The sequence below is a fragment of the Nocardia sp. bgisy134 genome (assembly GCF_965341865.1).
Taxonomy (GTDB): Bacteria; Actinomycetota; Actinomycetes; order Mycobacteriales; family Mycobacteriaceae; genus Nocardia.
Map to the genome: position 1 here is coordinate 572,219 of NZ_CBDQZP010000002.1, position 115,343 is coordinate 687,561.

Genomic DNA, 115,343 nt, shown 5'->3' on the forward strand with positions numbered 1-115,343 from the left:
CCTGGCTGGATCATCTGATCCGGGCCGGCGGCCGCTACCAGCGCCAGCGCGGCGACTACTACGCGGCCGGGATCACGTATTTCACCGTGCTGTCGCTGTTTCCGTTGCTGATGGTGGCGTTCGCGGTCGCCGGCTTCGTACTGGCGGGCAACGAGGAGCTGTTCCGAGAACTTCAGGACAAGATCGTCGAGAACATCCCCGGCGAGCTGGGCACCCAGCTCAACGGGCTCATCGATCAGGCCGTTCGTTCCCGCGGCACGGTCGGTGTGCTCGGCCTGCTCGCCGGTCTGTACGCCGGACTCGGCTGGATGGCGAATCTGCGCGCCGCGCTCACCGAGCAGTGGGAGCAGAAGCACGAGGAAGGCAACTGGTTGCGCACCAAGATCTCCGACCTCGGCGCGCTGATCGGGCTCGGCCTGGCCTTCGTGGTGTCGCTCGGGCTTTCGGCGCTGGGCTCCAGCAATCTGGGCGCCCAGTTGCTGGCGCGCTACGGTCTGGACGAGTTGCCCGGCGCCCGGCTGCTGTTGACGCTGCTGTCGATCCTGTTCGCGCTGCTGGCGAGCTGGGCGGTGTTCGCGTGGATCATCGCGCGGCTGCCGCGCGAGCCCGTCACGCTGGCCAGCGCCGCGAAGGCCGCGTTGCTCGCCGCGCTGGCCTTCGAGGTCTTCAAGTTCGTCGCATCGATCTACCTGCAGATCGTGCTGCGCAGTCCGGCGGGCGCGGCCTTCGGGTCGATCATCGGTCTGATGGTGTTCAGCTACATCACCTATCGCATCATCCTGTTCGCGACGGCATGGGCCGCCACCGCTTCCGAGAACGAGCCCGAGGTCGCCCCGCCCGCTACGGCGGCCGTCATCCGGCCCCGCGTCGTCAACACCGCCGGGGCGTTCGGCAGCGGCGCGGCCTACTTCGGCGCGGGCGCGCTGGCTGCCCTCGGGCTGGCGACCTTGCGCAGGCGTCGCTGAGCTCGCCCGCGCCGGATCGATTCCGGCTCAGCGGCGTTGGCGATTGACGCGCCGCGCCTTGAGCAGCAGGAACAGGATCAGTGCGAGGCCGCCGACCATCACCAGCGTGCGCGTGCCCACGTGGTCGCGCTCGCGCTGCGGGCTCGCGAGCACGTCGCCGCCTTCCGCGCCCGGCGGAGTGGCCAGTGCCGCAGTGGGTTCGGCCTCGTCCGTCTGGTGGTTCGGCTCGTGGTTCGGCAGCCGGCCGACCTCGGTGCCGCGCGGCAGCGCGAAACCGTAGTCGAGCAGCCTGGCCGCCTGCTCCCACGGCCGTATCGGGCGTACCTCGGCTTGCAGCAGGGTGACCGCCAGCCTGCGCCCGTCGCGTTGCGCGGCCCCGACGAAGGTCTGCCTGGCGTCGTCGGTGTAGCCGGTCTTGCCGCCGAGCGCGCCCTCGTAGTTGTACAACAGGTGGTTGTCGTTGCCGACCGCGAAGCCGGGGTGGTCGGGGTCGTTCGGGATCTTCGGATTCTTGGGATAGCCAGGGAAATCGATCTGTTCGGTCTGGATCAACTCGGCGAACAGCGGGATGGTCATCGCCTCGCGGAACAGCACTGACAGGTCGTAGGCCGAGGTGCTCATGCCAGGCCCGTCCAGGCCGGACGGTGTGGCCGCGCGAGTATCGAAGGCGTACAACGATTTCGCCAGCTGGTTCATCTTGGTCACGGTCGCCTCGTCGCCGCCGAGCTGGGCCGCGATCGCATGCGCCGCGTCGTTGCCCGAGGCCATGATCAGCGCCTGGAAGAGCTGCAGGTTGGTGTACTGCCCGCCGGGGCCGACGCCGACGCGGGTGCCGTCGACGTCCGCGTCCTCCTGGGTGCCGGTGACCACTGTGTCCAGCTTCAGCGCGCGCAGTGCGACGGTAGCCAGCAGCACCTTGATGGTGCTCGCCGGGCGGTAGCGCCCGTGCGGGTCCTTGGCGGCGAGCACCGCGCCGGTATCGAGATCCGACACCACCCAGGCGGTCGCGGAGATGTCCCGCGGCGCGGGCGGCGCGCCCTTCGGCAGCACCACGCCGCACTCGCCCATCCTGGTGCCGCCCACCGGAGGCACGGGAACCGATAGCGGTGCGGGTGTCGGTTTTCCGGGCGCGGGCGTCTCGGAGGCATCGATCGGCGCGGGCGGCATGGTCTTCTGCGGGCAGTTGTCCGTGTTCGGTGTGGTGAACGGTGTGGTGGTCGGGGTGGGCGGCGCCGCGAGAGCAGGCGTCGCGATCAGGCCGCCGAGCAGTGCGGCAGCGGCCAGCGCGCCGGTGAGGCGGCGCGTGGCGTGGTGGCAAGGACGCGGGATCTTCATCGGGAGCGAGCGTAACCGCCGCGGTCGACCGAGGGCCGCCAATCGGCCCGCACCTGGCCGGGACGAGGGCGGACGCACATATAGCCGGTATGGCCGCGCGAAGGCCGTTGATCACCGAGTATTGACAGCGACCATGAAATGAGTGCTACTATCAAAAAGTAGTAACTTCCATTTTCTGGAGGGATTGTGAACGTGGATTCCCGGCGGTGGTTCGCTCTCGGCGCGCTGGCGCTCGCCATGCTGACCATCGGCCTGGACGTGACCGTCCTGACCGTCGCGCTGCCCACCCTCGCCGTCGACCTGAACGCGAATACCGGTGCGCTGCAATGGTTCAGCTCCGCCTACACGCTGGCGCTCGCGGCCTTCATGCTGCCCGCGGGCGCGCTCGGCGACCGCTACGGCCGCAAGCGGATCCTGCTCGCCGCCCTGGTCTTGTTCGGCCTGGCCTCGCTGGCCTGTGCCTTCGCGGACACCTCCGGCCAGCTGATCGCGGCGCGGGTGGTGCTCGGCATCGCCGCCGCGGCCATGATTCCGCTGTCCATGGCGGTACTGCCGGTGCTGTTTCCCGAGCAGCGGGAGCGCGCCCGCGCCATGTCGATCTGGGTCACCGCGACCTCGCTCGGCCTGCCGCTGGGGCCGGTGCTCGGCGGCTGGCTCGTCGACAACTTCTGGTGGGGCTCGGTCTTCCTGATCAACGTTCCGTTGGTGGTGGCGGGCGCGGCGGCGGTGGCCGCGCTGGTGCCGGAATCGCGCAACCCGCAACGGCTTCCGCTCGATCTGCCGGGTGTGCTGCTGTCGATGCTCGGCATGCTCGGCGTCACCTACGGTTTCATCCGCTTCGGCGAACAGGGCTGGGGCGACCCGTTGGCCTGGGTGGCGCTCGCCTGCGGCGCGGTCACCGCGGCGGCGTTCCTGCTGTGGCAGCGGCGTGGCCGCCATCCGCTGATCGATCTCGAGCTGTTCGGCAGCAACGGTTTTCGCTGGGGTGCGGTGTTCGCCGTGCTGATCACCTTCGCGATGTTCGGCATGTTCTTCACGGTGCCGCAGTACTACCAGGAGGTGCTCGGCGCTGACGCGCTCGGCAGCGGACTGCGGCTGCTGCCGATGATCGGCGGCCTGGTCGTCGGCGCGCGGCTGGGCGATCGGCTGCTGTCGAAGGCGGGATCGCGGATGGTGATCACGGCGGGGCTGGCGCTGCTCGCCATCGGCTTGGGTTGGGGTGCGCTGACCGAGGTCGACACCGCCTACTGGTTCACCGCGTGCTGGATCACGCTGGTCGGCGCGGGCATGGGCATGGCGATGCCGGTCGCGATGGCGGTCGCGATCGACGATCTGGACGTCGCGCGGGCCGGTGTCGGATCCGCGCTGTTGCAGGCGTTGCGGCAGGCGGCGGGCACCATCGGCGTCGCCCTGCTCGGCACCGTGCTGGTCACCCGGTACCGGGCCGAACTCGGCGCGCTGAACGTCGCACCCTACGACGACGGGGTGAGCAGTGGGACGGCCGCCGCGAAGGTGAGCGGAAGCGCCGATGCGCTCGCGCAGGTTCAGTCGGCGTTCGTCGGCGGGATGAGCCTGATGCTGTGGGTCTGCGCGGCCGTCTGCGCGGTGTCGGTACCGCTGGCGCTGCGGGTGTTGCCGCGCCGCGCGCCGGCGCCGGTGGACACACCTGCCGTCGCAGCGCCGCGCGATGAGTCAGAATCGACACATGTCGGTTGATGCAACGGGTGAAGGTGTCGTGGCGCCGGGACTGCGGGAGCGCAAGAAGGAGCGGACTCGGCGGACGATTCGCACCGAGGCGTTCCGGCTGTTCCGCGAGCAGGGCTACAGCGAGACCACCATCGAGCAGATCGCCGCGGCGGCCGACGTCTCGCCGAGCACTTTCTTCCGCTACTTCCCGACCAAGGAGCAGTTGGTCATCGCCGATGATCTCGATCCCGTGCTGATCGAGGAGGTTCGCAACCAGCCGCGCGGTCTTCCCCCGATCCGTGCCTTCCGCAATGCGATCGGCGCGGCGCTCACCACCCTGGCACCCGAGGACCTGGCCTTCGAACAGGAGCGCCAAGCTCTGCTCTACCACGTCCCCGAGTTGCGCGCCGCTATCGGCATCGAGCTCGAGCGCAGCATCGAGATGGTCGTCGAACTGATCGCCGAATACGTCGGCCGCCCCGCCGACGATTTCGAGGTTCGGGTGATGGCCGGTGCGATCGCCGGTGTTGGCATCGCCATTTCGCTGCGCGCGCCGGTCAACGCGACGAACCTCGGGCGTGCGATGGACTTCCTCGAAGCTGGTCTTCCGCTCGGCCGACCTGCCGAATAGCCCGGTTCAGCTCGCCCCGGCCACCGACGGGCGCTTCTTGTCGTGCTGCGCGCGCAGGGGAGTGTCGTCGTCCATCTCGGCGAAGAAGACGCCGATCACGTCCTCGATCTCCGAGATCGACTCGGCGCAGTAGAGAATCGGCTGGTAGTGGGTGATGTCGTAGACAGCGGTCCCCATCGTGACCACGTCGAGCGGCCGCAGCTCGGCGTGCCGGAACTCGTCCAGCTCGCCGTAGGAGGACAACAATCCCGCGCCGTAGCAGCGGATTTCGCCCCGCTCGCGTACGACGCCGAACTCCATCGAGAACCAGAACACATCGGCGAGGAACTTCAGCGCCGTCTCGGTGGTCAGCCTGGCGACCGCCGCGCCGACGGTCTCGTAGATGGCGGCGAAGCGCGGGCTGGCGATCTGATTGGCGTGCCCGATGATCTCGTGGATGGCGTCCGGTTCGGGGGTGTAGAGCGGCGCGGAGTGGTGCCGGATGTACTGGGTGGAGTGGAACACGCGTTCGGCGAACGAGCCGAAGAACTCGCGCAGCGGCACGAGCCCCGCGGCGGGGACATAGCGGAAACCGGTGAGCGGGGCCAGGGCCGCGGTCACCTCGTCCAGTTGTGGGATGTGGTCGGCGGGCAGGTCGAGCCGGGCCGTGGCGTCCAGCACCTCCGAGCAAGCGTAGGTGCGGTGCTTGAGGGCCAGTTCGGCGGAGACGATCCGCCAGACCTGCTGTTCTTCGTCGGTGTAGTCGATCTTCGGTGCGGGTTCCCCCGGCGCGTAGGCCAGCGCGAGGGCGGCGATGGCATTGCGGCGGGCACGGTACACGGGGTCGTGCACGCCGGGGTGCTCATCGCTCAGGTGCACCGTCACGTCGCCGTCACCGGTACGGGTGACCGGTGAGTACAGCTGAGCCTCGGTGAACATACTTCGATGCAAGCACCGCCTGTCCGTTCCGACAACGAAAGCCCGTCCAGCTGTACACACTGCCTAGCTGGCCGAGCCGTTTCCGTCGATTACCGGCCTCGTGCATGGAAAACAGTGGCAGCTGGCGATTCGGTGGCAATCGTGCCGTAGCTCGGCCTTCGCTGCGGCCGTCGGCGGTCGTCGGCCGGGTGCCCACCGTGTGACGGTGGGGTGGAATGGCCTGCGTGCCCGGCTGTCGATGTCGGCGTGTGTACGCGATTTGCCGGACATGAGCGAGGGCGATGGCGCAAGATGGCGAAAGTACGAAGGAGGACGCATGCATACCGTGCGGATCGATCTCGACCAGAAGCTGTTGGCCGCCGCCGCCGAGATCATGGGGACGTCCAACAGCAACGCCACCGTCAACGAGGCGTTGCGCCGAATCGTGGTGCACGAGCGGCAACTCCATCATCTGGAGAAGCTGGCGGCGGGGGTGCTCTGTGCGCTACCGGCACCGGAGGTCGTCGCCGTAGTCGACGGTCGGTCGTAGCTCCTCCGACTCTCGACCACCCGTAGGCCCTCGCGGGCCGGGTGGCCGTCCAGCTAGTAGCGCTCGACGCCATTTGCTCGTGCGTCGGCCGACTCCGCCCGCGGTAGGTCGGAGCGGCGCGCGACGCTCGATGTGGCCTAGGTCGACGAATCCGACTCCGAAGCCGAGGGCATGGTTCAGGCCGACGGGCAGGTGAGCCCGTCCGGCGGTGGGGTGAGGTCTACCAGATAACGCAATACCGGCTCGTCGACGCAGGCCACACCCTGGCCGAAGGCGCCGTGCTGCACGCCCTCGTAGGTGACCAGGGTGGCGCCGAGCGCGCGGGCCAGGTTCTTCCCGCCCTGGTGCGGAGTGGCCGGATCGCCGGTGACGGAGACGACAACGACCTTCGGCAGATTCGGCACGGAGGGGACGTGCGGCTGGGAGTTCGGCGGCACCGGCCAGAAAGCGCAGACGTCGAGCGGAGCTCGGCCGGTGGCGCGGCCGTCGTCGAAAATCGGTGCGGCGGCACGGAACTTGCGATCCAGCTCGGCGGCCGCCGCGGGGTCGGTGACGCGCTTCTCCTCCAGGCACAACACCGCCATCTGCAAATCCCGCTCGACGGTGCTCGCGTCCGCGATGACATCCGCGATGGCCAGCAGTGTGTCGCCATGACCACCGGCCAGCTCCCTCAGACCCTTGGTGATGCGGGGCCAGCCCGCCGGGTGGTACAGGGAATTGGTCACCCCGCTGAGCGCGTCACGGTAGCGGAGACCGCGAGGGTCCGCGGTAGCGGCGGGCCGGTCGATCAGCGGGAGGACGAGGGCGCGGAAAGCCTCCGTGGCGCGGGCCGGGTCGGTGCCGAGAGGGCAGTCCGGCGCTTTCACACAGTCGGCGGCATAGGTGTCGGAGGCTCGCTGGAATCCGGCGGAGAACGCCACCACGTCGATCATGTCGGTGGCCGGGTCGACGCCGCCGTCCAAGACCATGGCGCGCACGCGGTCCGGGAACATCTCGGCGAAGGTGGAGCCGAGGCGGGTGCCGTAGGAGCCGCCGTAGTAGGTCAGCTTCTCGTCGCCGAGCGCCGCGCGGATGATGTCGAAATCCCGCGCCACATTCCGGGTTCCGACATTGTCCAGCACGTCGACACCCGTGCGCTGTACGCATTTCGCGACGTAGTCGCGGTTCTCGCGCTCGGTCTGCGCGATGCCTTCCGCCGAGTAGTCGACGTCGAGTTCGTTGCGCTCGGCCTGGAACTCCTCCGGGGTCAGGCACACCACCTTCGGTGTGGAGGCGCCGAGGCCGCGCACATCGACGCCGATCATGTCGAAGCGTTGCGCCACCTCGCTTTTCGCGAACATCAACGGCATCGCCAGACCGGGCGAGCCGGGGCCGCCGGGGTTGGTCAGCAGCGCGGCGACCCGCTCGCCGTGGGCGGGCAGACGCGAGATCGCGATCGAGGCCGTGGCGCCTTCTGGCTCGTCGTAGTCGAGCGGGACGGTCACCCGCGCGCATTCCAGGCCGCCTGCGGTCAGCTCGGCGCCGTGCGGATAGTCTGCGCAGGAACCGAATTCGACGCGCTGGTTGTAGTACCTGCCGAGGTCTGGGCTCGCCGCGGTGTCGGCGCCGCACGCCGCGAGTGCGGTCAGCGCGAGTGCGGTGAGGACTCGTCCGGCCCTTGTCCCCGGGACGGACAGCGCCGCCGTGTCGATCGTCCGCCCGCCGCGGACTGCTGTGTGCTTGCGACGACCAGACATTCGGCTACCCCCCGAGATCGGTTGTCCCCTCATTCTGCCCGAACCGCGCCCACCCGACCTGTCGGTGGCCGCTGGCATGATGCGAATCCTCCAACGCATTCGAGGGGGATTGTGATGTCGGTACCGATCGCCGCCCTGCCCTTCGGCCAGCGCCCGCGCGAGCGACTGCTCGCGGTCGGCCCCGCCGCGCTCAGCGACAGCGAGCTGCTCGCCCTGCTGCTCGGCCAGGGCCGCCGAGGCGAGAGCGCGCTGGAACTGGCCGCGGAGCTGCTCGCCGAATACGGCGGCATCCCCGGGCTCGCCGCGGCCCGGCCCGAGGAACTGTTTCGCAGGGCCGGGGTCGGGGTGGCCAAGGCCGCCGCGATCAGCGCGGCCTTCCAGCTCGGCAGCAGAGCGCGCACCGAACCCGAGGCAGCGCCGCGCCTGGAAAGCGCCTCCGACGTCGTCCGCATCGCCAGGCCGCTGTTCGACGGCGCCCGCGTGGAACGGATCCTCGTCCTCGTCTGCGACTCCCAGAATCGCTTGCGGCAGAAGGTGTTCGTCGCCGAAGGCGCGGTCGATCAGGTCGCCGTCCCGATCCGCGAGATCCTCAACACCGTGCTCCGCCACGACGGACGCGCCTTCGCCCTCGTCCACAACCACCCCTCCGGCACCGCCACTCCCAGCCTCGACGACCGCCGCACCACCACCCTCCTCATCGATGCCGCCCGCACCGTAGGCCTGCGCTTCCTCGACCACGTCGTCCTCGCGGGCGAACAATGGTCCCGCGCCACCCCAACCACCCTCGGCCGCGAATGAGTCAGTTCAGGCTTCCCTGGGGGACGACCCATACCTGTGGTTGCCGGGTTACCGCGGCGATGTGCTCGAAGTCGGCGTCGTAGTGGACGAGGACCGCGCCGTGGAACTCGGCCACAGCGGCGGTCAGGAGGTCGATGATTCCGGCCGAGCGGTGTTGACTCCTGCGCGCCATCAGAAGTTGAACCTCGCGGGCGCGGTCGGCGATGGTTTCGTTGATGGGCAGATTCACGTACAGGGAACGGCGTCGCTGGCCGATGTTCTGTACGTCGGCGAGGTTGCGACCGGAGTACCCGGTCTCGAGGTCGACGGTGACGCAGGTCGCGGCGGCGCGATCGGCGACGAGGCCCGCGATGACGCTGCGTACCGGTGGATGCCTGATCCGGGCGGCCGCCGAGGTGTCGACGAGATGGAGTCGCAGCGGTGTCGTTTCGGTCAACGGCGAGCCTGGCGCATGATCTCCGGATCGTCGATGTCCGGTCCTACCCCGAAACCGTAGGGGTCGTTCAACACCTGCTCGATCCGTCGCCTGCGATCGGCCACGAACTCGAGCGCGGCGTTGACCGTGTCCTTCTTCGTGGTCGTGCCCAGCTCCTTGGCGGCCAGCGCCAGCGCTTCGTCGTTGAGGTCGATCATGGTCTTCATGTGTCTCACGATAAATCTCCAGCTGTGTGCCCAGCAATATCGATAGATGTTCGTAACCATCGCTGCCGTGGATCGGTGCGTGCCGGTCGTGGAGAAGCGCCAACGGCGAAGGCCGCCACCATTTTTGGATGGTGGCGGCCTTCGCCGTTGGCCGGTGGATCCGTTCGGGTCCGGAGATCAGCGGGTGAAGAGCAGGGCTCGCTTGACTTCCTGGATGGCCTTGGTGACCTCGATGCCGCGGGGGCACGCGTCGGTGCAGTTGAAGGTGGTGCGGCAGCGCCAGACGCCTTCGACGTCGTTGAGGATGTCGAGGCGCTCGCGGGCGGCTTCGTCGCGGCTGTCGAAGATGAAGCGGTGGGCGTTCACGATCGCGGCCGGGCCGAAGTAGCTGCCGTCGCTCCAGTACACGGGGCAGGAGGTGGTGCAGCAGGCGCACAGGATGCACTTGGTGGTGTCATCGAACCGGGCGCGGTCGGCCTGGCTCTGGATGCGCTCGCGGGTGGGCTCGTTACCCGTGGTGATCAGGTACGGCTTCACCGCGCGGAACGCGTCGAAGAACGGCTCCATGTCCACCACGAGGTCCTTCTCCACGGGCAGGCCGCGGATCGGCTCGACGGTGACGGTGAGCGACTTGCCGCCCTTGGGCAGCATGTCCTTCATCAGCACCTTGCAGGCCAGCCGGTTCACGCCGTTGATCCGCATCGCGTCCGAACCGCAGACGCCGTGCGCGCACGAGCGGCGGAAGGTGAGCGTGCCGTCCAGGTAGGACTTGATGTAGATGAGCACGTTCAGGAAGCGGTCGGTCGGCAGGACCGGCACCTGGAAGGATTCCCAGTGCGCGCCCTTCTCGTCCTCCGGGTTGAACCTGGCCACCTTGACGGTGATCATCACCGAGCCCTCGGGGACCGGAGCCGGCTTCTGCGAGGAGGGTGCTTCGGCTACAGCAGTCATCAGTACTTACGCTCCATCGGCTCGTAACGGGTCTGCACCACCGGCTTGAAGTCGAGGCGGATGTCGGAGATGAGCTCCGGGCTCTCCTTGTAGGCCATCGTGTGCCGCATGAAGTTCACGTCGTCGCGATCCGGGTAGTCCTCGCGGGCGTGGCCGCCGCGCGACTCCTTCCGGTTCAGCGCGCCGACGACGGTGACTTCGGCCAGTTCCAGCAGGAAGCCGAGCTCGACGGCCTCCAGCAGGTCGCTGTTGTACCGCTTGCCCTTGTCCTGCACCGTGATCCGCGCGTACCGCTCCTTGAGCGCGTGGATGTCGGTGAGGGCCTGCTTGAGCGTGTCCTCGGTGCGGAACACCGCGGCATTCATGTCCATCGTGTACTGCAGCTCGGTGCGGATGTCGGCGACGCGCTCGTTACCGTGCTCCGACAGCAGCATCTCCAGCCACTCGGTCACCATCTGCGCCGGCTTCTCCGGCATGTCGACGAACTCGGTGCGCTGGGCGTACTCCGCGGCGGCGATGCCCGCGCGGCGTCCGAACACGTTGATGTCGAGCAGCGAGTTGGTGCCGAGGCGGTTGGAGCCGTGCACCGAGACGCACGCGCACTCGCCCGCCGCGTAGAGGCCGGGGACGACGTCGGTGTTGTTGCGCAGCACCTCGCCACGGATACGGGTCGGGATGCCACCCATCACGTAGTGACAGGTCGGCATGACCGGCACCGGCTCCTTCACCGGGTCCACGCCCAGGTAGGTGCGGGAGAACTCGGTGATATCGGGCAGCTTCTCCTCGAGCACGTCCTCGCCGAGGTGGGTCACGTCGATGAGCACGTAGTCCTTGTTCGGACCGGCGCCGCGACCTTCGAGCACCTCGAGCACCATCGAGCGGGCGACGATGTCGCGCGGCGCGAGGTCCTTGATGGTGGGGGCGTAGCGCTCCATGAAGCGCTCGCCGGAGGCGTTGCGCAGGATGCCGCCCTCACCGCGGACTGCTTCCGAGATCAGGATGCCGAGGCCGGCCAGACCTGTCGGGTGGAACTGGTGGAACTCCATGTCCTCCAGCGGCAGACCCTTGCGGAACACGATCGCCATGCCGTCGCCGGTCAGCGTGTGCGCGTTCGAGGTGGTCTTGTACATCCGGCCCGAGCCGCCCGTGGCGAACACGATCGACTTGGCGTGGAAGACGTGCAGCTCGCCGGTGGCCAGCTCGTAGGCGACCACGCCGGTGGCGACCGGACCGCGCTCGGTCTCGGTGAGCACCAGGTCGAGCACGTAGAACTCGTTGTAGAACTCCACGTCGTGCTTGACGCAGTTCTGGTACAGCGTCTGCAGGATCATGTGGCCGGTGCGGTCGGCGGCGTAGCACGCGCGGCGGACCGGGGCCTTGCCGTGATCGCGGGTGTGCCCGCCGAAGCGGCGCTGGTCGATCTTGCCCTCGGGGGTCCGGTTGAACGGCAGACCCATCTTCTCGAGGTCCATCACCGCGTCGATGGCCTCCTTGGCCATGATCTCCGCGGCGTCCTGATCGACCAGGTAGTCACCACCCTTGACGGTGTCGAAGGTGTGCCATTCCCAGTTGTCCTCTTCGACGTTGGCCAGCGCGGCGCACATGCCGCCCTGGGCCGCACCGGTGTGGCTACGGGTCGGGTACAGCTTGGTCAGCACTGCGGTGCGGACCCGGGGACCGGCCTCGATCGCCGCGCGCATGCCCGCGCCACCGGCACCGACGATGACGACGTCGTAGCGGTGTTCCTGAATCGGTCGCGATTCACTCATCGAGGGCCTGTTCCTAACTGATGTTGGGGTCGAAGGTGAAGATGACGTAGGTGCCAACGCCCATGACCAGGATCATCGAGATGACCAGCAGGGTCTTGAGCCAGAACCGGGTCGAGTCCTTGCGGGAGTAGTCGTCGATCACGGTGCGCAGGCCGTTGCCGCCGTGCAGCTGGGCCAGCCAGAGCATGGTGAGATCCCAGATCTGCCAGAACGGGGAAGCCCAGCGGCCCGCGACGAAGGCGAAGTTCAGACGCTGCACGCCGCCGTCGATCATCAGCATGATGAACATGTGGCCGATCACGAGGACGATCAGCAGCAGGCCCGAGAGGCGCATGAACAGCCACGCGTACTTCTCGAAGTTGTTGCTGGAGCGGGCACGCGGCGAGCGGGGCAGATCCAGGCTGGCCGGCCGGTCGTGAGACTTACCGAGAACAGGTGCAGTCATGGTGATCAGTGCTCCGTGAACAGGTAGAAGAACTGGCGGCCGACACCGGCGGCGGAGACCAGGACCCAGATGGCCAGCACGATCCAGAGCATCTGGCGCTGGTAGCGCGGGCCCTTCGCCCAGAAGTCGACGAGAATCACGCGGACGCCGTTGAGCGCGTGGAACAGCACGCAGACCACGAGACCCATCTCCATCAGCGCGACGAGCGGGTTCTTGTAGGTCTCGATCGCCTGGTCGTAGGTGTCCGGGCTGACCCGGACCAGCGCGGTGTCCAAGACGTGCACGAAGAGGAAGAAGAAGATGGTGACACCGGTGATCCGGTGCAGCGCCCAGGACCACATTCCGGGGTCGCCTCGGTACAGCGTCTTCCGCTTCGGCTGGGCCGGAGCTTCGATCGTGGTCATAGAGTGCGGTGCCTCCAACGTCGTTGATGGACCCGGTTTCAGGTCCCGGGCCGGCCGCGTGAAGGGGGCGAATGCCCAGGTTGCTGCGCTGTGCTCCATGTGTGCCGTGGCACGTGCTCCGTTTGCACGGGGCCCGCCGGGAACCTGAACCGATCTGTTGTGGACTCTAATCCTCTCGGTTTCGCGGAACTAATTCGGCGTGCCGTGCGTTGCGCGACATTCAGCTGGGTTAGGTTTACCTTTGTTGATGCGTAATGGGCTGTGCGGCTGCTGTCGCGCGGCGTTGTCGCGGTTGTTCGGCGGGAGGTTCTCGATGCCCGAAATCGAGTGGAATGTTTTGCACGACAATGCTATTCGAGTAATGCGCAACGCCTATGCGCCCTACTCGCGTTTCCCGGTGGGCGCCGCAGCTCTCACTCCGGATGGTCGAATTGTGAGCGGTTGCAATGTGGAAAATGTCTCATATGGATTGGGCCTCTGCGCCGAATGCGTACTCGTCGGTAACTTATTCGCGAGTGGCGGCGGGCGTCTGACGGCCGTCTCGGTCTGCGATTCCCGCGGCGAAATCCTGATGCCGTGCGGTCGCTGCCGCCAACTTCTCTACGAGCACGGCGGCCCGGATCTTCTGGTGGACCACCGCGCGGGCCCCGTCCGGCTCGGCACACTGCTACCCGACGCCTTCGGCCCCGACGACCTGGACGCCGGGCAGCAGTAGTCGCCGTTCGTCAGCAGTCGGCCTCGAACGATTCGTCGATCTCCGCCTGCGTCGGCATCTCGGCATTCGGCACCCGAACAGGCGTGAGGCCCATTCGTTGCATCATGAGCGCGACACCCTCGCCGATGGTCGACGACTGGGCCGCGAGCCGCTTCGCGAAGATCTTCACGCCGCGAACATCCCGCAGCAGCGTCTCCTCGAGGTCGGCGACGCGCGTCTCCATCCTGGCCATCCGACGGTCCAGATCCGAACAGGTCATGGTTGCCCCCTTGTCGGCAGTCGGCTTTCGGCGATCGATTGATGCGGGGAGGCTATCGGAGCGGTCCGACAAGAACCAGGCGCGCCGGGGTGTCGTGCCAGACTGGCCGGGTGACGGGTTTGGACGCGGTTTCCATCATCACGACCAAGCGCGACGGAGGGGAGCTCTCGGACGCGCAGATCGACTGGGTGGTCGACGGGTTCACCCGGGGCGCGGTCGCAGACGAGCAGATGTCGGCGCTGGCCATGGCCATCGTCTGGCGCGGGATGACGCGCAGGGAGACGGCCCGCTGGACCTCCGCCATGATCGCGTCGGGGCGGCGGATGGACTTCACGGATCTGCCGCGCCCCACGGTCGACAAGCATTCGACGGGCGGGGTCGGGGACAAGATCACGCTGCCGCTCGCGCCCTTGGTCGCGGCTTGCGGCGCGGCGGTGCCCCAGCTGTCCGGTCGTGGGCTCGGCCACACCGGCGGCACCTTGGACAAACTGGAGTCGATCCCCGGCTGGCGTGCCGACCTCGCGACGCCGCGCATGCGCGAGATCCTCGCCGATCCGAAGATCGGCGCGGTGGTCTGCGCCGCGGGCGCCGATCTCGCCCCGGCCGACAAGCGTCTCTACGCCCTGCGCGACGTCACGGGCACGGTCGAATCGATCCCGCTGATCGCCAGCTCGATCATGAGCAAGAAGATCGCCGAGGGCACCGGCGCGCTGGTGCTCGACGTGAAGGTCGGCGCAGGCGCGTTCATGAAGGAACTGGGCGCCGCCCGCGAACTGGCCACCACCATGGTCGAGCTCGGCCAGGACGAGGGGGTGCGGACCGTCGCGCTGCTCACCGCGATGGACACCCCGCTGGGCCGTACCGCGGGCAACGCGCTCGAGGTGGCCGAATCGGTCGAGGTGCTGGCCGGTGGCGGACCCGCCGACGTCGTCACGCTCACCCTGGCGCTGGCCCGGGAGATGGTGGCGCTGGCCGGTCTGGACGTCGATCCGGCCGACGTACTCGCCGACGGCAGGGCGATGGACTGCTGGCGTGCGATGATCCGCGCCCAGGGCGGCGACCCCGACGCACTCCTGCCGCGGGCCAGGCACACCGAAACCCTGCGCGCCGACCGCGACGGCGTCCTGACCCGCCTGGACGCCATGGGTGTCGGCATCGCCGCGTGGCGCCTCGGTGCGGGCCGCGCCCGCCAGGGCGACCCGGTGCAGTTCGGCGCGGGTATCGAGATGCACGCCAAACCGGGGGATTCGGTCGTCGCGGGAGCGGCGTTGCTCACCCTGCACACCGACACTCCCGACGTGATCCCCGGAGCCGTTGCCGCACTGAAGGATTCGATCACCATCGAGGCCGTCGCGCCTTCCGGGGAGGCCCCGTTGATCTTGGACCGAATCGTTTCCTGAGCGCGGGTTCCGTGCGTGCGGCCGACCGTGATCGGCAACGCCGAATGGACGCACTGTGGACCACGTCGTAGCCGGACGGCAACGAGATGGTTGCCACGCCGGGAGTTCGCTGCCGATTCCGCGCGGCGCGGCTAACGTGTGGTCATGACAGGACCGATGCCGCTCACCCTTGCCTCGATCCGCCAAGCTCCCAAGGCACTGCTGCACGATCACCTCGACGGTGGTCTGCGGCCCGCGACGGTGCTGGAGCTCGCCGCCGATTGCGGTTACGACGACCTACCCGCCGCCGACGAGGCCGCCCTCGGCGACTGGTTCCGCGCCGCGGCCGACAGCGGGTCGCTGGAGCGCTATCTGGAGACCTTCGCGCACACCGTCGCGGTGATGCAGACGCCGGAGGGCTTGCGCCGGGTGGCCAGGGAATGCGCCGAGGACCTGGCCGCCGATGGCGTGGTGTACGCGGAAGTGCGTTTCGCGCCCGAGCAACATCTGGAGCGCGGCCTGAGCCTGGACGAGGTGGTCGAGCACACCCTGGCAGGCTTCCGCGAAGGTGAGGCGGCCGCCGCCGAGGCGGGACATTCCATCGTGGTGACCTGCCTGCTGACGGCCATGCGGCACGCGGCGCGCTCACTCGAGATCGCCGAGCTCGCGGTGCGCTGGCGCGACCGTGGCGTCGGCGGCTTCGACATCGCGGGCGCGGAGGCGGGCTTCCCGCCGAGCAGGCACCTGGACGCGTTCGAGTACATGCGGGCGAACAGCGCGCACTTCACCATCCACGCGGGCGAGGCGTTCGGGCTGCCGTCGATCCACGAGGCGCTGGCGTTCTGCGGCGCCGACCGGCTCGGGCACGGTGTGCGGATCACCGACGACATCCACGTGCCAGGCGCGCTGGAGGACGCGGAACTGGGGCTCGTCGCCAACTACGTGCGGGATATGCGGATTCCGCTCGAGCTGTGTCCGTCGTCGAATGTGCAGACCGGTGCGGTGCCCGCGCTGGACAAGCACCCCTTCGACCTGCTGGCCCGGCTGCGTTTCCGCGTCACCGTCAACACCGACAACCGCCTGATGAGCGACACCACGATGAGCGCGGAGATGCTGAAGCTGGTCGAGACCTTCGGCTACGGCTGGAGCGATCTGGAGCGGTTCACCATCAACGCGATGAAATCGGCCTTCATCCCGTTCCCGGAACGGCTGCGCATCATCGACGACATCATCAAGCCGGGGTACGCGGTGCTGCTCGGCTGAGCGCGGGCGGGGACGGACGTCCGGCGCGCAGTCCGATAGGGCGGTCTATCGTGGGATGTCGTGACGATTGTGCAGATTCCCGGTCGATTCAACGGCCCGCCGGATTCGGGTAACGGCGGCTACGTCGCCGGACGCCTCGCCGAACACCATGACGAGGGCACGGTGACGGTCATGCTGCGCAATCCGGCCCCGCTGGACACGCCGTTGCGGCTGGAGGACGGCAAGTTGTTCGACGGCGAGCGCCTGATCGCCGAATCGCGAGCGGGCGCGTTCGAACGGGACACCCCGGGACCGGTCCCGCGCGAGGTGGCGGAAACGGCCGCGGGCTCGTACGAGACCAACGAGATGTTCGCGTACTGCTTCGTGTGCGGAAACGCCCGCGAGGACGGCCTGCGTCTCACTCCGGGCCCGGTGCGTGCGAACGTGGTCGCGACCCCGTGGACGCCGGACGAATCGCTGCCGATCGGAGCCGCGCTGCTGTGGGCGGCGCTGGACTGTCCTGGTGGCTGGTCGGTGCCGAACATGCTGGACCGGCCCGCGTTGCTCGGCTCGATGACGGCCGCGGTGCTCGGCCTGCCCGAGGCGGGTGAGCCGTGCGTGGTGGTCGGGGAAAGCCGCGGCGAGCAGGGCCGCAAGATCTACACCGCCGCCGCGGTGTACGGCGCGGACGAGCGGCTGCTCGGGCACTCCGAGCACATCTGGATCCGGCTGAAATAAGTTGGGGCCGAACGATTCGGCCCCAACCTCGGTGGACTACTGCGGCGTGAGCCGAGCCTCGAACGCGCGCTCGAGCTCGCGCCAGCTCTGCGCCTCCGCGGCGAACGGCGGGTTCGGCGCCATCCGGGTCGGGTCCGGGTTGAGCAGGTAGGAGACGTACCAGCCCAGAGGAGTGGACTGGGCCAGCGCCTGGTCCACGGTGTCGTCCCCGGCGTACTCGGCGGCATCGGTGAACAGCTCGTAGGCCAGATCGAGCTGTTCGATGTCGACCGCCTCCGGGCCCTCGGCCAGATCATCGGCCAGGCCGGGCAGCACGTAGACGTTCTCGTCGTCCACCTCGACCTCGAGCGAACCGTCCACGGCGGCGGTCTGCACCTCACCGTAGGTGCTCACCTTCGCCAGATCGTGATCGTGCTGGTCGGCGAGGTAGCGGGCGAGGGCGCGCTCGGAACCGAACACGGTGATCGAGCCGTTCTTGCCGAGGAAGATCGGTTCGTCGTCGAGGTAGCAGCGCAGCGTGAAGTGGGTGCCGTCCGCGGTCACGATCTTGACCGGGTCGATGCCGACCTCGTGCCAGAACGAGTCGTCCTCGTCTTCGTCCTCTTCGTCCAGGTCGACAGACTCGAATTCCTCGTCCTCGTCGCTGTCGGCCGCGTCGTCGGCGTCGACCACGTTCTCCTCGGCCGCGAGCAATTCGGCTTCGGCGACCGCGACGGCCGCGGCGTCCACGTCCGGGGTGGCGACCACCGAGTCGATGGCGTCGAGCACCGCGTCCCAGTCCTTGGCGATGGCGGCGCCGATCTGGTCCCAGAGTTCCTCACCGTCGCGCCCGACGAACGCGCTCACCCCGCCCGGCAGCGCGCCGAGCACGGGGTGCGAGCCGAAGAACTTGGTGACGGTCTCCAGCTCGCACACCTCGCCGATATTGCGGACCATGCCGAGGGTGTCCTCCAGCTCGGCGATGCTCTCCACGTCGGGGTCGCCCGCGGCCAGCTCGGGCACCGCGACCAGGTCGAAGCTGAAATTCTCCTCCGGCTCCAGTTCCACCGCCGAGAGACCGGCGACGACCTTCCACGCGGGATGGTCGACCAGATCGTTGTCGGAGTTGGTCCGAATGAACGCGGCCAGTTCGGCGACGGTGTCGAAACCGTAGAGGGAATCCTCGTGCCCGAGGAATGCCATCCACTCGTCGTCACCGTCACGCCAGCGCGGTGCCCACAGGGTGACGAGATCGCCGTCGGTCAGGCCGAGCTCGATCGGGACGATGTCTCCAGAAGCCATGTGCGGAAGCCTATCGACCTTCCGGCTCAGGCACTATCCGGCCCGCCTCCAATAGTGCCCGCCGCGCCGTTGGGCGCCGGGGCGAACGACTCGTTCAGTGTCGCAACGACCTTGGAGCGCTGCGCTCCCGCGTCCTCGGAGGCCTGCCGGCAGGCCCAGACGATCAGCTGGGAGACGTCGGCGGGCGCCATCGACGTGACCGCCTCGGACAGCGTCAGGCCGACCAGGGCGCCCTCGCTGTTCATCTCGACGGTGACCGCGCCGTCCTCGGTCGTGAACTGGCCTCGCACCTGCTTGAGGCCGTACAGCGCGGCCTCGAGCGCCTCCAGTTTCTGGGTCGCACTCGCGACGAGCGCGTCCATCTCCGCACTCATGCCTGCACCTCGCTGACGCTCGGCTCCGGCATGCGCGCGGCGCGCTGGCACATGATTCGCTCACTGCGTTCGCTCATGCCTGCACCTCGCTGACGCTCGGCTCCGGCATGCGCGCGGCGCGCTGGCACATGATTCGCTCACTGTGTTCGCTCATTGGGGCCAGCTCCTCGTTTCGCTCGCTTCGCTCGGTCATACCGGCCTCATCCAGCTCGTCGGTCCCGTGTCGGCGTCGTCGATGCGGTCCAGCTCGTCGACCGCCTGCTGCCGGGTGGGCAGTCCGAGCCGGTCGAGGACGTCGGCGGGCATGCCCGCCTCGGCGAGGACCTCGCGGCGCTTGGCGCGCGCGGCGATGGCCGAGCGTTGGGTCAGGCGCAGGATCTCGTTGGCGAGAGCCTGGGCGCCGTAACGGTATTCGCTGCGTTCGAACTTGATCTCGACCGGCATGCCCTGGTCGGTCGCGCGCACCGCGATGGTGCCGGACCGGTTCTGGCTGACCGCGAGGGTGACGTTCGGGACCTGCTGCTCGGTCATGCTGTCGGCCTGTAGAAGCCGTAGAACTCCATACCCATGTTCTCCGTTCGGATGGAACTGACCGAGACCGGATCGCCGGCCTCGACGAGTTGCCCGTTGCCGACGACCATGGCGACGTGGCCGTCCCATACGGCCAGGTCACCGGGCATCAGATCGCCGGGCGAGACCTGCGGGTGCCCGATGTGCTGCTCTTGGGCCAGGCGCGGCAGTTCGACGCCCGCCTCGCTGTAGGCGTATTTGGTCAGGCCGCTGCAGTCGATGCCGGAGCCCGGGGAGTTGCCGCCCCAGACGTAGGGGGTACCGACCGCGCTCAGCGCCGACTGGACCGCGGTCGCGGCCTTCTCGTTCGGCGCCTCCACGACGCTGCCGTCGGGCAGGGTGATCTTCACGCCGTCCTTGCCGCTCGGCGTGGCGGTGGTGTTGCTGCTGCCGGGTTTCTGGGAGTTGGACGAGCTCGAGTTGTTGCCGGTGCCGGGGGTCGTCTTGGAGACGTTCTGTGCCGAGCTGCTCGCGATGCTGCTGACCAGCGAACCGGCCTGGCCGACGACGCCCATCAGGCCCGAGATGCCGGAGCTCGCCGAACTGGTGAGCGCGCTGGGCAGCGACGCGAGCGACGGGCTGGACGGTGCCGGAGTCAGCTGGGTCATCGACGCGGTCTGCGTGTCCAGCTCGTTGCGTACCCGGCCGACCACGCCGAGCCCCTGGTTCAAATGGTCGATGGCGGTGCCGACCAGCGCCATGAAACCCGGCGGCGTCGTGATCGTCGGCCCGAGCGCCGTCGCGGTGGTCACGAAGGACTGCACGATGGTGTCGAGATCCTTCTGCCCGGTCTCGACCTCGGTGGCGGCCTGTTCGACGACGGTTGCCATCTCGTTGCCGCGGTCCGAGATATTGGCCGCGGAGGTCTGCACGCGCAGCGCCTTCGCGGTCGCCGCGTCGGCGGCGACGCCGTCCCACGCGGTGTTCATCTGGTTGATGCTGTTGCGGCCCAACTGGTGCAGCTGATCCAGCGCCGCCGACGTGGTGGTCAGCGCGTCGGCCGGGCCGCCGGTGGGCAGCACGCCGGTGCCGAAGCTTCCGAGCAGATCGAGCAGGGGCTTGACCAAGAGGTTGACGTCGATCACCGGCTCATCCGTCCAGGTCGGCGGACCTCAGCGCGGCCGCGTTGTTCATATCGGTCTCGGTGAGCACGGTCGCCGCTCCGGCCGCCGCGCCGCCCATGCTGGAAAGGACCGCCGACAGCTGCGCGATCGACGCGACGTGTCCGGCGTGCGCCGCGGAATACGCGGCCATGAAATCCCCGCCGATGAGGCCCATGATCGGACCGAGCAACGCGGGCGAGGCGCCCGCGGCCCCCGCTGCGGCACCGGCCATTTCACCGGCCATCACCTCGGCGGTGGCGCCGTAGGCGACGATGCCTTCGGTGTCAGCCGACATCTTTGCCATAGTGCTTCCCCCATCTGTTCGTTCCCAGGCAGAGTACGTCATCCAACTGTTTCGACGCGTCGCCTTGCCATTCGGTTCCGCCGCGTCCGAAAAAAAATTTCCCGAGGACGTTCGACGCCGAACTCGTCTCGAACCTTATCGTTCCTTCATGCGTACGCACACCGTGGACCACCCACTCGCCGCCACCCTGCTGACGACGATGCGCGACGCGCGCACGCCGAACGCGGTCTTCCGCAACGCGTTGCGCGATCTCACCGGCATCCTCGTCTACGAGGCGCTGCGCGAGGCGCCCGTGACCAGGTACGAAATCGAAACTCCTGTGGCATTCGCCGAGGGCGTGCGGCTGGCCCAGCCGCCGCTGCTCGTCCCGGTGCTGCGCGCCGGGCTCGGCATGGTCGACGCCGCGGCCGAGCTGATCCCCAACGCCCAGGTCGGTTTCGTCGGCATCGCCCGCGACGAGACCACGCATCAGCCGATGCCGTACATGGAGTCGCTGCCCGCGGATCTCGCCGGAATCCCGGTGTACGTGCTGGATCCGATGGTGGCCACCGGCGGCTCCATGCGGCACACCCTCGAACTGCTCGCCGCCCGCGGCGCGACGGACATCACCGCGGTCTGCGTCGTCGCCGCGCCGGAAGGCCTTGCGGTGCTGGAGAAGTCGGGCCTGCTGGAACGACTGGTGACCGCGACCGTCGACACGGGCCTGAACGCCGACGCGTACATCGTCCCCGGCCTCGGCGACGCGGGCGACCGCCAGTTCGGTCCGCGCTGACGCGCTCGGCGCGGGCGGGCGGACAACTCCACGCCCGCGGCTACAGAGCGCGACAGAACTCGGCGAGTGTGGAGAGTCGTTGGGCGGCAGCGCTTCTCGCGGCGGGTAGCCCGGCGCGATCGGTGACCGGTTCGACGACCTCCAGGTAGCACTTGAGTTTCGGTTCCGTGCCGGACGGGCGGATCACCACGCGGGAGCCCGTGCCCTCGAAGACCAGCGCGTCGGTGCGCATCCGGCCGCGCGCCCGGAGCAGATCCGCGTATTTCATCGGCTCGCCCGCGATCTCGCCGGGCGGGTCGGCGCGCAGCCGCTCCACCACCGCCGCGGCGGCGTCGGCGTCGGCCAGCCGCAGCGCGACCTGATCGCCCGCGTGCAGGCCGAATTCGACGGCGAGATCGTCGAGTTCGTCGAGCAGAGTGCGCCGCTCGGCCTTCAGCCTGGCCACCAGGTCGGCGGTGAGGACGGCCGCGGAGATGCCGTCCTTGTCCCGAACGGCCGCCGGGTCGACGCAGTGACCGATGGCTTCCTCGTAGGCGTACGCCAGACCGTCACCGGCGCGGGCCAGCCATTTGAAACCGGTGAGCGTCTCGGCGTAGCGAGCGCCGCGGGCCTGCGCCAGCTTCGACAGCAGCCGCGACGACACGATCGTGGTGGCCACCAGCGCGTCCGGCGGCGCGGTGCGCAGCACGCAATCGCCGAGCAGCACACCGGTTTCGTCGCCGCGCAGCATGCGCCAGCCGTCCGGGCCCGGCACGCCGACCGCGCAGCGATCCGCGTCGGGATCGAGCGCGATGGCCACGTCGGCGCCCACCCGCTCGGCCAGCGCCAGCAGCCGATCGGCCGCTCCGGGCTCCTCCGGATTCGGGAAGGCGACGGTGGGGAAGTCGGGGTCGGGCGCGAATTGCTCGGCCACCACGTGCACGTCGGGGAAGCCCGCCGCGGCCAGCGCCCGCACGGCGACCTCGCCGCCGACCCCGTGCAGCGGAGTCAACGCGATCCGGACGTCGGCGCGCGCGCCAGGACCGCCGACGAGTTCGGGCAGCCGGGCCACCCGCGCGAGATAGCGATGCACGAGTTCGTCGTCGGACTCCGTGACCGGGACGCGCGGGATCGGCTCGCCGACCGCCTCGATGCAGCGCTCGATCTCGGTGTCCGCCGGGGCGATCAACTGCGAGCCGCCGTCGAGATACAGCTTGTAGCCGTTGTCCGCGGGCGGGTTGTGCGACGCGGTGATCTGCACGCCTGCCACCGCGCCCAGCTCACGCACCGCGTACGCGACGACCGGCGTCGGTACCGCGCCGGGCAGCAGCGTGACCGGAAAGCCCGCCGCCGCAAAGATTTCCGCGACCGCGGCGGCGAAATCGGCGGACCCGTGCCTGGCGTCGCGGCCCACCACGACGCGCCCGCCTCCCAGGCACCGGCCGCGCAGCCAGTCGACCACGCCCGCCGTCGCCCTGCTCACGGTCGCCACGTTCATGCCGTCCGGGCCCTCGCGCAGCGGCCCGCGCAGACCCGCGGTCCCGAATCGCAGCATCTAGAGCCGCTCCAGGACGCCGCGCAGCAGCTTGCCGAGCCGGGGCGCGGCCGCGTTGCCCTCGGCGAGCACCTCGGCGTGCGACAGATGTTCGCCGGTCACGCCCGCGGCCAGGTTGGTCACCAGCGAGATGCCGAGCACCCTGGCGCCGAGCGCGCGGCAGGCGATCGCCTCCAGCACCGTCGACATGCCGACCAGGTCGGCGCCGAGGGTGCGCAGCATGCGGATCTCGGCGGGCGTCTCGTACTGCGGCCCGGTCAGGCCCGCGTACACGCCCTCGGCCAGGCTCGGGTCGACTTCCCTTGCCAGCGCACGCAATTCGGGATCCCACGCGTCGACGAGGTCGACGAAGGTCGCCCCGGCCAGCGGGGTGCGGCCGGTGAGATTGAGGTGGTCGCTGATCAGGACCGGCTCGCCGACCTGAAGGCCGGGCCGGATGCCGCCCGCCGCGTTGGTCAGCACCACGATCTCCGCGCCCGCCGCCACCGCCGCGGACACCGGGTGCACCACGTCGGCGGGCTGATAGCCCTCGTAGAGATGCTGGCGGCCCATCAGCAGCAACACCGGCGTCTCGTCGACGTGCACCGAATGCACCATGCCGACGTGGCCCTGCGCGGTCGGTTCGCCGAATCCGGGCAGTTCTGGCATCGGCACCGACGCCGACGGCGCGCCGACCTCGGCGGCCGCCTGCTGCCACCCCGATCCCAACACGACGGCCACCCGGTGGCGCTCGACTCCCGTACGTTCCGCGATCGCCTCGGCGGCCTGTTCGGCAAGCATGCCGTCACCCTATCGAGCTTTGCCGCGCCACGCCCACGTCGGCGTGCTACCCGCGAGTAGGGGAAGTGTCCAGGGCGGATACGCTGCACGCATGCCGTATCTGGATCGTCAGGGTGATGTGTTCGTGCTGTACCTCGGGAACGAGGGACAGACCGACAGCGAGAACCGCTTCCATCCGGACTGGATCGATGAGGTGCACCGGCTGTTCGACGAGGTCGAGGCGTCCGAGGGGCCCGCGGCGCTGGTCACCACGGCCACCGGCAAGTTCTTCAGCAACGGTCTCGACACCGACTGGCTGTTCGGCAACCTCGGCGAGATCCACGGCTACCTGGACAAGGTGCATTCGCTCTACACCCGGCTGCTGACCTTCCCGATGCCGACGGTCGCCGCGATCAACGGGCACGCGTTCGGCGCGGGCGCGATGCTGGCCACCTCGCACGACTTCCGCGTCATGCGGGCCGATCGCGGCTTCTGGAGCCTGCCCGAGGTGCACCTCGGCATGCCGTTCACCGTCGGCATGAACGCCCTGCTCACCAATCGCCTGAGCAACCAGGTCTGCGTGCAGGCCATGACCACCGGCCACCGCTACCCGGCCGACCAGGCCGTCGCGGCGGCCATCGTGGACCAGGCCGCCGAAGCCGATGCGTTGCTGGACACCGCCGTCGGATACGCCGCGGCACTCGCGGGCAACCGCAAGCCGAACCTGCCGGTCATCAAGCGGGCGCTGCACGCCGAAGCGCTGGCCGGACTCGCCGTGCCGACCACCAAGGAGAACCTGGCGTTCGCCGCCGGATAACCCCTGGTCCGGCTCCGATGTGACCGGACGCACGGGCACCGGCGCGCTCGAATCGCGACACAGTGCCAGACTGTGTCCCATGCCACCACCGAGCAGCACCGACGACGCCGCGGCGGCGTCCGATGCCGCCGTGGCGGCCGCGGCCGCGCGACTGGTCGATCTCTCGCACGCCATCCACGCCGAGCCGGAGCTGGCCTTCGAGGAGACGCGCAGCGTCGCCAAGGTCCTCGCGCCGCTCGCCGAGCGCGGTTTCGAGATCAGGACCGGCGTCGCGGACCTCCCGACGGCGTTTCGCGCCGCCTACGGGAGCGGTCCGCTGACGATCGGCATCTGCGCCGAATACGACGCCCTGCCCGAGATCGGGCACGCCTGTGGGCACAACATCATCGCCGCGTCGGCCGTCGGCGCGGCTCTCGGTCTCGCCGAGGTGGCGGACGAACTCGGCATCACCGTGGTGGTGCTCGGGACGCCCGCCGAGGAGAGCGGCGGCGGCAAGGTGCTCATGCTGGAGCGCGGCGTCTTCGACGACGTCGCGATGGCCATGATGGTGCACCCCGGTCCGTACGACATCGCGGGCGCGCACTCGCTGGCCCTCGCCGACATCGGCGTGGTCTTCCACGGGCACGAGGCGCACGCCAGCGCGGCTCCCGAGCGCGGCCGCAACGCGGGGGACGCGGTCACCGTCGCGCAGGTAGCTCTTGGTTTGCTGAGGCAGCATCTCCACCCTGGTCAGCAACTTCACGGTATAGTCAGCGACGGTGGCGTAGCCCCCAACATCGTGCCCGGACGTGCGGAACTGCTGTACTACCTACGCGCAGTCGACTCCGCATCCCTCGACGATCTGATGCGACGAGCGTCGGCTTGTTTCGAGGCGGGCGCCCTAGCGACCGGCTGCACCCACGAAATCCGGACGCTCGCACCTACATATACCGAGCTGACACCCGATCCGGCATTACTGTGTGCCTATCGCGAGCAGATCGCCGACCTGGGACGGGTGCCGATCGCACCGGAGCTCGAGGCGCAGCGACCGCTCGGCAGCACCGATATGGGCAATGTCACCAACGTCATCCCGGGCATTCATCCGGTCATCGGCATAGATGCCGGTGGGGCGGTGACACATCAGCCGGGCTTCGCCGCGGCCAGTGTCAACGCCTCTGCGGATCGCGCCGTCACCGATGGCGCGGTCGCGCTCGCGCGTACCGCAATCGCCGTCGCCCGCGATGAAGAACACAGAGACAGGTTGTTGCAACGACTCGTTCAACGACAGGAGGACATTCGGTGAGCACTACAGGCCGACCGGCGGCGCGAGCGACGGGCCAGGAGGCGGCGCGCGCTACCACGGAGGGCCCCGCGAGTGCCGCATTGTCGAACACCTCGGCGCGAGCCACCGGGCCCAAGGGCGCGGCGTGCCTGAACCAGGAGTCGCCGGCAGGCGTCGCGACGAACACCGTCGTGACCGGCCGGGATGCGGTCGAATCGTGGCTGGCCGAGCACGCAGTCGACCTCGTGCAATGGCGCAGGCACATCCACGCCAACCCGGAGTTGTCCCGCACCGAGTTCGGCACCACCGAGTTCGTCGCGGCCTGGCTGACCAAGGCGGGTCTGTCGCCGCAGAAGATGCCCGGCGGCACCGGCCTGATCTGTGACATCGGCCCCGAGAGCCCGCGCATCGGCCTGCGCGCCGACATGGACGCGCTTCCGCTGCAGGAGTTCACCGGCCTCCCCTTCGCCTCGACCGTGCCCGGCGTCTCGCACGCCTGCGGCCACGACGCGCACACCACGATCCTGCTCGGCACCGCGCTGGCGCTCGTGGAGGTGCCCGACCTGCCGGTCGGCGTGCGGCTGGTCTTCCAGCCCGCCGAGGAAGTGATGCCGGGCGGCGCGATCGACCTGGTCGCCGCGGGTGTGATGGAGGGTGTGGACCGGATCTTCGCGCTGCACTGCGATCCGCGCCTGGAGGTCGGCCGCGTCGGCATTCGCGTCGGCGCGATCACCTCGGCGGCCGACACCATCGAGCTGGTGCTGGACTCGCCGGGTGGCCACACCTCGCGGCCGCACCTGACCAGCGACCTCGTCTACGCCATCGGCACCGTGATCACCGGCCTGCCCGGCCTGCTCAGCCGCCGCATCGACCCGCGGACCAGCACCGTGATGGTGTGGGGCGCGGTGTCGGCGGGCAAGGCGCCGAACGCCATACCCCAGACGGGCATGCTCACCGGCACCGTCCGCACCGGCGACCACGCGACGTGGTCGCTGCTCGAACCGATGGTGCACGAGATCGTCGACGGGCTGCTCGCGCCGACCGGGGTGCGATACCAGCTCAACTATCGCCGCGGCGTGCCGCCCGTGGTCAACGACGAGCACTCGACCAGGATCTTCGAGGACGCGATTCGCGCGCTCGGCCCCGACGCGCTGGCCGACACCATCCAGTCCGGCGGCGGCGAGGACTTCTCCTGGTACCTGGAGGAGGTGCCGGGCGCGATGGCGCGTCTCGGCGTCTGGTCCGGCCACGGCGAGCAGCTCGACCTGCACCAGCCGACCTTCGACCTCGACGAGCGCGCGCTCGCGGTGGGCGTGCGGGTGTTGTCGAACATCGTGCTCCAGCAGCAGCCGAGCTGAGTTTCACACAGCGCCGAGTAACCCGAAACGAAAGAACCCCGCCGCCCGGGTGAGCGCCCGGCGGCGGGGGTTCGTCGTCTCAGGTCGAGTAGTTGCCCGGTCCCACGTTGCGGCTGTTCCTGGTGCGTAGCGCGTGTACGTATTCCTCCGGCGCGCCTGCCTTTTCGGCCGCGTCCGCCATCACGCCGAGGTAGCGCGCCGAGGGCAGGCCGCCCTCGTAGGCGTCGAGTACGTACAGCCAGGCCAGTCGCGGCTCGGTCCCGCTGCCCGGACTCGGCGTGACGCGCAGCCGGATCTTCTTGTGGATGCCGAAGTCCGAGCCCTCCCAGCGGTCGAGGAGTTGTTCGTCCTCCGGCGAGACGTCGTAGAGCACGACGAACACCCGCGAGCCCGGTTCCTCGACGACCGTCGCCAGCGGCCCTTCCCACCCGATGTCGTCGCCGGCGAAGGTCAGTCGCCAGCCCTCCAGCCACCCGGTTCCGGACATGGGGGAGTGCGGACAGCGCTCGAGCATTTGGGTCGAGTCCATGTTGGACCCGTAGGCGGCGTAGATCGGCACCTGCAAAGGGTAGCCAATGATGTCGCCGGATCGCCGCTATCCCGCCCACATGGCGCCGTGTTCGCGGCGCAACGGCCAGGTGTGGCGCGACCGACAAGGGCCCGACCACTAACGTTAGCCAGGTACCGGAGATCCCGGTCCACAGCTCGAGCGGAGGTATCCATGACCCGCATTGCGATCATCGGTGGCGGACCGGCCGGCTATGAGGCGGCCCTCGTCGCGGCCCAGCACGGCGCGGACGTGACACTGATCGACCGCGACGGTATCGGTGGCGCGTGTGTGTTGTGGGACTGTGTCCCCTCCAAGACCTTCATCGCCTCGACCGGGGTGCGCACCGATCTGCGCCGGGCCAGGGACCTCGGAATCACGCTCGACCCGAGCCAGGCGGGCGTCCAGCTGCCCGAGGTGAACGCGCGCGTCAAGGCGCTGGCGCTGGCCCAGTCCTCCGACATCAGGTCCAAGTTGCAGTCCGCGGGCGTGACCGTGCTCTCCGGCTGCGCGCGGGTGGCCGAAAACGGGGGAGGGCGGGCGCCGCACCGAGTGCTGGTGAAGCTCGAGGCGGGCCGCGAGCGCGAACGGACGATCGAGGCCGAGGTGGTGCTGATCGCCACCGGAGCGAGCCCGCGCGTGCTGCCCGGCGCCGAACCCGACGGCGAGCGCATCCTGAACTGGCGTCAGCTCTACGACCTGCGCGAGCTGCCGGAGACGCTGGTGGTGGTCGGTTCCGGTGTGACCGGCGCCGAATTCGTCTCCGCCTACACGGAATTGGGCGTCCGGGTGAAGCTGGTGTCCAGCCGCGACCGGGTGCTGCCGCACGAGGATGCCGATGCCGCCCTCGTGCTCGAGGAGGCGCTGGCCGAGCGCGGCGTCGAGCTGGTGAAGCACGCCAGAGCCGACGCCGTCGAGCGCACCGCGGAAGGCATCGTGGTCAAGCTTTCCGACGGCCGCACCGTCGCGGGCACGCACGCGCTGATGACCGTCGGTTCCACACCGAACACCGAGGACCTCGGCCTGAAGGAGGCGGGTGTCGAGCTCGATCGCGGCGGCTACCTGCGGGTCGATCGTGTCTCGCGCACTTCGGTGTCCGGCATCTACGCCGCGGGTGACTGCACCGGCCTGCTCCCGCTGGCCTCGGTGGCCGCCATGCAGGGGCGCATCGCGATGTATCACGCGCTGGGCGAGGGCGTCAGCCCGATCCGGCTCAAGACCGTCGCCTCGGCCGTTTTCACCAGGCCGGAAATCGCCACGGTCGGCGTCAGCCAGAACGCGATCGACAACGGCGAGGTGCCCGCGCGCACCGTGATGCTGCCGCTGAACACCAATCCGCGGGCCAAGATGTCGGGACTGCGCCGCGGTTTCGTCAAGATCTTCTGCCGCCCGGCCACCGGTGTGGTGATCGGCGGCGTCGTGGTCGCGCCGATCGCCTCCGAGCTGATCCTGCCGATCGCCCTCGCGGTGCAGAACAACCTGACGGTCAACGATCTCGCCCAGACCTTCTCGGTCTACCCGTCGCTGACCGGTTCGGTCACCGAGGCCGCTCGCCTGCTCATGCGCCACGACGACCTGGATTGACGCGCCGCGGGCCGGTTCTCGCGGCGCTGACGGCCGACGCGTCGAGTGACGTTGTCGGCTCGGGGATTTCACTGCGTTGCCTGCACGGCACAACTGTGGTTGACTGCCCGCAGAGATGCGATCGGCGGGCGGTCGCGTGGTTCTGGTGTGGGGGGAAGGTCCTTTCCGAAGCCGAACAGCGAACGGCCCTCGGGACGTTCGGCGATCGCGCGCGTCTCTCCAGGGACAACTGAGTGCGGTCGATTCGATCGCACCCGGGAAAGGGATTGGCGAAAAGTGAAACATCGTAAGCCGAGTCGGGCGCAGCGAGCGATGGCTAGCACATCGTTGCCACTGGCCACCGCGGCCGCTGTGGCTACATTGTTCGCGGCGCCGGCGGGGGCAGTTCCGAACGATCCGAGCACACCGACCACACCGGCTCCGGTCCAACCGGGCACCGAGACGCCGCAGGCCGAGAACACTCCGGAGACCACTCAGCCGCAGCCGGGCAAGCCGGAACAGGCGGACCCGAACAAGCCGGAGACGAAACCGACTCCGAGCCAGCCGGGTGTCACCACCCCCGATCCGGACCAGGTGATGCCGGATCCGAAGAAGGACCCGAAACTAGCCGCGCCGACCCAGCCGGGTGTCACCACCCCGCGTGTCGCGCCGTTGCCGGTGCCGGGGCAGGTCGAGCCCGTGCAGCCCGTCGTCGTTCCCGGCACCGAGTCGAACGACCCGAAGCCGGGACAGCCGGGCGGCACGCGGCCGGGCGGCGAGAACGGCGCCCAGCCGGGCGGCGACGCCGACGCGCGCGCCGCGCAGCCGGAACGGCCGCGCTCCGCCACGCCGTCCGAGTCGGAGACGCTGGTGCAGCAGCCGCGCTGGGAGGCCCCGCGCCTGCAGTCCGCGCCCGCCGCCCCGGTCGTCGAGATGAGCGGCCCGCACCAGGAATTCGGCGCCAACATTGACGGCGGCGCCGTGCTGCCCGGTTACGTGGCCAACACTCACCACTTCCGGAACGAGGCCGGTTACGTCGGCACCGTCGGCTACAACACCCCGACCGGTAAGGGCGAGGCCGGTGTGTCGGTCGAGTTCATCGACGTCAACACGATCAAGGTCACCAGCTACACCGGTGGCGAGGGTCTCGCGCCCAACACCAACTCCTTCGTGCTCGACACCACCCAGGTGAACCTGGCCAAGGCGTCGGTCGAGCAGTGGATCGCCGCTCAGCCGGGTGGCGCCGCCGCGCTGGAAGCCGCGGCGCAGGTTAAACTTCCGCCGATTGTTCCGCCGGGCGACTTGGCTCCGCAGACGGTCGACGTGGCTGGCGTGACCACGCAGTGGGGTGGCTCGTTCCAGTACTGACACGAGCTGTTCAGCGGGTGGGGCGGTCGTTCGCGACCGCCCCACCCGTGTGTTCTGTGGAAAGGATTGGGTGTGGGCTCCGAGGGTGACGCGAAGGACAACGAAGCCGACCAGCCCGGGTCGCAATTCGGTCCGCCGCTGAGCGATTTCGGCCCGCCGGTCGGAGATTTCGGTCCGCCGGTCGGAGATTTCGGTCCGCCGGTCGGCGGCGGCGGTTTCGGTCCGCCGGTGAGCGAGTTCGGCGGTCCGCAGCTGGGCGAGGTCGGTCCGCAGTGGCCGGAGCCCGCGGGCGATCATCCGGATGTGGGTTGGCGACCCGCCGCCGAGGCGCCGTCGGTCCCGCCGGCGCCGCCGCAGTATCGCGCGCCCGACACCACGGTCTTCCCGGACAACCCCCCCGTGCCGCAGGCTCGTCCCGCATCGCAGTCTCGCCCCGCGCCCGACTTCGAACGGGACGTGTCCTCCGATGCGACCGTCCGGCACACCGTCGCGCCGGCGGGCGGGGCGTCCGAACGCTGGTGGAACAGCGCGAGCGAATCCGGCGAGGTGCCCAAGCCGCCGCAGGAGCCGCGCAAGTCCGACTCCGGGCTGTCCTGGGCCGACGATCCGATCGCCAAGCGGCTCGCGCCCAGCTCGCCCGTCGCGTCCTCCCCCAGCTCCGGCGGCGGCAACACCCGCTGGATCGTGCTGGGTGTCGCGGCCGCGCTCGCCGTGCTGATCGGTCTCGTCGTGACCATCGTCGCGGTCAACGGGGGCGGTGACGAAGGCACGACCGCCACGCCGCCGCCCGCGACGAGCGCCGCGGGCGGCTGCCCGCCCGCGCGCGACGGCAACATGACCCGTGGCAACGGCGCGGGCAGCACCGACACCGGTCCGGACGCCATCCTCGGCTTCCAGTACGCCTTCTACGTCGAGCGCAGCGGTGAACGGGTGCGCAAGTTCGTCGCGCCGGACGCGGCGAACATCTCGACCGGCGAGGTCATCCAGAAGGCCATCGATGAGCAGATCCCGAAGGGGACGACGCACTGCCTGTGGATGTTCGAGGTCGCGCCGGGCACCTACGAGGTGGACCTGCGCGAGCATCGACCGGACGGCTCGACGATCGTCTACAAGCAGACCGTGATCACGGTGGAGAAGGACGGCAAGACCTTGGTCTCGTCCATCAAGGAGCGCCCGTAAAAGTCTCATTATTTGAGACAACAATTTCACATTCTGGTAGCGGTGTGCGACAGTGGGGTATCGCGTACCGTGGCGTTCCCCTGGGAGGTTTCCATGTCGCCGACTGTTCTACCGCTGGCAGGCAAGCTCGGCGGACTGAAGAGCTCGGCGATTCGTGACCTGCTCAAACTGACCGCGCGGGCCGAGGTGGTCAGCCTCGCGGGCGGACTACCGGACGCGGAGCTGATGCCGCGCGAGCGCATCGCGACGGCCGCCGAGGCGGCGCTGCGCGGCCCCGGCTGCCTCCAATACACCGAATCGCCCGGGTGGGCCCCGCTGCGCGACGTGCTCGCCGAGCGCGAGTCCGGCCGCCTCGGGCGCCGGGTGCCGCTCGCCGAGGTGTTCGTGACGCACGGTTCGCAGCAGGCGCTGTCGCTACTGGCCGAGGTGCTGCTCGATCCAGGCGCGCTGGTGGTCGTCGAGGACCCGGCGTATGTGGGAGCGCTCCAGGTCTTCCGCGCCGCCGGTGCGCGCATCGTCGCGGTCCCGCTGGACGGCGAGGGTATGCGCGTCGACGTGCTGCGCGAGTTGCTCGCGCGCGGCGAACGGCCCGCGGTGGTGCACACGGTGAGCAACTTCCACAACCCGGGCGGGGTGACCATGAGCCCCGCTCGCCGCCGCGAACTCGCCGAACTCGCCGAGGCGCAAGGCTTCTGGGTGATCGAGGACGACCCGTACGGCGAACTCTGGTTCGACCAGCCCGCCCCGGAACCGGTGGCGACCTACTCGCCCAACGTGATTCGGCTCTCCAGCGCGTCCAAGATCCTGTCGCCGAGCCTGCGGGTCGGCTGGATGGTCGCCCCCGATGCGGTGTGCCGCGCGGTGGAACTGCTGAAACAGGGTGCGGATCTGTGTGGTTCGGCGCTCACCCAGCAGATCGCGGCGGAGCTCTTGGCGGACCGGGACTGGCTGACCTCCCACGTCGACCACGTCCGTGGCGCCTACGGCGAGCGGGCCAAGGCCCTGGTGCACGCCGTGCGCACCCGCTTCGGTGACCGCGTCGTCTGCACCGACGCCGCGGGCGGCATGTTCGTCTGGGCCGACTTCACCGACGGCACCGACACCGGGCTGCTGCTGCCGCGCGCCCTGGACGCCGGCGTCGCGTACGTGCCCGGCGCCGCGTTCGCCGTCGAGAACGGCTACCGCAACTCGATGCGCATGTGTTTCACCACGTCCGACGCGGCCGTGCTCGAGCAGGCGGTCGACCGGCTGGCCACGGCGCACGCCGGATAACGCGTCAGTCGACCCAGTTGTAGGTGCGTTCGACGGCCTTGTTCCACGCAGCGATGTGCTGCTCGCGGTCCTCGGCGCTCATGTTCGGCTGCCAGGTGGTGTCGGCGGCCCAGTTGGCGCGGATGTCGTCGGTGCCGGACCAGTAGCCGACGGCAAGGCCCGCGGCGTAGGCCGCGCCGAGCGCGGTGGTCTCGGTGACGACCGGCCGGACCACGGGGACGTCCAGGATGTCGGACTGGAACTGCATGAGCAGGTCGTTGCCGGTCATGCCGCCGTCGACCTTCAGCATGGTCAGTTCCAGATCGAGCCGCTGGGATTCGGCGTCGGCGCGCATCGCGTCGACCACCTCCATGGTCTGGAACGCGGTGGATTCGAGAACCGCTCGCGCCAGGTGCGCCTTGTTGACGAAGCGGGTCAGCCCGGCGATCACGCCGCGGGCGTCGGGCCGCCAGCGCGGGGCGAACAGCCCGGAGAACGCGGGCACGATGTAGGCGCCGCCGTTGTCCTCGACGCTGCCCGCCAGTTGCTCGATCTCCTCGGCGGAGTCGATGATGCCGAGATTGTCTCGGAACCACTGCACCAGTGACCCGGTCACCGCGATGGAGCCTTCCAAGGCGTAGACCGCGGGCTGGTCACCGAGCCGGTAGCAGACCGTGGTGAGCAGCCCGTGCTTGCTGAACACCGGGGTGGTTCCGGTGTTGAGCAGCATGAAATTGCCTGTCCCGTAGGTGTTCTTGGCCTCGCCGGGGACGAGGCAGGCCTGGCCGAAGGTGGCGGCCTGCTGATCGCCGAGGATGCCCGCGACCGGCACGCCGCGCAGCGGTCCGGAGCCGATCTCGCCGTACACCTCCGAGGAACTGCGGATCTCCGGCAGCATCGCCTCGGGTACCCGGAATTCCGCGCAGATCTCCGAATCCCATTGCAGGGTGCGCAGATCCATGAGCATGGTGCGGGAGGCGTTGGTGACGTCGGTGATGTGTCGTCCGGTCAGGTTCCACAGCACCCAGCTGTCGATGGTGCCGAAGCAGAGCTCGCCCGCCTCGGCGCGCTCCTGCGCCCCCGGTTCGTGGTCGAGGATCCAGCGCAGCTTGGGGCCCGCGAAGTAGGTGGACAGCGGCAGTCCGGTGCGGTCCTGATAGCGGGTCGGGCCCGCCTCGCCGCCGAGTTCGGTGACGAGCCGATCGGTGCGCGTGTCCTGCCAGACGATGGCGTGGTGAATCGGCTTGCCGGTGGCGCGGTCCCAGACCACGGTGGTCTCGCGCTGATTGGTCACGCCGACGGCGGCGATGTCGCCTGCGTCGAGACCGTTGCGCTCCAGCACCTCGCCGATCACGAATTCGGTATTGCGCCATATCGTTTCGGCATCGTGCTCGACCCAGCCCGGCCGCGGGAAGAGCTGCTCGTGTTCGCGCTGGGCCACCCCGACGACGCGGCCATGCCGGTCGAAGACGATGCACCTGCTCGATGTCGTGCCCTGATCGATGGCGGCCACATAGCGACGCATTGCAGCAGGCTACTAAACGACCAGCGGGCTCGGTATCACATCGCGGCATGATCGCCGCGGGATTAGGCTGAGGTGGTTACCGACGAGTAGTTCCGCACGACACACGGAGCCGCGGCGGGCGGCGCTCGGCGCGGCGATTCGCATAGCCTGTACGAGAACAGCTCGATCGGTGCCCGTGAAGACCCAAACGTCCGACGCAGGCGCGTCGGCTGGAGGAGTCGAGCATGACCATGAAACCGGAATCGCAGTTCCTCGGCCCGGAGCAGCGCCATACGGCCTGGCAGCGATTGGGCAAGGAACACTTCGACGTGATCGTCATCGGTGGCGGTGTGGTCGGTGCGGGCATCGCGCTCGACGCGGCGACCCGCGGTCTCTCGGTCGCGCTGGTGGAGGCGCGGGATCTGGCCTCGGGCACCTCGAGCCGGTCGTCGAAGATGTTCCACGGCGGGCTGCGGTATCTGGAGCAGCTGGAGTTCGGGCTGGTGCGCGAGGCGCTGCGGGAGCGAGAGCTGGCGCTGGCCAGGCTGGCGCCGCACCTGGTGAAGCCGCTTCGCTTCCTCTATCCGCTGACCCGCCGGGTGTGGGAGCGGCCGTACGTCGCCTCGGGTCTGATGCTCTACGACACCATGGGCGGCGCGAAATCCGTTCCCGGACAGCATCATCTGACGCGGGCGGGCGCGCTGCGGCTGGCGCCCGGTCTGCGGCACGACTCTTTGATCGGCGGCGTCGGCTACTACGACACGGTCGTCGACGACGCCCGCCACACCATGATGGTGGCGCGCACGGCCGCGCACTACGGCGCGGTCATCCGCACCTCCACCCAGGTCGTCGGATTCCTGCGGGAGTCGGATCGGATCGTCGGCGTGCGGTTCCGCGACACCGAGGACGGGCGTTCCGGCGAGGCGCGGGGGCACGTCGTCATCAACGCGACCGGCGTGTGGACCGACGAGGTCCAGGCGCTCTCGCACAACCGCGGCCGGTTCCACGTGCGCGCCTCCAAGGGCGTGCACATCGTGGTGCCGCGCGACCGGATCGTCAGCGACACCGCGATCATCCTGCGCACGGCCACCTCGGTGCTCTTCGTCATCCCGTGGGGCGCGTTCTGGATCATCGGCACCACCGACACCGACTGGAATCTGGACCTGGCGCACCCGGCCGCCACCAAAGCCGACATCGACTACCTGCTCGACCGGGTGAATCAGGTGCTCGTCACCCCGCTGACGAGCGACGACATCACCGGCGTCTACGCGGGCCTGCGGCCGCTGCTGGCAGGTGAGAGCGATTCCACCTCCAAGCTCTCCAGGGAGCACGCCGTCGCCCGGATCGCGCCGGGTCTGGTCGCCATCGCGGGCGGCAAGTACACCACCTACCGGGTGATGGCCTACGACGCGATGGACGAAGCGGCACAGGACATTCCGGCGCGGGTCTCGCCGTCGATCACCGAGAAGGTGCCGCTGCTCGGCGCGGACGGCTATTTCGCGCTGGTCAATCAAACCGTGCAGCTGGCCGAGGCGTACGGCGTGCACCCGTACCGCGTCAAGCACCTGCTCGACCGCTACGGGTCGCTCATCGACGAGGTGATGGCGATGGCCGCGGGCAAGCCGGAGCTGTTGCAGCCGATCACCGAGGCGCCCTCGTATCTCCAGGTGGAGGCGGTGTACGCGGCGGCGGCCGAGGGCGCGCTGCACCTGGACGACATTCTGGCCCGGCGCACCAGGATCTCCATCGAGTACTCGCACCGCGGCGCGCACTGCGCCGAACAGGTGGCCCGGCTGGTGGCGCCGGTGCTCGGCTGGGACGAGGCCGAGATCGACCGCGAGATCAGGACCTATCAGGCCAGGGTCGATGCCGAGATCCACTCGCAGACCCAGCCGGACGACGCCGCGGCCGACGCACTGCGGGCCGCCGCGCCCGAGCCGCGCGCGCAGATCCTGGAGCCGGTGCCCACCGACGGCTGAACAGCCCGCTCAGGTTCGATCGAGCGCCGACTCGACGCCGACCGCCCAGTCCACCAGCGAGCGCAGGTAGCGCAGGACGAGCTCGTCCGGATGGGCGACCGGGTCGGTGAGATGCAGGCGGGCCAGTTCCTCGATGGCGGCCAGCATGATTCGTTCCGTCGCGCCGTTCGGATCGACGGTGACCCCGGCGTAGCGGGAGAGGTGCCGCGCGCCGATGGCTCGCGCGTAGGCGCGACCCGTCTCGAGCCGGTCGCGCAGTTCGGGCGGGCCGCCGTCGGGCGGGCTGAGCATGATCCGCCAGCTGGTCGGCGCGGCGTGCAAGTAGGCCAGTACTCCGCGGCCGACCTGGTCGACGTCGTCGGCGGTGCCGACCCAGTCCACGCTGCGCACGCCTGCCAGCGCGATCGCGGTCTCCCTGTCCAGCAGTGCGGACATGAGCCCGGGCAGATCGGTGAACTGCTGATAGACCAGCGCACGGGCGACGTCGGCGGTGCGGGCGACGCGCTCGATGCTCACGGCGCCGAATCCCTCGGCCGCGGCGATATCGCGGGCCACGTCCAGGAGTTGGGCGCGTCGATCGGCCGCGGACATGCGCCGCTTCGGCGCGCGGGAGGCTCGCTCCGTGGTCACGGCACAGACGGTAGCGCAAGCAGGAGATCCACCGCCTTGGCCGCACTCTGCACCGCGCTCTCCATGGTCGCCGACCAGTCGGTGGCGGTCCAGTCGCCCGCCAGCGCGAGGGTGGGAACCGAGGTGCGCTGCTCGGGTCGCAGCCCGTGGGTGCCGAGCACCTGTGAGAAGGTCGCCTTCGGCATGCGCACCACGTGGGCCCGCACGACGCGGGCCGAGGCCGCCGCAGGGTAGTAGCGGCGCAGCAGGTCGATTTGTTCGGCGACGATCTCGTCGTTGGTCTTGTGGATCTGCTCGTAGGCGCCGCTTGTGGTGAGGCAGTACAACCAGGCCTTGTCGGTGCTCCGCCCGGTCATCAGCTGACGATCGAAGACTTCGTCGATGACGCCGGTGCCGCCGATCAGCGCCTCGAACTCGGCCGTCGTGCCGAGCGGACGGTCCAGGTAGAGGTTGGTGCTCACGATCGGCGTGTAGCCGAGTTTGTCTGCCGCGGCGTAGATTTCGGCGTGCTCCGGCAGATCGTCGAGCAGGCCCGCGATCGAGGAGTTGGGCACCGCGCAGACCACCGCGTCGGCGGGCAGCACCGAGCCGTCGGCCAGCGCGACGCCGGTCACCTTGCCATCGGCGATGTGGATGCGCCGCGCCACGGCGCGATGCCTGACATCCACCCCGTGTCGCTGGAAAACCCGTTGTGCCCCAGCGACATACAGCGTGTCGAGGTCAGTCGTCGGGTAGCCGATGGTGACCGCGCGGCGGTGCCGGACGCCGAGCCGGATGCCGGTCGCCAGCACGTCGGCGAACACCTTCGCCGACTCTCGCTGCACCGGTTCTGCGGCGATGCCGAGCGCCAGCCAATCCCACAGCGCCTCACGGGCTGTCGCGGGCATGCCGACCCGCTGGAACCACTGTTCGGTGGTGAGATCGGCCAGATCCGTCGGCTGGCGCAGACATTGCCACCCGAGGCGCAGCGTGGCGCGGGCCGCGCGCAGCCGATCCAGGGGGCTCGCGTCGGGATGCGCGCCCAGGAAGGTGCGCAGCGCCCCGAATCCGTTGGTGGACATGCTCGCCGCGCGTCCGTCCGGCCAGCGCAGCGTGGCCCGGTGCGGGAAGGCGACGAATTCGCGGGTGCCGACGCTGGTGAGATAGCGGAACAAATGCTCGTAGCCGCTGGCGATCACGTGCTGGCCGTTGTCGGGCGGATCGTCGACGGCATCGACGCGCATGGCGTGGGTGCGCCCGCCGAGCCGTCCGCGGCGCTCCAGGAGCGTGACCCGTTTCCCTGCTTCGGCCAGCCAGACCGCGGACGCGAGCCCCGCCAGTCCTCCGCCGATGACCACATAGCGCCGCGGATCGTCCATGGCCGCACCCTTCCCGCTTAACTTACATATTGCAAGTTAAGCGGGAAGGGTTGAGCGGTCAAGGGTTTCAGGCGGATACGCGCTGGAACGCGTGCAGCTCGGCGGCGTTGTGCGCGGAGAAGATCCGCACCTGCGCGCCGTGGTCGCGGAGCAGATCGCGCAGGCGCTGCTGGTTCTCGCGCCGCGGCCCGCCGAGGGTCTCGACGCTGCGCTCGAACAGCGTGACGCCGAGCGGTTGGTGCGGATGGGCGAGATCCAATTGGCCGGGGTGGAAATACGCGTCGCCCGCGGCCAGCAGCCAGCCGTCACCGGTGTCGACGGCGACGCCCGCGTGACCTCGGGTGTGCCCGGCCAGTGGCACCAGCAGCAGGCTCGGCGGCAGTCCGGCCAGTTCGCGGACGGCCTCGAAGCCGAACCACTGCTCGCCGTGATCGGCGTAGGACTGCCACTTCGGTCCGTGCTCGAATTGTGCCGCGCGGTAACGGAATCGCTCCTGCGCGGTGTGTGCGCCGCGGAAGGCGCGCAGCTCTTCGTCATAGACGTGCACGGTGGCGTGCGGGAAGTCGGCGAGGCCGCCCGCGTGATCCAGGTCGAGGTGGGTGAGCACGATGTCGCGCACGTCCTCACGGCGGAAGCCGAGCGCCTCCACCTGTCGCACCGCGGTCCGCTCGAGGTCGAAGACCGGACGGGTGAGGTTGATGAAGCGGCGGCCGAGCCATTCGCGCGGGCGGAGCACGCTCTGCTCGCCCATCCCGGTCTCGATGAGGACGAGCCGATCATCGAGTTCGAGAAGCAAGCAGTGGCAGACCATTTCGGCCCGGCGCAGCAGGCCGGGCGCGCCGTCGAGCAGCTTCCCGCCGAAGGGGCGCATGGTGCCGCAGTCGAGGTGATGGATGCGCATCAGGAGAGCTCCTGTTCGATGGTGGTGCGGAGGTGGTCGGCGACGGTGCGCAACGGGGCGAGGTCGCGCTGGGTCTTGGTGAGCAGCAGTGCGCCCTCGAGCATGCTCAGCGCGACGACCGAAAGCGGCGCTGCGCGGTCCTCGTCGACGCCCTTGTCTCGCAGGAACTCGTCGATCGCCGCTCGCCACGAGTCGAATCCGGCGACGCAGGCCTGCCGGATCGGTTCACTCTCGGCGGCGGCGTCCAGCGCGACCGTCGCCAGCGGGCAGCCGCGCTGGTAATCGGAGTCGATCAGGTTCTGCTCCAAGGCGGCGAACACCGCGTCGGTATCGCCCTCGGCGAGCAGTGCGCGCAGGATGTCGCGCACTTGCGCGCTGGATTGGGTCAGCGCCTCCGCCGTGAGCTGCTCCTTCCCGCCGGGGAAGTGGAAGTACAGCGACCCCTTCGGGGCGCCGCCCGCGCTGACCAGCTGATTGAGGCCGGTGGCGTGATAGCCCTTGGTATGGAAGAGGTCGGCGGCGGCGTCGAGGAAGCGCTGCCGCGAGTCGGTTCGTGGGGACACGAGGTCACGGTACCTCGAACTATGACGACCGGTCTAGTTATGTTCAGCGTGAGTGCTGGGTGACGCTCGAGTGCGGAACTTCCGCGGTGCGCGCGGGCTGCGGTGCATGCAGCAGCAGATAGCTGAAGACGACCGTCGCCAGCAGCGCGACCAGCGCTGCGACGTACTGCGCGGCAATCGCTCGGAGCGAGCGCGTGCACCGCGCCGATCGGGTCGTCATCTGTCCTGCTCCTGTCGAATGAGTGGCGGTCGGCCGCAAGGGCTGTCGTCGGCGAGGGCCGAACTGTTAGCAACTGAGTGGCAACTAACACTCGGTGGACGCGCGTCCCTGCCGACCCGGCGCCGCGCCCTCCCTCAGATGACTGTCATGCGAACCGGAACGGGTTACGACGCGGGTGCGTCTGTCGCGTGAATTTCGGTTCGGGATGCGGTGCGCTGCCGGGTTCGATGACAGAGAGCCGGTCGGCGGGAAGACTGTGCACCGAGGAGGCGATGGTGGTCGAGATCGGGCCGTATGGCGCGTTCGCTGTGAACAGTGTCGGGAGTATCGCCAGTGGCCGTCGTCGGCGATCGCGGCAGCGCAGGGCATCGGTCACGAGACTCACCGCCTCGACGGGCTGGCATCTGGTGTCGTCGGTCTGAGCGAGGAGGTGTTGGTGATTCGTAGGGACGATCTGCGTCGGTTTCTCACCGACTGGTCGCCGTACGAGCTGGCGTGGGTTGACGTGCCAGGTGCGCCGACGCCCGAACAAGTAGATGAGATCGCCCTGACTATGGGCACAATGAACCTCGACGAACCGGCCTTACTCGAGATGGTTGGTTCGCGGGTCTGGTTCTCTGGACACGACGACTGCTACGTCACTGTCGAGTCGACGAACTCGGTAGTGCCCCCAGCGATTCTCGGCCGCCTGATGGCCCTGCTGGTCGGCTCCGCGTTGGTCGACGAATCGCCGGTCGACGTACCGGATCCCGATGACGCGATAGCGGAAACCCTCATCGAGCAAAGCCCGTGCTGGGTCGGACGCCTCGGTACCGTGTCGGACGATTCGGTAACCGTCGACCTGTCCGCAGTGGCCGGACGGTGGCGACTCGGTCACCAGCTTCCAGAACGTGTTGATCGCACCGTGACTTACGATGTGAACCAACGGGTTTGGCATTCTTTCTCACGGTGACCTTGTCGCCGGCTACGATCACCGCGCCGACCGAGAACGCGCCCTCGACCACCGGGCACAAGCGCGCGAGCTCGACGGCTCGATTCATCCAGTGGTGATGATCCGGTGCTGTCCCTGGTTCTCCTTGGGGTGGTAGCGCAGCACGGCAACGTCGCCGAGCTGGGTCACGTCGACCAATCGCATTCTGTGCGTCGAGCCGCCCGAGCTCCGTCCACGAACGAGATTCGTTACGGTCGAAGTGTGAGTCGTACCCAGTGGACAATCCACGGCGAAACCGTGGTGGACGAGAACCGGCACATTCGCCTCTCGACCGTGGACGTCGAGCTGCCCGACGGCGTGAAGTTCACCCAATACGTTGCGCGGATGCCGCGGTGCGCGATGACGCTGGTCCTCAACGAGAATCGCGAGGTCCTGCTGGTATACCGGCACCGGTTCATCATCGACCGATGGGTATGGGAGTTGCCGGGCGGCTATGTCGACCATGCCGAGGACGTCGCCTTCGCCGCGGCCCGCGAGGTCGAAGAAGAGACGGGCTGGCGCCCGCGGACCATGGAACGCCTCGTCACCTACCAACCCGCCATCGGCACGCTGGACCACCCGCAGGAGATCTATCTTGCCCGCGGTGCCGACTTGACCGACACGCATCCAGATATCAACGAGGCCGAGGATATCCGCTGGATTCCGCTGGAGGAGGCGGCGCGGATGATCGAACGCGGCGAGATCGTCGGAGCGGCTACTGTCGTTGCGGTGTACCGGGCCCTCAGTCTGCTCCTGTAGCGGCGGCAAGTACCTGCTCGCGGAAGTGGGCAACGTCGGGCAACTCCTCGTACGGCATGAGCCGATGTCGCAGCTCTCGCAGATAAGCGAGGATGCGCTGGGATTCCAGCCCGGCCGCGATCGCCAAGGCTTCGGAGCCGATGCGCACAGCTTCATGCGGGTCTTCGTCGGCGCGGGCGGAGGCCAGCAGACATAGATTGAACGAGCGACCCCGGGTGTAACCCTCGGACATGTCCAGCGACTGCTCGGCGAAATGCGCCGTCCTGGCATGGTCACCCAGGTCGCGGAAGCAGTGTGCAGTCTTTGCCGACAGATAGGCTTCGTCGAAGTAGTCGAGCCACGGCGGCCGAGCACTGTCGACGCGACCGAACGCCCGCTCGGCGGCATTGAGCGAGCTCGCGCAGAGCGAGCTGTCCGATCGTGCGGCGTGCCCATGAGCCTCCACCATGTGGCACTCGGATTCGAGTGCTCCCAATCCTGCTGTGCGCGCGGCGATCTGGGCCGCGCGCGCTAGGTCGACAGCGTCCCCGGGGCGACCGACATAGGTGGCCTGGTGGCTCATCGCCGCGAGAATTTCGGCGCCGAGAGCGGCGTCTCCGGCGGCTCGGGACATTCGCAGGGCCTGGATCAGATACCGCTGCGCCAGACCGTGCTCCTCGAGGTCGTAGGCGGCCCAGCCCGCGAGTTTGGTGAGCTCGGACGCGGTAGCGAACAGCTGGCGGCCGATCGGCTCCGGATAGCTGCCGTGCAGCAGGGGAGCCACTGAGGTGTGAAGGTAGTGGACAATGGTCGAACGGACTTTGCCGCCGCCCACCCGGTTGTCCAAGTCGCGGAACGCTGCGGACATCGTGCGCACCGCGTCGACATCGGCCTGCCCGATGCGTCGAAAGCCCTTGCCGGACATAGGGTGTTCTGGGCCGGGCATTGTCAGCCAGCGCATCGACGCGGCCGGGTAGACAGCCACGGCGTAGGACGCTCCGACGAGGAAGCGGCGGCGCTCCACATCACTCCTCCATAGTGCGGTCGCAGCGGCGGTTGCCTCTGCGAGGCTCAACGAGAACTCCAATCCCAGGTCGGCTGGTACCGGACTGCTCACCATTCCGCAGTCGGCTGGGGTGACGCGGCGTCCGGCGACTTCAGTCAGCACCTCGGCGATGAGCTGTGGCCCTGGGGGATTGGGTTGTTCACCGGCGACCCATCGGCCTACTGCGGTGTGGTCGTATCCGAGTTCGATGCCCACGGCACGGCCGCGCTCCACCACCCTGCGCGCGAGTCCTTTTCGGCTGAGCCGAGTTTCCTCGATGAGCTCAGCCAACTGCCGGTTGGGTTGCTTGGGCTGGCGTCCCATACCTCGGAGTCTGGCACGCAGATCTGCTGGCTGGCCAGAATTGCCCTCTCGTACACACCCCCTGTGCACACACTTGCCTGACATGCGCGCCTTACCTAGAACGACGACCACGCGGTTGCCTGGATCTGCACACCGGTGCCGGACCGCAGGCGTTTCCTCTATCTCGTCTCGGATACGTGAACCGGCCGCACGGGACGTCGTGTAGGGCTCATGGCTCGGCGCGGTCGGACCGGTGCCGGTGTGCCCTAACCATCGCAGGGGAGAGGCACGAAATGTCGTCGCTGATGAACCGCATACAGCAGTGGGAAACCGAACACGGGGACTGCGCAAGTCCGCCGATCGTCATGGACCGCGAGCGCGCTGCGCTGGTGCTGTCGCAGCACGCCGAGCACGGCCCGCGCTGCCGCCAGTATCTGGCCGCGCTCTCCCGCGTCTCGACGATTTTGGGCTGAGCGGCAATGTCGGAGGACATCGTTCGGGCGGCCGGTTACGGTTCCCGGCCGACGCTTCCTGGATGGCGTGAGCTTTCGGCCGCGTTCCGCGGCGCCGCCGGACATCAGCCCGGCGACCACCTCGTGCTGCGGTGGGCACACGCACTGGCTCATCTGCACCGGACCCGAATCATCGACCCCGCCACACAAACCCGGATCGACGGCCGTCGCGGCGCACTGTGCACTCTGATCGATGACTGGGTGGCCGTGCACATCCAACCGCGCCAACCCTGGTCGCAGGCGACCGGCTACGGCCGGGCGGTCGACGGCATGGCCGCCGCACACGTCGCCGCCGAACTCGTCCTCGGCGCCGAACACACCGCCGACGAACTCCACCGAGCGTGGTCGCACGTCGGCTACCTCGCCACCCGCTGGGCTGATCTCGTGACCGAGGCCGTCGATGGCCAGCGCACGAGACAGCCCCGGCCGCCGGTTCGCGACCTCATCCCGGAGACCCCGAAATGACTCTGCTCCAACACGATCCCCTCGTCCTGATCGCCCTGGCCGTCATGATCGCCGCGATCCTCGCCGTTGGCCTCCGCACCGAGGACGAACCGCCGAGACCGAAGGTGCAGCAGATCCAGGACCGCCTCGTCCGCCAGGGCTATCGCATCACGCCCGGCCGGGAGCCTGGCGCACACCGCGCATCCACTTCGGCCGTTCGATGCCCGCCGTCGAACGGAAGGAACCGCTGATGCAGCCGAGCACCTACAACTCGAAACCGTTGCCGGTCCACACTCCGCGCAACAGGCCATCCTTCGCGAAGACGTGCGCGAGGGCGAATACCGCAATGCGCGGGAGCGATCCGGCGCGGTACCGAACTCGATCAGGAGCCGGGTCGATCGGGTATCGGCTGGTCGGGCACGGGCTGATCGTTCCCGGCGCGGCGGTGCCAGCGGGAGCGGGCGAGGTCGTGGGCGGCTCGAAGTAGGTCGAGGACCGCTGGTTCCGTGCGCGGGCCCGGATTCACCGCGGCAAGCCACCCCTGGCCGCCGTAGACCGGGTGCGCCATGACGATGTCGGTGGCGCTTGGGTCCGTGTCCTCCGGGGCGGGGTCGCGGGGTGTGCGGCCGGTCCAGTTCTGGAAGGCGTCCTTTCCGGCGAAGAAGTTCACGCGGAAGGTGTCGGGGCGGCTCAGGCGCGAGGTCTCGTCGCCGGGGTAGTCCTTCGTCAGGATCGTGGCGAAGGGCTGCGTTCGCGGGACGACGCCGTCGGGTGCGAAATAGAAGAACGCGTCGCCCCAGCTTATTTCGGGGGAGCCGTCGCCGGGTTGCGGCTTCAATGTCAGGACTCCGTCGAGTCCCGCGACGAATTCGATGATCTCGTCCATCTCCATGTGTTCTAGCGTTTCATTCATGTGCTTGTGGAGACTTCGGTCCGCGACCGCCGAGTTGTCGACGTGACAAGTCGCAAATCGCCTGGACTGCGCACGGTCGATGTCGCCAGACGGGTGGGGTGCTCCGTCCAGCAGGTGCGCAACCTGGAACGCGACGGCGTCCTGCCTCCGGCGACACGCACCGCCGCCGGTTACCGGACCTACACGGAATCGCACCTGCATTCCGCGGTGGCCTATCGCGCCTTCGCGGTGGGCGCGGGCCCGGTGGAGGCCAAGCGAATCATGCGCGCCGCGCACGCCTACCCGGGCTCGGACCTGCTCGCGCTCCTGGACGCCGCGCATGCCCGGCTCGACACCGAGCGCCGGGAACTGGAGCTGGCCAAGCGGGCGGCGGGTGCGATCACCGTCGAGCCGATGGACGACGTCCGGCCTGCCGATTCGATGAGCGTCGCCGAGCTCGCCGGTGCGCTCGGCGTGCGGCCGTCGGCGTTGCGGCACTGGGAATCCGAGGGACTCCTCGCGCCGCGTCGCGGCAGTCCGCGCGGGGCGCGCGAGTACACGCCGAGCGATGTCCGAGACGCGCGGATCGTCAACCAACTGCGGCGGGCTGGTTACCGGATCGGCCCGTTGCGCGCCCTGATGCCGGAACTGCGCCGCGCGAACAGATGGCACGAGATCTCAGCCGTGCTGGCCGCGCGAGACGCGAGCATCGATGCCCGCTCGCGCGCCCTGCTGGACGGCGCCGCCGCGCTCGGCATGGTGCTCGCATCGAGGTGATCGTTCCTCAGACCGTGCCTGGCACAGACGGCCCGGGGCGCGCGAGGCCGTCGACGCACAGACGATGCTGATCGATGACAGTGCGTGCCAGAGGATTTCGATGCCGATACCGAGGGGATGGTTCAGTCCGTGATCTCGCGGACCTGTTCCTCGTACTTCGCCCGCACGTCGGTGTCGGCGGGATTCAGCGCACGGTTGCCGTCGAAGAGTTTGCGAACCAACTGGACAGCGCGTTCCGGCGCGGCGGCCAGGGCGATGTCGAGAGGACCGAGGTAATTCGGCACGGCCACTTCGGCTTTGCGCGTCTGGAGGGTCTGGACGATGGCGGCGGCGACGTCTTCCGGGTCGACGGTGGGCATCCCGCGCCCCAGGGTCAGGCCCGAGGACAGCCTGGTGCGCACCGCGGAGGGCAGCACGCAGCTGACGCTCACGCCTTGCTCGGCGAACTCCAAACGCGTTGCGGCCGAGAGGCCGACGGCGGCGAACTTGCTGGCGTTGTAGACGGCCAGGCCGGGAATCGGGAGCTTGCCCGCCAGGGAGGCGACGTTCACGATGTGTCCGCGCCCGCGCGCGATCATCCCCGGCGCCACCGCGCGCATTCCGTGGATCAGACCCCAGACATTGATGTCGATGGTGGCGCGGCCGACCGCGTCGGGCTCGTCCAGGAACGCGCCCGCCGGCATCACGCCCGCGTTGTTGACCAGGATGTCGACGCGACCGAGCTCGGCGACGGCCTTGTCCCACTGGTCGCGGACGCGTACGTCGAGCTCGAAGGCGCGGGCGCCGATGGCCGCTACCGCGGCTTCGGCTGCTGCGGTGTCGACGTCGGCGATGGCCACCTCGGCTCCGGCGTCGGCGAAGATCTGGGCGGTGGACCGGCCGATGCCGCGCCCGGCGCCGGTGATCAGCACCCGGGCGTCCCGCACATCGATGGCTGGATATCCGTGACCGAGAATTCTCATGCGAACGCTCCTTGTTCGAGGGCGCGGCGAGTGCTGCGCAGACTGTGCCGGAAGGTGTCGAGACGGCGGCGGCCGTCCATGAAGTTGGGGCCCATCACCGCGAGGTCCTCGGCGGTCGCGCCGAGCAGCAGCACCCGGGTGCCCCCGGCGCGCAGTTCGGCGATCTCCGCGTCGAGCTGGGCGCTCATCCGGTCGCGCAGCTGACGTTCCAGGAAATGGCCGGGACCGGTGGCGGGCACTCGCGCCGCGGAGGCCATCGGTGCGAGCACCACGACCTCGTCCAAGCCCTGCCCGGTGAGCAGATCCACCGACGCGGTAGATCCGGCGCCACCGTCGACGAACCGGCGTCCGGCGATCGAGACCGGCGGCAGCCAGCCGGGGATAGCCCAGGACGCGCGCAGCGCCGCCCCGAGTGTGGCATCGGGCGCGTCCGGCGCGCCGAACGGAACCCGTTGTCCCGTGGCGTAATCCATGGCGACCAGCCACGTCGCGGGGTGTGGCGTCCAGTCGCGGCCCGGGTTGAGCCGCTCGGCGAGCCGCTGCAACCAGCCGGCGTCGCCGCCGCCGATCGGCAGCAGGCCGCTGCCCGCGGTGAGCAGCCGCTGCGCCGAACCCGCCGCGCGCAGACTCAGCCGCGGTGCGCCGAGGCGGGGGCGGGGCAGCGGCGGGAATCGTCCCGGCGCGTCGCGCATGTGCTCGAGCAGGATCGGGTTCGTGCTCCGGCCTTCCTGCATGGCGACCAGTTCCTCGACGCCGATGCCGCTGCCGAGCATGGCCACCAGCTCCGCGCCCGCCGACGTGCCGATCAGGACGTCGGCCTCGCGCGGATCCCAGTCGAGCGCGTCGCGCACGGCGGCCAGTGCGGCGACGATCCAGGCGGCGCCGACCGTGCCTCCGCACCCGATGGCCAGGCCACGTCGCTGTGTCCCGTTGTTGTTACCCATGGTTTCGCACACTAGCAGAATCCAAATTCTCTCGGTATCCGAAATCTCACGGTACGTAGAATCGCCGCATGGCACGACTGACCCGCTCCGAGAGTCAGGCCCGCACCAGGGCCGATCTGGTCGCGACGGCGCGCGATCTCTTCCTCGCCGACGGCTACGCGAAGACCTCGATGGAGCGGGTCGCGGAGGAGGCCGGCTACTCCAAGGGCGCGGTCTACTCCAACTTCCGCACCAAGAAGGAGCTGTGCCTCGAGGTGCTCGAGCACATCCACGCCACCAAGTTCGGCGAGGTCGCCGAGCTCGTCTCCGCGGACGAGAGCCTGGACGACCGGCTCACGCGACTTCAGGACTGGGCCGAACACACCCTCGGCGACGTCGGCTGGACCATGCTCGAGTTCGAATTCGCCACGCTCTCCCGCGACGATCCCGAGTTGCGGGCCGCGCTGGTGTCCAGCCTCGGCGCCGTGCGCGGCGCGGTGGCCGCGCAGTTGCAGACCCTGGCGGACAGCCTCGGGTTGGTCCTGCCGATGCCCGCCGAGGACGCCGCGGCCACGGTGCTCAGCCTCGGTCTCGGGCTCGGCATTCAGCGCGCCATCGACCCGTCCCTGTCGGCCCGGTTGATCACCGACGCGGTGCGGCTGCTGCTGAGCGTCGCCGAACGGTCGACGCCCGTGCGCGCCGCCGAATGAGTACTCGCCACGTTCACGGCGGGAAGTGCAGGGTCCACTCGCCGCGATAGTGCAGCCGGGTGACGCTGCCCGGCGGAATGTCGATCCGCCAGAACGATTTCGGCGGGGCGTCCAGGGTCACCAGCAGCGCCGCGCGGATCACCGCGGGGTGGGTCACGGCGACGGTGGACATGCCCGCGGACGCGATCTCGGCCATCCAGTACCTGGTCCGCTCGATCACGTCGGTCACCGATTCCCCGCCGTGCCCGCGGAACTGCGGGTTGGTCAGCCAGGCGTAGAGCTCGTCCTGCGGCACCGACATCAGCTCGCCGCCGCGCCACGCGCCCGCGTCCAGGTCACGCAGCCGGTCGTCCTCCTCGCCGGGCAGGCCGAGCAGGGCAGCGGTCTCGACGGTGCGACGCTCCGGTCCGGTGAGCACTCGCGGCGCGGTCAGCGGCGTGCAGGCGGCGATGGCGCGGCGGCCCGCCTCGGTGAGAGATTCGTCGACTGGAAAGCGTGCCTTTCGCATCGCCTCGGTCATGCCATGGCTGACCAGGTCGAGTCTGAGCACCTTCTGCACGGTGGAAGCGTATTACCCGCCGCCCGCGAGCGGGCCCTTATCCCTCGCTAGGTGGCTCGACGGGTGCCACCTAGTAGCGCGCGGTTTGCCTTCCGGGCGCGCGTCAGATCTGTCCTCGCTCCGGTGTGGTGAGGCCGAGGGTGGCTGCGACGTATCGCCACAGCAGCGCGGTGGCCGTCTCCGTGGACACGCGTGGCACGGTTCGTAGCTGCTGCGCCAGTGCGTGACGCAGTCCGCCGATGATGTAGGCGCCCGCGCTGTCGGGGTCGATGTCGGCGTCGAGTTGGCCGAGTTGCTGGCCGCGCCGGATGTTGCGTGCCGTGGCGTCACTGACGCGCTGGATCAGCAGAGGTTCCAGTTCGGCAATCTGCGGATCGGGGGCCGCGCGATTCAGGAAGATCTCGGCCAGCGGATCGGCGAAGTGGTAGTCGACGATCCGGCGCGTGCGTTCGCGCTCCCGTGCGCTCCAGTCGGACTCGTCCGGCAGTCCCTCATCGGACAAGAGCTCGTCGAGACCGTCGTAGAACGCCGTGTAGATCGCCGTGACCAGTCCGGCCTTGGACCCGAAATGGTGGTAGAGAGCGCCGCTCGTGACCCCGGCTCGCCGGGTGACCGAGGCGAGGTCGAGGTTGCCGTTCCCGGCTACGAGCTCGGCCCTAGCCGCGGTGAGGAGCTGTTGACGTCCCAGTGGTGCGCGTGCCATGGTTTTAGCGTAACACAACTACGTTATGTTTGGGAGACGTAATGACCCATGTGGTCTTCAACCAGGTTCCCCCGCTGACCGGCCACAATCCGGCCGACGATCCGGCTCTGCTGGAAGGTCTGCACCGGGACGGGGGCGGCGAGGCCGAGGCCGAGGTTCGGGAGGTCGGCGCCATGGCCGCCTCGGAACGGGTCCAGGCGTGGGCGCGGCAGGCCAACGCTCATCCACCAGTCCTGCGCACCCACGATCGGTATGGGCACCGCATCGACGAGGTCGAGTTCGACCCCGCCTGGCACGAGGTGATGGCTCGCGCGGTCGGCCACGGGCTGCACGGATCGGCCTGGGACGACGACCGGCCCTACGCACATCTCGCTCGGGCGGCGAAGCTGTACGTCTGGCCGACGGAGGCCGGTCACATCTGCCCGATATCGATGACCTATGCCAGCGTGGCCGCGCTGCGGCACAGCCCCGCCCTGGCGAGTTCCTATGAGCCGCTTCTGGTCTCGCGGTCTTATGATTTCGGGCTTCGACCGCCGCTCACCAAGGCGGGCCTGATCGCGGGTATGTCGATGACCGAGAAGCAGGGAGGCTCGGATCTGCGCGCCGTCACCACTCGTGCCGTCCCGCAGCCCGACGGCTCCTATCTGGTCACCGGACACAAATGGTTCACCTCGGCGCCGATGAGCGACATCTTCTTGCTCTTGGCCCAGGCGCCCGGCGGGCTGTCGTGCTTCCTGCTCCCGCGGGTCCTACCCGACGGCACCCGCAACCGCATGCACTTGCAGCGGCTCAAGGACAAACTCGGCAACCACTCCAACGCCTCCGCCGAGGTCGAGTACGACGAAGCGACGGCCTGGTTGGTCGGGGAGGAAGGCCGCGGTGTGCCGACGATTCTCCAAATGGTCAACCTGACCCGATTGGACTGTGTGATCGGCGCAGCCTCGGGCATGCGCGCCGGCCTCACTCGAGCTATCCACCACACCGCTCACCGCCGTGCGTTCGGCCGCCAGCTCATCGACCAGCCGCTCATGCGCAATGTCCTGGCGGATCTGGCCGTCGAGGCCGAGGCTGCCACCACCTTGATGACCAGGCTCGCGGCCGCGACCGACCGGGCGAAGAACGGCGACGAGGCCGAGGACCACTTCCAACGGCTCACGCTCGCCGTGTCGAAATACTGGCTGTGCAAGCGTTGGCCGGCGCATATCGCCGAAGCCCTCGAATGCCTCGGCGGCAACGGCTATGTCGAGGAATCGGGGATGCCCATGCTCTACCGTGAAGCTCCGGTGCTGGGGATCTGGGAAGGCTCCGGCAACGTCGCGGCGCTCGACGTGCTGCGCGCCATGGCCAAACAGCCGGAGACGGTCGCCGCTTTCCTCGCCGAGGTCGACAAAGCCGCCGGCGCCGACCGGAACCTCGATGCTGCCGCCGATCGTCTGCGCACCGAACTCGGCGCCCTGCTCACCACCGACGATCTGGACGGTGTCCAAGCCGGAGCCCGGCGCCTCGTCGAAACCATGGCCCTCACCCTGCAGGGCTCGCTCCTGGTCAGGCACGGACACCCAGCGGTGGCGGATGCGTTCTGCGCCACCCGCTTGCACCGCGACTGGGGAACCGCCTACGGAACTCTGCCACCAGCCCTCGACACCACCCCGATCATCGAACGGGCCCTCCCCAAAGTCATCTAGTCGATGTGGCCATGCTTTCGGGTTCGTCCGAGAGGTTGTAGGCGGCGTTGATGCCTTCCTCGACCCGGCTCGACGGCGACTGCGTCTCCGAGCGGCCGGTTGCCGCCGCGCGGCCGGGTGCCTGTCGGTGGCGGGGTGCAGACTGATCGCATGGCCACCTTCTCCACCGCCATGTTCTCCCGCGCGACCCAGGAATGGTTCGACGGCGCCTTCCCCGCGCCGACCTCGGCCCAGCTCGGCGCGTGGCAGGCCATCGCGGCCGGAGAACACACCCTGGTGGTCGCGCCGACGGGCTCGGGCAAGACACTCTCGGCGTTTCTGTGGGCGATCGACGAACTGGCCGCGCGGGAGCGCCGGGACCGCGAGGCAGCCCAGCGCCGGACGCGCCGTCAAGGTGGCGAGACCGGAGACGGCAAGGTCGAGCACGCGGGCACCACGGTGCTGTACGTGTCGCCGCTGAAGGCGCTCGCGGTGGACGTGGAGCGCAACCTGCGCGCGCCGCTGGTCGGCGTCACCCAGACCGCCAAACGGCTCGGTCTCGACCCGCCCGACATCACCGTCGGCGTGCGCTCGGGCGACACCAGCGCCGCTGACCGGCGCGCGATGCAGCGCACGCCGCCCGACATCCTGATCACCACGCCGGAGTCGCTGTTCCTCATGCTCACCTCCGCGGCGCGCGAGACCCTGCGCACCGTGCGGACGGTGATCGTGGACGAGGTGCACGCCATCGCCGGTTCCAAGCGCGGCTCGCACCTGGCGCTGTCGCTGGCCCGGCTGGATCTGATGACCGAGCGGCCCGCCCAGCGCATCGGACTCTCGGCCACCGTGCGCCCGCCGGAGGAGGTGGGCCGGTTCCTCGTGGGCAACGCGCCGATCACCATCGTGTCCCCGCCCGCCCCCAAGACCTTCGACCTGTCGGTGCGGGTGCCGGTGGCGGACATGACCGAGCCCGGAGAATCCGATCAGCCGGGCTCGATCTGGCCGCACGTGGACGAGGCCATCGTCGATCTGGTCCTGGACCACAACTCCTCGATCGTGTTCGCGAATTCGCGCAGGCTGGCCGAACGGCTCACGGCCCGGCTCAACGAGGCCTACGCGGCCCGGCTCGGTGATCCGATCGACACAGCGCACGCGCCGCCCGCGCAGCTGGGCGCGTCCACCGAGGTGATCCACGGGGCCGACCAGCTGCTGGCCCGCGCGCACCACGGATCGGTGAGCAAGGAGCAGCGCGCGCTCATCGAGGACGATCTGAAGAGCGGTCGCCTGCGCTGCGTGGTCGCGACGAGCAGCCTGGAACTCGGTATCGATATGGGCGCGGTCGACCTGGTGGTGCAGGTCGAGGCGCCGCCCTCGGTGGCGAGCGGCTTGCAGCGCATCGGGCGCGCTGGTCATCAGGTCGGCGAGATCTCCCGCGGCGTGCTGTTCCCGAAGCACCGCACCGACGTCATCCACTGCGCCGTCGCCGCGCAGCGGATGGTGACCGGGCAGATCGAGGCGATTCAGATCCCGGCCCACCCGCTCGACATCCTGGCCCAGCAGACGGTCGCGGCCTGCGCGCTCGAACCGATCGACGTGGACGCCTGGTTCGACATCGTGCGCGGGACCGGCAGCTACGCCGGGCTGCCGCGCTCTGCCTACGAGTCGGTGCTCGACCTGCTCTCCGGCCGCTATCCCTCCGACGAATTCGCGGAACTGCGCCCCCGGCTGGTGTGGGATCGCGACGCGGGCACGCTCACCGGCCGCCCCGGCGCGCAGCGGCTGGCGGTGACCTCCGGCGGCGCGATCCCGGACCGCGGCATGTTCGCGGTGTACATGGTGGGCGAACGGAACTCACGGGTCGGCGAACTCGACGAGGAGATGGTCTACGAATCCCGCGTCGGTGACGTGTTCGCCCTCGGCGCGACCAGCTGGCGCATCGAGGAGATCACCTTCGACCGGGTCATGGTGACGCCCGCCTTCGGACAGCCGGGCAGGCTGCCGTTCTGGCACGGTGACGGCCTCGGCAGGCCCGCCGAATTGGGCGCGGCGCTGGGCGAATTCATCCGCAATGCGGGTCGGGAATCCGCCCAGGCGCTCACCAGACCGGTCGCCCCGACGGCCGCCGCCGAGGGACCGTCCGCATCCCGGAAGGGCACGTCCCGGCGCGCCGAACGTGGGAAAGGCGGCGCCGCAGGCGATTCCGCACCGAATGTGGAGACCGACGGCCTCGGCCGCCTCGCCCGCGCCGCCGGACTCGACGACAACGCCACCGCGAATCTCGTCACTCTGCTGGAGGATCAGCGCACCGCCACCGGTCAGCTGCCCACCGACCGGACGCTGATCGTCGAGCGGTTCCGCGACGAACTGGGCGACTGGCGGCTGGTGCTGCATTCGCCGTACGGTCTGCCGGTGCACGCGCCGTGGGCGCTCGCGGTCGGCTCCCGGCTGCGCGAAAGGTTCGGCGTGGACGCCGCGCCGACCGCCTCCGACGACGGCATCGTGGTGCGGCTGCCGGACACCACCGACGATCCGCCCGGCGCGGAGCTGTTCGTCTTCGAACAGGACGAGATCGACGACATCGTCACCGAACAGGTCGGCGGCTCCGCGCTTTTCGCGTCCCGGTTTCGCGAATGCGCGGCGCGGGCGCTGCTGCTGCCACGGCGCGATCCGGGCAAACGCGCCCCGCTGTGGCAGCAGCGGCAGCGCTCGGCGCAGCTGCTGGACGTGGCGCGCAAGTTCCCCGACTTCCCGATCCTGTTGGAGACGGTGCGCGAATGCCTGCGCGACGTCTACGATCTGCCGAACCTGCGGGATCTGCTCGGCCGGGTCGCGCGCAGGCAGGTGCGACTGGTCGAGGTGGAGACCGCGACGCCCTCGCCGTTCGCGGGCGCGCTGCTGTTCGACTACATCGGCCAGTTCATGTACGAGGGTGACAGTCCGCTGGCCGAGCGAAGGGCCGCCGCGCTCTCGCTGGATTCCGGGTTGCTCGCCGAGCTGCTGGGCCGCGTCGAACTGCGTGAGCTGCTCGACCCGGTGGTGCTGGCGCAGACCGAGCGTGAACTGCAACGGCTCACGCCGGAACGCCGCGCGCGCGACGCCGAGGGCCTCGCGGACCTGCTGCGCTTGCTCGGGCCGCTGACCCCGGAAGAGGCGGCGTTGCGCTGTGTCGGTGCGGTGCGGCCGCAGGGTGTCGACGGTGCGCTGCCGCATGCTGCCGGTGATGTGCAGCTGCGCGGGGTCGATGGTGCGTCAGCGCACGAGGTCGATGATGAGCGGCCGCAGGGTGCCGATGAGGCGGTGCCGAGCCTTGTCGATGACGCGGTGCCCAGCGCCGCCGACGAGGGGGCGGATTCGGGTGCGGTCGACGAACCCGCGGCCGACCCGCGTCCCTGGTTCGGCGAACTCGCGAAAGCCCGGCGCGCGCTGGAGGTCTCGTTCGCGGGCCGGACCTGGTGGGTCGCCGTCGAGGACGCCTCCCGCCTGCGCGACGCGCTCGGCGTCCCGCTGCCGATCGGCACTCCCGCCGCGTTCATCGAACCGGTCGCCGACCCGCTCGGCGACCTGGTCGGCCGCTATGCCCGCACGCACGGACCGTTCACCACCGACGCCGTCGCCGCGCGCTTCGGTATCGGCCCCGCCGTCGCCGCTACTGCGTTGCATCGCCTGGTAGCCGAAAAGCGGGCGGTGGAAGGCGAATTCACGCCGGGGGCCAACGGCGCCGAATGGTGCGACACCCAGGTGCTGCGGCGGCTGCGACGGCGGTCGCTCGCCGCGGCGCGGCACGAGGTGGAGCCCGTCGCGACCGCGGCCTTCGGGCGCTTCCTGCCGTCCTGGCAGCATGTCGAGACCGGCGAGCTGCGCGGCGTCGACGGTGTCGCGGCCGTGGTGGAACAGCTTGCCGGAGTGCCCATTCCGGCCTCGGCGTGGGAGTCGCTGATCCTGCCCGCCCGGGTCCGCGATTATTCGCCCGCGATGCTGGACGAGCTGATGGCCACCGGCGAGGTGGTGTGGTCAGGGCACGGCGCCATCACGGCCAAGGACGGGTGGATCGCGCTGCACTTGGCCGAGCAGGCCTCGTTCACGCTGGCGCCGCCGGACGAGATCGAGCTGTCCGAGACACACCTGCGCCTGCTCGACGCGCTCGGCGCGTCCTTGGCGGCGCGGACACAGCTCACCCTAGGAGACACCGCCTCGCCGCTCGATGGTTCCGCGCCGTCGGCGGACGAGCATCCGGCCGGTGCTGCGCTCCGCGCCGATGCCGAGCCCATCCGGCTGCCTCCGGTACTGCACGGCGGCGGCGCGTACTTCTTCCGTCAGCTCTCCGACGCCACCGGCCTGCTGGACGACACGGCGGTGGCCGCGGCCCTGTGGGAGCTGGTGTGGGCGGGGGTGGTCTCCGGCGACACCTTCGCGCCGGTGCGCGCCTTGCTCGCGGGCACCTCGCGCACCACGACCGCGCACCGGACGCCGCGTCGCGCACCACGCGGCCGCGCCTACCTGCCCCGCCCGAGCATGCCGACCCGATCGGGTCCGCCCGCGGTCGCCGGGCGCTGGTCGCTGCTGCCGGAACGCGTCGCCGACAACACGATTCGCGCGCACGCCACGGCGGACATGCTTCTGGAGCGCTACGGCGTGCTGACCAGGGGATCGGTGCAGAACGAGGGCGTGGCGGGCGGTTTCGCGCTGATGTACCGGGTGCTCACCGAATTCGAGGATCGCGGCCGGTGCCGCCGTGGCTATTTCGTCGACTCGCTCGGCGGCGCGCAGTTCTCCACCACCGACGTGGTCGACCGGCTGCGCTCCTTCGACACCGACCGCGCCCGCTCCGGCGATCCGGCGCGGCGGGGCAAGGCGCTGGCGATAGCCGCCTGCGACCCAGCCAATCCGTACGGCGCGGCCCTCGGCTGGCCCAAGGGCGACGGCGACAGCGGCCACCGCCCCGGCCGCAAGGCGGGCGCGCTCGTCGTGCTGGTGGACGGTGACCTCGTGCTCTATCTCGAGCGCGGCGGCAAGACGCTGCTCACCTTCACCGAGGACCCGAACGCGCGCCAGGCCGCCGCCGCGGAACTCGCCGAGCTGGTCCGCCGCCGGAGGGTCGACTCACTGGTGATCGACCGGGTGGACGGAGAATCGGTGCACGGCAACACCTTCGCGGGCTTCCTCGCCGAGGCGGGTTTCTCCGCCACGCCGCGCGGGCTGCGCCTGCGGAGGCAACCGTGACGGCGGGAGAGGTGAATGCCCGAGGGTGACACGGTCTTTCTGACCGCGCATCGGCTGCGGCTCGCGCTCTCCGGAAAGACGCTGGTGCGCAGCGATTTCCGGGTGCCGCGCTATGCGACGGTGGATCTCGTCGGCGATCTGGTGGAAGAGGTCGGCAGCTACGGCAAGCACCTGTTCATCCGCACCACCACCGCCAGCATCCACACCCATCTGAAGATGGAGGGGGAGTGGCGCACTTACTGCGTGGGCGAGCGCTGGACCCGGCCGCGGGTGAGCGCGCGCGTGGTGCTCGGCACCGACGACACCGAGGCCGTCGGCTTCTCGCTCGGCACTGTCGAGGTGCTGCGCCGCGCCGACGAGCACACCGCGACCGATCACCTCGGCCCCGATCTGCTCGGCGCGAATTGGGATGCGGCCGAGGCGGTTCGGCGCTTGGCGCGACATCCCGCGCAACCCGTCGGCCTCGCCCTGCTCGATCAGCGCAATCTGGCGGGCATCGGCAACATCTACCGCAGCGAGGTCTGCTTCCTCCGCAGAGTGCACCCGGCCACCCCGGTCGCCGCGGTGCCGGATCTGCTCGCCCTGGTCAACGAGGCGCACCGGGTGCTCACCGAGGCGGTGCACCGGCCGCCGTGGCGACCGCTGGTCTACGGCCGCCAGCGTCGTCCGTGTCAACGCTGCGGCACCCGGATCGAGGTGCGGCCGCTCGGTGAGACGAACCCGGCCTCGGATCGCATCACGCAGCGCGAGCGCGGCATCTACTATTGCCCTCGCTGCCAACCGGAACCGGCCTGAGGGCGCAGCCCAAGGAAGTTGTTTCGCATTCTCTGTGAGCGTCGGTAGGACACGGCCCCAATCGGTTGCCAATCGGTCTTTACGCCCACAAAACTCCGGAGTAGGGTTCGAGCTCGTTGAACGTATGTGAGCAGCAATTCCGATTGCGCCGCACACTTTTCCGGTCTCGGGGAGAATGCCATGGAACTCACGGCAGGGCAGCGGGCGGCGCTGGAGCTGATCTGCGACACGTTCGCGCCCGGCGACGGTCTCGCGCTGCCGCCCGCCTCCGAGCTCGGCGTCGCCGACGTGGTGGTCCGACTGCTCTCCCGCAATCCGCGTGAGGCCGAACGCAAACAGGTGGCGACGCTCCTCGGCCTGTGGGATTCGCCGGTCCTCGGCCTGCTCGCGGGCATGGGTCCGCGCCGGTTCTCGGCCCGCTCGCAGGCCGACCGCGAACGGCTGCTGCTTCGGCTCGGCGAATCGCGGTTCGGCGCCAAGCGCGCGATCTTCCAGGCGCTCAAGCAAGCCGCGCTGCTGGCGTACTACACCACGCCGGGACCCGACGGCAGCAATCCGCTGTGGAAGGAGATGGGCTACCCCTCCCCGCCAGGCCCGTTGCCCAACGCGCCGAAGCCCGCCCTGCATCCGGTGCGGCCCGAGGCGGGCGCGGCCCTGGACTGCGATGTGGTCGTCGTCGGTTCCGGTGCGGGCGGCGGCGCGGCGGCGGCGGTGCTCGCCGAGGCGGGCCTCGACGTGATCGTGCTGGAGCGCGGCGAGTACTACGACGACGCCGACTTCGGTGCCGGGGAACTCGACGCGCTGCTGCGGTTGTACGCGCCGGGCCCGGCGGCCACCGCGGAAGGCCAGCTCACCCTGGTGGCGGGCACGTGCCTCGGCGGCGGCACGGTGGTCAACTGGAGCACCTCGCTGCGCACACCGGACGAGGTGCGCGCGGAATGGGCGAGCCTGGGCGCCACCCAGTTCGCCGAGGACGAATACGGCGCCGCCCTCGACGCCGTCGAACAGCGGCTGGGCGTCACCTACGACCGCTCGCCCGGCTCGGCGCGCGACGGGGTGCTCGAGCGCGGGCTCGCGGCGCTGGGCTGGGACGTCGCCCCGCTGCCACGCAACGTCACCGCGGCCTGCGACGCGAGCGTCGAGTGCGGTCGCTGCGGCTACGGCTGCCGGCTCGGCGCGAAGCAGACCGTGACCAAGACCTGGCTGGCCGACGCGGCCGCGCACGGCGCGCGCCTGGTGGTCGGCGCCGACGTCCGCCGCGTCGAGGTCTCCGGCGGCCGCGCCGAGGGCGTCCGCGCGGTCACCGCCGACGGCGCGGAGTTCACGGTGCGCGCCCGCGCCGTGGTGGTCGCCGCGGGAGCCGTCCAGACGCCCGCGCTGCTGCGTCGTTCCGGGTTGCGGAACAAGAACATCGGCGATTACCTGCGGCTGCATCCGGCCTCGGCGGTGTTCGGCGTCTTCGACGAGGAGATCCGGCCGTGGGAGGGCGGGTTGCAGACCCGGATCTCGCGCAGGCACAGCGATCTCGACGAGCACGGCTACGGCGTGATCTACGAGACCGGCCCGCTGCACCCCGGCCTGCTGGTCGGCTTCATGAACTGGCGTGGCGGGGCGGAGCACCGCGCCGCCATGCTGGATCTGGCCCGCACCGCGGCCGTCGGCGTGATCACCCGCGACCGCGACCACGGGCGGGTCACGGTGGACCAGGCGGGTGAGCCCATCGTCCGCTACCGGCTCTCCGAGCGCGACCGCGCCCACCTGCACACCGGAATCGCGGGCGCGGCAAGCATTCTCGAGGCGGCGGGCGCGCGACGCGTCTTCTCCGGCCATCAAGCGGGCGCGACGTACGAGCCCGGCGTCAGCGGCTCGCACGCGGAATTCGTCGCGTCCTGCCTCGCGGCCGGATACGAGCCGGGTCGCTGCGGGATGGGCGCGCTGCACATCATGGGCTCGGCGCGAATGGGCGGCTCGCGCGACATGTCGGCGACCGATCCCGACGGCGCGACCTGGGAGGTGCCCGATATCGTCGTCGCGGACGCGTCCTGCTTCCCGACGGCGTCCGGCGTGAACCCCATGGTGTCGATCGAGGCGATCGCTCTGATGAACGCGAAACGTCTTGCCGCGCGGCTGAGTTGAGCGCGCGGGTCAGAGCGCCTGAATCCCCTTGAGCACGGCGCGCAGCACATCCATGTCCCGCGGACCCGCCTCGGGCGTCGGTTCGGGATCGCGGAAGTTGAGCAGGCCGTCGTCGATGAGGTCGCCGACCAGGATCTTGGTCGAGGTTAACGGCAGGTTCAGCTGCGCGGCCAGCTCGGCGATGGACTGCGGTTCGCGGGCGAGCCGCATGATGTCGGCGTACTCGGGTTCGTTGCGCCGCAGTGTCCGCGATCCGGCGCGTACCACCAGGGTGAGCATGTTCAGCTCGGGGCGGCCGCCGCCCGCGCGCCCGTTGGTGACCGCGTAGAGGCGGACGAGGGGACCGGCCTCCTCGTCGAACCAGGACTCCCGCCGGTCGTTCATGGCCGTCGCGAACCGACCCCGTCGAGCGGTTGCGGACGCGGGTCGACCGAGAGGTGCGCGCCGACGCGCTGCACGGTTTGGTTCATCTCGTAGGCGACCATGCCCATGTTCGCGTTCTCCGCGGTGAGCACGGCCAGGCAGGCATTGTCGCCCGCGGCGGTGATGAACAGCACCGCGCGGTCGAGCTCCACCACCGTCTGGCAGACCCCGCCCGCGTCGAAATGGCTGCCCGCGCTGCGCGCCACGCCGTGCAGGGTGGAGGCCATGGCGCAGAAGCGTTCCGCGTCCGAGCGATTCATCGCCGTGCTGTGGCCGAGGAGCAACCCGTCGGTGGACAGCACGACAGCGTAGCGGACATCGAGCAGCCGTTCGACGAGATCGTCTAGCAGCCAGTCGAGACTACGGGGCTTGGAGGTCGTCACCGGTGCCTTCCTGCGGGTCGGGGTTCGTTGCGGTCGGGTCGTCGACGCGGTTCAGGCGGCCCTGCCGAGTGCCGTTCTCGATGGCCGACATCAGCGTGCGCGCCTCCTCGGCGCTGCGCGGGCGTGCGCCCGCTGTGCCGCCGAGCCGAGCGGCCGGTTCGTCGGAGGCGTCGGAGCGGCGGCGTCGCGGCAGCGCCGGTCGATCGCCCTCGCCGGTCGCGGCGGGTGCGATCTCGACGGGGCTGGGAGCGGCGAGGACAGGGACGGGGGCGAAGCCGTTGAATGTCCCGTTGTTCGCCAACGCGTGCGGTTGCTGGACGGCCTGGTTGCCCCGCACGGGTGGTTCCTGGCCGGTGGCGATCACCGCCGTCGGCACCAACACGATGGCGCGCACTCCGCCGTAGTCGGATTCGGTCAGCCGCACCGAGATACCGTGTCGCACGGCCAGCTTCCCGACCACGAAGAGGCCGAGCCTGGCATCACTGGAGAGCGTGGCGACGCTGAAGTCGGGCGGGGACGCCAGCACGGCGTTGCGTTCGGCCAGTTCGGCTTCCGGCATGCCGAGTCCCTGGTCGATGATCTCGATAGCCACGCCCTTGCCGACCAGCGTGCCGGACACCTCGACCCGCGATTCCGGTGGCGAGAAGGCCGTCGCGTTGTCGGTCAGCTCGGCGATCAGGTGCATCAGGTCGGCCACCGCTGCGCCGGAGACGCGCACGTCGGGCAGCTTGCCGATCTGAATCCTGGTGTAGTCGAGGCTTTCCGCGACCGCGCTGCGCACCACCTCGATCAGCGGCACCGGATTGCGCCAGCGACGGCCGGGCTGCTCGCCGCCGAGGATGACGAGGTTCTCGGCGTTGCGCCGCGCCCTGGTGGCCAGGTGGTCGAGCTGGAAGAGCAGGTCCAGGCGTTCCGGGTCCTCCTCGTGGCGTTCGGCCTTGTCCAGCAGCGCCAGCTGGCGGTGCACCATCACCTGGTTGCGGTGCGCGATGTTGAGGAAGACCGCGGCCACGCCCGCCCGCGTCTTGGCCTCGGCGACCGCGGCCGAGACGGCCGATTGGTGGGCGCGGTTGAACGCGTCGGCCACCTGGCCGATCTCGTCACCGCCGTAGTCGAGGCGCGCGACTTCCCGCGCGTCGACCTCGGCGCCCTCGCCGAGCTGACGGATGGTCTCGGGCAGCCGTTCGTCGGCCAGCTCCAGAGTGTCGCGGCGCAGCCGCTGCATGCGGCCGATGAAGCGGTTGGCCAGCAGCAGGGCGGCGAGGAAGGCGAGCAGTGTCAGCGCGAGCACGCCGAGGCCGCCGTAGAGGGAGTTGCGCGCGATCTGCTCGCCGGTGGCCTCCGCGGTGCGGTGGGCGTCGCGGCTCTGGTCCTCCCACAGCTTCAGCAGCTGCGAGCGCACGGCGGTGGCGGACTGCTGCCATTCGCCGACGCCGAGCGGCAGCGGCGGCGGGATGTCGGCCGTGCGGGTGGTGCGGGAGGTCGACTGCCTGCCGGAACTGTCGCCGGTGGAGTTGTTCGAGGTCGAGGTATTCGGGGCGTCGGAATCGCCGGTCTTGGTGCCCCGCTGGATGATCGCGTCCTCCATCGCGGTCAGCTGCCGCCAGGTGGGACTCGCGGTGATCTCTTGCAGTTGTGCCTGCCGCTTGCCGGTCAGCACGGTGGTCGCGTAGGCGACCTCACCGCGGCCGTCGCCGACGTAGCGGCTGAACTCGGTGAGCTGTTCGGGGGTGAGCTGTTCGGTGATGAGCGCCGCCGTGCCGAGCGCGCTCGCCCGCGACACCGCTTCGGCGGCGCGCAGCGCGTGCACCGCCTTGTACAGCTCGACGGCGATCTCGGCGTCCGGCGCCACCTCGGCGGCCAGCAGCGAGGCCTGCACGATGGTGTCGATGATCTGGCTGAAGGCGAGGAAAACCTGCGCCGACGGCAAGGCGTGCGCGTCGATGCCGCCGCGCAGCGCGGGCAACTGCCGGTAGAGCACGTCGTAGCTGTCGATATCGCCCGCGAGGTCGGGACGCAGTTCGGAGGCGGTATCGCCCAGGGAATCCAGCGTGGCCAGCGCGTCGTCGGAATTCTTGCGTGCGGCAGGCAGGGTGTGGGTCGCGTCGTCGTCGCCCGCCAACAGCAGCAGCGAGGCGCGACGCTCCTCCTGGAACGCCTCGATCATCAGGATCGCCGGGGTGGTCACGGAAGTGGCCATCTCGGCCCAAGACGCCGCATTGCGACCGGTTTTCACCAGGTACGCGGTGGCGCCGATGCCGAGCGCGAGCAGGGCGACGCTCGGAATGAGGACGATCGCCAATAGTCTGGTTCGGACGCCGAGGGGGCGGGACCGCATGCCGGTCGGTAATACGCGTCTGATTCTGCTGCTTATCACCGATGTTCTTGCCTACCTCTGGGCATCGCTGCCCCCGTGCGGAACCGGCTCGTGCCAGGCCGAGAACCGGCATGGTGCCGAGTACCCCGTGTCACCCTAGTCACTGAAAGAACGGCGACGCAATAACTTTCGTCGAGCAAAGAGCAGGGTAATCGGCGATCGCGGAGTTCGGGTAACCACGGGATATATTCGCAAGTGCTACCAATGGGAATGTGGTGGTCACAATGCATTTCGCGGGGTATTTCGGGAAAACTCACGCGTACGCGGATTCGAGCGCTCGCTGCTATGCGGGAGGGAATTCGTGCTTCTCCACCGCCGAATGTTCTGACCGCGAGGCGCGTCGGCACCGGGTTCGCGGCGTCTCCGGGTGGTTCGGGCCGAGGGCGTCGCGAGACCGGCTACCGGAGCCGGTCGGCGTGCCGAGTGGTGATCGAACTCAGCAGGCGTTGCCGGTGGCCGTGCCTTCCGGATGGCGGAGCGGGTGGCCGTGCCTTCTGGATGGCGGATTCGCCGGTGTCCGACGTCGGCCCGACACGCGCGACGGCCGTGATCAGGTGATTTGTCGCAGAGTGTGATAGCGGTCATATCGATCTCGCATCATGCATAGGGGATGCCCAGCAGTGAGCGCTTCAATTGAGCAGATTGCTCAACCTTTGATCCATCTATTGTTCATTCAGCGCTTTGGGGACAGTATGTCGGCACCAAGTGCTCAACGATGCGAAGCGCCCCGATCGGGCGCCGAGCGGATGGGTGGACCGATGACCGAGCTCGCCGACCGCGATCTGATCACCGCGCCGTACGACCTCGCCGACCGCTATCGGGTCGGCTCCGGCGCCGTCGTGCTCACCGGAGTGCAGGCGATCGCGCGACAACTGGTGGAACAGCACGTGCGCGATCTGCGGGCGGGTCTGCGGGTCGGCACCTTCGTCTCCGGTTATCAGGGCAGCCCGCTCGGCGGCGTGGACAAGCTGCTCAACGGAATGCCCACCGTGCTCGCCGAACACGACATCTCCTTCGTGCCGGGCCTCAACGAGGAACTCGCCGCGACCTCGGTGTGGGGGAGCCAGGCGGAATTGCCCGCCGGGAACGCGACGCACGACGGCGTCGTCGGGGTCTGGTACGGAAAGGGACCCGGCCTCGATCGCGCGACCGACGCGTTGCGTCACGCGAATATGTACGGCGCGAATGCGCGCGGCGGCGTGCTGCTGCTGGTCGGCGACGATCCGGCCGCGAAATCCTCGACCGTGCCCGCGGTGAGCGAACGGTCGCTGGCCGCGATGAACATCCCTGTGCTCTTTCCCCGCAACGCGCGCGAGATCATCACCATGGGCCTGCACGGCGTCGCGCTGTCCCGGGCGTCCGGGTGCCTGGTGGCGCTGAAGATCGTCGCCGATGTGGCCGACGGCGCCTGGACGGTGGACGGCTCGGTCGGCGACATCGCCATCACGGTGCCCGAGATCGACTGGGAGGGCAGTCCGTTCACCTATCGGCAGCGGCCGATGGCGGCGCCGACCGACAGCGTCATCGCCGAGGCGGACCTGTACGGGCCGCGCTGGGAACTGGTGAAGGCCTACAGCACCGTCAACGAGCTGGACGTGATCGAGGTGAATCCGGCGCGCGCCAGGGTCGGCGTCGCCGCCACCGGAACCGCCTTCGACGCGATGCGCCAGGCCCTGCTCGATCTCGGCGTGGACGACGCCGCGCTGTCGCGGGCAGGCGTCCGATTGCTGCGCATCGGCATGCCGTATCCGATCGCGCCCGAGCGGGTGCGGGAGTTCGCCGACGGGCTGGAGCGGATCGTCGTGGTGGAGGACAAGACCGCGTTCGTCGAGACGCAGATCCGCGAGATCCTCTACGGCCGCGCGGGTGCCCCGGAGATCGTCGGCAAGGCCGATGCCGAGGGTCGCACGCTGTTCAGTCCCAACGGCGAGCTCACCTCGGGTCGCATCGCCGGGCCGCTGCGCCGGGCGCTCGCCGGATATCTGGAGACGAAGAGGCCACTGCCGCAGCCGCTGTCGCTGTCCGTCCTGCCCGCCAAGCGCGCGGCGTACTTCTGTAGCGGTTGCCCGCACAATCGGTCCACCGCGGTGCCGGAGGGCTCGCTGGCCGGTGGCGGCATCGGCTGCCACACCCTGGTGACCATGTCCGGCCGCACCGACAGCGCGGTCACCGGCCTGACTCAGATGGGCGGCGAAGGCGCGCAGTGGATCGGGCAGGCGCCCTTCACCGACGTGGGCCACCTGTTCCAGAACATCGGCGACGGAACCTATTTCCACTCCGGCCAGCTGGCGGTGCAGGCCTGCGTCGCCGCCGGCGTGAACATCACCTTCAAGCTGCTGCACAACGACGTCGTCGCGATGACCGGCGCGCAGGACGCGGAGGGCTCGCTCGGCGTTCCGAAACTCACCCACAAGCTCAGCGTCGAGGGCGTGCGGCGGATCATCGTCTGCGCCGACGAGCCCAAGCGCTACCGAAAGCGCGATCTCGCGCCGGGCACCCTGCTGTGGCACCGCGACCGGCTCGACGAGGCCCAGCGCATGCTGCGCGAGATTCCCGGCGTCACCGTGCTCGTCTACGACCAGCACTGCGCGGCCGACGCCCGCCGCAAGCGCAAGCGCGGCGCGCTGCCGGTGCGCCGGACCAGGGTGATCGTCAACGAGGCGGTCTGCGAGGGCTGCGGCGATTGCGGCGTCAAGAGCAACTGCCTTTCGGTCCAGCCGGTGGACACCGAGTTCGGCCGCAAGACGCGCATCGATCAGACCTCGTGCAACACCGACTACAGCTGCCTGGACGGCGACTGCCCGTCCTTCGTCACCGTCGAGCTGCCCGACCCGGCGAATCGCAAGCGGCGCAAGGAGGTTCGTCGTCCGGAGCCGCCGCGCCTGCCCGAGCTCGCGTTCGAGGCGCCGACGGGCACGCAGAACGTCTTCCTGGCCGGGATCGGCGGCACCGGCATCGTCACCGTGAACCAGGTGCTCGCGACCGCTGCGCTGCGCGCCGGATACGACGTGGCGAGCCTCGATCAGATCGGCCTGAGCCAGAAGGCCGGACCGGTGGTGTCGCACCTGCGCTTCGCGGCGGACGCGCTGGAGCCCGCCAACCGGCTCGCCCCGGCCTCCGCCGACTGCATCCTCGCCTTCGACCTGCTCGCCGCGACCGACGACAAGAACCTGGCCTACGGCTCGCCGACCGCGACCGTCGCGGTGGCCTCGACCAGCAAGACCCCGACCGGCGACATGGTCTACGACAAGTCCGTCGCCTACCCCGACGAGGCCTCGCTGCTGGCCCGGCTGGCGCGGGCGGCCAGGGTGGCGGGTTCCTTCGACGCGCTCGCCGCCGCCGAGGCGCTCTTCGGCACTACCGCGGCCGCCAATTTCCTGCTGGTCGGCGCGGCGTACCAGAGCGGGGGACTGCGGCTGCCCGCGGCGTCGATCGAGGAGGCCATCGAGATCAACGGCGTCGCCGTCGCCGCGAATATCGCCGCCTTCCGTTGGGGCAGGCTGGCGATCGCACGGCCCGCGGAGTTCGCCGCCGCCACCACGCGCAGCAAGCTCGCGGCGGCGCGGGTGACGCCGCCCGCGAACCTGTTCGACGGACTGACCGCGACCGGCGAGACGCGGCAGCTGGTGGAGCTGCGGGCGGCCGAGCTGATCGGATTCCAGAGCGTCGCGGTGGCCCGCGAATACGTAGGCACCGTGCAGCACGTCTGGGAGACCGAACGACGAGTCACCGACCGCACTGAGTTCAGCGAGCAGGTGGCGCGCGGTCTGTACAAGTTCACGGCCTACAAGGACGAGTACGAGGTGGCGCGGCGGCTGACCGACCCGGCGTTCCTGGCCGAGGTCGCCGAGCAAATGCCCGAAGGCGCGAATCTCACCTACCGCCTGCACCCGCCCGCGCTGCGGGCGCTCGGCAGGCAGAAGAAGATCGGCATGGGTCCGCGCAGCCACTTCGCGCTGCGGTTGCTCGCCAAGGGAAAGCGCCTGCGCGGCACCAAGTTCGACCCCTTCGGCTACGCGCATGTGCGCCGCGTCGAGCGAGAACTGCGCGCGCACTACCTCGGCATGGTGACCGACCTGGCCACCACCTTGGACGCAGCGGGCTACGACCGAGCCGTTCGCGCGGCGGGCCTCGCCGAGGTCGTGCGCGGCTACGAGGACGTCAAGCTCGCCAATGTCGCGACCTACGCCGAGCGGCTGCGCGAACTCGGCATCGAGCCGCCAAGGATCTGAGGCTCGTGCCGGCCCGCGCCGGTATCACTGCACCAGGCAGGCGCTTCCGACGTTGATGCCGTTGCCCACCTGGATGGTCAGGCTGGTCTCCTCGTAGTCGCCGACGACCAGCTTCGCTGTAAGGACGTGGGCCCCGGTAGAATTCAGGGTCCACGTCGGCGTGACGGTGTCGCCGTTGACGGTCTTGGGCCGCCGGCGCGAAAGTGCGCCCGCAACTTCGATCTTGATGAAATCCGTTGTGCGACACAAGGCGCCGGAAATCGTTCGGCTCCGATCCGAGCCGTCGCGTAGCGGCCCGGACGGTCGGTCCGCAACCCCTTTCGTGCCGGGAAATACGCCTCGTGAACTGCGATATTCGTGGTCTACTTGTAGCGAACACCGCCGGTCAGCGTTCGCCGCTGCGGCGGGCGGGGACTATCCGGGGGACGGATATCATGGCGCCGATCAAGGTTCTGGTGGTAGGGGACGGGCGATCGTCCGCGCGAGCGCGAAAGGGCATCAGCTTCGCCGGCGGAGTCGATCGCAACCGCGATGCCTTCACCGTCACGGAGTTCGTCTACCTCTTGGAGCACGCTCCGGCACAGGACATTTCGGTGCAGACCGCGCATCGAAGCGACGACCCGAATGCCGCCTTCCCGAACTTCGACTTCCGATCGGAGCGTCTGCGCGACTACGACGTGTTGTGGCTGTTCGGATTCGAGGGCAACAACGACGGCGCCGTGCACGGGACGCCGATCGCCGACGGCGAGGTCGCGGCCGTCTTCGATTTCATGAACGCGGGCGGAGGGGTCTTCGCGACCGGTGACCATTCCGGCATGGGCTCGTTCATGTGCGGCCGGATACCTCGGGTGCGCACCATGCGTAAGTGGTTCGGTGTGGAATATCGGCCCATCGACGCGCCGACGCACGCGCTCGATTGGCGCGGCGAGGTCGTGACGGCGGCCAATTGGCCCGCCAAGTCGGTGCCGGGTGGGCTGGACCGCGCCGACACGCTGGTCTTCAATCCGCGCGGCGGGATCGCCGCGGACGGCACCCTGGTGCGGGACACGGAGTCGCTGTACCAGTTCGACAACCAGTCCGACGACATCGCCCAGACTCTCGTCCTCGACGCACCCGTCCACGACATCCTGCGGCGTGCGGACGGCGCGCCCATCACCCGGTTCCCTGATCACATGCACGAGGGTGAAGTGGTGACGCCGGCCGATCTCGAAGCGGTCGTCGCACCGCGCGACACCCCGGTGCCGGAGTACCCCTCGGCCGACGGTGTGCGACCCGCGCCGCGCGTCATCGCCACCGGGACCGCGACAGCGGGCCACTCGGTCGCCCTCACCGCCGACCCGTGTCTGTCCGCCGATCCGCCCGGCGACCCGGCGCCCTCGGTCGCGATGACCCTCGGCATCCTGTGCGCCTACGACGGTCTTCCGGCGGGGGTGGGCCGGATCGTCACCGACTCCTCGTTCCATCACTACGTCGACGTGAACCTCATCGGTGACCCCTGCGGCTCGACACCGGATCGCCGCCGCGGGTTCGGTGTGCCCTACCACCCACCCGTACCGGGAAGTGTGCTCGCCGATCTCGGGACGTGCTACGTCAACACCGTGCGGTGGCTCGCCGGATCGGGGTAGGAGTCGTCGCGCGCCGAGGACAATACGAGAAAAGGCTCAGGCCAGAGAGATCGAATCTCTCTGGCCTGAGCCGTTTGTAGCGGGGACAGGATTTGAACCTGCGACCTCTGGGTTATTTGCCAACCGGATTGCGGTCTCTGAGTCACGCCTCGTCCCGTATGCGCTGGTCAGCGGGTCCGGGCGCGAGATCGGCATCCGCTCGGTTCTACATGTCTCGGCCGCGTATCTATGCGTTTCATTCCAATCCGTTCCCATCCGGTGCGCTGGAATCGGGATCGCGGCCTATCTGCGGTTGCCGGAACAAGTGACTTCGCTACGGCGCTGCCGTGCGTCGATGCGCATGTCGCCCACTGGAATGCTGCACGCGCTGTCCGGCGGCATCCGGCGCAATCGGGGCCTGGACTCGCGTAGCTGTCCCCGAACGGCGCAGCTGTGTTGGCCTGTCGATTCATGGTACGAATCCGGACGCGGCCCCATCAACTCTCATGTTGATCGGAATCTTCAAGTCAGCGTTGCCCGAAGGGGCGAGCTACAACTTGCTGTCAGATCATCGGAGGTTTGTCCGGCCGGAGTTCCCCCCGAATCCGATCGTGTCACCTGACAGAGGACTCGTGCACCAGTTTCGTGCCCAACGCTGTTTGCGCTCGCGGTCACGGTTGATCCAATCCCGGCCCTCGGTGGCCACTGCTTCCAATACCCGTAGCGCGCTGTCGAACCCCGCGGCCGGCACGAACGCCACGTCCTCGAGCTCGTCGTCCTCCCCGGGCGGTTCATCGCCTGTCGCTCGGCCGTTCTCCCGGACTTCGGCGATACAGGTGCCGTTGAGCAGAATCAGCCGAAAGACCCGGCCAGCGCGGTTACCCACCGATGGGCTGCCGTCGGCCCGGAAAGTGCGGACACCTTTCTCGGTGACCGAGGCCGAAGCCACAGCATCGTAGGTGCACATCTGGTGCTGCTCGTTCCGCACGTCGCCTGTGGTGAGGTTCAAATAGGTTCGTGTGGTTCGCATTCCGAACTTGGTCAACAGGAAGATGTAGACCATATACGCCTCGTATCGCGGCGGCCCGCCGATGATCCTGCTCCTGCGCGCGAAGGGAGCCCGCTCGGTCAGCACCACATACGTGACCAGGTCACGCTCACGAAGATTCGCCCGCCGCAGCGCCTCGTTCTTGAGATGGGCCTTGTCCAGGGCCAGCCAGCGCTCCATCTCCAAATCACTGGGCCGGTCGGCAAGAACCCCGCGCCATCGGTGATGCTCGGCCTGCTCGCCGTCGAACACCATCTCGGCATCCTGTGCGAGAAGACGCTGCGTCCGAGACACCGAGACGATCCGGGCGACGCCGCCGATACCCCACCAGCCGCCGACACCAAGCAGGAACGCCCCGTACTCTCCGACGAGCACCAACACACCCAAAACTGCCACCCACACTATTGCGCCGACGGTCCGAAAGTTAGCCGCCCGCTGCGCTTCGGCTGGCCGCGCCGGTGGATAGTCGAATCCTTGGCCGATGCGAAGGACATGCCACCGGATCAGCCATTGCAACTCGAAAGGGTGGCATTCGTAGTGGCCGTACTGCTGTTGCAACCTGCGCTTGAGATATCCTCGATAGCCCTCTGTGGTTTCCCATAGGCCTTCGGGATTCCACGCCCGGAAGCACTGGTCGACCAGTTTGTCGAACTTACCTTCCTGCTGGTAGGGCTGTGGCTGGCGATGGGCCCACACGTTGTGCACATGCCTTGTGTGGGTCTGCCAGACGGTCGTGCAACGCACCGCCACGTAGCCCCCGGCCACGACGAGTGCCACTCCGGCCACGGCGCTGGCCGTGACCTCACCGATCAGCATGGTCACGATCGCCGAAACCGTTGCCACCGAGCCGAGGACGGCATCGCGCCAGTCGGTGGCGGTGGCCGGAGCAGGCGCTGTTACCCATCTCCCGGGCGGTCGTGGATCGGCTTCGAAGAACTTCCACGCCCGTCCGACGCGATCGCCGCTCATCCGTTGCACTGCGACCTGGTGTTTGCGCGCAGCGGTGAGCCACTCCTGCTCGGCACCGCTGAGAATCCGGCTCAGGTGTGTGACGATCTCGTCCTGCCGATCCACGCTCAGGGCGCCGAACATCTTCAGCGGGGTCGCGAGTTCGTTCTCGATGGCCCCCTCGCTGAACTCGGCATGAGCGTAGCGCAGCAGTTCGTTGACAACCTCGAGCGCTTCCCGCCACTCGTCTCGGGTTTCTCCCGGCACCGCGTTCATGGCGTGGTGGATCTCGTCGGACAGCTCATTGGTGATTTCGGTGAACGAGCGGTCGCTGAGCACCGACAGCACGTACAGGTAGGCGCGTTCAGTGGTGGCGTGGCCCGTGTGGTGCAGGCGGCGCAGGATTTCCTCGGCCTGACGGGGATTGCCGCCGGCGAGGAAATCTCTGGCCACCTTGTGCCTGCGGTCCGGCGAGTCGTCGGGCGAGGTGTGGTAGATCGTCTCGTTGTGCTCCACGAATCTGTTGTATTGGGCACCGATCTGCTGCCCGACGTGGGCGCGGCCGGTCGCGTTGAGATGGTTGTGCACCGACATACCGGCCGCTGTGGAGTCGGGGATCATCTCGCCCCCGAGTTGAATTGCACACCGATCTGCTCGCCGACCTTTGCGTGGTCCCGTGCGGTCATCGTATTGTGGATCGGCGGCAACGACGGAGGCGTCGGCGCAGCAGACCCTGCCGTTGAATCGGGTTTCGGCTCGAGGGAAACCGCCAGCGCAACCGCGAACGCAGCAGCATTCCGCGCAGCGATGAGCTGACCGCCATCCCGGTCCGCCTCCGCCTTCCCTCCGTCGGCACGGTCGCTTATGCCGCGGACGACCGCGGCAGGCACCTGATCGGCGAGGGCCGCCGCATGCGCGAATCCCGAACCCTCCATCTCCACGGCGACCGCGTCGTTGAACGACGCGCGGATGCGGCGAGCGAGCTCCGATGTGGTGGAGTCCAAGACCACGTCTCCCACCGCGATCGGCGCGAAGGACACCTTCGGTTCGGTCGTGCGCGCTTGCTCGGGCAGCCAGTCGTGCCAACGATTGCCCCGGCATAGCCGCCGGGCTTTCTGGTCGAGCCGGTGCGATAATTCCCAGGAACGTGGCCGCACCAGAAACTCGTCATCTTCGCTGCGCCCGCCCTGATACGAGTGGACCTTGGTCGCCACTACGACATCACCGATGGACAGCTTGCCACGCAAGCCACCGGCGATGCCGACGAACATCATGACCGCAGGCGAGAATTCGGCTCGGGCGCGTTCGGTGAGCGCCGCCGCGGTGGTAGTGCCAGCGCCGGTGACCCCCACCGCTACATGATGCCCGGGGTACCCGGCGATGGTGCCTACATCGAACAACGTGCCCTTGTCGTGCTCATACACGGTGGTGTCGACCAGATGCTCCAGCACGGCGTCCTGCTCGATGTTCAGAGCGGTCAGAATCACGATCATATTTCTCCCCAACGTGATCGGAACGGAGCGTCACCTGAGACCTCCGTGGACTGACGCTATCCGCCGGATCCTTTTACGTCAATAAGACGTAAAGTAGCCGTGGAGAGGAGATACGTTATGCCCGAACGTAACTGGCCAACGACCGAAGTCGCCATCGCGGTGGACCTTGCAGTCCTGACCGTGCGCGATGACACGTTGCAGATCCTGATGGTGGAACGAGGGACCGATCCATGGCAGGGGTTGCTGGCCCTGCCCGGCGGATTCCTCGACGACACCCGCGAGGACCTGGACACAGCGGCAGAACGCGAACTGGCCGAAGAGACCGGCCTGGACCTGGACCGTGCACATCTCGAGCAGCTACGCACCTACGGCTCACCGAACCGGGACCCACGCAGACGGGTCGTGACCGTCTGCTACCTCGCCTTCATTCCCGACCTGCCGGCACCGGTAGCCGGTGGCGATGCACGTGAGGCGGGATGGATGCCCGTCAAATCACTACTGAACGCACACACCGAGCTCGCCTTCGACCACAAGCGAATCGTCGCCGACGCTGTCGAGCGCACCAGAAGCAAACTCGAGTACACAATGCTCGCCACCCGATTCTGCGCACCGGAGTTCACCATCACCGAGCTGCGCAGGGTGTATGAGATCGTCTGGGGCCAAGCTCTCGACCAGCGGAATTTTCACCGCAAGATCACCGCCGCGAAGGGTGCGTTGATTCCCACCGGAAAACAGACCAACCGCCACGGAGGCCGCCCCGCCGCCCTTTACCGTGCTGGCTCCGAATCCATCCTGTATCCAGCGATACCGCGCACAACCACCCACTCCAGCGCGAATTGAGCCGATCCGCGATCCGGATCTGTCGCGCCTTCGAGGACGTAGGTGCTGGGACCGCCCCGATACGTCACCTATCGCCGAAGCGGTCTCTCCAGTACGGATGGTTTCGGAGGAAGTCGATGTTCTGCTGAGTTTTGCCTTCAAATGCGAAGTCGATCAGGTCATCCCAGACCGGAGTCTTCCCGCGTACCAGCGCCCAGACGGTGTCCTGACTCGTGTACAGGTAATAGCGTCGCGGCGCGGGCGGTTCGGGGTCCCAGTCGACCCGCACCGAGCACCCGTTGCCGGGATTTTCTGTGATGGTTCCGGTCAGTTCGAAATCCATGACCGATACGCGTTCGTCGCGCCGGTCGAACGGGACGTCGTCTACGGTGGTGCGGCGGGTGCGTACGGCGATGCGTTCCCCTGACAGCATGTCGGCGACTTTGCTTTCGAAGCGGGGGTTCGGGTCCATTCGCCACTCGCCGCGCTCGATGAAATCGCGAATCTGGTTGCGCCCGGTATGGGTTGGGCCTGGAGACACGATCCAATAGCAGACCAGGTCGCCAGCCTTGCCCTCGGCGGAATTGCTTCGGCGCACCTCATCCAGGTGGGCTTGTGGCGCAGGTTCGGTTGGGCCCCCGGGTTTTCCAGTAAGGCTGCCCTCGAGGAGGGCGGGCAGCGGGTGTTCCGGATCGACCACTTCCGGAACGTCGACGTCGAGATCGGTGCGTCGAGCGAGCTCGGCGGCGGTGATGCGTTGGCGAGCCGCGGCACGGCCAACGGCGTCAAATCGAATCCCTTCCTTTTCCAGGATCGTGCGGGGATCCTCGGTGCGAGCCGGGTCGGGCCACCTGAAATCGGGCGAGATCTGGCCGGTCGACTTCAGAACCCGATGAGCATTGGGAGCCGGGACGGAAGCCAACCGGGCACCCACGGCGACCGGTGCACACCCGATCACCTCCGCAACGTCGCCGTAGGTTGTCCACCGCCCGGAGGGGATCGAGGCGAGCACTTCGATCATCAAGCGCCACCTCGGCTCTGGCGGCAACGTACCGACCGAATCATCCGGTCCTGGCCAGATCTTGACGATGCGCTCGGCCAGCGACTTGCCGCGGGCGCGGATCTCCTGGCCTCCCCATCGTGCCGCCTTGGCGATCTCCCGGTTCATCGCCAAACCACTGTCGCGCAGGATCTGTTGTTTGGTAGAGAACCCGTCGTTGCCGAGCTTCCCGTTGTAGGCGGTGAGACTCAAGTTGCCCAGCGTATGCACGACGGCTTGGTGCAAATCCTGCGGACTGTCGTTGCCGTCCACCTCGTCGGCGAGCATGGCCCACCATTCCTCGGTCGGCGACTGTGGAAGTACGTGCTCGATGGTGAGTTTGGCTCGGTCGAAATCCACCTGCTCGCCGTGCCGGAGATCTTCTTCCAAGCAGCGCAGGATATAAGCCCGCTGCGGGCCCCTGCCACTCCAGTAGAAGTTGTTGGCCAGCACAGCTTCTCGAATATGTTGATCGGTCGGAAATCGTTTGCGGTTGCCGGACAGGATCTTTGTGATCTCCTCAGCGGTGGGCACTGCGTCGCCGAGCTCCTTGACCAAGGTCATCAGCACACGATTACTACCCGTACTGCCGATACCGGCGATCATTCTGCGCACCAGGTAGCTCTCCACCGCCCGCATTGCACGCGCAGCAGCGGCACCATCGAGTTCCCCGGCATCGCGGGCAAGCAGAATCCGTAACGCCACCGGATGCACGACCTGCGCGCCCCACCTATCGAGGCGGTCCAGCCCGCGGCGCAGCGCATCGTCCGGTTCGCTGTCCGGGTTGAGAATTGTGCGGAACAGCCGCGCCTTATGGTGCAGCTCAATGATCCAGGATTCGATCTCAGCCTCGCCGAATGCCGCGAGGCGTTGCTGCTGCGCGTGATAGGCCGCCGCCTGGGTAGCCCGGTCATCGCCACGCATGACCAGATCGAGCCAGATCAGAGTCTCCAGCTGATCATTGGTGAGCAGGCCCTGAAGCGGCCGCCACTGCTGCTCGTAGACGAATTCAGCGCGGGTGGGTAGACGCATGAACACGTAGTTGCGCAGCAAGTCAGCCTGGGTCAGTGGCTGGCCGGTGTGATTGAGCGACTCGAAGATCCGATGCACATTGTCGCCGGGATGCGCCGCGATCTCCACGATGCTCAACTGGGACGCGATAGCTTGCTCGATACGCGCGATCTCGTGCGGGTTCTCCGAGTCAGCGGCTGAGGCCAGTTCGCGACAAAAGTACTGGTACGCCTCCCCGATCGGGTCCTCTCCGCCAGCGTCCGGAGATCCTTCCACCAGCGCCTGCCACGAGGCTCGATCCGCCTGCGTCGGCAGCAACGTGTAGCGCTCGAGGCCATTGGCATACCGGTTGACCAGGTAAAGATCATCGATCTTCGCGGCCAGGCGACCGTCTGTTGCGCGAACATGATCACGGATAGCGCACAGCAGAATGCTCAACGTCGTCAGCCGCTGCTGGCCATCCACCACAAGCCAGACCTGCACACCGGCCGGCGTGTTCGCAGGACTCGGTGCCAGCACCACCGACCCCAGAAAATGCGAAGCGCCGTCTCCTGCGTCGATAACCCCGATAAGGTCGTCCCACAGCTTCCGCAGATGCTTCCTCTCCCAGCTGTACCGACGCTGGTAGAGCGGCACTACATACTGCCGCTCGCCCTGCAACAAACTCCGAAGTGTTGTCTCGCCAGCCTTCATCTTCCCCCACTTGCGCTGTGTGCCAACGTCTTTCAGTCAAAGATCGACAGGATCCTACCTTCGATAAAACGATCACGAAACCCCGCGCTGAACCGCACCCCAAACGACGAAAGATGCTGGATACGAGGAGAACCGATTTCATGTTCTGCCAGTCTTTGGCCCCAGCACTCGGCGACGAGCACTGCGATCTTGTACATGCGGTCGCTGACCACCGCGTAGCAGGTTCCCGAGAGTAGATGGACCGTGAGGCGCTCGAACTCGCCACTGGTCAGCGGCGCGGCGAAATATGTGGAGTCCGCTGGTCATCTCTCGATCTCGACAGTGCCATGCAGTCGATCCACGAGAGCCGCGTGGTCGTCGCCGGTCGCGGGGCCGACGGTCAGGTGAAGTCGGATGATTACGCACGTCAAAACTCACTCGACCCGGACGCTGTCCAGTGCTGCGGGATTGGAAGGAAGTCCGGGACGCTGAGCGAAAGTTCTTCGGTGAGGACTACCAGGACACCGGCGGAGTGTTCACGTGGGAGGACGGGCGGCCGGTCCACCCGGATTCGATCCGGGCGCGGTTCAAGCGTCTGGCAGCTGAGGCGGGGTTGTCGGAGATTCGCTTCTACGATCTGCGGCACTCGTACGTCACTGGAGCAGCGTTGGCTGCCGGGATCAGCCCCAAGGTGGTCGGCGAACGGGTGGGGGACGCCGATGTGGTGTTCACCCTGAAGACCCCGGCATGGACGAGGAGGCGGCGGTCCGCGGTGCAACCTATTTACTGGGCGGCACCGGCCCTGTCGACGGGGTTACCAGTCGTGAGCCTGGCTAAGGTTCCCCAACCCGCTCCCATCCGTCAATGAAGAATGGCCCGGAACATGCTGTTCCGGGCCATTCTCCCTAGTAGCGGGGACAGGATTTGAACCTGCGACCTCTGGGTTATGAGCCCAGCGAGCTACCGAGCTGCTCCACCCCGCGTCGGTGATCTCAACCTTACACATGCGGCGGGCGTGGCGCCTAATCGGCTGGTCGGAGGCGGTTTCAGCCGAACTGGATGCCTTGGGCGAGGGGCAGTTCGGTGGAGTAGTTGACGGTGTTGGTGGCGCGGCGCATGTAGGCCTTCCACGAGTCCGACCCGGATTCGCGGCCGCCGCCGGTGTGCTTCTCGCCACCGAACGCGCCGCCGATCTCGGCGCCGGAGGTGCCGATGTTGACGTTGGCGATGCCGCAGTCGGAGCCGTCGGCGGCGAGGAAGCGTTCGGCCTCGCGCTGGTCGCCGGTGAAGATCGCGGACGAAAGTCCTTGCGGCACCGCGTTGTGCAGCGCGACGGCGTGCTCGAAGTCGTGGTAGGTCAGCACGTACAGGATCGGCGCGAAGGTCTCCTCGCGCACCACGGCGGTCTGCGCGGGCATCCGCACGATGGCCGGGCGCACGTAGTGGGCGTGCTCGCCGAAGCCGGGCACCGGCTCGCCGCCGCAGACCAGTTCGCCGCCGTCGGCGAGTGCGCGATCGATCGCCGCGCGCATGCCGGTGCGCGCGGATTCGTTGATCAGCGGCCCGACCAGCACCCCCTCGTCGAGCGGATTGCCCACGCGCAATTGCCGATACGCGTTCGAGACCCGGTCGAGCAGCGGCCCGACCACGTCGACGTGCACGATCAGCCGCCGCAGGGTGGTGCACCGCTGCCCGGCGGTGCCCGCCGCCGCGAACACGATGGCGCGCGCGGCCAGCTCCAGATCGGCAGAGGGCGTGACGATGGCGCCGTTGTTGCCGCCGAGTTCCAGCAGGCAGCGGCCGAACCGCGCGGCCACCCGCGGCGCGACCATGCGGCCCATCCGCACCGAGCCGGTCGCGCTGAGCAGCGCGACCCGCTCGTCGTCCACCAGCCGGGCGCCGACCTCGGAACCGCCCTGGATCAGTTGGTGCACTTGCGGATCCGCGCCCACGTCGGCGGCGGCCCGCCGAAGCAGCGTGTGACAGGCCAGCGCGGTGAGCGGGGTGGTCTCGGAGGGCTTCCACACCACCGTGTCGCCGCACACCAGCGCGATCGCGGTGTTCCACGCCCAGACCGCGACCGGGAAGTTGAAGGCCGAGATCACGCCGACCACGCCGAGCGGATGCCAGGTCTCCATCAGCCGGTGACCAGGCCGTTCGGAGGGCATGGTGCGCCCGTACAGCTGGCGGGAGAGCCCGATGGCGAACTCGCAGATGTCGATCATCTCCTGCACCTCGCCGACCGCCTCCGGGCCGATCTTGCCCGCCTCCAGGGTGACCAGCTCGGCCAGCTCGGACTTGTGCGCGGTGAGCAGCTCGGCGAGCCTGCGCACCACGGCGGCCCGCGCGGGCGCGGGCACCGTGCGCCAGGCGCCGAACGCGGCGGCGGCGCGTCCGATCGCGGCGTCGACTGCCTCGGGCGGGTCGGCGGGCAGGGTGGCGAGCGCGCCGCCCGTAATGGGAGTGCGGGCGGTCAGCTCACCCGTCTGGGGCGGCTCGGCGCCGAGACCGCGTAACAGGGTTGCCGCGCGGTCGGCGAGATCGCGGGTCAGCTGGTCGCTCAAGGTGTTCGTCATCGATTGCTCCGCTTCGGCTTTGGGCTCTGCTTCGGGCGTGCACGCGGTGCTGTCAGGTTGCCAGAAGTGAACGAGTCGGGGTTTTCGACACGAGCAGCGTTCACTGGGTTAGCCTCCACTGATGGCGGATACACCGGCAAGACCCGTACTCGATGACATCGATCGCCTGCTGATTCGTGAACTGATGGCCGATGGTCGCGCCACCCTGTCGAACCTGGCCGAGAAGGCGAGCCTATCGGTCTCCGCTGTGCAGTCGCGGGTGCGCAGGCTGGAAGCGCGCGGCGTGATCCGCGGCTACACCGCGCACGTCGACCCGGAGGCCCTTGGACAGCTGCTCTCGGCATTCGTCGCGATCACTCCTCTCGACCCGTCGCAGCCGGATGACGCCCCCGCTGTGTTGCAACATATCCCGGGTATCGAGGCATGCCACTCGGTGGCGGGTGACGAGAGCTACGTGTTGCTGGTGCGGGTCGCTTCGCCGCGCCACTTGGAGCAGCTGCTCCAGGAGATCAGGGCGACCGCCAACGTCCGGACGCGCAGCACCATCATCCTGCAGACATTCTATGACAGGTAGCAATTCGGAGTAATTACTCCGCAATATTGTAGAGATTCCGTAAATATTTTCGTACCCTACAGGTGTGACCCTCGAACTGGAGCGCACCCGATCGGGTGGTGACACGGCACCGGTCACCCCCGCGACCCGGGTACACGAGATCCTGTCGGCGCACCTCCTCGCCGACGGCTTCGAATTGGTGCTGGACCTGACCAACTCCCGCGGCTGCCGCCTCGTCGACGAACGCGACGGCAGCACCTACCTCGACATGTTCGGCTTCTTCGCGTCCAACGCGCTGGGCATGAACCATCCCGCGTTGGCCGACGATCCGGACTTCTGCGCGGAGCTGGCGACGGCCGCGCTGAACAAGCCCTCCAACTCCGACATCTACACCGTGGAGATGGCGCGGTTCGTCGAGACGTTCGCGCGTGTGCTCGGCGATCCGCGACTACCGCACCTGTTCTTCATCGACGGCGGCGCCGCCGCCGTGGAGAATGCGCTCAAGGTCGCGTTCGACTGGAAGAGCAGGCACAACGAATCGCAGGGTAGGTCAAGGGATCTCGGCACGAAGGTGCTGCATCTGACCGGAGCGTTCCACGGCCGGACCGGCTACACCATGTCGCTGACCAACACCGACCCGGTGAAGACCGACCGCTTCCCGAAGTTCGATTGGCCCCGCGTCGACACGCCGTACCTGGCGGTCGGACGCGACATCGAGGCCGCCGAGGCGCACGCGCTGGACCAGGTGCGCCGCGCGTTCGCCGAGAATCCGCACGACATAGCGTGTTTCATCGCCGAGCCGATCCAGGGCGAGGGCGGCGACCGGCACCTGCGCGGGGAGTTCCTGCTCGCCGTGCAGCGGCTCTGCCACGAGAACGACGCGCTGTTCGTCCTGGACGAGGTGCAGACCGGCGTCGGGATGACCGGAACCACCTGGGCCTACCAGCAACTCGGTCTGTCGCCCGACGTCGTCGCCTTCGGTAAGAAGACCCAGGTGTGCGGCGTGATGGCGGGCGGGCGAGTCGACGAGATCGCCGACAACGTATTCACGGTCGGCTCGCGGCTCAACTCCACCTGGGGCGGCAACCTGGCCGATATGGTCCGCGCCCGCCGCATCCTCGAGGTGATCGAGCGCGACGAGCTCATCGAGCGGTCCAAGCCGCTCGGCGAGCACCTGCTGCGCAGGCTGGAGGGGCTGGCGGCGGAGCACCCGCGCGTCACCGAGCCGCGCGGGCGCGGCCTCATGTGCGCGATCACCCTGGCGACGGTGGAACTGCGCGACGCGGTGCTGACCGGGCTGCGGGAACGCGAGCACGTGCTGATCATCGGCACCGGCGAGCGCGGCATCCGCTTCCGGCCGCCGCTCACGGTCAGCGCGGCGCAGCTCGACGCCGCCGTCGACGCCGTGGAGAGGGTGCTGGGTTCGGTCGACTGACACGGCGCGCGGCGCTGCTGGCGTGGATAGCCCGGAAATCGCTGTCCGGCCCGTAGGCTTCGCTCACATGTCGTCTCACTCCTCCCAGGTACGGTGCAGACGCGTGAACCGACGTGGCGCACCTCGCGGATACTTCGCGGCCTTGGCCGCTGTGGCGGCGGTGACCAGCTGTACGACGAGCGAGGCTGGCACCGTCGTCACCGAATCGACGAGCTCGGCCGTCGCGGCGGCGCCGAGCCCGGACGCGCCGCCCGCGCAGATCGCCAATCTGTTGCCAGGCATGCCACCGCCGCTGTCTCCGACCGACGTGTACGCGGCCAACCGGGAGCTGAGCCCCTCGGTGGCCGATCACCGGCCGCTGGTGTACGTGCCCAACAGCCAGTCCCACACCGTCTCGGTGATCGACCCGAACACCTTCCAGGTGATCGACACCTTTCCCGCGGGCGGGCAGGAGCCCCAGCACGTGGTGCCGTCCTACGACATGCAGACGCTCTACATCACCAACGACCTTCCGATCGGCGGCGGCAGCTTGCGGCCGATCGACCCCCGCACCGGTCTGCCCGGCGAGCCGTTCCCGGTCCGCGACCCCTACAACATGTACTACACACCCGACGGCCAGTTCGCCCTCGTCGTCGCCGAGGCGGACAGGTCGCTGGACTTCTACGATCCGCGGACCTGGCAGAAAGTGCACGCCCTCTCGGTGCCCGATTGCGCGGGCGTCGACCACATGGACTTCACGGCCGACGGCCGCTTCGCCCTGGCCAGCTGCGAATTCATCGGCCGCATGCAGGTTTTCGACGTCGCGGACCGCAAACTGGTCAAGACCATCGATCTCGCGGGCGGACGCTCGGGCAAGCCGCAGGACGTGAAGCTCTCTCCGGACGGCCTCACCTTCTACGTCGCCGACATGGCGGCGGGCGGGCTCTACGTCTTCGACGCGCTCACCTTCGAGAGCAAGGGCTTCGTGCCCACCGGCGACGGCGCGCACGGGCTCTACATCACCCGCGACTCCAAGCAGATGCTCATCACCAACCGGCACGAGGGCAGCATCTCGGTGTGGGACTTCGCGGAGAACCGCCTGGTGCACAAGTGGTCCGTGCCCGGCGGCGGCAGTCCCGACATGGGCAACATCTCCGCCGACGGCCGGGTGTTCTGGGCCTCGGGCCGCCACCACGGCGAGGTCTACGCGATCGACATCGTCGAGTGGAAGCTGCTGGCCCGCATCCCGGTCGGGCGCGGACCGCACGGCCTCACCATCTGGCCGCAGCCGGGGCGCTACTCGACCGGCCACACCGGCGTCATGCGTTAGCCGTAGCTCGGCGTCCGCTGCGGCCGTGCGCTCGTCCTCGTCGACCCGGCCACGACGGGTCCGATCGACGGCGACCGATCAGCTGGTCTCGGTCAGGCGCAGGCCGAGGCCGCCCTCGACGAATCGGCCGACCGCCGTGCGCCCAGCGTCGAGCGCGGGTTCGAAACCCGCGCGCGACCAACCGGTGAGCTCGGCGGTGCCGTCCGGGGCGGGGGTGACGACGATCTCGGCGACCATTTCCGCCGTGGTGGGTTCGCAGACCGCCCAGGAGTAGTGGGTTTCCTTGTCCCACTGGGTGGTTCGCCGGGTGACGTACTCGGGATCGGTGATGCCGCCGGCGGCGAGCGCGGGGCGGTCGTCGATCCGTTCGTCGGCGCGCAGTGCGCGCAGGTACCAGCTGCCCGCGTTGATCTCGATGGGTTCCATCAGTGCTCTCCCTGTCGGTCGCCGAACGGCAGGGCGCGGCCCATCGCGCGCTCCCGCACGGGAGCGCCGATCCGGAGGCCGGGCAGCTCGTCCACGGGAAAAGGCTAGCGTGACCGGCCGCGGCCACCGCGGGGCGGGCGGCGGGCGCGCGGAAGTCGGGCAGCTCACACCATTCGTGGTGGTTCGCGCGGGGTACGCTCCCTGTAAGGCTGGGCCCGCGACGAAAGTCGTGAGCTGGACTTTCGGTGATGTACCCCGGCATTCGGGAGTCCGCGTCGGCGCGGCGGATGTCGATGGTGACTGGGAGGTTCGCGATGACAGCGGCGCGGTTCGGTCGTTATCGGCTGGAACGGCTGCTCGGCAAGGGCGGCATGGGACAGGTCTGGCTGGCCTACGACACCACCGACCACAGACACGTCGCGCTGAAGCTGCTGCCCGCCGAGCTCGCGGCGGACGAGGTCTACCGGAAGCGTTTCGAACGCGAGGCCCAGGTCGCCGCCGCGCTGCGCGATCCGCACATCGTGCCCATCCACCGGCACGGCGCCGTGGACGGGCGGCTGTTCATCGAGATGGCCTTCGTCGAAGGCACCGACTTGGCCGCGCGGCTCTCCGAGGGCGGACCGCTCACGGCGGGCGCGGCGCTCGACATCCTCGGGCAGGTCGCCGCCGCCCTGGACGCGGCGCACCGCGCCGGGCTGGTCCATCGCGACGTCAAGCCGTCCAACATCCTGGTGGCGCCCGGCGGGTTCACCTATCTGATCGACTTCGGCATCGCCCGCGGCACCGGTCAGACCTCGGTCACGACAACGGGTCTGGCGATCGGCACCTGGGCCTACATGGCGCCGGAGCGCTTCAGCGGTCACGCCGACGCGCGCGCGGACGTCTACTCCCTCGCCTGCGTCCTGTACGAGACCCTCACCGGTCGTCGCCCCTACGGCGACACCGACCCGGCCCGGCAGATGCACGGGCACCTGATGACCGATCCGCCGAGCGCGTCGTCGGCGAACCCGGACGTTCCGGCCGGCCTCGACGCGGTCATCGCGCGGGGGATGGCGAAAGAGCCGGGGGATCGGTACGCCAGCGCGGGAGAGTTCGTGCGGGCGGCCTGCGAGATCGTCGCGCCGATGCCCGGCGCACCCGGTTCTCCGCACCCGCCCCGTGTGCTCCAGCAGCCGGGGCTCCCGCCGACGCGGGTCGAGACGGTCGGGCCCGATCTGCCCGCCGATGATGCTCGGACTCCGATCGCCGCCGGGACCGGTGCGCCGACATCGACGGAAGCGCCTGCGCAACTGGCCGGCTCGAAGGCCTCGGGGGTTCTTCCTCCGACGAAGGTGATGCCCGCGCCGGGACCCACTCCGACGCTGGTGCAGACCAGAGTCGCGCCGCAGGGCTATTCGGCGGGTGTCGTGCCCCCGCGCTCCGCGCCGCCCGGTGTCGTGCCACAGGGCCCGGCACCGTCAGGCGTCGCGCCGGGCCTCGTGCCGATCGGCTACGCGCCCGCGATGCCGCCGTCGGCCGCGGCCCGGCCGGTGCTGCCCGTCGCGCATCCCTATGGCAAGCGGTGGTACCTGCGGCGCAAACCGGTTCCCGCGATTCGTCGTTCGCCGTCGCCCGGGCCGGTGTGGCCGTCGCGCGGGCCCGCGTACGTCGCGCCGCCCCGTCCTCAGCAACCGCCGCCCCGGCGCAAGCGAGGCGGGGTGCTGCGCAAGGTGATCGGGGCGTTGGTCGTGATCTTCTTGGCGCCCTTCGTCTTCGCCGCGGGGTGCCTGGCGTTGATCGCCGCGGTCGGCGGGGACGAGTCGGCGACCGCGCCTCCGCCGACCGCGATGGTCGAGGATCATCCTGAGCCCGCGCCGAATCCGGGCGCGCCCGCCCCGGCGTACAGCGCGGTGCGGGACGGCAAGTTCGAATTCGCGGTGACCGACGTGAAGTCGGGAGTCTCGCGCGTCGGTCTACAGTCGGCGCGCGGCGCGTACCTGGTCGTCACGCTCGCCGTCCGGAACATCTCCGACGAGGTGAAGTGGTTCCTGCCCTTCGGCCAGAAGCTCGTGGACGCCCAAGGCAACGCGCTCGATCACGACACCACGGCCACCGCCTGGCAAGCCATGCAGTCGCGCCTCGGCTACTCCTTCGAGCTGCGCCCCGGCGCCTCGGCCACCACCGTGCTGGTGTTCGACGTGCCACCAGGCAGCACGCCTGACCACCTCGAACTGCACGACTTCGTGCTGTCGAACGGCGTCACCGTCGCGCTCGACTGAGGAGCCGAGCCGCTGTCGGCACTCGAAGCGTGGATCGAGGCGCGATTTCCGCTCGTCTGCCGGATAACGGCCCGTTGCTCGCGGATCGGCCGCGTTGTCCGCATCGTGACCCGACCACGGGCGCGTTCAGGCGGCGTCGACGCGGGCGAAGGCGGTGTAGACCGCTTGGCGGCCGAGTTCCAGAGCCTTGGTGAGCAGGTCGGTGTCGCGGGCGGTGCCTTCGACGGTGGGCGCCCCGGCGGGCGGGTGGATTTGCAGGACCGTCTCGCCGAGGGAAGCCAAGAGGGCGACCTCCGCCTGTTCCTGCTCTGGGCGGCGCAGCCAGGCGCGGTAGGCGCCGGGGGCCCGCAGGCGAAGATAGTTGCCGCCGACCAGCTGGTGAACGCGGGAGGCGGGCGGACGGGCCTCGTCGGCACGGCGAGTGCGCAGCACCAGGCAATGGGTCGCGCCGCCGCGGACCGCGGTGTGGATGGGGATCGGCTCGGCGATGCCGCCGTCGAGATAGGGCACGCCGTCCAAGACGACGGGCGGACCGGCCAGGATCGGCAGATTCGCGCTGGCCCGCAGCGCCCGCATCAGGGTCGGCTTGTCGTAGATGTGCGGGCGGAGGTCGATGGCGTTGCCGGTCCGGATGTCGGTGCCGATCGGATGGAAGGTGGTGGGGTTGTTCAGGATCGCGGGAAAATCCATGGGTTCCAGGCCGTCGTAGACCCGGTGCACCAGGTACCGCACGTCGAAGGCGGCGCCACCGCGCAACAGCCGGCTCGGATCGATCACCCGCCGCATGATCTCGGGATCGGACCAGGAGCGCATTCCCGGCACGGCCCGCCCGCACAGCAGCCAGGCGCCGTTGATCGCGCCCGCCGAGGTGCCGTAGACCGCGTCGAACACCCCGGAGAGGCCGAGCTCCTCGAGCGCCTGCACCATGCCGCTGGAATAGACCCCGCGACTGCCGCCGCCCTCGATGACGAGCGCGAGCCGATGGCCGTCCGCGCGGGATCCGGTGGTGCTGCGGCCTCGGATGATCTCGGCCACGGTAGAGCTGATCACCGGTCCACGATACGACAAGAGCGGGCGTGGACTCCGTTGTCCATCGCCCGCTCTCGTGCGGTGTCGGCCGGGCCCGGTGGGCACGGCCGGACGCAATCCGTCCTCAGCGCTGCGAACAGCGGAGGCGCGGTACGCCTTACTTGATCTCGGCCAGCACCGTGCCCTGGGTGATCGCGGCGCCCGCCTCGACGGCGAGACCGGTGACGACGCCCGCCTTGTGCGCGTTGACGGGGTTCTCCATCTTCATGGCCTCGAGCACCACGATCAGGTCGCCCGCTTCCACGGACTGGCCCTCTTCGACGGCCACCTTGACCACGGTGCCCTGCATCGGCGCGGTGACCGCGTCACCGGAGGCAGCGCCGCCGCCCGCACCGCCACGCTTGCGCGGCTTCGGCTTCTTGCGGATCACACCGGCGCCGTTGCTCGCCGCACCTGCGGCGCCGGCACCCACGGTGAAGTTGCCGGGCAGCGAGACCTCGACACGGCGACCGCCGACCTCGACGACGACCTTCTGCCGGGGCAGCTCCTCGTCCTCGTCGGCCGGGGCGCCGCTACCGGTGTAGGGCTCGATGTTGTTGGTCCACTCGGTTTCGATCCACTTGGTGTAGACGTCGAACTTCTCGCCGTCACCGATGAACGCGGGGTCCTCGACGATGGCGCGGTGGAACGGGATGACCGTGGCCAGGCCCTCGACCTGGAACTCGGCCAGGGCGCGGCGCGCGCGCTCCAGCGCCTGGGTGCGGTTCTCGCCGGTGACGATCAGCTTGGCCAGCATCGAGTCGAACTGTCCGCCGATCACGCTGCCCGCTACCACGCCGGAGTCGACGCGCACGCCGGGGCCCGACGGCTCGCGGTAGACCTCGACCGGGCCGGGGGCGGGCAGGAAGCCGCGGCCCGCGTCCTCGCCGTTGATGCGGAACTCGAAGGAGTGGCCGCGCGGGGCCGGGTCTTCCTCGAGCTCCAGCTCTTCGCCGTTGGCGATGCGGAACTGCTGACGCACCAGGTCGATGCCCGCGGTCTCCTCGGTGACCGGGTGCTCGACCTGCAGGCGGGTGTTCACCTCGAGGAACGACACCGTCTCGCCCTGCACCAGGTACTCCACGGTGCCCGCGCCGTAGTAGTGGGCCTCGCGGCAGATCCGCTTGGCGGACTCGTGGATCTTGGCGCGCACCTCGTCCGACAGGAAGGGCGCGGGCGCTTCCTCGACCAGCTTCTGGAACCGGCGCTGCAGCGAGCAGTCGCGGGTGCCCGCGACCACGACGTTGCCGTGCTTGTCGGCGATCACCTGCGCCTCGACGTGGCGGGCCTTGTCCAGGTACTGCTCGACGAAGCACTCACCGCGGCCGAACGCCGCGGTCGCCTCGCGGGTGGCCGACTCGAACAGCTCGGGGATCTCCTCGATGGTGTGCGCGACCTTCATGCCGCGACCGCCGCCGCCGAACGCGGCCTTGATCGCGACCGGCACGCCGTACTGCTTGGCGAACTCGACGACCTCGTCGGCGTTCTTCACCGGGTCCTTGGTGCCCGCGGCCATCGGGGCGTTCGCGCGCTCGGCGATGTGCCGGGCGGTCACCTTGTCACCCAGATCGCGGATGGACTGCGGCGACGGGCCGATCCAGATCAAACCGGCGTCGATCACGGCCTGGGCGAAGTCGGCGTTCTCCGAGAGGAAGCCGTAGCCGGGGTGGATCGCGTCCGCGCCCGCCTTGGCGGCGGCGTCGAGGATCTTGTCGAACACGAGGTACGACTCGGCCGAGGTCTGACCGCCCAGCGCGAACGCCTCGTCGGCGAGCTTCACGAAGGGCGCATCGGCGTCGGGCTCGGCGTACACCGCGACACTGGCGATGCCGGCGTCCTTGGCCGCCCGGATCACACGCACGGCGATCTCGCCTCGATTAGCTACGAGTACCTTCGTGATCCGCGCGCTGGCATGGCTGGGCACTGAGCCTCCTGGTTGCAATCTTCTGGTCGCTTCGCGGGATGGGGCCGCAGATGGCCCGTTCCCGGTAGGGGTCGGAACACCGCGCAGGCCCCGTGCCCGTGACGACAGTTTTCGTCTGGGGCGAGTGTAGGCAGTCTGCCAACAGACGCCGAACTCGGATAGCCCTACTGAACAGTAGGTCGCGCATCACACAATCGCATCCGGTGTGATCCAGCCCCGATTCGGGTCGGCGAGCGTTACCGGGCGCAGTCCGTCCACAGTTCCGCGCACGGCCGGACCGAAGGCCGGAGGTACGCCGATCAGACGCCGCCGGACGCAGTCCGTCCACAGCCCCGCGCACGGCCGGAGCGAAGGCGGAGGTACGCCTACTTGCGGCCTCGCCGAGGGGCGGTCGGAACCTCGCCCGGTTCAGTCCCCTTGGCGATGGGCATCCGAACCGAATTGCCCCACTCGGTCCACGAGCCGTCGTAGTTGCGGACCGTACCGTAGCCGAGCAGGTAGGTCAGCACGAACCAGGTGTGGCTGGAGCGCTCGCCGACGCGGCTGTAGACGACCAGGTCGTCGGCGCCGCCGACCGGCGCGTAGATCGTATCCAGTTCGGCGCGCGAGCGGAAACGTCCGTCCGAGCCGAGCGAACGGTCCCACGGGATGTTCAGCGCCGTGGGGATGTGGCCGCCGCGCAGCGCCGCGTCCTCGGGACTGTCCGGCTTGGGGGTGAGCTCGCCGGAGTACTCCTCGGGGGAGCGCACGTCGAGCAGCGGCTTGCCGAGGTGGGCGAGCACGTCGTCGCGGAAGGCGCGCTCGGTCGCGTCGTCGCGGTGCACCGCGGGGTAGTCGCTCGGCGGGAGGTTGGGGGTGTCGAAGGTGGTGTCCCGTGCCTCCGAGATCCACGCCTCGCGTCCGCCGTCGAGCAGCCGCACGTCCTCGTGCCCGAAGAGCGTGAACAGCCACAACGTGTGCGCGGCCTGTGCGTTTCCCCGATCTCCGTAGATGACCACCGTGTCGTCGAGGGCGATGCCCTTGGCCCGCATCAGTTCGGTGAAACGCGCCCCGTCGATATAGTCACGCGTGACCGGATCGTTGAGATCGCCGCGCCAATCGATCTTGACGGCCCCGGGGACGTGTCCGATGTCGTAGAGCAAGATGTCCTCATTGGACTCCACGATCCTGAGTCCCGGCGCGCCTATGTTTGCCGACAGCCACTCTGTGGTTACTAGTCGGTGAGGATGTGCGTACGTTCCGAATGAGGGATGGGCGTCCGGGGCAACGGGCACGATATGGGTCCTTCACACGAGGTAGACGGTGGTTACAGCGGTTCGGGTCTCACTGCGATGTTAAATGTGAGGCGATAGTGAAACTCGTTTCAGATCACGAATCGGCTGATTGGGCGAATAAATCGCACCCTCATCCGATAAAGTCTCCCGGGAGGAGGGGTGAGCTATGTCGGATTCCTGGCCGCGGCGGCGACTGCTCGCGATCCTACGTGGCGCAAGCGAGCCTCTCGATGCCCAAGAACTGGCCAGAATCACCGGACAGCACGTCACGACGGTGCGATTTCACCTGGATGTGCTCACCAAGGAATCCCTCGTTCGGCAATTCCAGCAACCTCCGCGCGGCCGCGGCCGCCCGCGCATCGGCTACAGCGCGGTCCAGCGCTCGGTCGGGTATCAGGAACTGGCGCAGGTGCTCGCCGACCAGCTCGGTCTCGACCCGCGCCGCCGCTCGGAGGCAGCCGTCGCGGCCGGGCGCGCCTGGGGCGGCAAGCTCGACGCCGGTGATCACCCCGTGGAGTCACTGGAGGACGCCAGAGACGTCACGCTGACCTTGCTCTCGGAACTCGGGTTCGCGCCGGAACGCGATCCGGCCGCCGAGAACGACGACGAGATCCTGATCCGGATGACCGCCTGCCCGCTCCGCGAGCTGGCCCGCACGCACTCCGAGGTGGTGTGCGGCGTGCATCTCGGGTTGATCAGAGAAGTGCTGGACCGCAACGGCGTGCGCGGCGAGGTGAACGTCCGGCTGCACCCGTTCGTGGAACCGGAGCTTTGCCTGACCCGGCTCGAACACCTGGCCCGCCGGAATCAGGAGAATCGCGAGACGGCGTCGGTGCCCGCCGGGGCCGAGCCGGGCGGTGCGGAACCGCCCCTCACGCCGCCGCTACTGGGCCGTGTGGCGCCACAACTGCGCAATGCCGACCCCAACGTCGCCAAGCAGTCGGCGCAGCAGTGGTAGACCGATACCGATGACGCTCGACGGATCGCCGTCGATCCGGTCGACGAACCAGCCGCCGAGCCCGTCCAACGTGAACGCGCCCGCCACCTGCAGCGGCTCGCCCGTGGCGATGTAGGCGTCCAGCTCGCCGGGTTCCGGCTTCGCGAAGTGCACCGTGGTGGCACTGCAGTCCACCGCCTCGGTGACGATCTCACCGTCACGCATCCGCAGCACACAGTGCCCGGTGATCAGATCGGCGCTGCGCCCGGCCATGTCGGCCCAGCGGGCCCGCGCCACCTCGGGGGTGTGCGGCTTGCCCTGCAGGACGCCGTCCACCAGCAGCATCGAATCGCAGCCCACGACAACGCAATCGGCGGCGTATTCGGGGATGGTGGCGGCGACGGCGGCCGCCTTGGCCTTGGCCAGCTCGACGACGACGGTCTGCGGGGTGGTGTCGGCGGGCAGCGCCGCTGCGACCGCGTCCTCGTCCACGTCGGAGACCCGGACCACCGGGTCGATGCCCGCCGAGCGCAACACCTCTCGGCGGGCCGGTGACGCGGACGCGAGAACCAGCGTCGTCGTCACCGAAGGTGCGACAGCTGCGGGAAGGCGTACGGCGAGAACGGCGACGAGCCGCGGTGCAACATGGTCGGGCGTCCCCACCCGTCGGCGGGGCCGGTCGAGGCCGCGGCGCCCGAGGCGTTCGCGGCGGCGGAGAACACGCACACCAGCGCGGCGATCTCCTCGTCGCTCGGAGCGCCCTTGACGATTCGAATGAACGGCTGCTCGCCCGCATCGGCGGCGGCCGTGCCAACGGTGACCGCCTCGACCTCTTCCGCGATCGGGTCGACTGCGAGATCCAACTCGGCGGCGGTCAACACGTCTTCCTCTGCCACGGTCGTCACAGTGCCAGATCCTTCCTCTAGCTCGATCGGGCGTAGTCCCTCACCCGAAACGGGATGACGCGATAATCATCCTCGGTTTCACTCATTGCGTCTCTGCAACCAGTGTGCGCGGCTCACCGAGGTTATCGCCGAATCAGAGCGGGATGTTGCCGTGCTTCTTGGGCGGAAGGGTCACCATCTTGCGCTCCAGCAGTCGCAGCGCGGACACGATCTGACCGCGGGTGTGCGACGGCGGGATGACCGCGTCCACGTAGCCGCGCTCGGCGGCGACGTAGGGGTTCACGAGAGTGTCCTCGTACTCGTTCTGCAGCTCGAGCCGCAGCGCATCGACGTCGTTGCCGTCCTTGGCGGCCTGCTGCAGCTGCTTGCGGTAGACGAATCCGACGGCGCCGGAAGCGCCCATCACGGCGATCTGAGCGGTCGGCCACGCGAGGTTCACGTCGGCGCCCATGTGCTTGGAACCCATGACGTCGTAGGCGCCGCCGTAGGCCTTGCGGGTGATGATCGTGATTTTGCCCACAGTGGCCTCACCATAGGCGTAGAGCAGCTTCGCGCCGCGCCGGATGATGCCGTTGTACTCCTGGCCGGTGCCGGGCAGGAAGCCGGGAACGTCGACAAGGGTGATGATCGGGATGTTGAACGCGTCGCAGGTGCGCACGAAGCGCGCGGCCTTCTCCGAGGCGTCGATGTCGAGGCAGCCCGCGAACTGGGTGGGCTGGTTGGCCACGATGCCGACGCTGCGGCCGTCGACGCGCCCGAAACCGACGATGATGTTCATCGCGCGCTCGGCCTGCACCTCGAGGAACTCGTCGTCGTCGAGCAGGCGACGGATCACCTCGTGCATGTCGTACGGCTGGTTCGGCGAGTCGGGGATGATCGTGTCCAGCTCGAGGTCTTCCTCGGTGAGGGACTCCTCGATGGCGCCGTCGATCGGGTCGGTGGGCGCGAAGCGCGGGGCTTCGGCGCGGTTGTTGCTCGGCAGGTAGCTCAGCAGATCCTTGACGTAGTCCAGCGCGTCCTGCTCGCCGGAGGCCACGTAGTGCGCCACACCGGACTTGGTCATGTGGGTGTGCGCGCCGCCCAGGTCCTCCATGGTGACGTCCTCGCCGGTGACCGTCTTGATGACGTCCGGACCGGTGACGAACATCTGGCTGGTGCCGTCGACCATCACCACGAAGTCGGTCAGCGCGGGGGAGTAGACGTGGCCGCCCGCGGCCGGGCCCATGATCAGCGAGATCTGCGGGATCACGCCGGAGGCCTGGATGTTGCGGTGGAAGATCTCGCCGTAGAGGCCGAGCGAGACGACGCCCTCCTGGATGCGCGCGCCCGCGCCCTCGTTGATGCCGATCAGCGGACGGCCCGTCTTGAGCGCCAGGTCCATGACCTTGACGATCTTCTCGCCGTACACCTCGCCGAGGCTGCCGCCGAAGACGGTGACGTCCTGGCTGAAGATGCACACGTCGCGGCCGTCGATGGTGCCGTAACCGGTCACCACGCCGTCGCCGAGCGGGCGGTTGTTCTCCAGCCCGAAGTTGACGCTGCGGTGGCGGGCGAGCGCGTCGAGTTCCACGAAAGAGCCCTCGTCCAGCAGCGCGAGGATGCGTTCCCGGGCGGTCATCTTGCCCTTGGCGTGCACCTTGTCGACCGCCGCCTCACCCATCGGGTGCTTGGCCTCTTCCAGCCGATTCCGCAGGTCAGCCAGTTTCCCGGCCGTGGTGTGGATATCGGGTTCGCCCGCCGAACCGGATGCGGACTGCTGCTGGACACTCGTCATGGCTCGGAGTGTAACCAGTGGCAGTTGGTCTTTCTAACCCAGTAGGGGCTACCCGCTAGTAGAAAAGCCCAGGTGGACAAGGGCTCAGAGGGAAAATTCCACGGTCGTATACGAGGCGCCGCCGGGTGCCCGAAACCGGGTCCGGCGAGGCGCCGGGTCGCCGTCCGCGGGCGCCGCCGGAAAATCGGTTTCGCCGGTGCGCGGCGTCCGGATACCCTCAGGGAGTCCATTTTTCGGCTCATGGGGAGGAGCCAGACATGTGGGAGTGGGGTAGAACCGTCGCCGAGTACGCCACGGCGGCGGCGTGGACGCATTGGGGAGTTCGCGAGGCCGAGCCGACCATCCTCGATCCGGAGACCGACGAGGAAGAGGCTGCCGCGGACAACGGGGCGCGCGGGGAACGAGAGCCGGGCATGATCATGGCCGGCTACGACCTCGCGGGCTGACACACCAGCTCCCGTCCCGGCTCGGGACGGGAGCTAGTAGCCTGCACGTCCGTGCAGACGCCACCGCCCGATACAGCGCATCGACCGCCTCTGGATGCCGAGCAGTTGCGGCGGGGTCTCGCCGAGAGCGACTACGCCGGCTTCTTCTCCCGCGTGGAGGTGGTGGAGTCCACCGGTTCCACCAACGCCGATCTCATCGCCGCGGCCGCGACATCCGACGACCACCGCGTCTTGATCGCCGAAGCGCAGGAGGCGGGCCGCGGTCGGCACGCGCGCACCTGGGTGAGCCCGCCGCGGGCGCAGATCGCCCTGTCGATGCTGGTGCGACTGCCCGGCATCGAGCCCGCGGCGCTGGGCTGGCTGCCGCTGCTCACCGGCGTGGCCGCGGTGGACGCGCTGCGTGCGACGTCGGGTGTGGACGCGATGCTGAAATGGCCCAACGACGTCCTGATCGGCGGTCGCAAGGTGGCGGGCATCCTCGCCGAGGTGGCCGCGAGCGGCGACGTTCCGACGGTGGTGGTCGGGGTCGGTGTGAACGTGAGCCTCACGGAAGCCGAATTGCCGGTGCCGCATGCCATCTCGCTCACGCTGGCCGGCGCCGCGCAGACCGACCGTACCCTGGTCGCGCAGTCGCTGCTGACCGAGTTCGCGCGCCGCTTCACCGACTGGCGCGACGCCTCGTGGGCGACCGGCGACCTGGCCGACGCCTACCGCGAGCGCTGCGCCACGCTCGGCATGGACGTGCGCGCAGAACTACCCGGCGGGCAGACCCGCACGGGTATCGCGACCGGCATCGACGCGGGCGGGCGCTTGCTGATCGGGGACTACGCGGTGTCCGCGGGCGACGTCACCCATTTGCGCGCCGACTACTGAGATCGCCGTCAGGCGCGCTGCAGGTCCCCCTTCGCCGCCTCCCTGGCGAACATGCGGTCGCGCTGCTCCTCGAACTTGAGCACATCGCGGGCGAGCTTCTCGACGAACGCGGCGAGCCGCTCGCGCGCCTGCTCGCCGCGCGGCCCGAAATCGTTGCGTTCGAAGACGTCCCACTTGTTGAGCACCGGGTTCACCACCTCGTCGAGGTGCTGGCGCAGGTCGTAGATGCCGTGCTTGGCCATGAGCACGCCGTTGCGGCGGAAGTTCGGCATCCCGGCGCCCGGCATGACGAAATTGGTCAGCACCTGGGTCAGTGCGATCATCGCCTGGTCGGGAGCCAGGTCGAGGGCCGCGCCGCACATGTTGCGGTAGAAGATCATGTGCAGGTTCTCGTCGGCGGCGATGCGCTGCAGCATGCGGTCGGCGACCGGGTCGTCGCAGACCTTGCCGGTGTTGCGGTGGCTGACCCGGGTCGCGAGCTCCTGAAAGGTCACGTACGCGACGTTGACCAGGAAGCCGCCCCAATCCGCCGGCGCGTGGACGCCCTGGGTCATGTGGATCATCCTGGCCTGTTCCAGTGCGACCGGGTCCACGCCGCGGGTGACCACCAGGTAGTCGCGCAGGACGATGCCGTGCCGGTTCTCCTCGGCGGTCCAGCGGCCCACCCAGGTGCCCCACGCGCCGTCGCTGCTGAAGTTCTCCGAGATCAGGCGGTGGTAGGAGGGCAGGTTGTCCTCGGTGAGCAGGTTGGTGATCATCGAGGCCTTGGCCACGTCGCTCAGCGTGGACTGTTCGGGATCCCAGTCGACGCCGCCCATCGCGGCGAAGTTGCGTCCTTCGTTCCACGGTACGTAGTCGTGCGGGTGCCAGTCCTTCGCCATCGACAGGTGCCGGTGCACGTTCTGTTCGGCCACCGGTTCGAGTTCGATCAGAATTTCGAGCTGAGTCAGATCCCTGGTCACACACGCCTCCACAGTCGTCGTCGGTGCACGTCTTGCCGAGCGGTTGTCTGCTGGTCGGGGCCGAGCTGGTAGAGCAGGCGAATCAGGTCGAGCGCAGTGCGAAAACAGCCGAGTGACGCGGTCTCCCGCAAGCTGACGATTGTGCAGCACACGGGGGCCGGTGTCAGGCATTTCGGCATCTTGCCGGGGTAGGGTTCCCTCCATGGGTTATCCGGAGGATGTGCTCGCACCCGACGAGCAGTTGATACTCCATCGCCATCCGCATTGGAAGATGCTCTTCTGGCCCATCGTGACGCTCATCGCGGCCACGGCGCTGGCCGGTTTCGCGGGGGGTCTGGCATACCGCAACACCCCGGAGAGCGCCAGGACCGCGGTGCTCGTCGTGGTCTTCGCCATCTGGCTCGCGATCGTCCTATGGCGTTGTGTCGCACCGATTCTCAGCTGGAAGACGACGCACTTCATCGTCACCGAGCGGCGCGTGCTCGTCCGTCAGGGCGTGCTCACCCACACCGGCATCGACATTCCGATGAGCCGCATCTCCAGCGTCCAGTTCCGGCACGGGCTGTTCGACAGGATGCTCGGCACCGGCACCCTGATCATCGGCTCGTCCTCGGAGGAGCCGCTCGAATACGACGACATCCCCGGCGTGCAGGAGGTGCACGCCTTGCTCTACCACCAGGTGTTCGAGGTGAGCCGATCGAGCAATCAGCACGGGTACGGTCAGGCGGGCGGCTATCGATGAGTCCGGCGTCGTCGCCGACGATCCGTAATCTGTTTGCATGACCGCCGTACTCCTGGCCGAAGACGACGAGGCCATCGCCGCCCCGCTGTCGCGCGCGTTGGGGCGCGAGGGTTATCACGTCACCGTGGAGAGCTTCGGCCCCGCCGTGCTGCGCCGCGCGCTCGAGGGCAACCACGACCTGCTGATTCTCGACCTCGGCCTGCCCGGCATGGACGGGCTGGAGGTGTGCAGGCAGGTGCGCGCCCGCGGCGCCGATCTGGCCGTGTTGATGCTCACCGCGCGCACCGACGAGGTGGATTTCGTGGTCGGGCTGGACGCGGGCGCCGACGATTACGTCGGCAAGCCGTTCCGGCTCGCCGAGTTGCTGGCCCGCGTGCGAGCGTTGTTGCGCCGCAGCGGAATCGGTGACGAGGCCGTCGAGGTCGGCGGCATTCGGCTGGAGCCCGCCGCGCGCCGGGTGCTGGTCAACGGCGCCGAGGTCGGTCTGGCCAACAAGGAGTACGAACTGCTCAAGGTGCTCATCGACCGGGCCGGTCAGGTGGTGCCGCGCGAGACGATCCTGCGCGAGGTCTGGGGCGACGCCGAATTGCGCGGCTCCAAGACGCTGGACATGCACATGTCCTGGCTGCGCCGCAAGATCGGTGACGAGGGGCCGATGGCCGAGCGGCGCATCGTCACGGTGCGCGGCGTCGGCTTCCGGCTGAACACCGACTGACGTGCGGCGCCGGATCCTGCGGTCGATGCTGACCGTGCTGACCATCACGACGGTCGTGCTCGGCGTGCCGCTGACCTACACGGCCTGGCTGTGGGTCGAGGACATCACCCGCAACGACCTGCAGAGCAGGCTGGACCGGATCGCCACCGAGGTCATCACCCAGGAGCAGGGCGACGGCCTGGTGCGCGGCGGCCTCGACGTGCGCGTGGTGCGCCCGCTGGTGCCGGAGGACGGCAAGCTCACGATCGTCTACCCGAGCCCGCAGGACAACGCCTCGCGTCTCGACATCGGCGCGGACTCGGTGCCGGACCCGCTGGTGGAGTCGCTGTCCATGGGGACCTCGGGATCGCTGCGCCTGGAGGTGCCCGCGGGACCGATGCACGCGCGGCAGCGGCAGGCTGTCGCGGTCGTGGCGCTGGCCGTGCTCGCCTCGCTCGGCGCGGCCGTCACGGTCGCGGTGGTGACCGCGCGCCGTGTCGCCGACCCGCTGCGCGACGTCGCGGCGCGCGCGGCGCGGCTGGCCATGGGCGATTTCCGCCCCGATCCGCGCCGCCACGGCATCTCCGAACTGGACCGGGTCTCCGACGTGCTCGACTCGGCCACCGTCGAGATCGCGGGCAGGCTGCAACGCGAGCACGCGCTGGTCGCCGACGTCTCCCATCAGCTGCGCAGCCGTCTGACGGCGGTGCGGCTGCGGCTCGACGAACTCTCCGCGCACGCCGACCCCGAGGTGGTGCACGAGGCCGAGGAGGCGATGGCGCAGGTCGACCGGCTCACCGACGCCATCGACGAACTGGTCCGCGCCTCCCGCGACGAGGACGCCGCCGACCGCGATCCGATCCCGGTGATGGACGAGCTGTGCGGGATCGTCACCGAGTGGACGCACCCGTTCGCCGAGGCGGGCCGCAACCTGGTGTTGACCGGTGACGCGTCGCTGCGCGCGCCGATCACCGCGTCGCGCCTGCGGGAGGCGGTGACGGTGCTCATCGACAACGCGCTCATGCACGGCGGCGGCACCTGCACGGTGTCGGTGCGCACGGTCCGTCCAGGCAATGCCCGCGAGCCGCTGGTGTGCGTGGAAGTGGCCGACGAGGGGGAAGGCGTGCGCGACGAGTTGGCGCCGCACATCTTCGATCGCGGCTTCTCGGCGGGCGGGTCGACGGGTGTCGGCCTGGCCTTGGCGCGCGCGTTGATCGAGGCGGACGGCGGTCGCCTGGAATTGCAGCGCCGCAGGCCCGCGCTGTTCGCGGTGTTCCTCGGGTCGTGGGTGTCCGCACGGACGGCGGGCACGGTCCCCGAGCCGCGCTGAGACGTCAGCTGCGTCCCAGCTGTTCCTCTTCGATGAGCTCCTCGAGCTCGGCCTCCAGCTCGGTCATCTCGTCTGGGAAGACCCAGCGGCGCATCGACCAGAAGCGGAAGGCCATCTGCAGGAAGTTGCCGATGACGAAGGCGCTGACGAAGTCGGCGACGTTCTCGACGGTGAAGCTGACGTTCGGCTGCCGCAGGTCGAACACGTAGCTGGAGATCCACAGCGGGATGTTGCTCAACACCACCCCGACGCCGCTGACCACGAAGAACAGCAGGGCTTCATGGTGGCGTTCCCGGCCGCCGCGGTTCTTGAACGACCACTCCCGGTTCAGGATGTAGGAGGCGATCACGGCGATGACGCCCGAGATGATCTTCGCGGTGACCGGTTTCTCGGTCAGCACCGTCCATTTGAGCGCGTAGAAGATGCCGCTGTCGATCACGAAGGTCGTCGCGCCGACGATGGCGAACTTGATCAGCTCGTGATGGCGGTAGGCCATCTCCCGCAGGGGCTGGGGGAGGACGCTGACCACGCCGTCGACGAAAGACACGAGAGCCGAGTGTACCGGTAGCGGTCATGGCGGCCGGACATGACAAGATTGCACGACGTGAGCACCCGTTCCTTCGACCAAGCCGCCATGCCCACCGTCACCATGATCGGTGGCGGTCAGTTGGCGCGGATGACCCATCAGGCCGCGATCGCGCTCGGCCAGCGGCTACGGGTGCTGGCCGAGAACCCAGAGGACCCGGCCGCACAGGTCAGTCCCGACGTGGTGCTCGGCAGCCACACCGATCTCGCCGCGCTGCGCAAGGCCGCGGTCGGTTCGCACGCGCTGACCTTCGATCACGAGCACGTGCCGACCGAACACCTCGCGGCGCTGGTCGCCGAGGGCGTCAACGTGCAGCCGCCGCCGCAGGCCCTGGTGTACGCCCAGGACAAGCTGGCCATGCGCACCAAGCTCGCCGAGCTCGGCGTTCCGGTGCCCGCGTTCACCACGGTCGCCGAGGCGGCCGACGCGGTGCGCTTCGGCGACGAGCACGGCTGGCCGTTCGTGCTCAAGGCGGTGAGCGGCGGCTACGACGGCCGCGGCGTCTGGATGCCCGCCGATGCCGACGAGACCGAGCGGATCGTCACCGATCAGCTCGCGCACGGGGTGCGGCTGCTCGCCGAGGCGAAGGTCGATCTGAAGCGCGAGCTCTCGGCGATGGTGGCCCGTTCGCCGTTCGGTCAGGCCGCGACCTGGCCGGTGGTGGAGACCGTGCAGCGCAACGGTCAGTGCGCGGTGGTGATCGCGCCCGCGCCCGATCTGGCCGACGCGCAGGCCGCCGAGGCCGAGACCCTGGCGCTGAACCTGGCCGCCCAGCTCGGCGTGGTCGGCGCCATGGCCGTCGAGCTCTTCGAGACCCACGACGGCGCGCTGCTGGTGAACGAGCTGGCGATGCGCCCGCACAACTCCGGCCACTGGGGCATGGACGGCGCGCGCACCGGGCAGTTCGAGCAGCATCTGCGCGCGGTGCTGGACTATCCGCTCGGCGACACCAGTCCGCTGGCTCCGGTCACCGTGATGGCCAACATCCTCGGTGCGGCGCAGGCGCCCGAGATGTCGATGGACGAGCGGCTGCATCACCTCTTCGCCAGGCTGCCGGAGGCGAAGGTGCACCTGTACGGCAAGGGCGAGCGCCTCGATCGCAAGATCGGGCACATCAACATCCTCGGCGACGACGTGGCCGAGGTGCGCGAGAAGGCAGAGCGGGCGGCGCACTGGATGTCGCACGCGGTGTGGACCGACGGATGGGACCCCCATGAGTAATCCTCGAGTTGGCCTGATCATGGGCAGCGACTCCGACTGGCCGACCATGGAGGCGGCCGCCGAGGCGCTGGCCGAGTTCGGTGTGCCCTTCGAGGTGGGCGTCGTCTCCGCGCACCGCACGCCGCAGCGCATGCTCGACTACGCGCGCGACGCGGCCGACCGCGGCATCCAGGTGATCATCGCGGGCGCGGGCGGCGCGGCCCATCTGCCGGGCATGGTCGCCTCCGCGACCCCGCTGCCGGTGATCGGCGTCCCCGTCCCGTTGAAGTATCTCGACGGCATGGACTCGCTGCTGTCGATCGTGCAGATGCCGGCGGGCGTCCCGGTCGCGACCGTCTCCATCGGCGGCGCCCGCAACGCGGGCCTGCTCGCCGTCCGCATCCTCGCCGCCGCGGACCCGGCCCTGCGCACCCGCATGACCCAGTTCCAGTCCGACCTGGAAAAGCTGGTCCTCGAGAAGGACGAAGCTCTCCGCACCAAACTCCTCGGCTGACGTGCGGCCGTATCACCCGGCGCGCGGGCGTCGGTCGTCTCGCGTCGGTCGCTACTACGGTGACTGCCGTGGCAACTGAGGAGAACGCGCGGGCCCGGGCCGGGGAGGATCCGGCGCGGTTTCGGCTGACGGTGGTGGATCAGGCGCTGCGGTTGTTCGCGGACAAGGGGTACGAGGCGACGACGGTCGACGAGATCGCGGAGGCGGCCGGGATTTCGCGGCGGACGTTCTTTCGGCAGTTCCGCTCGAAGGAGGACGTGATCTTCGCCGATCACGAGTCGCAGTTGGCGCAGGCGGCGACCTATCTCGCCGGCGCGCGGGACGACGATCCGTGGGAGGCCGTGTGCGCGGCCGTCGTGCAGGTCTTCGAGCGATTCACGCAGTGGCGGGAGATCGCGGCGCGCCGCTACCAGGTGGTCCGCCGGGTGCCGGCGCTGCGCGAGCGCGAGATCGTCACGGTGTTCCGGTACGAGCGCTTGTTCACCGACTATCTGCGCGAGCGCCTGCCCGAGGTGCCCGACCTCGCCAGGGTGCAGTTCGCCGCGGCGGTCACCGCGACGCACAACTATCTGCTGCGCCGCATGGTGCGCGGCGAGTCGGACGCGGGCGCGGCGGATCTGCGGGTCGAGCTGGCGGCCATTCCCCGCGGCCACGGCCGGATCTGCGACGCGGAGGAGATGGTGGTCGCGGTCTTCCCGAGGGACATGTCGTCGCGCCAGGTGGTCGATCTGCTGACCCGCAAGCTGGGCAGTCTGTGATTTGGCCTACAGTGCCACCGTCTGACACTCAGTGCCAGTAGGTATCCGCATGTTGTGGCGAATCTCGTGCGTATACTGGCACTCGAAGTGGCACTCAGTGCCGATCTGTTGAAAGCCGCCGACCGCGGCCTAAGACCATCACCCAGGAGCGTGTCCCATGGCGGGAAACCCCGATTTCGACCTGTTCAAGCTCGAGGACTTCCACGACGAACTGCGGGCGGCCATCCGCGGTCTGGCGGAGAAGGAAATCGCGCCGTACGCCAAGGACGTCGACGGTAACTCCCGCTTCCCTGAGGAGGCGCTCACCGCGCTGAACGCCGCCGGCTTCAACGCCGTGCACGTGCCGGAGGCCTACGGCGGCCAGGGCGCCGACTCGGTCGCCACCTGCATCGTGATCGAAGAGGTCGCCCGCGTCTGTGGTTCCTCCTCGCTCATCCCCGCGGTCAACAAGCTCGGCACCATGGGTCTGATCCTGAACGGCTCCGAGGAGCTGAAGCAGAAGGTGCTTGCCGACATCGTCAACGGCGAGATGGCCTCCTACGCGCTGTCCGAGCGCGAGGCGGGCTCCGACGCCGGCTCCATGCGCACCCGCGCCAAGCGGGACGGCGACGACTGGGTCATCAACGGCTCCAAGTGCTGGATCACCAACGGTGGCAAGTCCTCCTGGTACACCGTGATGGCCGTGACCGACGCCGAGAAGGGCGCCAACGGCATCTCCGCGTTCATGGTGCACAAGGACGACGAGGGCTTCGTGGTCGGCCCGCTCGAGCACAAGCTCGGCATCAAGGGCTCGCCCACCGCGGAGCTGTACTTCGAGAACTGCCGCGTCCCCGGCGACCGCATCATCGGCGAGCCCGGCACCGGCTTCAAGACCGCGTTGCAGACCCTCGACCACACCCGCCCCACCATCGGCGCGCAGGCCGTCGGCCTCGCCCAGGGCGCGCTGGACGCGGCCATCGCCTACACCAAGGACCGCAAGCAGTTCGGCACCGCCATCGCCGACTTCCAGAACACCCAGTTCATGCTGGCCGACATGGCGATGAAGATCGAGGCCGCCCGCCTCATGGTCTACACCTCGGCCGCCCGCGCCGAGCGCGGTGAGAAGAACCTCGGCTTCATCTCCGCCGCCGCCAAGTGCTTCGCCTCGGACGTGGCCATGGAGGTCACCACCAACGCCGTCCAGCTGTTCGGCGGAGCGGGCTACACCACCGACTTCCCGGTCGAGCGGATGATGCGCGACGCGAAGATCACCCAGATCTACGAGGGCACCAACCAGATCCAGCGCGTGGTGATGTCCAGGGCGTTGCTGCGCGGCTGACGCCTGCGCACTGCGAATTCAGGGACGGCCGGGTTGTTACCCGGCCGTCCCTTCTTTTCTACGAGCGGCCGTCCGGCGAAATCCATTCGAGTTCGATCGGTTGCCTCATCGTGTCCATGCCACAGCTCGATTCGAGACCTCCAGCGCCATAAACATTGATAGCTGGATTTTGCGGAAGCCGGTCGGGGCTTTGTTTGTGGCTGACGTCGATCCTCGCTGATAGGAAGCGTCTGAACAGGCGTTTCGACGGTACGTCGGCAGGAGTTGACGGCATGTTACGCCATACTGAATTCACTGTTGAGAGTCACTCGAGTAGAAGAAAATGGGGTGATTCGTCGATCGCCGACCGCGCAGACTCGCGGAGCGATGCACGACCTCGTATCGCGACGAGGTGAGTCATGTCCGAGATCGTAATCGGACCGCGGTCGGGGATGGAATGGTTCCCGTTGTCCGACACCGAGATCCCGTGTCCGCACACCAAGTCCACGGTGGACGCTGTGCGGACCTGGTCCGAGGACTATTTGACCGGTACCGAGCCGGAGCTCGGCCGCGACGGGCCGGTCTGTCCTTATGTCGGACCGTCGCTGCGCCGCGATCTGATGTGGGTGGGCCGGGTATCCGGCGTGCGTCCGTGGCCGTCGTACGTGCGACTGGTCATCGAGGACGCGCTCGAGGTATTCGAGCGTCTGCCACCGGAAGACGGCGGCGGGGCCGTCCTGCGCGCCCTCGTCACCGCGCTGCCTGATCTGCGGGAGTTCTCGCTGATCGACAACCTGCACGCGGAACTCAAGACGCGATTCGTCGAGCGCGGCTTCATGCTCGGGCAGTTCTACCCCGGGTGCAAGGAGCCTGGGTTGTGGAACAAGGACTTCCACCCGCTCGATTCGCCGATTCCGATGATCGTGGTGCGCACCATGATGGCCACCGACTTCCCGTTCCTGCTGGGGCGGCCGGAGTGGATGGCCGCGTACGTCAAGAAGTTCGCGCCAGGTCTGCCCGCCCACGTCCGGCACGTGGTGGTCGGCCGGTTGACCGCGAGCTCGAACCTCGATGTGCCCGCCTACCAGCTGCAATCGGAGCAGGGCGGCCCGGCGACGGCAACCAAGAACGGCAGGCCGGTCCATCTGGGGCCGCGGAAAGCCAGCTGAGACAGACAGCGATCGACGACCAAGGGATCGACTTATGACGCACGGACTTTCGGCCGCGCGGGGGATCGACACGGGCCAGAACGGGGAGTTCCCGCTCTCGCCCGCGCAGCTGGGCATGTGGTACGCCCAGCAGCTCGATCCTTCCGTGCCGCTCAACGAGGCCCAGTACATCGAGATGCGCGGCCCGCTGGACGTCGACACCCTCGTCGAGGTCGCGGGCCGCGCCGCGCGCGAGTTCGAATCGGTGCTGCTGCGCTTCGGTGAGCGCGACTCGCGTCCCTATCAGGTCGTCGACCACAGCCTCGACACCACGCTGTCCTACGTGGATCTCAGCGATTCCGCGGATCCGGACGCCGAGGCCATGCGGTGGATGCGGGCGGACCTCGCCGCACCGGTGGACCTGTTGGGTGAGCGGCCAGGAGCATCGGTGTTGATCCGCGTCGCACCCGATCGGGTGCTGTGGTACGGGCGCGCGCACCACATCGCAGTGGACGGGTTCGCCTCCGTGACGGGCTTGTACCGCGTGGCCGAGCTGTACAACGCGGCGCTGGCGGGCGAGGAGCCGAAGCCGAACAAGGCGGCCACGCTGCGCGAGATCTACGACTCGGAGATGAGCTATCGGGAGTCCAGCCGGTTCACCGCCGACGCGGAGTACTGGGAGCAGCGCATCGCGGAGATGCCGCAGCGATGCAGCCTGGTGACGGGCGTCGCGCCCGCCCACGCGCTCGGGCGTGATCACCGGCACCAGCTGTCCGACGAGGTGAAGGCTCGACTCGACGCCGCGGCAACGCGTTTCGGCGTCGGTGCCCCCGGGCTGGTGATGGCGGCGCTGGCGGTCTACTACGCGCAGGCCACCGGTGCGCACGACGTGGTGCTGAGCCTGCCGGTCTCCGGGCGCACCACCGCGATGCTGCGCCGGTCGAGCGGCATGCTGGCCAATGTCGTTCCACTGCACGTCACGGTCGGAGAGCGGACCACGCTGGCCGAGATCGTGAACGCGATCCGCATCGAGGTCTCCGGCGCGCTGCGCCACCAGCGGTACCGGCACGAGGAGATCCGGCAGGCGACGGGCGAGGTCGAGGCGACGGGCGGACGCAATCTCGTCGGCCCGGTGGTCAACATCATGCTGTTCCCCGGCGAGGTCGAATTCACCGGCATCGAGACCAGCCTGCACGTGCTCACCTCGGGCCCGATCGAGGACCTGTTCGTCAACATCTACCAGCACGGCGCGCAGGCGCCGGTCCACCTCGATTTCACCGCCAATCCCGATCTCTACGACGAGGAGACGCTGGCCCGCCATCACCTGCGGTTCGTGAAGCTGTTCGAGGGTCTGCTCGAGGCCGAGCCCGACGCCGCGGTCAGGGACGTCGAGTACTTCCTCGACGACGAACTCGCACTGCGCACGGGCGCGCACGGGCCGATGCCGTCCGTTCCCAGGCTGCTCTCCGATGTGCTCGACGAGGGGCTGCGCGCGGCGGGTCCGGACACCGCTGCCGTGGTGGACGGCGCCCGCACCGTGACGTACGGCGCGCTCGACCGTGCCGCGGCGGTGCTGGCCGGACGGCTGGCCGAGCTGGGCGCGGGACCGGACGACGCCGTGCTCGTCGCCCTGCCGCGCTCGGTGGAATCGGTGCTCGCGTTCTGGGGCGTGGTGCGTTCCGGCGCGGCGTATGTGCCCGTCGGCACCGGGAATCCAGCCGAGAGGGTCGCCAAGATGGCGGCGGAATGCGGTGCGCGCATTGGTATTACGACCAGTGATCAGGCGTCCCTGCTGCCCGATGGGGTGCAGTGGCTCGAGATCGATACGGATGCGGCGGTTCTCGCGGCCCTCGAACCCGGCGACGGTGCGCGAGAAGCTGGGGAAGGTGAAGCCGCAGGGGAGGATTCGACCGGATTCCGGCCGCGTGCCGACGTCCGCCTCGACCACACCGCCTACATCGTCTTCACCTCCGGGTCGACCGGCGTGCCGAAGGGCGTCGTCGTCACCCACGCGGGCATCGCGGGCCTGGCCGACGCCGTGCGCGAGGCCTACCGGCCGGAGGTCGGCTCGCGCGTGCTGCACTGTCTGAACCCGAGCTTCGACGCATCCATGCTCGAACTGCTCATCGCCTTCGGCAACGGCGCGACGATGGTGATCGGCCGCGGCGAGTCCATGGCGGGCGTCGAATTGTCCACCGCTGTCGCCGATTTCGGGATCACCCAGGTGTGCTCGACGCCCGCCGTGCTCGCGACGCTGCCGGAGGGTGCGCTGGACGGCGTGGTCGCCGTCTCCACCGGCGGCGAGATCTGTCCGCCGGAATTGGTGGCGCGCTTCGGTCCCGGCCGCAGGCTGGTGAACTCCTACGGCCCGTCCGAGACCACCGTCGCGGCCACCTTCACCGACGCGATGGACCCGGAGCGCCCCTCCGGCATCGGCAGGCCGGTGCCCGGCGCCCGGCTGATGGTGCTCGACCGCAGGCTGCGCCCGGTGCCGATCGGCACGCCGGGAGAGCTCTACATCGCCGGACCCGGCGTGGCCCGCGGTTACGCGGGACGCCCCGGCTTGACGGCGGACCGGTTGGTCGCCGATCCGTTCGGCCCGTGGGGAAGCCGGATGTACCGCACGGGTGACCTGGTCCGCTGGCGTTCGGTCGAACCGTTCGACGACACGGCGCGGGCGAGTTCCGACGGTGTGGTGCTGGACTACCTGGGCCGCAGCGATTTCCAGGTCAAGCTGCGCGGAATGCGCGTCGAGCCGGGGGAAGTCGACGCGGTGCTCGATTCGCATCCCGAGGTGGAGATCGCCGTCACGGTCGTACGCACCGGTGCGTCCGGCCGTGCCATGCTGGCGTCGTATATCGTTCCGGTGCACCGTGATTCGCAGCTCACCGAGCTGGACGTGCCCCGGCTGCGGGAATTCTGCATGCGCAGGCTGCCCGGCCACATGGTGCCCGGCACCATCACCGTGCTCGACGCCCTGCCGCTCACCAGCAACGGCAAGGTCGATCGGCGGGCGCTGCCCGAGCCGACGGCCGACACGGCGCCGCGCGCGGCGGCGACGGAAGCCGAGGGCGCACTGTGCGCGCTGTTCGCCGAGGTACTCGGCGTGCCCGCGGTCGGAGCGGACGTCTCGTTCTTCGCGCTCGGCGGCGATTCGATCCTGTCCATCCAGCTGGTCGCCCGCGGCCGGGCCGCCGGTCTGGTGTTCTCCGCGCGTGACGTGTTCGAGCATCCGACGCCCGCCGCGCTGGCGTCGGTGGTCACCGCGCCCGGCGAGCGGACGGTACTGGCCGAACTGCCCGGCGGCGGCGTGGGTTTCCTGCCTCGGACGCCGATCGTGGACTGGCTGCTCGAGCAGCCGGGGTGGCAGCGGTTCAGTCAATCCATGGTGCTCGCGCTGCCCGCCGGGCTGAGCGAGTCGGAACTCGTGCGCACCCTGGGCGCGGTGCTCGATCGGCACGACATGTTGCGCGCCAGGGTCGTTCGCGGCGGCCTGGAGGTCGCGCCGCCCGCGACGATCGCGCCCGAGTCGGTGCTCGTTCGCGTCCCGTGCCACGAAATCGACAGCGTCGATACCGAATCCGCGGTCGAGGCGGTCGCCGCGCGGCTGGCGCCCGACGCGGGCGTCATGGTCGCGGCGACCTGGCTGGATCCGGGCCGGGATGGCGCGGGCCTGCTCGTGCTCGTCGTCCATCACCTGGCGGTCGACGCGGTGTCCTGGCGCATCCTGATCGCCGATCTGATCTCCGCCTGGGCGCAGGTGCGCGCCGACGAGACGCCCGAGCTGCCGTCCGTCGGCACCTCCATGCGCACGTGGGCGCACGCCCTCACCGAGGCGGCGACGACCGAGACGTGGACCGCCGAGGCCGACTACTGGGCCGCCGTGCTCACCACTCCCGATCCGCCGCTCGGCCGCCGCGCGCTCGACCCGGTCGTCGACACCGGCGACACCCTCGACAGGCTGGAGCTGCGCCTGCCCGCGGCGACCACGGCGACGCTGCTCGACCGGCTGCCCGCGACCTACCGCTGTGGCATGGAAGAGGCTCTGCTCGCCGCGCTGGCCACGGCGCTCGCCGAACACCGCGCGGCGATCGGTCCCGCGCTCGTCATGCTGGAGCGGCACGGCCGCGACGAGGCCGCCGTCCCCGGCGCCGACCTCTCCCGCACCGTCGGCTGGTTCACCAGCCAGTTCCCCGTCCGGCTCGAGATCGGCGACACCGGTCCGCTGGACGCGCTCGCCACCGTGAAGGAACAGCTGCGCGCCGTCCCGCGCGGCGGCATCGGCTTCGGCCTGCTGCGCCACTCGAACCCGCAGACCGCCGCCGTCCTCGGCGCGGCCCCGCATCCGCAGCTCGGATTCAACTATCTCGGCCAGGTGGCCGAGGGCGAATCCGACGCGACGGAGAACGCGGTGCCGTGGCTTCCGGTCTCGCTCGCGGCGAGCCTGGGCGGTGGCGGCGGCGCCGAACTGCCCGCCTCGGCGGTCCTGGCGATCGACGCGGTGGTCGTCGAGGGCCCGCAAGGTTCGGTGCTGCACGCGGTGTGGCGCTACGCCTCGGGGATCGTCGACGGTGCGGAGATGGAAGCCCTTGCCGGGAAATGGATCTCCGCGCTCGAGGAGCTGGCGGGCGCGCTGGCCGAGCCCGATGCGGGCAAGCTGACGCCCTCCGATCTGCCCCTGGTCGCGGTCGGTCAGCGACAGCTGGACGCCTGGGCCGCACGGTATCCCGACATGGCGGACGTGTGGCCGCTGGCCCCGCTGCAGCAGGGTCTGCTCTTCCACGCGCAACTGTCCGCGGGCCACACCGACGAGTACGCGGTGCAGGCCGTGTTCGAATTCGACGGCGCCGTGGACATCGAGCGCTTGGCGGCCGCCGCCACCGCGACCGTGCGGGCACACGAGGCGCTGCGCACCGCGTTCGTGGCGGGAGCCGACGAGCCGGTGCAGATCGTGCTCGCCGACGTCGAGGTGCCGTGGCGCACGGTGGACGTCGATCCCGCCGAATTCGACGCGTTCGCGGCGCGCGAGCTGGCGGCGCCGTTCGACACGGCGCGCCCGCCGCTGGTTCGGTTCGTGTGCGCGCGGTGCGGCGACGACGACATCCGGCTGCTCGTCACCAACCACCACCTGGTGCTCGACGGCTGGTCCATGCCGCTGCTGCTCGCCGAGCTGCTCGCGCGATACGAAAGCGGCGGGGACGGAGCGGGTTTCCCGCCGTCGGTCTCCTACCGCAACTATCTGGAATGGCTGACGCGCCGGGACCGCGCCGCGGCGATGGCGGCGTGGACGGACGCGCTGTCCGGACTGTCCGGCCCGACGCTGGTCACCGCGGGCCGCACCCCGCTGCGCACCGGCGCGGGGAAGCTGGATCTGGAGCTGCCGCTCGCGCCCGCGAGCGCCCTCGTCCTCCAGCGCATGGCGGCCGACCAGGGCGTCACCCTCAACACGGTGGTGCAGTGCGCATGGGGCATGCTGCTCGCCGAGCTGACCGGCGAGACCGACATCGTCTTCGGCGCAACGGTTTCCGGTCGCCCGGCCGATCTGCCCGGCGCGGAGCGGATCGTCGGCATGATGGTCAACACCCTTCCGGTGCGCATCGCCCTCGATCCGGCCGAGTCGGTCGGTGACCTGCTGCGCCGGGTCCAGCGCGAGCAGGGCGCACTGCTCGACCACCACACCGCCGGGCTCACCGAGATCCAGTCCGCCACCGGGCTCGGCGTGCTGTTCGACACCGCCATCGTCTACGAGTCGTATCCGGTGGACGCGGCGGCGCTGCGCGGCGCCGCCGAGCACGCGGCACTGCGGGTCCGCGACTTCCGCGGCCGCGACGGCACCCACTACCCGCTCTCCCTGGCCGCCCACGCGCGCGACACCCTGCGGCTGATCCTGAACTGCGCCACCGGATTCTTCGACGCCGACGAGGCGAACGCGATCGGCGCGCGCCTGGTGCGGATGCTCGATCGCATGGCCACCGACCCGGCGGGGCAGGTCGCCGCGGTGTCCGGCGTGGATCGCGCCGAGGTGCTGCGTTGCCGCCCGCAGCCGGCGCGGCTGCTGCCCGATCTGCTGCGCTGCGGCGTGCGCCCGGGACGTATCGCGATCGAGGACGTCGCGTCGACGCTGGACTACGTGGAACTCGATGCCCGCTCGAATCGCCTGGCCCGCAAGCTCATCGCCGCCGGGGCTGGCCCCGAGACCAGGGTGCTGCTCGCGCTGCCGCGGTCCGTCGACTGGTTCGTGGCGGTCTGGGCGATCGCGAAATCCGGCGCCGCGTTCGTCCCCGTCGACGTCGACCATCCCGAGGATCGCCTCGCGACGCTCGCCGCCGACAGCGCCGCGCCGCTCGGCATCACCACTGCGGAACACCGAGATCGACTGCCCGGCACCGTGTCTTGGCTGCTGCTCGACGATCCGGCGCTGGTCGCCGAGCTGCCGGAGCATTCCGACGCGCCGGTCACCGACACCGACCGGTCGCGTCCGCTGCGCGCGGAACACCCGGCCTACCTGATCTACACCTCGGGATCCACCGGAACGCCCAAGGGCGTCATGGTCACCCACGTCGGACTCGCCGGACTCGCGGTGGGGACCTCGGCGCGCATGCGGGCCAGGCCGGGCGATCGCGTCCTGCTCAGCATGAACCCGAACTTCGACGCCGCGATGCTGGTGTGGCTGTCCACCTTCTACAACGGCGCCACACTGGTGGTCGCGCCCGCGGTGGCGACCGCGGGCGACGAGCTGACGTCCGTGATCGTGTCGAACGAGGTGACCCACGTCATCGCGCCCCCCGCCGTGCTGGCCACGCTCTCCACCGCGTCGTGGAACGGCGTGCGCACCGTGGTCACCGGCGGCGAGGTCTGTCCGCCCGAGCTCACCGCCCGGGTCGGCGCCGGGCGGTCGATGATGAACTCCTACGGCCCGGCCGAGGCGACCGTCGCCGCGACCTTCAGCGGGGCGCTCGTTCCCGGCGAGGTCGCGGGTCTCGGCGCGCCGATGCCCGGATTCGGGCTGGTCGCGCTCGACCGCTGGCTGCGGCCCGCACCGGTCGGGACGGTCGGTGAGCTGTACCTGATGGGTCCCGGCCTGGCGCGCGGTTACAACGGTCGTGCGGGGCTCACGGCCGCGCGGTTCGTGCCCAACCCGTTCGGAGCCCCCGGCGACCGGATGTACCGCACCGGCGACCTGGTCCGGCGCGTCTCGCACAGCGGCCTGGAATACGTGGGCCGCAACGACTCCCAAGTGAAGCTGCACGGCATCCGGGTCGAGCCGGGCGAGGTCGACGCGGCGCTACGCGACCTGCCCGGCGTCGGGCTCGCGGTCACCGTGCCGCGGCGCGGCCCCACCGGCGATCTGGCGCTCGCGGCCTACGTGGCACCGACGGCGGGCGCCGAACTGGACGCCGCGCGCCTGCGCGACCATCTGGTGCGCCGCCTGCCCCGCCACCTGGTGCCCGCGGCGGTGACCGTGCTGGACGTCCTGCCGGTGACCGGCAACGGCAAGGTCGACGTGCGCGCGCTGCCCGAACCCGAGAGCGTCGCCGTGGAATACGTGGCCCCGATCGGCGTCGAGCGCGTCGTCGCGGAGGTCTTCGGTGCGGTGCTCGATCGTCCCGGCGTCGGCGCGTTCGACGATTTCTTCGCACTCGGCGGCGATTCGCTGTCCGCGACCAGGGTGACCGCCAGGCTCGGCGCCGCACTGGACATCCAGGTGCCGGTCCGGCTGCTGTTCGAGGCGCCGACGGTGCGTGCGCTGGCCGCTCGGTTGCCCGCGGCGGGCGACGGCGCGCGGCCGAGCATCGGACCCCGCTCCGGGCCGCGACCCGAGCGGATTCCGCTCGCGCCCGCCCAGCAGCGGATGTGGTTCGTCAACCAGTACGACCCGGAATCGGGCGCGTACAACATCCCCGCGGTGCTCCGCCTGCGCGGCGCCCTGGACGTGGCCGCACTGCGCGCGGCGCTGTCCGATGTGCTGGCCAGGCACGAGGCGTTGCGCACCGTGTACCCGGCGCGCGACGGCGTCGGTTACCAGGTCGTGCTGCCGCCGGACGCGCTCGAACTGGATCCGGAGCCGACCGCGATCGCGGCCGACGAGCTGCCCGCCGCGGTACTCGACTGCGTCACCAAGGGTTTCGACGTGGCGTCGGAGGTCCCGTTGCGGCTGCGCCTGTTCCGCATCGCCGCCGACGAGCACGTCCTCGTCGTGGTGGTGCACCACATCGGCGCGGACGGCTTCTCCATGGGCCCGCTCGCCAGGGACGTGCTCGCGGCCTACGCGGCGCGGTCCCACGGCGTCGTTCCCGACTGGACCGAATTGCCCGTGCAGTACGCGGATTACACACTCTGGCAACGGGAACGGCTCGGTTCCCCCGACGACCCGGAATCCCTGCTCACCGCCCAGCTGGACTACTGGACCACCACGCTGAAGGGCCTGCCCGACCGCCTCGAGCTGCCCGCCGACCGGCCGCGTCCGGCCATCCCGTCGCTGCGCGCGGGCACCGTGCTGCGCACCCTCGACGCCGAATCGGCCGCCGCGCTGGACGAACTCGGCCGGACGCACCAGAGTTCGTTGTTCATGGTGCTGCACGCCGCGCTCGCGGCCCTGTTCGCCAGGCTCAGCGGCACACCGGACATCGCGATCGGCACGCCGGTCGCCGGTCGCGGCGCGGCCGAATTGGACGACGTGGTCGGCATGTTCGTCAACACCGTCGTGCTGCGCACCGAGATCGACTCCGCCGCGTCGTTCGCCGAACTGCTGGCCGGGATCCGGCGCACCGATCTGGACGCCTTCGCGCATGCCGACATTCCGTTCGAGAGCCTCGTCGACGTGCTCGATCCGGCCCGCTCGGCGGCGCGGCACCCGCTGGTCCAGGTGATGCTGGTGTTCCAGAATCTCGCGCCGGTGGAACTCACCCTGCCCGATCTGCACGTGGCCGCGGTGGAACTGGAACAGCAGAGCCTGCGGTTCGACCTCAGCGTCACGGTGGCGGCGGACGAGACGTCCGGCCTGACGATCCGCTTCGGCTACGCCACCGATCTGTTCGACCACGAGACCGTCGAGCGTTTCGCGGACCGCTGGCTGCGGCTGCTGCGCGCCGTCGCCGCCGATCCCGAAGCGCCCGTCGGCGATGTCGACCTGCTCGACCCGGAAGAGCGCACGGCCCTCGCGATCCCGGCTCGCCCTTCGGTGGCCGAACCGACCGTGCTGCCGCGGTTGCTGGCCGACGCGGTGGCCGCCAATCCGGACGGCGTCGCGGTGGTCGATGGCGTCACCCGCCTCACCTATCGCGAACTCGACGAGCACGCCAACCGGTTGGCTCGGGTGCTCATCGGCGCCGGAGCGGGCCCGGAAGGGCTGGTCGCGATCGCCATCCGACGCTCGCTGGACGCGGTGCTCGGGGTGTGGGCGGTGGCCAAGACCGGCGCCGCGTTCGTGCCGATCGACCCCGCCTACCCGGCCGAGCGGATCGCCCAGATCCTGGACGATTCCGGGGCGCGGCTCGGGGTGACGGTCCGCGCCGTCGCGCCGTCGCTGCCGGGCTCGGGATTCGACGAATCCGTGGAGACCTCCGGCGAGCCGCAGGTGCACTGGCTCGCGCTCGACGATCCGGCGACGACCGAGCTGGTGAACTCGGCCGCCGGTGCGCCGATCGACGCCGCCGAACGCACGGCGCCGGTGCGCTGGCAGAACCCGGCCTACGTCATCTTCACCTCGGGGTCCACCGGACGGCCGAAGGGCGTCGTCGTCACCCACGAGGGCCTGGCGAATCTCACCGCCGCCCAACGCGATCGGATGCGCATTACGGCGGACTCGCGCGTGCTCAACGTGGCGTCACCGAGCTTCGACGCCGCGGCGCTCGAACTGCTCATGGCCGTCGGCTCAGGGGCCACGCTCGTGATCGCGGGTCCCACCGCGTTCGGCGGGCCGGAACTCGGTGAATTGCTTGCCCGCGAACGTGTTTCGCACATCGCGCTGACGCCGTCGGCGCTGGGCTCGGTCGATGCCGCCGCGCTCGGCCCCGAGCCCGCGCTGCGCGCCATCATCACCGGCGGCGAGCCGTGCCCGCCGGAACTGGTCGAGCGGTGGGCCGCGCCGGATCGCCTGCACTTCAACGACTACGGCCCCACCGAGACCACGATCTGGGCGACGGGCAGCGAGGCCCTGCGTCCCGGCGACGAGATCACCATCGGCGGCCCGGCCCCCGGCCTCGCGGCCCGCGTGCTCGACGAGCGGCTGCACCCGGTGCCCGACGGCGTCGCCGGCGAACTGTATCTGTCCGGCCGTGCCCTCGCGCGCGGCTACCACGGCCGACCCGCGCTGAGCGCCGCCCGATTCGTCCCCGATCCCTACGGCGCGCCGGGCGAACGCATGTACCGCACCGGCGACCTGGTGCGCAGGCGCGACGGCGCACTGGACTACCTGGGCCGCGGCGACCTGCAAGTCAAGCTGCGCGGGCTGCGCATCGAGCTCGGCGAGATCGAGTCCGCGCTGGCCAGCGATCCCGCGGTGCACCAGGCGACTGTCACGGTGTACACCGATCCGGCCGTGGGCGAGCTGCTGGTCGGCTACGTAGTGCCGCACGGGGCCGGGTCGAACGAGGCGAAGGCTCTGGACGCCGAGGTGCGCGATGCGGAGGCGCACGGCATGGAGACGCTCGAGGCGAAGGCAGCCGACGCCGCGACGCGCGAGGCGGAGACCGACGACGCGAAGACGCTCGGAGTGGAGGCACGTACGGCGGAGACAGTCGATGCAGGGGCGCATGGGGCGAAGCCGCTCGACGCTGAGGCGCTCGAGGCCGAGGTGCACGCTGAGACAGAAGCGCGTGGGGCGAAGCCGCTCGGCGCTGAGGCGCTCGAGGACGGCGTGCACGAGGCTGAGACAGAGGCGCACAAGGCTGCGGCAGTTGACGCTGGGGTGCGCGAGGCTGAGGCAGAGGCGCACAGAGCTGCGGCAGTTGACACGGAGGTACAGGAGTCTGCGGCATTCGAGGCTGAGGCGCACGCCGCGCAACCGCACGACGGCGAGCCGTCCAACCTCTCCACGATCGACCTCGAGGCGCTGAAAACCTCGATTGCCCAGCGGCTTCCGTCGTACATGGTGCCGTCGGCGCTCGTCGTGCTCGACGCCCTGCCGCGCACCGCGAACGGCAAGCTCGACCGGAGCGCCCTCCCGGCCCCTGACATCAGGGCGGGGCGGTTCCGCGAGCCGAACACGCCCGCCGAGCGCGTCGTCGCCGACACCTTCGGTGAATTGCTCGGTGTGCCACGGGTCGGCCTGGACGACAACTTCTTCGCGCTCGGCGGCAATTCGCTGATCGCGACCCGCATCGCGGCCCGTCTCGGCGCCGCGCTGGACACCCGCGTTCCGGTGCGGATGGTCTTCGACGCCCCGACCGTCGTCGAACTGGCCGAGGCGGTGCGTACCGCGGCCGCGGCTCCCGGTCTGCGGCCGGGTCCGCGTCATCGCCCCGCCCGTATTCCGCTCTCGGCGGCGCAGCGGCGGATGTGGTTCCTCAATCGGTACGACCCCGCGTCACCGGCGCACAACGTGCCGATCGCGGTCGAGGTCGAGGGCGATTTGGATCCGACGGTCCTGCAGACGGCGTTGATGGACGTGCTGGCTCGCCACGAGTCGCTGCGCACCGTGTATCCGGTGGACGCCGAAGGCGAGCCGTACCAGGACGTCCGCGGTCTCGCGGAAGCCTATGTGCCGGTGCGTATTTCCGACGTCGACCCGGACACGGTGCCGGGGCGCGTCGCCGCGGCCATCGCGCAGGGCTTCGATCTCACCACCGAGCTCCCGATCCGCGTCTCGCTGCTGCGGCTCGACGCGCGGCGGGCGGTACTGGTGGTGGTCATGCACCACATCGCCTCCGACGGCTGGTCGCTGGCGCCGCTGACCCGCGACGTGATGATGGCCTTCGTGGCCCGCCGCGCGGGCGCCGCACCGTTCTGGTCGCCGCTGCCACTGCAATACGCCGACTACGCCCTGTGGCAGCACGAACTGCTCGGCGCCGACGACGATCCCGACAGCGTCGCGCACCGGCAGCTCGAGTACTGGCGCGCCGCGCTGGACGGATTGCCCGAGGTCTCGACCCTGCCGAGCGACCATCCGCGGCCCGCGGTGTCCACCCACCGCGCGGGCGTGGTCGAGTTCGACATCGATGCCGCTGTGCAGCAACGAATTCAGCAGATGTGCCGGTGGCACGGAGTCAGCATCTTCATGGTCGCGCACGCCGCGCTCGCCGTGCTGCTCGGCAGGCTCTCCGAGGAGCAGGACGTGGCGATCGGCTCGGTCATCGCCGGGCGCGGCGACGGCGAACTCGACGAGATGGTCGGCATGTTCGTCAACACACTGGTGCTGCGCAGCCGGGTGCGTCCCGAGGACACCTTCGAAAGCCTGCTCGGCGCAACGAAAGACAGCGATCTGGACGCCTTCGGCAACGCCGACCTGCCGTTCGAGCGGCTGGTCGAGCTGCTCGCCCCGGCTCGCTCCACGGCCCACCATCCGCTGTTCCAGGTGCTGCTCGTCTTCCAGAACTTCGAGCGCGAACCGGGGGCGCTGCCCGGCCTCGACATCCGTCCGCTCGAAATGCCCACGGTGGGAGCGAAGTTCGATC

At 69.2% G+C, this 115,343-nt stretch carries 94 protein-coding genes, 1 tRNA gene and 2 pseudogenes (2 of these 97 running past the window's edge); 49 read left to right on the plus strand and 48 right to left on the minus strand.

The features are described from left to right. On the plus strand, nt 1–965 hold the 3' portion of the coding sequence (gene yhjD / locus ACRWNM_RS06125; RefSeq protein WP_431964333.1) for an inner membrane protein YhjD. 55 nt of this gene lie to the left of the window's left edge; 965 of the gene's 1,020 nt are visible here — the last part of the coding sequence; its start codon lies off the left edge, out of view; the stop codon is at nt 963–965. A 27-nt stretch (nt 966–992) separates the two neighbouring features. Here yhjD and ACRWNM_RS06130 read toward each other — a convergent pair whose 3' ends face one another. After that, entirely contained in the window at nt 993–2,300 is a 1,308-nt protein-coding gene (locus ACRWNM_RS06130) for a D-alanyl-D-alanine carboxypeptidase family protein (protein ID WP_431964335.1), read from the minus strand. 186 nt (nt 2,301–2,486) lie between these two features. Here ACRWNM_RS06130 and ACRWNM_RS06135 point away from each other — a divergent pair, with 186 nt between their 5' ends. Then, nucleotides 2,487–4,016 (plus strand): MFS transporter, encoded by a 1,530-nt coding sequence (locus tag ACRWNM_RS06135; RefSeq protein ID WP_431964337.1) that lies wholly within the window; start codon nt 2,487–2,489, stop codon nt 4,014–4,016. Next, nucleotides 4,006–4,617: a TetR family transcriptional regulator gene (locus tag ACRWNM_RS06140; RefSeq protein WP_431964339.1), complete on the plus strand. Its 612-nt coding sequence runs from the start codon at nt 4,006–4,008 to the stop codon at nt 4,615–4,617. The genes ACRWNM_RS06135 and ACRWNM_RS06140 overlap by 11 nt, the downstream gene beginning before the upstream one ends. Nucleotides 4,618–4,623: 6 nt before the next feature. Here ACRWNM_RS06140 and ACRWNM_RS06145 read toward each other — a convergent pair whose 3' ends face one another. After that, entirely contained in the window at nt 4,624–5,535 is a 912-nt protein-coding gene (locus ACRWNM_RS06145; protein WP_431964341.1) for a phenylalanine 4-monooxygenase, read from the minus strand. A 316-nt stretch (nt 5,536–5,851) separates the two neighbouring features. On the opposite strand from ACRWNM_RS06145, the gene ACRWNM_RS06150 reads away from it, so the two are divergent. Further along, nucleotides 5,852–6,064 carry a type II toxin-antitoxin system VapB family antitoxin gene (locus tag ACRWNM_RS06150; protein ID WP_431964343.1) on the plus strand — a complete coding sequence of 71 codons (213 nt, stop codon included), beginning with the start codon at nt 5,852–5,854 and terminating at the stop codon, nt 6,062–6,064. A gap of 176 nt (nt 6,065–6,240) precedes the next feature. On the opposite strand, the gene ACRWNM_RS06155 is transcribed toward ACRWNM_RS06150, so the two are convergent. Then, nucleotides 6,241–7,800, minus strand: coding sequence for an alpha/beta hydrolase (locus ACRWNM_RS06155; RefSeq protein WP_431964345.1), 1,560 nt, complete (start codon nt 7,798–7,800; stop codon nt 6,241–6,243). Nucleotides 7,801–7,914: 114 nt separating this feature from the next. Between ACRWNM_RS06155 and ACRWNM_RS06160 the strand changes: the two genes are divergently transcribed. Beyond that, nucleotides 7,915–8,598, plus strand: coding sequence for a JAB domain-containing protein (locus tag ACRWNM_RS06160; RefSeq protein ID WP_431964347.1), 684 nt, complete (start codon nt 7,915–7,917; stop codon nt 8,596–8,598). A gap of 1 nt (nt 8,599) precedes the next feature. Here ACRWNM_RS06160 and ACRWNM_RS06165 read toward each other — a convergent pair whose 3' ends face one another. From ACRWNM_RS06165 to sdhC, 6 genes are all read right to left on the minus strand, one after another. Continuing rightward, on the minus strand, nt 8,600–9,034 hold the full coding sequence (locus ACRWNM_RS06165; protein ID WP_431964349.1) for a PIN domain nuclease: 435 nt from the start codon (nt 9,032–9,034) through the stop codon (nt 8,600–8,602). Beyond that, entirely contained in the window at nt 9,031–9,240 is a 210-nt protein-coding gene (locus tag ACRWNM_RS06170; RefSeq protein WP_084501563.1) for a type II toxin-antitoxin system VapB family antitoxin, read from the minus strand. Before ACRWNM_RS06170 ends, ACRWNM_RS06165 begins: the two co-directional genes overlap by 4 nt. A 177-nt stretch (nt 9,241–9,417) precedes the next feature. Then, nucleotides 9,418–10,191 carry a succinate dehydrogenase iron-sulfur subunit gene (locus ACRWNM_RS06175; RefSeq protein WP_357460030.1) on the minus strand — a complete coding sequence of 258 codons (774 nt, stop codon included), beginning with the start codon at nt 10,189–10,191 and terminating at the stop codon, nt 9,418–9,420. After that, entirely contained in the window at nt 10,191–11,960 is a 1,770-nt protein-coding gene (gene sdhA, locus ACRWNM_RS06180) for a succinate dehydrogenase flavoprotein subunit (protein ID WP_431964352.1), read from the minus strand. Before sdhA ends, ACRWNM_RS06175 begins: the two co-directional genes overlap by 1 nt. Nucleotides 11,961–11,973: 13 nt before the next feature. After that, a complete protein-coding gene (locus ACRWNM_RS06185) occupies nt 11,974–12,405 on the minus strand; it encodes a succinate dehydrogenase hydrophobic membrane anchor subunit (RefSeq protein ID WP_431964354.1) in 432 nt (143 codons plus the stop codon). Nucleotides 12,406–12,410: 5 nt separating this feature from the next. Next, complete coding sequence (gene sdhC, locus ACRWNM_RS06190) at nt 12,411–12,809, minus strand: succinate dehydrogenase, cytochrome b556 subunit (protein WP_431964356.1); 399 nt, start codon at nt 12,807–12,809, stop codon at nt 12,411–12,413. A 313-nt stretch (nt 12,810–13,122) separates the two neighbouring features. Here sdhC and ACRWNM_RS06195 point away from each other — a divergent pair, with 313 nt between their 5' ends. After that, complete coding sequence (locus ACRWNM_RS06195; RefSeq protein WP_431964358.1) at nt 13,123–13,524, plus strand: cytidine deaminase; 402 nt, start codon at nt 13,123–13,125, stop codon at nt 13,522–13,524. 10 nt (nt 13,525–13,534) lie between these two features. On the opposite strand, the gene ACRWNM_RS06200 is transcribed toward ACRWNM_RS06195, so the two are convergent. Beyond that, nucleotides 13,535–13,783 (minus strand): hypothetical protein, encoded by a 249-nt coding sequence (locus ACRWNM_RS06200; protein WP_431964360.1) that lies wholly within the window; start codon nt 13,781–13,783, stop codon nt 13,535–13,537. A gap of 110 nt (nt 13,784–13,893) precedes the next feature. Here ACRWNM_RS06200 and ACRWNM_RS06205 point away from each other — a divergent pair, with 110 nt between their 5' ends. From ACRWNM_RS06205 to ACRWNM_RS06215, 3 genes are all read left to right on the plus strand, one after another. Then, nucleotides 13,894–15,183: a thymidine phosphorylase gene (locus ACRWNM_RS06205; protein ID WP_431964362.1), complete on the plus strand. Its 1,290-nt coding sequence runs from the start codon at nt 13,894–13,896 to the stop codon at nt 15,181–15,183. A gap of 144 nt (nt 15,184–15,327) precedes the next feature. Then, complete coding sequence (locus ACRWNM_RS06210) at nt 15,328–16,425, plus strand: adenosine deaminase (protein WP_431964364.1); 1,098 nt, start codon at nt 15,328–15,330, stop codon at nt 16,423–16,425. Between the two features lie 60 nt (nt 16,426–16,485). After that, entirely contained in the window at nt 16,486–17,142 is a 657-nt protein-coding gene (locus ACRWNM_RS06215) for a hypothetical protein (RefSeq protein WP_431964366.1), read from the plus strand. Between the two features lie 36 nt (nt 17,143–17,178). Here the strand turns inward: ACRWNM_RS06215 and ACRWNM_RS06220 are convergent, their stop codons facing one another. From ACRWNM_RS06220 to ACRWNM_RS06240, 5 genes are all read right to left on the minus strand, one after another. Beyond that, nucleotides 17,179–18,423: a primosomal protein gene (locus tag ACRWNM_RS06220; protein WP_431964368.1), complete on the minus strand. Its 1,245-nt coding sequence runs from the start codon at nt 18,421–18,423 to the stop codon at nt 17,179–17,181. 26 nt (nt 18,424–18,449) lie between these two features. Further along, complete coding sequence (locus ACRWNM_RS06225; RefSeq protein WP_431964370.1) at nt 18,450–18,797, minus strand: YbaB/EbfC family nucleoid-associated protein; 348 nt, start codon at nt 18,795–18,797, stop codon at nt 18,450–18,452. Nucleotides 18,798–18,986: 189 nt separating this feature from the next. After that, nucleotides 18,987–19,328, minus strand: coding sequence for a hypothetical protein (locus ACRWNM_RS06230; RefSeq protein ID WP_431964372.1), 342 nt, complete (start codon nt 19,326–19,328; stop codon nt 18,987–18,989). Then, nucleotides 19,325–20,452 carry a C40 family peptidase gene (locus tag ACRWNM_RS06235; protein ID WP_431964374.1) on the minus strand — a complete coding sequence of 376 codons (1,128 nt, stop codon included), beginning with the start codon at nt 20,450–20,452 and terminating at the stop codon, nt 19,325–19,327. The genes ACRWNM_RS06230 and ACRWNM_RS06235 overlap by 4 nt, the downstream gene beginning before the upstream one ends. A 4-nt stretch (nt 20,453–20,456) precedes the next feature. Then, nucleotides 20,457–20,765, minus strand: a complete 309-nt coding sequence (locus tag ACRWNM_RS06240) for a hypothetical protein (protein WP_431964376.1) — start codon at nt 20,763–20,765, stop codon at nt 20,457–20,459. Nucleotides 20,766–20,922: 157 nt separating this feature from the next. On the opposite strand from ACRWNM_RS06240, the gene upp reads away from it, so the two are divergent. Further along, nucleotides 20,923–21,546: a uracil phosphoribosyltransferase gene (gene upp, locus ACRWNM_RS06245; RefSeq protein WP_431964378.1), complete on the plus strand. Its 624-nt coding sequence runs from the start codon at nt 20,923–20,925 to the stop codon at nt 21,544–21,546. A gap of 40 nt (nt 21,547–21,586) precedes the next feature. On the opposite strand, the gene ACRWNM_RS06250 is transcribed toward upp, so the two are convergent. Further along, nucleotides 21,587–23,080, minus strand: a complete 1,494-nt coding sequence (locus tag ACRWNM_RS06250; RefSeq protein WP_431964380.1) for a phospho-sugar mutase — start codon at nt 23,078–23,080, stop codon at nt 21,587–21,589. Beyond that, entirely contained in the window at nt 23,081–23,860 is a 780-nt protein-coding gene (locus ACRWNM_RS06255) for a purine-nucleoside phosphorylase (RefSeq protein WP_431964382.1), read from the minus strand. It abuts the gene before it with no gap. 91 nt (nt 23,861–23,951) lie between these two features. Between ACRWNM_RS06255 and ACRWNM_RS06260 the strand changes: the two genes are divergently transcribed. From ACRWNM_RS06260 to ACRWNM_RS06270, 3 genes are all read left to right on the plus strand, one after another. Continuing rightward, on the plus strand, nt 23,952–24,656 hold the full coding sequence (locus ACRWNM_RS06260) for an enoyl-CoA hydratase-related protein (protein ID WP_431964384.1): 705 nt from the start codon (nt 23,952–23,954) through the stop codon (nt 24,654–24,656). Nucleotides 24,657–24,735: 79 nt separating this feature from the next. Then, nucleotides 24,736–25,938, plus strand: a complete 1,203-nt coding sequence (locus ACRWNM_RS06265; protein WP_431964386.1) for a M20 family metallopeptidase — start codon at nt 24,736–24,738, stop codon at nt 25,936–25,938. Between the two features lie 170 nt (nt 25,939–26,108). Next, entirely contained in the window at nt 26,109–27,275 is a 1,167-nt protein-coding gene (locus ACRWNM_RS06270) for a M20 family metallopeptidase (RefSeq protein WP_431964544.1), read from the plus strand. Nucleotides 27,276–27,354: 79 nt separating this feature from the next. Here the strand turns inward: ACRWNM_RS06270 and ACRWNM_RS06275 are convergent, their stop codons facing one another. After that, nucleotides 27,355–27,834, minus strand: a complete 480-nt coding sequence (locus ACRWNM_RS06275; RefSeq protein WP_431964388.1) for a gamma-glutamylcyclotransferase — start codon at nt 27,832–27,834, stop codon at nt 27,355–27,357. Between the two features lie 162 nt (nt 27,835–27,996). Here ACRWNM_RS06275 and ACRWNM_RS06280 point away from each other — a divergent pair, with 162 nt between their 5' ends. From ACRWNM_RS06280 to ACRWNM_RS06295, 4 genes are all read left to right on the plus strand, one after another. Beyond that, entirely contained in the window at nt 27,997–29,406 is a 1,410-nt protein-coding gene (locus ACRWNM_RS06280; RefSeq protein WP_431964390.1) for an NAD(P)H-quinone dehydrogenase, read from the plus strand. Nucleotides 29,407–29,718: 312 nt separating this feature from the next. Further along, nucleotides 29,719–30,753: a hypothetical protein gene (locus ACRWNM_RS06285; RefSeq protein WP_431964392.1), complete on the plus strand. Its 1,035-nt coding sequence runs from the start codon at nt 29,719–29,721 to the stop codon at nt 30,751–30,753. A gap of 72 nt (nt 30,754–30,825) precedes the next feature. Beyond that, a complete protein-coding gene (locus ACRWNM_RS06290) occupies nt 30,826–31,932 on the plus strand; it encodes a hypothetical protein (RefSeq protein ID WP_431964394.1) in 1,107 nt (368 codons plus the stop codon). 93 nt (nt 31,933–32,025) lie between these two features. After that, entirely contained in the window at nt 32,026–33,204 is a 1,179-nt protein-coding gene (locus ACRWNM_RS06295; RefSeq protein ID WP_431964396.1) for a PLP-dependent aminotransferase family protein, read from the plus strand. 4 nt (nt 33,205–33,208) lie between these two features. Here ACRWNM_RS06295 and glpK read toward each other — a convergent pair whose 3' ends face one another. Further along, complete coding sequence (gene glpK, locus ACRWNM_RS06300) at nt 33,209–34,708, minus strand: glycerol kinase GlpK (RefSeq protein WP_431964398.1); 1,500 nt, start codon at nt 34,706–34,708, stop codon at nt 33,209–33,211. Between the two features lie 224 nt (nt 34,709–34,932). On the opposite strand from glpK, the gene ACRWNM_RS06305 reads away from it, so the two are divergent. Continuing rightward, nucleotides 34,933–36,666: a glycerol-3-phosphate dehydrogenase/oxidase gene (locus ACRWNM_RS06305; RefSeq protein ID WP_431964400.1), complete on the plus strand. Its 1,734-nt coding sequence runs from the start codon at nt 34,933–34,935 to the stop codon at nt 36,664–36,666. A 9-nt stretch (nt 36,667–36,675) separates the two neighbouring features. On the opposite strand, the gene ACRWNM_RS06310 is transcribed toward ACRWNM_RS06305, so the two are convergent. From ACRWNM_RS06310 to ACRWNM_RS06330, 5 genes are all read right to left on the minus strand, one after another. Next, nucleotides 36,676–37,257, minus strand: a complete 582-nt coding sequence (locus ACRWNM_RS06310) for a TetR/AcrR family transcriptional regulator (RefSeq protein ID WP_431964546.1) — start codon at nt 37,255–37,257, stop codon at nt 36,676–36,678. 35 nt (nt 37,258–37,292) lie between these two features. Continuing rightward, nucleotides 37,293–38,654, minus strand: coding sequence for a hydroxysqualene dehydroxylase HpnE (gene hpnE, locus ACRWNM_RS06315; RefSeq protein ID WP_431964402.1), 1,362 nt, complete (start codon nt 38,652–38,654; stop codon nt 37,293–37,295). A 67-nt stretch (nt 38,655–38,721) separates the two neighbouring features. Continuing rightward, entirely contained in the window at nt 38,722–39,555 is an 834-nt protein-coding gene (locus ACRWNM_RS06320; RefSeq protein WP_431964404.1) for an MBL fold metallo-hydrolase, read from the minus strand. After that, a complete protein-coding gene (locus ACRWNM_RS06325) occupies nt 39,555–40,118 on the minus strand; it encodes a TetR/AcrR family transcriptional regulator (RefSeq protein WP_431964406.1) in 564 nt (187 codons plus the stop codon). The genes ACRWNM_RS06320 and ACRWNM_RS06325 overlap by 1 nt, the downstream gene beginning before the upstream one ends. Nucleotides 40,119–40,161: 43 nt before the next feature. Further along, complete coding sequence (locus tag ACRWNM_RS06330; protein ID WP_431964407.1) at nt 40,162–40,338, minus strand: hypothetical protein; 177 nt, start codon at nt 40,336–40,338, stop codon at nt 40,162–40,164. Between the two features lie 436 nt (nt 40,339–40,774). On the opposite strand from ACRWNM_RS06330, the gene ACRWNM_RS06335 reads away from it, so the two are divergent. Continuing rightward, complete coding sequence (locus ACRWNM_RS06335) at nt 40,775–41,290, plus strand: hypothetical protein (RefSeq protein WP_431964409.1); 516 nt, start codon at nt 40,775–40,777, stop codon at nt 41,288–41,290. A gap of 312 nt (nt 41,291–41,602) precedes the next feature. Continuing rightward, nucleotides 41,603–42,067, plus strand: a complete 465-nt coding sequence (locus ACRWNM_RS06340; protein ID WP_431964411.1) for an NUDIX hydrolase — start codon at nt 41,603–41,605, stop codon at nt 42,065–42,067. On the opposite strand, the gene ACRWNM_RS06345 is transcribed toward ACRWNM_RS06340, so the two are convergent. After that, entirely contained in the window at nt 42,051–43,415 is a 1,365-nt protein-coding gene (locus tag ACRWNM_RS06345) for a hypothetical protein (RefSeq protein WP_431964413.1), read from the minus strand. The two genes, ACRWNM_RS06340 and ACRWNM_RS06345, sit on opposite strands and share 17 nt — an antisense overlap. A 272-nt stretch (nt 43,416–43,687) precedes the next feature. Here ACRWNM_RS06345 and ACRWNM_RS06350 point away from each other — a divergent pair, with 272 nt between their 5' ends. From ACRWNM_RS06350 to ACRWNM_RS06360, 3 genes are read left to right on the plus strand one after another with little or no spacing between them, the layout of a single operon-like run. Next, the gene (locus ACRWNM_RS06350; protein WP_431964415.1) at nt 43,688–43,867 is read left to right on the plus strand and encodes a hypothetical protein; all 180 of its coding nucleotides are present in this window, start codon (nt 43,688–43,690) and stop codon (nt 43,865–43,867) included. A gap of 6 nt (nt 43,868–43,873) precedes the next feature. Next, a complete protein-coding gene (locus ACRWNM_RS06355) occupies nt 43,874–44,371 on the plus strand; it encodes a DUF4254 domain-containing protein (RefSeq protein WP_431964417.1) in 498 nt (165 codons plus the stop codon). Then, nucleotides 44,368–44,601, plus strand: coding sequence for a hypothetical protein (locus ACRWNM_RS06360; protein WP_431964419.1), 234 nt, complete (start codon nt 44,368–44,370; stop codon nt 44,599–44,601). The genes ACRWNM_RS06355 and ACRWNM_RS06360 overlap by 4 nt, the downstream gene beginning before the upstream one ends. Before the next feature lie 131 nt (nt 44,602–44,732). On the opposite strand, the gene ACRWNM_RS06365 is transcribed toward ACRWNM_RS06360, so the two are convergent. Then, on the minus strand, nt 44,733–45,242 hold the full coding sequence (locus tag ACRWNM_RS06365) for a DUF6194 family protein (RefSeq protein ID WP_431964548.1): 510 nt from the start codon (nt 45,240–45,242) through the stop codon (nt 44,733–44,735). 63 nt (nt 45,243–45,305) lie between these two features. Here ACRWNM_RS06365 and ACRWNM_RS06370 point away from each other — a divergent pair, with 63 nt between their 5' ends. Beyond that, the gene (locus ACRWNM_RS06370; RefSeq protein WP_431964421.1) at nt 45,306–46,019 is read left to right on the plus strand and encodes a MerR family transcriptional regulator; all 714 of its coding nucleotides are present in this window, start codon (nt 45,306–45,308) and stop codon (nt 46,017–46,019) included. Between the two features lie 122 nt (nt 46,020–46,141). On the opposite strand, the gene ACRWNM_RS06375 is transcribed toward ACRWNM_RS06370, so the two are convergent. Beyond that, complete coding sequence (locus ACRWNM_RS06375; protein ID WP_431964423.1) at nt 46,142–46,981, minus strand: SDR family oxidoreductase; 840 nt, start codon at nt 46,979–46,981, stop codon at nt 46,142–46,144. Beyond that, nucleotides 46,978–47,925 (minus strand): patatin-like phospholipase family protein, encoded by a 948-nt coding sequence (locus tag ACRWNM_RS06380; RefSeq protein WP_431964425.1) that lies wholly within the window; start codon nt 47,923–47,925, stop codon nt 46,978–46,980. The genes ACRWNM_RS06375 and ACRWNM_RS06380 overlap by 4 nt, the downstream gene beginning before the upstream one ends. 68 nt (nt 47,926–47,993) lie before the next feature. Here ACRWNM_RS06380 and ACRWNM_RS06385 point away from each other — a divergent pair, with 68 nt between their 5' ends. Continuing rightward, complete coding sequence (locus ACRWNM_RS06385; RefSeq protein WP_431964427.1) at nt 47,994–48,614, plus strand: TetR/AcrR family transcriptional regulator; 621 nt, start codon at nt 47,994–47,996, stop codon at nt 48,612–48,614. A gap of 13 nt (nt 48,615–48,627) precedes the next feature. Here ACRWNM_RS06385 and ACRWNM_RS06390 read toward each other — a convergent pair whose 3' ends face one another. Together ACRWNM_RS06390 and ACRWNM_RS06395 are read right to left on the minus strand one after the other, a co-directional pair. Next, a complete protein-coding gene (locus ACRWNM_RS06390) occupies nt 48,628–49,173 on the minus strand; it encodes a histidine phosphatase family protein (RefSeq protein WP_431964429.1) in 546 nt (181 codons plus the stop codon). Nucleotides 49,174–49,276: 103 nt separating this feature from the next. Beyond that, nucleotides 49,277–49,876 carry a TetR/AcrR family transcriptional regulator gene (locus ACRWNM_RS06395; protein ID WP_431964431.1) on the minus strand — a complete coding sequence of 200 codons (600 nt, stop codon included), beginning with the start codon at nt 49,874–49,876 and terminating at the stop codon, nt 49,277–49,279. Between the two features lie 41 nt (nt 49,877–49,917). Between ACRWNM_RS06395 and ACRWNM_RS06400 the strand changes: the two genes are divergently transcribed. The 5 genes and pseudogenes from ACRWNM_RS06400 to ACRWNM_RS06420 all read left to right on the plus strand — a co-directional run bounded on the left by ACRWNM_RS06400 (nt 49,918) and on the right by ACRWNM_RS06420 (nt 59,691). Beyond that, nucleotides 49,918–51,561, plus strand: coding sequence for an acyl-CoA dehydrogenase family protein (locus ACRWNM_RS06400; RefSeq protein WP_431964433.1), 1,644 nt, complete (start codon nt 49,918–49,920; stop codon nt 51,559–51,561). A gap of 150 nt (nt 51,562–51,711) precedes the next feature. After that, nucleotides 51,712–53,613, plus strand: a pseudogene (locus ACRWNM_RS06405) (DEAD/DEAH box helicase); the annotation flags it as partial. 306 nt (nt 53,614–53,919) lie between these two features. Then, a pseudogene (locus ACRWNM_RS06410) lies at nt 53,920–56,760 on the plus strand (Lhr family ATP-dependent helicase); the annotation flags it as partial. Nucleotides 56,761–56,775: 15 nt separating this feature from the next. Beyond that, nucleotides 56,776–57,555 (plus strand): DNA-formamidopyrimidine glycosylase family protein, encoded by a 780-nt coding sequence (locus tag ACRWNM_RS06415; protein WP_431964435.1) that lies wholly within the window; start codon nt 56,776–56,778, stop codon nt 57,553–57,555. Nucleotides 57,556–57,735: 180 nt separating this feature from the next. Then, nucleotides 57,736–59,691, plus strand: a complete 1,956-nt coding sequence (locus ACRWNM_RS06420) for an FAD-dependent oxidoreductase (RefSeq protein WP_431964437.1) — start codon at nt 57,736–57,738, stop codon at nt 59,689–59,691. A gap of 9 nt (nt 59,692–59,700) precedes the next feature. Here ACRWNM_RS06420 and ACRWNM_RS06425 read toward each other — a convergent pair whose 3' ends face one another. Genes ACRWNM_RS06425 through ACRWNM_RS06435 form a run of 3 tightly spaced genes read right to left on the minus strand, consistent with a single transcriptional unit; the run spans nt 59,701 to nt 62,835 of the window. Then, complete coding sequence (locus ACRWNM_RS06425) at nt 59,701–60,075, minus strand: DUF742 domain-containing protein (RefSeq protein WP_431964439.1); 375 nt, start codon at nt 60,073–60,075, stop codon at nt 59,701–59,703. Beyond that, nucleotides 60,072–60,497 (minus strand): roadblock/LC7 domain-containing protein, encoded by a 426-nt coding sequence (locus ACRWNM_RS06430; RefSeq protein WP_068061101.1) that lies wholly within the window; start codon nt 60,495–60,497, stop codon nt 60,072–60,074. Before ACRWNM_RS06430 ends, ACRWNM_RS06425 begins: the two co-directional genes overlap by 4 nt. Beyond that, nucleotides 60,475–62,835: a sensor histidine kinase gene (locus ACRWNM_RS06435; protein ID WP_431964442.1), complete on the minus strand. Its 2,361-nt coding sequence runs from the start codon at nt 62,833–62,835 to the stop codon at nt 60,475–60,477. The genes ACRWNM_RS06430 and ACRWNM_RS06435 overlap by 23 nt, the downstream gene beginning before the upstream one ends. 797 nt (nt 62,836–63,632) lie before the next feature. Between ACRWNM_RS06435 and ACRWNM_RS06440 the strand changes: the two genes are divergently transcribed. Continuing rightward, the gene (locus ACRWNM_RS06440; protein ID WP_431964444.1) at nt 63,633–67,106 is read left to right on the plus strand and encodes an indolepyruvate ferredoxin oxidoreductase family protein; all 3,474 of its coding nucleotides are present in this window, start codon (nt 63,633–63,635) and stop codon (nt 67,104–67,106) included. A 24-nt stretch (nt 67,107–67,130) separates the two neighbouring features. On the opposite strand, the gene ACRWNM_RS06445 is transcribed toward ACRWNM_RS06440, so the two are convergent. Then, nucleotides 67,131–67,355, minus strand: a complete 225-nt coding sequence (locus ACRWNM_RS06445) for a hypothetical protein (protein ID WP_431964446.1) — start codon at nt 67,353–67,355, stop codon at nt 67,131–67,133. 185 nt (nt 67,356–67,540) lie between these two features. Between ACRWNM_RS06445 and ACRWNM_RS06450 the strand changes: the two genes are divergently transcribed. Continuing rightward, on the plus strand, nt 67,541–68,731 hold the full coding sequence (locus tag ACRWNM_RS06450; protein WP_431964448.1) for a hypothetical protein: 1,191 nt from the start codon (nt 67,541–67,543) through the stop codon (nt 68,729–68,731). Between the two features lie 547 nt (nt 68,732–69,278). Here the strand turns inward: ACRWNM_RS06450 and ACRWNM_RS06455 are convergent. Together ACRWNM_RS06455 and ACRWNM_RS06460 are read right to left on the minus strand one after the other, a co-directional pair. Continuing rightward, on the minus strand, nt 69,279–71,300 hold the full coding sequence (locus ACRWNM_RS06455) for a hypothetical protein (protein WP_431964450.1): 2,022 nt from the start codon (nt 71,298–71,300) through the stop codon (nt 69,279–69,281). A gap of 23 nt (nt 71,301–71,323) precedes the next feature. Continuing rightward, entirely contained in the window at nt 71,324–72,199 is an 876-nt protein-coding gene (locus tag ACRWNM_RS06460; protein WP_431964452.1) for a hypothetical protein, read from the minus strand. 117 nt (nt 72,200–72,316) lie between these two features. Here ACRWNM_RS06460 and ACRWNM_RS06465 point away from each other — a divergent pair, with 117 nt between their 5' ends. Continuing rightward, a complete protein-coding gene (locus ACRWNM_RS06465) occupies nt 72,317–73,039 on the plus strand; it encodes an NUDIX hydrolase (RefSeq protein WP_431964454.1) in 723 nt (240 codons plus the stop codon). A gap of 64 nt (nt 73,040–73,103) precedes the next feature. Here ACRWNM_RS06465 and ACRWNM_RS06470 read toward each other — a convergent pair whose 3' ends face one another. The 3 genes from ACRWNM_RS06470 to amaB all read right to left on the minus strand — a co-directional run bounded on the left by ACRWNM_RS06470 (nt 73,104) and on the right by amaB (nt 78,316). Further along, a complete protein-coding gene (locus ACRWNM_RS06470; protein WP_431964456.1) occupies nt 73,104–75,731 on the minus strand; it encodes a GmrSD restriction endonuclease domain-containing protein in 2,628 nt (875 codons plus the stop codon). A 918-nt stretch (nt 75,732–76,649) separates the two neighbouring features. Beyond that, nucleotides 76,650–76,723, minus strand: a tRNA-Met gene (locus ACRWNM_RS06475). A 63-nt stretch (nt 76,724–76,786) separates the two neighbouring features. Next, nucleotides 76,787–78,316, minus strand: coding sequence for an L-piperidine-6-carboxylate dehydrogenase (amaB, locus tag ACRWNM_RS06480; protein ID WP_431964458.1), 1,530 nt, complete (start codon nt 78,314–78,316; stop codon nt 76,787–76,789). Between the two features lie 121 nt (nt 78,317–78,437). On the opposite strand from amaB, the gene ACRWNM_RS06485 reads away from it, so the two are divergent. The 3 genes from ACRWNM_RS06485 (at nt 78,438) to ACRWNM_RS06495 (ending at nt 81,613) form a co-directional block, all read left to right on the plus strand. Beyond that, nucleotides 78,438–78,890, plus strand: a complete 453-nt coding sequence (locus ACRWNM_RS06485; protein WP_040686931.1) for an Lrp/AsnC family transcriptional regulator — start codon at nt 78,438–78,440, stop codon at nt 78,888–78,890. Between the two features lie 64 nt (nt 78,891–78,954). After that, the gene (gene lat, locus ACRWNM_RS06490; protein ID WP_431964461.1) at nt 78,955–80,304 is read left to right on the plus strand and encodes an L-lysine 6-transaminase; all 1,350 of its coding nucleotides are present in this window, start codon (nt 78,955–78,957) and stop codon (nt 80,302–80,304) included. Between the two features lie 103 nt (nt 80,305–80,407). Next, complete coding sequence (locus ACRWNM_RS06495; protein WP_431964463.1) at nt 80,408–81,613, plus strand: hypothetical protein; 1,206 nt, start codon at nt 80,408–80,410, stop codon at nt 81,611–81,613. A 78-nt stretch (nt 81,614–81,691) separates the two neighbouring features. Here the strand turns inward: ACRWNM_RS06495 and ACRWNM_RS06500 are convergent, their stop codons facing one another. Beyond that, the gene (locus ACRWNM_RS06500; RefSeq protein ID WP_431964465.1) at nt 81,692–82,039 is read right to left on the minus strand and encodes a hypothetical protein; all 348 of its coding nucleotides are present in this window, start codon (nt 82,037–82,039) and stop codon (nt 81,692–81,694) included. Between the two features lie 314 nt (nt 82,040–82,353). On the opposite strand from ACRWNM_RS06500, the gene ACRWNM_RS06505 reads away from it, so the two are divergent. Beyond that, complete coding sequence (locus tag ACRWNM_RS06505) at nt 82,354–84,297, plus strand: protein kinase domain-containing protein (protein WP_431964467.1); 1,944 nt, start codon at nt 82,354–82,356, stop codon at nt 84,295–84,297. Between the two features lie 126 nt (nt 84,298–84,423). Here the strand turns inward: ACRWNM_RS06505 and ACRWNM_RS06510 are convergent, their stop codons facing one another. The 3 genes from ACRWNM_RS06510 to ACRWNM_RS06520 form a co-directional block, all read right to left on the minus strand. After that, nucleotides 84,424–85,347 (minus strand): patatin-like phospholipase family protein, encoded by a 924-nt coding sequence (locus tag ACRWNM_RS06510; protein ID WP_431964469.1) that lies wholly within the window; start codon nt 85,345–85,347, stop codon nt 84,424–84,426. 136 nt (nt 85,348–85,483) lie between these two features. Then, the gene (locus ACRWNM_RS06515) at nt 85,484–87,289 is read right to left on the minus strand and encodes an acetyl/propionyl/methylcrotonyl-CoA carboxylase subunit alpha (RefSeq protein ID WP_431964471.1); all 1,806 of its coding nucleotides are present in this window, start codon (nt 87,287–87,289) and stop codon (nt 85,484–85,486) included. 365 nt (nt 87,290–87,654) lie between these two features. Next, the gene (locus ACRWNM_RS06520; protein WP_431964473.1) at nt 87,655–88,563 is read right to left on the minus strand and encodes a sulfurtransferase; all 909 of its coding nucleotides are present in this window, start codon (nt 88,561–88,563) and stop codon (nt 87,655–87,657) included. Between the two features lie 166 nt (nt 88,564–88,729). Here ACRWNM_RS06520 and ACRWNM_RS06525 point away from each other — a divergent pair, with 166 nt between their 5' ends. Continuing rightward, nucleotides 88,730–89,521, plus strand: a complete 792-nt coding sequence (locus ACRWNM_RS06525; protein ID WP_431964475.1) for a helix-turn-helix transcriptional regulator — start codon at nt 88,730–88,732, stop codon at nt 89,519–89,521. Here the strand turns inward: ACRWNM_RS06525 and ACRWNM_RS06530 are convergent. From ACRWNM_RS06530 to ACRWNM_RS06540, 3 genes are all read right to left on the minus strand, one after another. Further along, nucleotides 89,447–90,085: a nucleoside triphosphate pyrophosphatase gene (locus ACRWNM_RS06530; protein WP_431964477.1), complete on the minus strand. Its 639-nt coding sequence runs from the start codon at nt 90,083–90,085 to the stop codon at nt 89,447–89,449. The genes ACRWNM_RS06525 and ACRWNM_RS06530 overlap by 75 nt on opposite strands. Continuing rightward, a complete protein-coding gene (locus ACRWNM_RS06535) occupies nt 90,082–90,405 on the minus strand; it encodes an acyl-CoA carboxylase subunit epsilon (RefSeq protein WP_431964479.1) in 324 nt (107 codons plus the stop codon). The genes ACRWNM_RS06530 and ACRWNM_RS06535 overlap by 4 nt, the downstream gene beginning before the upstream one ends. 133 nt (nt 90,406–90,538) lie before the next feature. Continuing rightward, nucleotides 90,539–92,179: an acyl-CoA carboxylase subunit beta gene (locus ACRWNM_RS06540; protein ID WP_431964481.1), complete on the minus strand. Its 1,641-nt coding sequence runs from the start codon at nt 92,177–92,179 to the stop codon at nt 90,539–90,541. A 257-nt stretch (nt 92,180–92,436) separates the two neighbouring features. Between ACRWNM_RS06540 and ACRWNM_RS06545 the strand changes: the two genes are divergently transcribed. Continuing rightward, nucleotides 92,437–92,625, plus strand: a complete 189-nt coding sequence (locus ACRWNM_RS06545) for a hypothetical protein (RefSeq protein ID WP_431964483.1) — start codon at nt 92,437–92,439, stop codon at nt 92,623–92,625. A 51-nt stretch (nt 92,626–92,676) separates the two neighbouring features. Beyond that, nucleotides 92,677–93,498, plus strand: a complete 822-nt coding sequence (locus ACRWNM_RS06550) for a biotin--[acetyl-CoA-carboxylase] ligase (RefSeq protein WP_431964485.1) — start codon at nt 92,677–92,679, stop codon at nt 93,496–93,498. Between the two features lie 8 nt (nt 93,499–93,506). On the opposite strand, the gene ACRWNM_RS06555 is transcribed toward ACRWNM_RS06550, so the two are convergent. After that, nucleotides 93,507–94,460: an acyl-ACP desaturase gene (locus tag ACRWNM_RS06555; RefSeq protein WP_431964487.1), complete on the minus strand. Its 954-nt coding sequence runs from the start codon at nt 94,458–94,460 to the stop codon at nt 93,507–93,509. A 202-nt stretch (nt 94,461–94,662) separates the two neighbouring features. Here ACRWNM_RS06555 and ACRWNM_RS06560 point away from each other — a divergent pair, with 202 nt between their 5' ends. From ACRWNM_RS06560 to ACRWNM_RS06570, 3 genes are read left to right on the plus strand one after another with little or no spacing between them, the layout of a single operon-like run. Further along, a complete protein-coding gene (locus tag ACRWNM_RS06560) occupies nt 94,663–95,202 on the plus strand; it encodes a PH domain-containing protein (protein ID WP_431964489.1) in 540 nt (179 codons plus the stop codon). Nucleotides 95,203–95,239: 37 nt separating this feature from the next. Continuing rightward, nucleotides 95,240–95,917, plus strand: a complete 678-nt coding sequence (locus ACRWNM_RS06565) for a response regulator transcription factor (RefSeq protein ID WP_431955974.1) — start codon at nt 95,240–95,242, stop codon at nt 95,915–95,917. Nucleotide 95,918: 1 nt separating this feature from the next. After that, entirely contained in the window at nt 95,919–97,226 is a 1,308-nt protein-coding gene (locus ACRWNM_RS06570) for an ATP-binding protein (RefSeq protein ID WP_431964491.1), read from the plus strand. A 4-nt stretch (nt 97,227–97,230) separates the two neighbouring features. Here ACRWNM_RS06570 and ACRWNM_RS06575 read toward each other — a convergent pair whose 3' ends face one another. Beyond that, nucleotides 97,231–97,773, minus strand: a complete 543-nt coding sequence (locus tag ACRWNM_RS06575; RefSeq protein WP_431964493.1) for a GtrA family protein — start codon at nt 97,771–97,773, stop codon at nt 97,231–97,233. Nucleotides 97,774–97,860: 87 nt separating this feature from the next. On the opposite strand from ACRWNM_RS06575, the gene ACRWNM_RS06580 reads away from it, so the two are divergent. From ACRWNM_RS06580 to ACRWNM_RS06605, 6 genes are all read left to right on the plus strand, one after another. Then, the gene (locus ACRWNM_RS06580; protein ID WP_431964550.1) at nt 97,861–99,033 is read left to right on the plus strand and encodes a 5-(carboxyamino)imidazole ribonucleotide synthase; all 1,173 of its coding nucleotides are present in this window, start codon (nt 97,861–97,863) and stop codon (nt 99,031–99,033) included. After that, nucleotides 99,026–99,526 (plus strand): 5-(carboxyamino)imidazole ribonucleotide mutase, encoded by a 501-nt coding sequence (gene purE / locus ACRWNM_RS06585; protein WP_431964495.1) that lies wholly within the window; start codon nt 99,026–99,028, stop codon nt 99,524–99,526. The genes ACRWNM_RS06580 and purE overlap by 8 nt, the downstream gene beginning before the upstream one ends. 68 nt (nt 99,527–99,594) lie before the next feature. Next, nucleotides 99,595–100,284 carry a TetR family transcriptional regulator gene (locus ACRWNM_RS06590; protein WP_431964497.1) on the plus strand — a complete coding sequence of 230 codons (690 nt, stop codon included), beginning with the start codon at nt 99,595–99,597 and terminating at the stop codon, nt 100,282–100,284. A 157-nt stretch (nt 100,285–100,441) separates the two neighbouring features. Next, the gene (locus tag ACRWNM_RS06595; RefSeq protein WP_431964499.1) at nt 100,442–101,602 is read left to right on the plus strand and encodes an acyl-CoA dehydrogenase; all 1,161 of its coding nucleotides are present in this window, start codon (nt 100,442–100,444) and stop codon (nt 101,600–101,602) included. 398 nt (nt 101,603–102,000) lie between these two features. Then, entirely contained in the window at nt 102,001–102,750 is a 750-nt protein-coding gene (locus ACRWNM_RS06600) for a DUF6875 domain-containing protein (protein WP_431964501.1), read from the plus strand. Nucleotides 102,751–102,784: 34 nt separating this feature from the next. Beyond that, nucleotides 102,785–115,343, plus strand: part of the annotated coding region (locus tag ACRWNM_RS06605; RefSeq protein WP_431964503.1) for an amino acid adenylation domain-containing protein (this coding region is incomplete at its 3' end). Its footprint extends 1,514 nt past the window's final position; 12,559 of its 14,073 annotated nt are in view.

What these genes read in the sequence shown, in the direction of transcription:
- ACRWNM_RS06130 (WP_431964335.1), bottom strand. Translation starts at nt 2,300, where the DNA reads ATGAAGATCCCGCGTCCTTGCCACCACGCCACGCGCCGCCTCACCGGC.
- ACRWNM_RS06140 (WP_431964339.1), top strand. Translation starts at nt 4,006, where the DNA reads ATGTCGGTTGATGCAACGGGTGAAGGTGTCGTGGCGCCGGGACTGCGG.
- ACRWNM_RS06145 (WP_431964341.1), bottom strand. Translation starts at nt 5,535, where the DNA reads ATGTTCACCGAGGCTCAGCTGTACTCACCGGTCACCCGTACCGGTGAC.
- ACRWNM_RS06150 (WP_431964343.1), top strand. Translation starts at nt 5,852, where the DNA reads ATGCATACCGTGCGGATCGATCTCGACCAGAAGCTGTTGGCCGCCGCC.
- ACRWNM_RS06155 (WP_431964345.1), bottom strand. Translation starts at nt 7,800, where the DNA reads ATGTCTGGTCGTCGCAAGCACACAGCAGTCCGCGGCGGGCGGACGATC.
- ACRWNM_RS06160 (WP_431964347.1), top strand. Translation starts at nt 7,915, where the DNA reads ATGTCGGTACCGATCGCCGCCCTGCCCTTCGGCCAGCGCCCGCGCGAG.
- ACRWNM_RS06170 (WP_084501563.1), bottom strand. Translation starts at nt 9,240, where the DNA reads ATGAAGACCATGATCGACCTCAACGACGAAGCGCTGGCGCTGGCCGCC.
- ACRWNM_RS06175 (WP_357460030.1), bottom strand. Translation starts at nt 10,191, where the DNA reads ATGACTGCTGTAGCCGAAGCACCCTCCTCGCAGAAGCCGGCTCCGGTC.
- sdhA (WP_431964352.1), bottom strand. Translation starts at nt 11,960, where the DNA reads ATGAGTGAATCGCGACCGATTCAGGAACACCGCTACGACGTCGTCATC.
- ACRWNM_RS06185 (WP_431964354.1), bottom strand. Translation starts at nt 12,405, where the DNA reads ATGACTGCACCTGTTCTCGGTAAGTCTCACGACCGGCCGGCCAGCCTG.
- sdhC (WP_431964356.1), bottom strand. Translation starts at nt 12,809, where the DNA reads ATGACCACGATCGAAGCTCCGGCCCAGCCGAAGCGGAAGACGCTGTAC.
- ACRWNM_RS06195 (WP_431964358.1), top strand. Translation starts at nt 13,123, where the DNA reads ATGCCCGAAATCGAGTGGAATGTTTTGCACGACAATGCTATTCGAGTA.
- ACRWNM_RS06200 (WP_431964360.1), bottom strand. Translation starts at nt 13,783, where the DNA reads ATGACCTGTTCGGATCTGGACCGTCGGATGGCCAGGATGGAGACGCGC.
- ACRWNM_RS06210 (WP_431964364.1), top strand. Translation starts at nt 15,328, where the DNA reads ATGACAGGACCGATGCCGCTCACCCTTGCCTCGATCCGCCAAGCTCCC.
- ACRWNM_RS06220 (WP_431964368.1), bottom strand. Translation starts at nt 18,423, where the DNA reads ATGGCTTCTGGAGACATCGTCCCGATCGAGCTCGGCCTGACCGACGGC.
- ACRWNM_RS06225 (WP_431964370.1), bottom strand. Translation starts at nt 18,797, where the DNA reads ATGAGTGCGGAGATGGACGCGCTCGTCGCGAGTGCGACCCAGAAACTG.
- ACRWNM_RS06230 (WP_431964372.1), bottom strand. Translation starts at nt 19,328, where the DNA reads ATGACCGAGCAGCAGGTCCCGAACGTCACCCTCGCGGTCAGCCAGAAC.
- ACRWNM_RS06240 (WP_431964376.1), bottom strand. Translation starts at nt 20,765, where the DNA reads ATGTCGGCTGACACCGAAGGCATCGTCGCCTACGGCGCCACCGCCGAG.
- upp (WP_431964378.1), top strand. Translation starts at nt 20,923, where the DNA reads ATGCGTACGCACACCGTGGACCACCCACTCGCCGCCACCCTGCTGACG.
- ACRWNM_RS06250 (WP_431964380.1), bottom strand. Translation starts at nt 23,080, where the DNA reads ATGCTGCGATTCGGGACCGCGGGTCTGCGCGGGCCGCTGCGCGAGGGC.
- ACRWNM_RS06255 (WP_431964382.1), bottom strand. Translation starts at nt 23,860, where the DNA reads ATGCTTGCCGAACAGGCCGCCGAGGCGATCGCGGAACGTACGGGAGTC.
- ACRWNM_RS06260 (WP_431964384.1), top strand. Translation starts at nt 23,952, where the DNA reads ATGCCGTATCTGGATCGTCAGGGTGATGTGTTCGTGCTGTACCTCGGG.
- ACRWNM_RS06265 (WP_431964386.1), top strand. Translation starts at nt 24,736, where the DNA reads ATGCCACCACCGAGCAGCACCGACGACGCCGCGGCGGCGTCCGATGCC.
- ACRWNM_RS06280 (WP_431964390.1), top strand. Translation starts at nt 27,997, where the DNA reads ATGACCCGCATTGCGATCATCGGTGGCGGACCGGCCGGCTATGAGGCG.
- ACRWNM_RS06285 (WP_431964392.1), top strand. Translation starts at nt 29,719, where the DNA reads ATGGCTAGCACATCGTTGCCACTGGCCACCGCGGCCGCTGTGGCTACA.
- ACRWNM_RS06295 (WP_431964396.1), top strand. Translation starts at nt 32,026, where the DNA reads ATGTCGCCGACTGTTCTACCGCTGGCAGGCAAGCTCGGCGGACTGAAG.
- glpK (WP_431964398.1), bottom strand. Translation starts at nt 34,708, where the DNA reads ATGCGTCGCTATGTGGCCGCCATCGATCAGGGCACGACATCGAGCAGG.
- ACRWNM_RS06305 (WP_431964400.1), top strand. Translation starts at nt 34,933, where the DNA reads ATGACCATGAAACCGGAATCGCAGTTCCTCGGCCCGGAGCAGCGCCAT.
- ACRWNM_RS06310 (WP_431964546.1), bottom strand. Translation starts at nt 37,257, where the DNA reads ATGTCCGCGGCCGATCGACGCGCCCAACTCCTGGACGTGGCCCGCGAT.
- hpnE (WP_431964402.1), bottom strand. Translation starts at nt 38,654, where the DNA reads ATGGACGATCCGCGGCGCTATGTGGTCATCGGCGGAGGACTGGCGGGG.
- ACRWNM_RS06320 (WP_431964404.1), bottom strand. Translation starts at nt 39,555, where the DNA reads ATGCGCATCCATCACCTCGACTGCGGCACCATGCGCCCCTTCGGCGGG.
- ACRWNM_RS06330 (WP_431964407.1), bottom strand. Translation starts at nt 40,338, where the DNA reads ATGACGACCCGATCGGCGCGGTGCACGCGCTCGCTCCGAGCGATTGCC.
- ACRWNM_RS06345 (WP_431964413.1), bottom strand. Translation starts at nt 43,415, where the DNA reads ATGGGACGCCAGCCCAAGCAACCCAACCGGCAGTTGGCTGAGCTCATC.
- ACRWNM_RS06350 (WP_431964415.1), top strand. Translation starts at nt 43,688, where the DNA reads ATGTCGTCGCTGATGAACCGCATACAGCAGTGGGAAACCGAACACGGG.
- ACRWNM_RS06355 (WP_431964417.1), top strand. Translation starts at nt 43,874, where the DNA reads ATGTCGGAGGACATCGTTCGGGCGGCCGGTTACGGTTCCCGGCCGACG.
- ACRWNM_RS06360 (WP_431964419.1), top strand. Translation starts at nt 44,368, where the DNA reads ATGACTCTGCTCCAACACGATCCCCTCGTCCTGATCGCCCTGGCCGTC.
- ACRWNM_RS06365 (WP_431964548.1), bottom strand. Translation starts at nt 45,242, where the DNA reads ATGGAGATGGACGAGATCATCGAATTCGTCGCGGGACTCGACGGAGTC.
- ACRWNM_RS06375 (WP_431964423.1), bottom strand. Translation starts at nt 46,981, where the DNA reads ATGAGAATTCTCGGTCACGGATATCCAGCCATCGATGTGCGGGACGCC.
- ACRWNM_RS06380 (WP_431964425.1), bottom strand. Translation starts at nt 47,925, where the DNA reads ATGGGTAACAACAACGGGACACAGCGACGTGGCCTGGCCATCGGGTGC.
- ACRWNM_RS06385 (WP_431964427.1), top strand. Translation starts at nt 47,994, where the DNA reads ATGGCACGACTGACCCGCTCCGAGAGTCAGGCCCGCACCAGGGCCGAT.
- ACRWNM_RS06395 (WP_431964431.1), bottom strand. Translation starts at nt 49,876, where the DNA reads ATGGCACGCGCACCACTGGGACGTCAACAGCTCCTCACCGCGGCTAGG.
- ACRWNM_RS06400 (WP_431964433.1), top strand. Translation starts at nt 49,918, where the DNA reads ATGACCCATGTGGTCTTCAACCAGGTTCCCCCGCTGACCGGCCACAAT.
- ACRWNM_RS06415 (WP_431964435.1), top strand. Translation starts at nt 56,776, where the DNA reads ATGCCCGAGGGTGACACGGTCTTTCTGACCGCGCATCGGCTGCGGCTC.
- ACRWNM_RS06420 (WP_431964437.1), top strand. Translation starts at nt 57,736, where the DNA reads ATGGAACTCACGGCAGGGCAGCGGGCGGCGCTGGAGCTGATCTGCGAC.
- ACRWNM_RS06425 (WP_431964439.1), bottom strand. Translation starts at nt 60,075, where the DNA reads ATGAACGACCGGCGGGAGTCCTGGTTCGACGAGGAGGCCGGTCCCCTC.
- ACRWNM_RS06435 (WP_431964442.1), bottom strand. Translation starts at nt 62,835, where the DNA reads ATGCGGTCCCGCCCCCTCGGCGTCCGAACCAGACTATTGGCGATCGTC.
- ACRWNM_RS06440 (WP_431964444.1), top strand. Translation starts at nt 63,633, where the DNA reads ATGACCGAGCTCGCCGACCGCGATCTGATCACCGCGCCGTACGACCTC.
- ACRWNM_RS06450 (WP_431964448.1), top strand. Translation starts at nt 67,541, where the DNA reads ATGGCGCCGATCAAGGTTCTGGTGGTAGGGGACGGGCGATCGTCCGCG.
- ACRWNM_RS06455 (WP_431964450.1), bottom strand. Translation starts at nt 71,300, where the DNA reads ATGTCGGTGCACAACCATCTCAACGCGACCGGCCGCGCCCACGTCGGG.
- ACRWNM_RS06460 (WP_431964452.1), bottom strand. Translation starts at nt 72,199, where the DNA reads ATGATCGTGATTCTGACCGCTCTGAACATCGAGCAGGACGCCGTGCTG.
- ACRWNM_RS06465 (WP_431964454.1), top strand. Translation starts at nt 72,317, where the DNA reads ATGCCCGAACGTAACTGGCCAACGACCGAAGTCGCCATCGCGGTGGAC.
- amaB (WP_431964458.1), bottom strand. Translation starts at nt 78,316, where the DNA reads ATGACGAACACCTTGAGCGACCAGCTGACCCGCGATCTCGCCGACCGC.
- ACRWNM_RS06485 (WP_040686931.1), top strand. Translation starts at nt 78,438, where the DNA reads ATGGCGGATACACCGGCAAGACCCGTACTCGATGACATCGATCGCCTG.
- ACRWNM_RS06500 (WP_431964465.1), bottom strand. Translation starts at nt 82,039, where the DNA reads ATGGAACCCATCGAGATCAACGCGGGCAGCTGGTACCTGCGCGCACTG.
- ACRWNM_RS06505 (WP_431964467.1), top strand. Translation starts at nt 82,354, where the DNA reads ATGACAGCGGCGCGGTTCGGTCGTTATCGGCTGGAACGGCTGCTCGGC.
- ACRWNM_RS06525 (WP_431964475.1), top strand. Translation starts at nt 88,730, where the DNA reads ATGTCGGATTCCTGGCCGCGGCGGCGACTGCTCGCGATCCTACGTGGC.
- ACRWNM_RS06540 (WP_431964481.1), bottom strand. Translation starts at nt 92,179, where the DNA reads ATGACGAGTGTCCAGCAGCAGTCCGCATCCGGTTCGGCGGGCGAACCC.
- ACRWNM_RS06545 (WP_431964483.1), top strand. Translation starts at nt 92,437, where the DNA reads ATGTGGGAGTGGGGTAGAACCGTCGCCGAGTACGCCACGGCGGCGGCG.
- ACRWNM_RS06560 (WP_431964489.1), top strand. Translation starts at nt 94,663, where the DNA reads ATGGGTTATCCGGAGGATGTGCTCGCACCCGACGAGCAGTTGATACTC.
- ACRWNM_RS06565 (WP_431955974.1), top strand. Translation starts at nt 95,240, where the DNA reads ATGACCGCCGTACTCCTGGCCGAAGACGACGAGGCCATCGCCGCCCCG.
- ACRWNM_RS06580 (WP_431964550.1), top strand. Translation starts at nt 97,861, where the DNA reads ATGCCCACCGTCACCATGATCGGTGGCGGTCAGTTGGCGCGGATGACC.
- purE (WP_431964495.1), top strand. Translation starts at nt 99,026, where the DNA reads ATGAGTAATCCTCGAGTTGGCCTGATCATGGGCAGCGACTCCGACTGG.
- ACRWNM_RS06595 (WP_431964499.1), top strand. Translation starts at nt 100,442, where the DNA reads ATGGCGGGAAACCCCGATTTCGACCTGTTCAAGCTCGAGGACTTCCAC.
- ACRWNM_RS06600 (WP_431964501.1), top strand. Translation starts at nt 102,001, where the DNA reads ATGTCCGAGATCGTAATCGGACCGCGGTCGGGGATGGAATGGTTCCCG.